The organism is Ensifer sp., from assembly GCF_035999185.1.
Classification (GTDB): domain Bacteria; phylum Pseudomonadota; class Alphaproteobacteria; order Rhizobiales; family Rhizobiaceae; genus Ensifer.
In genome coordinates this window covers 1-115,343 of record NZ_DASYHB010000140.1, presented here as the reverse complement: position 1 = coordinate 115,343, position 115,343 = coordinate 1, and the positions used below count along the sequence as shown (strand labels likewise).

At 61.3% G+C, this 115,343-nt stretch carries 101 protein-coding genes and 2 pseudogenes (1 of these 103 running past the window's edge); 50 read left to right on the top strand and 53 right to left on the bottom strand.

Features of this window, described 5'->3' with window-relative positions; all coding sequences use genetic code 11:
• On the top strand, nt 1-618 hold the 3' portion of the coding sequence (locus VGO04_RS18360; protein ID WP_327497402.1) for an XdhC family protein. The gene continues 321 nt to the left of window position 1, outside the view; 618 of the gene's 939 nt are visible here — the last part of the coding sequence; its start codon lies beyond the left edge, outside the window; it ends in the stop codon at nt 616-618.
• Nucleotides 619-678: 60 nt separating this feature from the next.
• On the opposite strand, the gene VGO04_RS18355 is transcribed toward VGO04_RS18360, so the two are convergent.
• From VGO04_RS18355 to VGO04_RS18345, 3 genes are all read right to left on the bottom strand, one after another.
• Nucleotides 679-1,398, bottom strand: coding sequence for an SDR family NAD(P)-dependent oxidoreductase (locus VGO04_RS18355; RefSeq protein WP_349256602.1), 720 nt, complete (start codon nt 1,396-1,398; stop codon nt 679-681).
• A 65-nt stretch (nt 1,399-1,463) separates the two neighbouring features.
• Nucleotides 1,464-1,892: a putative quinol monooxygenase gene (locus VGO04_RS18350; protein ID WP_327497401.1), complete on the bottom strand. Its 429-nt coding sequence runs from the start codon at nt 1,890-1,892 to the stop codon at nt 1,464-1,466.
• 84 nt (nt 1,893-1,976) lie between these two features.
• Nucleotides 1,977-2,831: a VOC family protein gene (locus VGO04_RS18345; RefSeq protein ID WP_327497400.1), complete on the bottom strand. Its 855-nt coding sequence runs from the start codon at nt 2,829-2,831 to the stop codon at nt 1,977-1,979.
• Between the two features lie 145 nt (nt 2,832-2,976).
• On the opposite strand from VGO04_RS18345, the gene VGO04_RS18340 reads away from it, so the two are divergent.
• Nucleotides 2,977-4,179 carry an MFS transporter gene (locus VGO04_RS18340; RefSeq protein WP_327497399.1) on the top strand — a complete coding sequence of 401 codons (1,203 nt, stop codon included), beginning with the start codon at nt 2,977-2,979 and terminating at the stop codon, nt 4,177-4,179.
• On the opposite strand, the gene VGO04_RS18335 is transcribed toward VGO04_RS18340, so the two are convergent.
• From VGO04_RS18335 to VGO04_RS18320, 4 genes are all read right to left on the bottom strand, one after another.
• Nucleotides 4,176-7,076, bottom strand: a complete 2,901-nt coding sequence (locus VGO04_RS18335; RefSeq protein ID WP_327497398.1) for an ATP-binding protein — start codon at nt 7,074-7,076, stop codon at nt 4,176-4,178. The genes VGO04_RS18340 and VGO04_RS18335 overlap by 4 nt on opposite strands.
• A 284-nt stretch (nt 7,077-7,360) precedes the next feature.
• The gene (locus tag VGO04_RS18330; protein WP_327497397.1) at nt 7,361-7,897 is read right to left on the bottom strand and encodes a 2'-5' RNA ligase family protein; all 537 of its coding nucleotides are present in this window, start codon (nt 7,895-7,897) and stop codon (nt 7,361-7,363) included.
• A 181-nt stretch (nt 7,898-8,078) separates the two neighbouring features.
• Nucleotides 8,079-8,318, bottom strand: coding sequence for an aldehyde dehydrogenase family protein (locus VGO04_RS18325; RefSeq protein ID WP_327497396.1), 240 nt, complete (start codon nt 8,316-8,318; stop codon nt 8,079-8,081).
• A gap of 20 nt (nt 8,319-8,338) precedes the next feature.
• Nucleotides 8,339-8,455 carry an aldehyde dehydrogenase family protein gene (locus tag VGO04_RS18320; protein WP_327497395.1) on the bottom strand — a complete coding sequence of 39 codons (117 nt, stop codon included), beginning with the start codon at nt 8,453-8,455 and terminating at the stop codon, nt 8,339-8,341.
• 122 nt (nt 8,456-8,577) lie between these two features.
• Here VGO04_RS18320 and VGO04_RS18315 point away from each other — a divergent pair, with 122 nt between their 5' ends.
• Together VGO04_RS18315 and VGO04_RS18310 are read left to right on the top strand one after the other, a co-directional pair.
• Nucleotides 8,578-8,817, top strand: a complete 240-nt coding sequence (locus VGO04_RS18315) for a type II toxin-antitoxin system ParD family antitoxin (protein ID WP_327497394.1) — start codon at nt 8,578-8,580, stop codon at nt 8,815-8,817.
• Nucleotides 8,818-8,819: 2 nt separating this feature from the next.
• Nucleotides 8,820-9,144 (top strand): annotated as a pseudogene (locus tag VGO04_RS18310) (type II toxin-antitoxin system RelE/ParE family toxin).
• A gap of 277 nt (nt 9,145-9,421) precedes the next feature.
• Here the strand turns inward: VGO04_RS18310 and VGO04_RS18305 are convergent.
• From VGO04_RS18305 to VGO04_RS18270, 8 genes are all read right to left on the bottom strand, one after another.
• Nucleotides 9,422-10,339, bottom strand: coding sequence for a LysR family transcriptional regulator (locus tag VGO04_RS18305; RefSeq protein WP_327497393.1), 918 nt, complete (start codon nt 10,337-10,339; stop codon nt 9,422-9,424).
• A gap of 205 nt (nt 10,340-10,544) precedes the next feature.
• A complete protein-coding gene (locus tag VGO04_RS18300) occupies nt 10,545-11,210 on the bottom strand; it encodes an RraA family protein (RefSeq protein WP_275026023.1) in 666 nt (221 codons plus the stop codon).
• A gap of 12 nt (nt 11,211-11,222) precedes the next feature.
• Entirely contained in the window at nt 11,223-12,044 is an 822-nt protein-coding gene (locus tag VGO04_RS18295) for a carbon-nitrogen hydrolase family protein (RefSeq protein ID WP_327497392.1), read from the bottom strand.
• A 26-nt stretch (nt 12,045-12,070) separates the two neighbouring features.
• Nucleotides 12,071-12,805, bottom strand: coding sequence for an HpcH/HpaI aldolase family protein (locus tag VGO04_RS18290; RefSeq protein WP_327497391.1), 735 nt, complete (start codon nt 12,803-12,805; stop codon nt 12,071-12,073).
• 26 nt (nt 12,806-12,831) lie between these two features.
• Nucleotides 12,832-13,623 carry an ABC transporter permease gene (locus VGO04_RS18285; protein ID WP_327497390.1) on the bottom strand — a complete coding sequence of 264 codons (792 nt, stop codon included), beginning with the start codon at nt 13,621-13,623 and terminating at the stop codon, nt 12,832-12,834.
• Between the two features lie 14 nt (nt 13,624-13,637).
• Nucleotides 13,638-14,528: an ABC transporter permease gene (locus tag VGO04_RS18280; protein WP_327497389.1), complete on the bottom strand. Its 891-nt coding sequence runs from the start codon at nt 14,526-14,528 to the stop codon at nt 13,638-13,640.
• Nucleotides 14,529-14,531: 3 nt separating this feature from the next.
• A complete protein-coding gene (locus tag VGO04_RS18275; protein WP_327497388.1) occupies nt 14,532-15,665 on the bottom strand; it encodes an ABC transporter ATP-binding protein in 1,134 nt (377 codons plus the stop codon).
• Between the two features lie 161 nt (nt 15,666-15,826).
• On the bottom strand, nt 15,827-16,891 hold the full coding sequence (locus tag VGO04_RS18270) for an extracellular solute-binding protein (RefSeq protein WP_327497387.1): 1,065 nt from the start codon (nt 16,889-16,891) through the stop codon (nt 15,827-15,829).
• Between the two features lie 393 nt (nt 16,892-17,284).
• Here VGO04_RS18270 and VGO04_RS18265 point away from each other — a divergent pair, with 393 nt between their 5' ends.
• The 3 genes from VGO04_RS18265 to VGO04_RS18255 all read left to right on the top strand — a co-directional run bounded on the left by VGO04_RS18265 (nt 17,285) and on the right by VGO04_RS18255 (nt 20,580).
• Entirely contained in the window at nt 17,285-18,019 is a 735-nt protein-coding gene (locus VGO04_RS18265) for an SDR family oxidoreductase (protein WP_327497386.1), read from the top strand.
• 135 nt (nt 18,020-18,154) lie between these two features.
• Nucleotides 18,155-19,225 (top strand): phosphotransferase, encoded by a 1,071-nt coding sequence (locus tag VGO04_RS18260; RefSeq protein ID WP_327497385.1) that lies wholly within the window; start codon nt 18,155-18,157, stop codon nt 19,223-19,225.
• Between the two features lie 41 nt (nt 19,226-19,266).
• A complete protein-coding gene (locus VGO04_RS18255; RefSeq protein WP_327497413.1) occupies nt 19,267-20,580 on the top strand; it encodes an aspartate aminotransferase family protein in 1,314 nt (437 codons plus the stop codon).
• Between the two features lie 260 nt (nt 20,581-20,840).
• Here the strand turns inward: VGO04_RS18255 and VGO04_RS18250 are convergent, their stop codons facing one another.
• Nucleotides 20,841-21,608: a HugZ family protein gene (locus VGO04_RS18250; protein ID WP_327497384.1), complete on the bottom strand. Its 768-nt coding sequence runs from the start codon at nt 21,606-21,608 to the stop codon at nt 20,841-20,843.
• Between the two features lie 335 nt (nt 21,609-21,943).
• Here VGO04_RS18250 and VGO04_RS18245 point away from each other — a divergent pair, with 335 nt between their 5' ends.
• From VGO04_RS18245 to VGO04_RS18230, 4 genes are read left to right on the top strand one after another with little or no spacing between them, the layout of a single operon-like run.
• Nucleotides 21,944-24,271 carry a TonB-dependent hemoglobin/transferrin/lactoferrin family receptor gene (locus VGO04_RS18245; protein ID WP_327497383.1) on the top strand — a complete coding sequence of 776 codons (2,328 nt, stop codon included), beginning with the start codon at nt 21,944-21,946 and terminating at the stop codon, nt 24,269-24,271.
• Between the two features lie 60 nt (nt 24,272-24,331).
• Nucleotides 24,332-26,029, top strand: a complete 1,698-nt coding sequence (locus VGO04_RS18240) for an ABC transporter ATP-binding protein/permease (RefSeq protein ID WP_327497382.1) — start codon at nt 24,332-24,334, stop codon at nt 26,027-26,029.
• A 51-nt stretch (nt 26,030-26,080) separates the two neighbouring features.
• The gene (locus VGO04_RS18235; protein ID WP_327497381.1) at nt 26,081-26,794 is read left to right on the top strand and encodes a hypothetical protein; all 714 of its coding nucleotides are present in this window, start codon (nt 26,081-26,083) and stop codon (nt 26,792-26,794) included.
• A gap of 15 nt (nt 26,795-26,809) precedes the next feature.
• The gene (locus VGO04_RS18230; protein WP_327497380.1) at nt 26,810-27,652 is read left to right on the top strand and encodes a ChaN family lipoprotein; all 843 of its coding nucleotides are present in this window, start codon (nt 26,810-26,812) and stop codon (nt 27,650-27,652) included.
• A gap of 163 nt (nt 27,653-27,815) precedes the next feature.
• Here the strand turns inward: VGO04_RS18230 and VGO04_RS18225 are convergent, their stop codons facing one another.
• The 4 genes from VGO04_RS18225 to VGO04_RS18210 all read right to left on the bottom strand — a co-directional run bounded on the left by VGO04_RS18225 (nt 27,816) and on the right by VGO04_RS18210 (nt 33,495).
• On the bottom strand, nt 27,816-29,204 hold the full coding sequence (locus VGO04_RS18225; protein WP_327497379.1) for an efflux transporter outer membrane subunit: 1,389 nt from the start codon (nt 29,202-29,204) through the stop codon (nt 27,816-27,818).
• 3 nt (nt 29,205-29,207) lie between these two features.
• Nucleotides 29,208-31,145 (bottom strand): ABC transporter permease, encoded by a 1,938-nt coding sequence (locus tag VGO04_RS18220; protein WP_327497378.1) that lies wholly within the window; start codon nt 31,143-31,145, stop codon nt 29,208-29,210.
• Nucleotides 31,142-32,203: an efflux RND transporter periplasmic adaptor subunit gene (locus tag VGO04_RS18215; protein ID WP_327497412.1), complete on the bottom strand. Its 1,062-nt coding sequence runs from the start codon at nt 32,201-32,203 to the stop codon at nt 31,142-31,144. Before VGO04_RS18215 ends, VGO04_RS18220 begins: the two co-directional genes overlap by 4 nt.
• Before the next feature lie 488 nt (nt 32,204-32,691).
• Nucleotides 32,692-33,495 (bottom strand): class I SAM-dependent methyltransferase, encoded by an 804-nt coding sequence (locus VGO04_RS18210; RefSeq protein ID WP_327497377.1) that lies wholly within the window; start codon nt 33,493-33,495, stop codon nt 32,692-32,694.
• A 105-nt stretch (nt 33,496-33,600) separates the two neighbouring features.
• Between VGO04_RS18210 and VGO04_RS18205 the strand changes: the two genes are divergently transcribed.
• From VGO04_RS18205 to VGO04_RS18190, 4 genes are read left to right on the top strand one after another with little or no spacing between them, the layout of a single operon-like run.
• Nucleotides 33,601-34,734 carry an ABC transporter substrate-binding protein gene (locus VGO04_RS18205; protein WP_327497376.1) on the top strand — a complete coding sequence of 378 codons (1,134 nt, stop codon included), beginning with the start codon at nt 33,601-33,603 and terminating at the stop codon, nt 34,732-34,734.
• Nucleotides 34,735-34,791: 57 nt separating this feature from the next.
• Nucleotides 34,792-35,931 (top strand): ABC transporter substrate-binding protein, encoded by a 1,140-nt coding sequence (locus VGO04_RS18200; RefSeq protein WP_414650566.1) that lies wholly within the window; start codon nt 34,792-34,794, stop codon nt 35,929-35,931.
• Entirely contained in the window at nt 35,931-37,010 is a 1,080-nt protein-coding gene (locus VGO04_RS18195) for a FecCD family ABC transporter permease (RefSeq protein WP_414650565.1), read from the top strand. Before VGO04_RS18200 ends, VGO04_RS18195 begins: the two co-directional genes overlap by 1 nt.
• Nucleotides 37,004-37,756 carry an ABC transporter ATP-binding protein gene (locus tag VGO04_RS18190; RefSeq protein WP_327497373.1) on the top strand — a complete coding sequence of 251 codons (753 nt, stop codon included), beginning with the start codon at nt 37,004-37,006 and terminating at the stop codon, nt 37,754-37,756. The genes VGO04_RS18195 and VGO04_RS18190 overlap by 7 nt, the downstream gene beginning before the upstream one ends.
• Before the next feature lie 213 nt (nt 37,757-37,969).
• Here VGO04_RS18190 and VGO04_RS18185 read toward each other — a convergent pair whose 3' ends face one another.
• Together VGO04_RS18185 and VGO04_RS18180 are read right to left on the bottom strand one after the other, a co-directional pair.
• On the bottom strand, nt 37,970-39,178 hold the full coding sequence (locus VGO04_RS18185; RefSeq protein WP_327497372.1) for an MFS transporter: 1,209 nt from the start codon (nt 39,176-39,178) through the stop codon (nt 37,970-37,972).
• Between the two features lie 295 nt (nt 39,179-39,473).
• Complete coding sequence (locus VGO04_RS18180) at nt 39,474-40,502, bottom strand: LacI family DNA-binding transcriptional regulator (protein ID WP_327497371.1); 1,029 nt, start codon at nt 40,500-40,502, stop codon at nt 39,474-39,476.
• A gap of 162 nt (nt 40,503-40,664) precedes the next feature.
• Here VGO04_RS18180 and VGO04_RS18175 point away from each other — a divergent pair, with 162 nt between their 5' ends.
• From VGO04_RS18175 to VGO04_RS18155, 5 genes are all read left to right on the top strand, one after another.
• Nucleotides 40,665-42,191, top strand: a complete 1,527-nt coding sequence (locus tag VGO04_RS18175) for a sugar ABC transporter ATP-binding protein (RefSeq protein WP_327497370.1) — start codon at nt 40,665-40,667, stop codon at nt 42,189-42,191.
• A 76-nt stretch (nt 42,192-42,267) separates the two neighbouring features.
• The gene (locus VGO04_RS18170; protein WP_327497369.1) at nt 42,268-43,278 is read left to right on the top strand and encodes an ABC transporter permease; all 1,011 of its coding nucleotides are present in this window, start codon (nt 42,268-42,270) and stop codon (nt 43,276-43,278) included.
• Nucleotides 43,279-43,341: 63 nt separating this feature from the next.
• The gene (locus VGO04_RS18165; protein ID WP_327497368.1) at nt 43,342-44,295 is read left to right on the top strand and encodes a substrate-binding domain-containing protein; all 954 of its coding nucleotides are present in this window, start codon (nt 43,342-43,344) and stop codon (nt 44,293-44,295) included.
• A gap of 198 nt (nt 44,296-44,493) precedes the next feature.
• Entirely contained in the window at nt 44,494-45,546 is a 1,053-nt protein-coding gene (locus VGO04_RS18160; RefSeq protein ID WP_327497367.1) for a sugar phosphate isomerase/epimerase, read from the top strand.
• A 216-nt stretch (nt 45,547-45,762) separates the two neighbouring features.
• Nucleotides 45,763-46,971, top strand: a complete 1,209-nt coding sequence (locus tag VGO04_RS18155) for an NADH:flavin oxidoreductase/NADH oxidase family protein (RefSeq protein WP_327497366.1) — start codon at nt 45,763-45,765, stop codon at nt 46,969-46,971.
• A gap of 930 nt (nt 46,972-47,901) precedes the next feature.
• Here VGO04_RS18155 and VGO04_RS18145 read toward each other — a convergent pair.
• The 3 genes from VGO04_RS18145 to VGO04_RS18135 form a co-directional block, all read right to left on the bottom strand.
• Entirely contained in the window at nt 47,902-48,357 is a 456-nt protein-coding gene (locus tag VGO04_RS18145) for a carboxymuconolactone decarboxylase family protein (protein ID WP_327497365.1), read from the bottom strand.
• A gap of 22 nt (nt 48,358-48,379) precedes the next feature.
• Entirely contained in the window at nt 48,380-48,790 is a 411-nt protein-coding gene (locus VGO04_RS18140; RefSeq protein WP_327497364.1) for a cupin domain-containing protein, read from the bottom strand.
• A 152-nt stretch (nt 48,791-48,942) separates the two neighbouring features.
• A complete protein-coding gene (locus tag VGO04_RS18135) occupies nt 48,943-50,151 on the bottom strand; it encodes an NAD(P)/FAD-dependent oxidoreductase (RefSeq protein WP_327497363.1) in 1,209 nt (402 codons plus the stop codon).
• Nucleotides 50,152-50,424: 273 nt separating this feature from the next.
• Between VGO04_RS18135 and VGO04_RS18130 the strand changes: the two genes are divergently transcribed.
• On the top strand, nt 50,425-50,964 hold the full coding sequence (locus tag VGO04_RS18130) for an Rrf2 family transcriptional regulator (protein WP_327497362.1): 540 nt from the start codon (nt 50,425-50,427) through the stop codon (nt 50,962-50,964).
• Between the two features lie 173 nt (nt 50,965-51,137).
• Here VGO04_RS18130 and msrA read toward each other — a convergent pair whose 3' ends face one another.
• Together msrA and msrB are read right to left on the bottom strand one after the other, a co-directional pair.
• A complete protein-coding gene (gene msrA / locus VGO04_RS18125) occupies nt 51,138-51,644 on the bottom strand; it encodes a peptide-methionine (S)-S-oxide reductase MsrA (protein ID WP_327497361.1) in 507 nt (168 codons plus the stop codon).
• Complete coding sequence (gene msrB, locus VGO04_RS18120) at nt 51,645-52,088, bottom strand: peptide-methionine (R)-S-oxide reductase MsrB (RefSeq protein WP_327497360.1); 444 nt, start codon at nt 52,086-52,088, stop codon at nt 51,645-51,647.
• Nucleotides 52,089-52,386: 298 nt separating this feature from the next.
• Between msrB and VGO04_RS18115 the strand changes: the two genes are divergently transcribed.
• On the top strand, nt 52,387-53,025 hold the full coding sequence (locus VGO04_RS18115) for a helix-turn-helix domain-containing protein (RefSeq protein WP_327497411.1): 639 nt from the start codon (nt 52,387-52,389) through the stop codon (nt 53,023-53,025).
• Nucleotides 53,026-53,070: 45 nt separating this feature from the next.
• A complete protein-coding gene (locus VGO04_RS18110; protein ID WP_327497359.1) occupies nt 53,071-53,979 on the top strand; it encodes a LysR substrate-binding domain-containing protein in 909 nt (302 codons plus the stop codon).
• On the opposite strand, the gene VGO04_RS18105 is transcribed toward VGO04_RS18110, so the two are convergent.
• Nucleotides 53,976-54,932 carry an alpha/beta fold hydrolase gene (locus tag VGO04_RS18105; protein WP_414650564.1) on the bottom strand — a complete coding sequence of 319 codons (957 nt, stop codon included), beginning with the start codon at nt 54,930-54,932 and terminating at the stop codon, nt 53,976-53,978. The genes VGO04_RS18110 and VGO04_RS18105 overlap by 4 nt on opposite strands.
• 311 nt (nt 54,933-55,243) lie before the next feature.
• On the opposite strand from VGO04_RS18105, the gene VGO04_RS18100 reads away from it, so the two are divergent.
• Nucleotides 55,244-55,684 carry a VOC family protein gene (locus VGO04_RS18100; RefSeq protein WP_327497358.1) on the top strand — a complete coding sequence of 147 codons (441 nt, stop codon included), beginning with the start codon at nt 55,244-55,246 and terminating at the stop codon, nt 55,682-55,684.
• A gap of 205 nt (nt 55,685-55,889) precedes the next feature.
• Here the strand turns inward: VGO04_RS18100 and VGO04_RS18095 are convergent, their stop codons facing one another.
• A complete protein-coding gene (locus VGO04_RS18095; RefSeq protein WP_327497409.1) occupies nt 55,890-59,936 on the bottom strand; it encodes a PAS domain-containing protein in 4,047 nt (1,348 codons plus the stop codon).
• 457 nt (nt 59,937-60,393) lie between these two features.
• Between VGO04_RS18095 and VGO04_RS18090 the strand changes: the two genes are divergently transcribed.
• From VGO04_RS18090 to VGO04_RS18075, 4 genes and pseudogenes are all read left to right on the top strand, one after another.
• Nucleotides 60,394-63,399 (top strand): PAS domain-containing protein, encoded by a 3,006-nt coding sequence (locus VGO04_RS18090; RefSeq protein ID WP_327497357.1) that lies wholly within the window; start codon nt 60,394-60,396, stop codon nt 63,397-63,399.
• Nucleotides 63,396-64,028 (top strand): annotated as a pseudogene (locus VGO04_RS18085) (response regulator transcription factor); the annotation flags it as partial. The gene VGO04_RS18090 and the pseudogene VGO04_RS18085, both read left to right, overlap by 4 nt.
• A 9-nt stretch (nt 64,029-64,037) precedes the next feature.
• Nucleotides 64,038-64,430 (top strand): response regulator, encoded by a 393-nt coding sequence (locus VGO04_RS18080; RefSeq protein ID WP_327497408.1) that lies wholly within the window; start codon nt 64,038-64,040, stop codon nt 64,428-64,430.
• 105 nt (nt 64,431-64,535) lie between these two features.
• Nucleotides 64,536-65,174: a response regulator transcription factor gene (locus VGO04_RS18075; RefSeq protein WP_327497407.1), complete on the top strand. Its 639-nt coding sequence runs from the start codon at nt 64,536-64,538 to the stop codon at nt 65,172-65,174.
• Between the two features lie 341 nt (nt 65,175-65,515).
• Here VGO04_RS18075 and VGO04_RS18070 read toward each other — a convergent pair whose 3' ends face one another.
• The 6 genes from VGO04_RS18070 to VGO04_RS18040 all read right to left on the bottom strand — a co-directional run bounded on the left by VGO04_RS18070 (nt 65,516) and on the right by VGO04_RS18040 (nt 71,631).
• On the bottom strand, nt 65,516-66,151 hold the full coding sequence (locus tag VGO04_RS18070; RefSeq protein ID WP_327497356.1) for a response regulator transcription factor: 636 nt from the start codon (nt 66,149-66,151) through the stop codon (nt 65,516-65,518).
• A gap of 102 nt (nt 66,152-66,253) precedes the next feature.
• Nucleotides 66,254-66,715 carry a Rid family hydrolase gene (locus VGO04_RS18065; protein WP_327497355.1) on the bottom strand — a complete coding sequence of 154 codons (462 nt, stop codon included), beginning with the start codon at nt 66,713-66,715 and terminating at the stop codon, nt 66,254-66,256.
• 106 nt (nt 66,716-66,821) lie between these two features.
• Nucleotides 66,822-67,673: an alpha/beta hydrolase gene (locus VGO04_RS18060; RefSeq protein WP_327497354.1), complete on the bottom strand. Its 852-nt coding sequence runs from the start codon at nt 67,671-67,673 to the stop codon at nt 66,822-66,824.
• A 328-nt stretch (nt 67,674-68,001) separates the two neighbouring features.
• A complete protein-coding gene (locus VGO04_RS18055; RefSeq protein ID WP_327497353.1) occupies nt 68,002-68,280 on the bottom strand; it encodes a GNAT family N-acetyltransferase in 279 nt (92 codons plus the stop codon).
• A gap of 223 nt (nt 68,281-68,503) precedes the next feature.
• Complete coding sequence (locus VGO04_RS18050; protein ID WP_327497352.1) at nt 68,504-69,433, bottom strand: MBL fold metallo-hydrolase; 930 nt, start codon at nt 69,431-69,433, stop codon at nt 68,504-68,506.
• Between the two features lie 602 nt (nt 69,434-70,035).
• Complete coding sequence (locus VGO04_RS18040) at nt 70,036-71,631, bottom strand: winged helix-turn-helix domain-containing tetratricopeptide repeat protein (protein ID WP_327497350.1); 1,596 nt, start codon at nt 71,629-71,631, stop codon at nt 70,036-70,038.
• A 202-nt stretch (nt 71,632-71,833) separates the two neighbouring features.
• Between VGO04_RS18040 and VGO04_RS18035 the strand changes: the two genes are divergently transcribed.
• From VGO04_RS18035 to VGO04_RS18000, 8 genes are all read left to right on the top strand, one after another.
• The gene (locus tag VGO04_RS18035) at nt 71,834-72,586 is read left to right on the top strand and encodes an SDR family oxidoreductase (protein ID WP_327497349.1); all 753 of its coding nucleotides are present in this window, start codon (nt 71,834-71,836) and stop codon (nt 72,584-72,586) included.
• Nucleotides 72,587-72,699: 113 nt separating this feature from the next.
• On the top strand, nt 72,700-73,794 hold the full coding sequence (locus tag VGO04_RS18030) for an HlyD family secretion protein (RefSeq protein WP_327497348.1): 1,095 nt from the start codon (nt 72,700-72,702) through the stop codon (nt 73,792-73,794).
• A complete protein-coding gene (locus VGO04_RS18025; RefSeq protein WP_327497347.1) occupies nt 73,791-75,386 on the top strand; it encodes a DHA2 family efflux MFS transporter permease subunit in 1,596 nt (531 codons plus the stop codon). The genes VGO04_RS18030 and VGO04_RS18025 overlap by 4 nt, the downstream gene beginning before the upstream one ends.
• A gap of 114 nt (nt 75,387-75,500) precedes the next feature.
• Complete coding sequence (locus VGO04_RS18020; RefSeq protein WP_327497406.1) at nt 75,501-76,448, top strand: MBL fold metallo-hydrolase; 948 nt, start codon at nt 75,501-75,503, stop codon at nt 76,446-76,448.
• A gap of 179 nt (nt 76,449-76,627) precedes the next feature.
• Nucleotides 76,628-78,115, top strand: coding sequence for a mechanosensitive ion channel family protein (locus tag VGO04_RS18015; RefSeq protein WP_327497346.1), 1,488 nt, complete (start codon nt 76,628-76,630; stop codon nt 78,113-78,115).
• A gap of 145 nt (nt 78,116-78,260) precedes the next feature.
• Nucleotides 78,261-78,671: a cupin domain-containing protein gene (locus tag VGO04_RS18010; protein ID WP_327497345.1), complete on the top strand. Its 411-nt coding sequence runs from the start codon at nt 78,261-78,263 to the stop codon at nt 78,669-78,671.
• Nucleotides 78,672-78,726: 55 nt separating this feature from the next.
• Nucleotides 78,727-79,485 (top strand): SDR family oxidoreductase, encoded by a 759-nt coding sequence (locus VGO04_RS18005; protein WP_327497344.1) that lies wholly within the window; start codon nt 78,727-78,729, stop codon nt 79,483-79,485.
• Between the two features lie 341 nt (nt 79,486-79,826).
• Nucleotides 79,827-81,020, top strand: coding sequence for an MFS transporter (locus VGO04_RS18000; protein WP_327497343.1), 1,194 nt, complete (start codon nt 79,827-79,829; stop codon nt 81,018-81,020).
• On the opposite strand, the gene VGO04_RS17995 is transcribed toward VGO04_RS18000, so the two are convergent.
• The gene (locus tag VGO04_RS17995; protein WP_327497342.1) at nt 81,017-82,549 is read right to left on the bottom strand and encodes a PAS domain-containing sensor histidine kinase; all 1,533 of its coding nucleotides are present in this window, start codon (nt 82,547-82,549) and stop codon (nt 81,017-81,019) included. The genes VGO04_RS18000 and VGO04_RS17995 overlap by 4 nt on opposite strands.
• A gap of 252 nt (nt 82,550-82,801) precedes the next feature.
• On the opposite strand from VGO04_RS17995, the gene VGO04_RS17990 reads away from it, so the two are divergent.
• Both VGO04_RS17990 and VGO04_RS17985 read left to right on the top strand, forming a co-directional pair.
• Nucleotides 82,802-83,278 carry a carboxymuconolactone decarboxylase family protein gene (locus tag VGO04_RS17990; RefSeq protein WP_327497341.1) on the top strand — a complete coding sequence of 159 codons (477 nt, stop codon included), beginning with the start codon at nt 82,802-82,804 and terminating at the stop codon, nt 83,276-83,278.
• Nucleotides 83,279-84,580, top strand: coding sequence for an alpha/beta hydrolase (locus tag VGO04_RS17985; RefSeq protein ID WP_327497340.1), 1,302 nt, complete (start codon nt 83,279-83,281; stop codon nt 84,578-84,580).
• A gap of 108 nt (nt 84,581-84,688) precedes the next feature.
• On the opposite strand, the gene VGO04_RS17980 is transcribed toward VGO04_RS17985, so the two are convergent.
• The 11 genes from VGO04_RS17980 to VGO04_RS17935 form a co-directional block, all read right to left on the bottom strand.
• The gene (locus tag VGO04_RS17980) at nt 84,689-85,753 is read right to left on the bottom strand and encodes an ABC transporter ATP-binding protein (protein ID WP_327497339.1); all 1,065 of its coding nucleotides are present in this window, start codon (nt 85,751-85,753) and stop codon (nt 84,689-84,691) included.
• 23 nt (nt 85,754-85,776) lie between these two features.
• On the bottom strand, nt 85,777-86,598 hold the full coding sequence (locus VGO04_RS17975; RefSeq protein ID WP_327497338.1) for a carbohydrate ABC transporter permease: 822 nt from the start codon (nt 86,596-86,598) through the stop codon (nt 85,777-85,779).
• The gene (locus tag VGO04_RS17970; RefSeq protein WP_327497337.1) at nt 86,595-87,482 is read right to left on the bottom strand and encodes a sugar ABC transporter permease; all 888 of its coding nucleotides are present in this window, start codon (nt 87,480-87,482) and stop codon (nt 86,595-86,597) included. The genes VGO04_RS17975 and VGO04_RS17970 overlap by 4 nt, the downstream gene beginning before the upstream one ends.
• 125 nt (nt 87,483-87,607) lie before the next feature.
• Nucleotides 87,608-88,936, bottom strand: a complete 1,329-nt coding sequence (locus tag VGO04_RS17965; RefSeq protein ID WP_327497336.1) for an extracellular solute-binding protein — start codon at nt 88,934-88,936, stop codon at nt 87,608-87,610.
• Between the two features lie 20 nt (nt 88,937-88,956).
• A complete protein-coding gene (locus VGO04_RS32985; protein WP_414650563.1) occupies nt 88,957-89,811 on the bottom strand; it encodes an ROK family protein in 855 nt (284 codons plus the stop codon).
• Between the two features lie 5 nt (nt 89,812-89,816).
• Entirely contained in the window at nt 89,817-90,503 is a 687-nt protein-coding gene (locus VGO04_RS32980; RefSeq protein ID WP_414650562.1) for an N-acetylmannosamine-6-phosphate 2-epimerase, read from the bottom strand.
• A 69-nt stretch (nt 90,504-90,572) separates the two neighbouring features.
• Nucleotides 90,573-91,319 carry a GntR family transcriptional regulator gene (locus VGO04_RS17955; RefSeq protein WP_327497335.1) on the bottom strand — a complete coding sequence of 249 codons (747 nt, stop codon included), beginning with the start codon at nt 91,317-91,319 and terminating at the stop codon, nt 90,573-90,575.
• Between the two features lie 436 nt (nt 91,320-91,755).
• Entirely contained in the window at nt 91,756-92,490 is a 735-nt protein-coding gene (locus VGO04_RS17950; protein ID WP_327497334.1) for a DUF2306 domain-containing protein, read from the bottom strand.
• A 254-nt stretch (nt 92,491-92,744) separates the two neighbouring features.
• Nucleotides 92,745-94,037 (bottom strand): nucleotide sugar dehydrogenase, encoded by a 1,293-nt coding sequence (locus VGO04_RS17945; protein ID WP_327497333.1) that lies wholly within the window; start codon nt 94,035-94,037, stop codon nt 92,745-92,747.
• On the bottom strand, nt 94,034-95,254 hold the full coding sequence (locus VGO04_RS17940; RefSeq protein WP_327497332.1) for a glycosyltransferase family 4 protein: 1,221 nt from the start codon (nt 95,252-95,254) through the stop codon (nt 94,034-94,036). The genes VGO04_RS17945 and VGO04_RS17940 overlap by 4 nt, the downstream gene beginning before the upstream one ends.
• A 57-nt stretch (nt 95,255-95,311) precedes the next feature.
• Nucleotides 95,312-96,313: a polysaccharide deacetylase family protein gene (locus VGO04_RS17935; protein WP_327497331.1), complete on the bottom strand. Its 1,002-nt coding sequence runs from the start codon at nt 96,311-96,313 to the stop codon at nt 95,312-95,314.
• A 226-nt stretch (nt 96,314-96,539) separates the two neighbouring features.
• On the opposite strand from VGO04_RS17935, the gene VGO04_RS17930 reads away from it, so the two are divergent.
• The gene (locus VGO04_RS17930) at nt 96,540-97,982 is read left to right on the top strand and encodes an FAD-dependent oxidoreductase (protein ID WP_327497330.1); all 1,443 of its coding nucleotides are present in this window, start codon (nt 96,540-96,542) and stop codon (nt 97,980-97,982) included.
• A gap of 66 nt (nt 97,983-98,048) precedes the next feature.
• Nucleotides 98,049-99,158, top strand: coding sequence for a glycosyltransferase (locus VGO04_RS17925; RefSeq protein WP_327497329.1), 1,110 nt, complete (start codon nt 98,049-98,051; stop codon nt 99,156-99,158).
• Between the two features lie 196 nt (nt 99,159-99,354).
• Here VGO04_RS17925 and VGO04_RS17920 read toward each other — a convergent pair whose 3' ends face one another.
• The 5 genes from VGO04_RS17920 to VGO04_RS17900 form a co-directional block, all read right to left on the bottom strand.
• A complete protein-coding gene (locus VGO04_RS17920; protein ID WP_327497328.1) occupies nt 99,355-100,728 on the bottom strand; it encodes an aspartate aminotransferase family protein in 1,374 nt (457 codons plus the stop codon).
• A gap of 38 nt (nt 100,729-100,766) precedes the next feature.
• Nucleotides 100,767-102,263, bottom strand: coding sequence for an NAD-dependent succinate-semialdehyde dehydrogenase (locus VGO04_RS17915; RefSeq protein ID WP_327497327.1), 1,497 nt, complete (start codon nt 102,261-102,263; stop codon nt 100,767-100,769).
• A 299-nt stretch (nt 102,264-102,562) separates the two neighbouring features.
• Nucleotides 102,563-103,045, bottom strand: a complete 483-nt coding sequence (locus VGO04_RS17910) for an Lrp/AsnC family transcriptional regulator (protein WP_327497326.1) — start codon at nt 103,043-103,045, stop codon at nt 102,563-102,565.
• 36 nt (nt 103,046-103,081) lie between these two features.
• Complete coding sequence (locus VGO04_RS17905) at nt 103,082-103,684, bottom strand: amino acid synthesis family protein (RefSeq protein WP_327497325.1); 603 nt, start codon at nt 103,682-103,684, stop codon at nt 103,082-103,084.
• A complete protein-coding gene (locus VGO04_RS17900; protein ID WP_327497415.1) occupies nt 103,681-103,965 on the bottom strand; it encodes a hypothetical protein in 285 nt (94 codons plus the stop codon). The genes VGO04_RS17905 and VGO04_RS17900 overlap by 4 nt, the downstream gene beginning before the upstream one ends.
• On the opposite strand from VGO04_RS17900, the gene VGO04_RS17895 reads away from it, so the two are divergent.
• The 10 genes from VGO04_RS17895 to VGO04_RS17850 all read left to right on the top strand — a co-directional run bounded on the left by VGO04_RS17895 (nt 103,855) and on the right by VGO04_RS17850 (nt 115,027).
• Entirely contained in the window at nt 103,855-105,660 is a 1,806-nt protein-coding gene (locus VGO04_RS17895; protein WP_327497324.1) for a helix-turn-helix domain-containing protein, read from the top strand. The genes VGO04_RS17900 and VGO04_RS17895 overlap by 111 nt on opposite strands.
• A 182-nt stretch (nt 105,661-105,842) precedes the next feature.
• Nucleotides 105,843-106,826 carry a flavin reductase gene (locus VGO04_RS17890; protein ID WP_327497405.1) on the top strand — a complete coding sequence of 328 codons (984 nt, stop codon included), beginning with the start codon at nt 105,843-105,845 and terminating at the stop codon, nt 106,824-106,826.
• Nucleotide 106,827: 1 nt separating this feature from the next.
• Nucleotides 106,828-108,342 carry an aldehyde dehydrogenase gene (locus tag VGO04_RS17885; protein WP_327497323.1) on the top strand — a complete coding sequence of 505 codons (1,515 nt, stop codon included), beginning with the start codon at nt 106,828-106,830 and terminating at the stop codon, nt 108,340-108,342.
• 35 nt (nt 108,343-108,377) lie between these two features.
• Nucleotides 108,378-109,454 (top strand): LLM class flavin-dependent oxidoreductase, encoded by a 1,077-nt coding sequence (locus VGO04_RS17880; protein WP_327497322.1) that lies wholly within the window; start codon nt 108,378-108,380, stop codon nt 109,452-109,454.
• Nucleotides 109,455-109,456: 2 nt separating this feature from the next.
• Nucleotides 109,457-110,266 carry an alpha/beta fold hydrolase gene (locus VGO04_RS17875; protein ID WP_327497321.1) on the top strand — a complete coding sequence of 270 codons (810 nt, stop codon included), beginning with the start codon at nt 109,457-109,459 and terminating at the stop codon, nt 110,264-110,266.
• Nucleotides 110,259-110,648, top strand: coding sequence for a carboxymuconolactone decarboxylase family protein (locus VGO04_RS17870; protein WP_327497320.1), 390 nt, complete (start codon nt 110,259-110,261; stop codon nt 110,646-110,648). The genes VGO04_RS17875 and VGO04_RS17870 overlap by 8 nt, the downstream gene beginning before the upstream one ends.
• A gap of 141 nt (nt 110,649-110,789) precedes the next feature.
• Nucleotides 110,790-111,623, top strand: a complete 834-nt coding sequence (locus VGO04_RS17865; RefSeq protein ID WP_327497319.1) for a transporter substrate-binding domain-containing protein — start codon at nt 110,790-110,792, stop codon at nt 111,621-111,623.
• Nucleotides 111,624-111,682: 59 nt separating this feature from the next.
• The gene (locus tag VGO04_RS17860; RefSeq protein ID WP_327497318.1) at nt 111,683-112,657 is read left to right on the top strand and encodes an amino acid ABC transporter permease; all 975 of its coding nucleotides are present in this window, start codon (nt 111,683-111,685) and stop codon (nt 112,655-112,657) included.
• Nucleotides 112,654-113,397: an amino acid ABC transporter ATP-binding protein gene (locus tag VGO04_RS17855; RefSeq protein WP_327497317.1), complete on the top strand. Its 744-nt coding sequence runs from the start codon at nt 112,654-112,656 to the stop codon at nt 113,395-113,397. The genes VGO04_RS17860 and VGO04_RS17855 overlap by 4 nt, the downstream gene beginning before the upstream one ends.
• A gap of 244 nt (nt 113,398-113,641) precedes the next feature.
• Nucleotides 113,642-115,027 (top strand): sulfite oxidase, encoded by a 1,386-nt coding sequence (locus tag VGO04_RS17850; RefSeq protein WP_327497315.1) that lies wholly within the window; start codon nt 113,642-113,644, stop codon nt 115,025-115,027.
• Nucleotides 115,028-115,132: 105 nt separating this feature from the next.
• Here VGO04_RS17850 and VGO04_RS17845 read toward each other — a convergent pair.
• Nucleotides 115,133-115,343 (bottom strand): helix-turn-helix domain-containing protein (locus VGO04_RS17845; protein WP_327497314.1); only part of this gene is annotated, 211 nt, incomplete at its 5' end.

The window sequence follows — 115,343 nt, the reverse complement described above, 5'->3', positions numbered from 1 at the left end:
TTTGATATTGTCCTTCCCTGCGGCGGCGGCATTACCCTTGCGATCCATGTCTTGGCGGACGCAGCAGTCCTGCGCCAGGCGCTTGCCGCCCTTCATCGTCGCTTGCCGGTGGGACTGCGCTACCACCCCGGCAGGCGCACCCTTTCGTTGCAGCAGGGCGGCGAGGCCAGTGGCTGGTGCGGCGAATCTTTTGTGCGCACCTATCGCCCGAGGCCGCGGGTCGTGATCGCCGGCACTCCGCTGGAGACCGACGCGGTTGCTCGCATTGCTGTTGCGGCCGGCTACGAGACGGTCGCGCTGGAGCGCGGGCAGGTGCCGTCGCCAGGCGAACTTGACGGTGATACGGCTGTCGCGCTCCTCTTCCACGATGTCGATCGCGAGTTGCCGCTGCTCAACGCAGCTCTTGCATCGTCAGCATTCTACATCGGCGCCCTTGGCAGCCGCAGGACCCATGCCAAGCGCTGCCAGTTCCTGCGCGAGCGTGGGGGAGATGAGCGTCTCCTTTCTCGGATCAAGGCGCCGATCGGCATATTCGACAAGGCACGCGATGCACGTTCGCTCGCAGTCTCGGTCGTGGCCGATATCGCCCATGCGCGCCTGCGACTCGATTGGATGTAGGTCGCCTACTCCGAAGATCGATTTTCGCACTGGTTGCTCTAACTCCGTGCCTCAACGAAGTTATCGAGCGAGATACCCGCCGTCTATGTTCAGCTCGATCCCGGTCACGTAGCTGGCCTCATCGGAAGCGAGATAAAGGCAGCCATAGGCTACCTCCAGCGGCTTGCCGCCGCGCTTCATCGGCGTCATCGCGATAACCGCTTCGTTGAGCTTGGGTTCCTGCGCATCCGTAAGCGGTGTGTGTATGAAACCCGGGTGCACAGAGTTCACGCGGATGCCGTCGGCGACGTAGGTCATCGCTGCGTTCTTCGACATGTTGCGGACAGCACCTTTGGCGGCATGATAGGAATGGGCGCCTGAAACTGCTGCCGAGCCCCAGATCGACGAGATGTTGACGATTGAGCCCGATTGCTGTTTTCGCATGACGCGCACGGCCTCGCGCATGCCGAGGAAAACCCCAGTTTGGTCGACAGCGATCATTTGCAGCCACTCCTTCATCTCAAGCTTGTCCAACGGCTCGTAGGCAATGATGCCGGCGTTGTTGATGAGGACGTCCAGGCGTCCATGCCTCCTGACAATCGCGCCAACCACCGTTGCCCATTGCTCTTCACTGGTGACATCATGGGTCACCAGTTCGATGGTGCCTGGATGGGGCCTGGCCGGCGGTTTGATATCGCTGGCCACGACAATGGCGCCTTCTCGGTCGAACAGCTCCGCCGTGGCAAAGCCGATACCGCCGGCGGCGCCCGTTACCAATGCCACTTTGCCCTGAAGTCTCACGGCGGACCCCCTTTGCGGTCTCGTGGTGCCACGCGCAAGGCGTCGGCTCTCGTTGCGTCGTTCCGCTAGTTTCCGGCCGGCGCCAGCACCTGCATTCGCCTCACCGTCACGCCTCCATCAGCAAGGTCCGGCAGCTTGGCAAACCACTCCTGCACATAGGGCATGGCGTTGTGTGCCTCGAAGTCGGCCTCGTTGGCGAAGATCTCGTAAAAGATGAAGTGGCCGGGTTTCTCCCGGTTCTCCTGAAGGAAATAGACGAGGTTCGCGGGATCACCGCGGACAAGGTCGATCAGGGGCAACGTGATGGCGCGCAGCTCTGCTTCCTTGCCGGGCTTCGCGCGGACCTCGGCAACGACCGAATAGGCACCGCTTGCAATCTTGCCATAGCCCTGACCCGGCCCTTCCTGTGCCAGCGCACTTGGGGGAAGGGCCGGTGTCGCAAAGAGGCCCACGAGCAGGACAGCCAAAGGCTGTACTCGCATTGTCTTGAGCATGTCGTTTCTCCTTTTCCCGGCAGCAGAAAGGCCGACCGACGGCCCATCAGGCTGTTGGCTCGTCGATGCTGATGCCTGACGTGCCTACTTGGCGCTCGCGAGCTGCAGATGTGCCGCCAACGCATCGGAGAACCTCTTCTTCACAGGCCCAAGCGCCTTGACGAATTCGAGTTGCTCGCCTTCGGGGCCTTTGCAGTAGATCAGCTCCCAGCCGTCCGACGGGGCAACCGTTACCTTGTTGGTATTGGTGTCGATGGGAGCTGACTTGCGCTCCTCTTCAGTCGAGACCCGAATGATGCGATTTGCCCTTACCTGAGTCATGCCACGACGTGCGGACTCCGCCTCGAGATCGGCGATGAACTGATTGAAATCGACGTCGTCGCCGACGTGGAAGCAGATGTGCATCATGCGCGGAAAGGCCGGGCTCATGTGCTCGACCGGCTCGGCGAAGGCCTTGGGACCGCCCATTGGCTGGTCGGCGTCGCGATACTGCAACAGTTCGATCACGACGTTATCGAACTGAATGAACCGCACGTCGAGCCGTTGTGCCCCGCCCCTGAGGTCGGGCACGCCTATCGTTCGCGGATTGACACCAAGCTGGTTGGCGAGAATCTCCTGGTCGGCAAGCAATGTGTTCTGGACGGCGTCGCCTTGGAAGTCACCGTGGCGAAAGACCTCGGTCCCGCCAAGAACACCGGTGTAGAACTCGTAGGCGCGCTCCATGTTTTGAACTGTCAGGCCGAAATGCTGGACACCTTGGAGCCGACCACCCAGTGAATTGGGGTCGCGGGCTGGCGCAGGTGTCGCCTGCGCGGATGCCGTTGCATTGGCCGAAAGGGCGGCTGCTATCCCGCCGATTGCAACACCGCCGGCGGCGCGCAGGACGGTGCGGCGGTCAGGGTCACCCAAATGGATGGCTGGCTTTTGCTCGTGAGACATGGCTGCTTCCTATCGGTCAGGTGGTGACTGGCCCGATGCTAGCGCCGGAGCGTTTGCCGGGCGCGTTAAGTTCGGTGAATTCTGGTGAATCGAGCTGCTCTCCGAGCACGTCGCCGCCGCTCGCGAAACTGGGGCATTGTTGGGAATGGATACGACAATTGGGTTGGCCCGACGCATAGCAATCGTGCTCGGCGCCGGTGCCGGCATGTATCTCAGCATCGGCATCGTGCTGATTTACGGCTTCAGCGTCTTCATCGTGCCAATCGCCGAGGACACCGGCTGGGACCGAACCGTCGTAGCCGCCGTTGTCGCACCGATCGCCATTGTAAACGGCCTGATGTCGCCTGTGGTGGGAGCTCTGACGGATAGGTTCGGTCCGCGCCGGGTGCTCACGGTATCTTCCGTGTCGATGGCGGCGGGAATGATCGGCGTGGGCATCCTGTCGCAGAACCTCACTGCTTTCGTCGGTGCTGTCGCCGTCGCGAGCCTCATGGGGGCTGCGCAGACCGGCGTGCCCTACACCTACTTGATAGTCGGATGGTTCTCGGCCCGGAGGGGGCTCGCGCTCGGGATAATGCTTTCCTTTGTGGGGCTTGGGATCGCGACCGTTCCTCCGTTCCTGGCGTTCCTCATTTCGGAATGGGGCTGGCGCCTTGCCTTCGTGGCGGCGGGCCTGGTTTCAATGGCAATCACCCTCCCGGTTGCGCTGTTTGCTGTTCGCGACCCGCCGGTGGTTCAGGAGGGCGATCGCGTGAGAGTGGAGGGATTTACCGTCCCGCAAGCGGCAAGAACGGCGAGCTTCTGGCTGATGCTCGCGGCGTTCTTTCTCAATTATTTTGCCGCTGCAGCCGGGTCCATTTCCCTTCCTGTGGTGCTGGCGGATCGTGGCGCGGATGCCGCAAGATCTGCGTTTGTCATGAGCTTTGTGGGATTGTCATTCATCGTCATGCGTCTCGGCTTCGGGGCGTTGCTCGATCGATTTGCCCCGGTCCCGTTGACCAGCCTGGCTTTTCTGTCGCCCGTTGTCGGTCATTGCATCCTGCTAAGCTCCGAGGGCGTGATGCCGGTCTATATCAGCGCTGTCTTTTTTGGCCTTGCCACCGGAGCAGAGGGCGACGCGATCGGTTACCTGCTATCGAAACGGTTCGGCATGCGAAGCTTCGGCAAGCTCTTCGGCGTCAACTACATGGGGTTGACGATGGGCGCCGGCCTTGGTCCGGCAACCCTACACATCATGGCCTCAGACGGCACACGCTACGCCGAGACCTTCATGATCTTTGCGGGCATTGCCGTGATTGCGCCGATCCTTCTCATGCTGGATGGCCGCACGCGGTCGCTGCAGCGTTAGGAAAACGGGTATGCGGCCCCGTTGCGCTGCGCGCGGCCGGAAACGGCGGTGTTTCTCTTGCTGGGATCCCCGCCGGTATCGAGCACGGCGTGCGCCCTCAGCAGATCGCGCGTGGTGAACCCTTCGCCAAAGCGTTGAAAAATCGGCGCGAGCAGCGCTGCGGCGCTTTCACCTTTCTCCGAGCGGAGCCAATGTTCGGCGAGGGACGTTGCTGCACGCAACTCCCAGGACAGCGCACCGTGGCGGTGCGCGAGTTCGATTGCCTGCATGTAGAGGGCCTCGGCGTCCGCCGAAGTCCGTCCTTCGTCGAGGGAGAGACCCGCCTTGATCCGCAGCAGTTCCGGAACGCACCAGATTTCGCCGGTCGAGGCCGCAAGCGCGATCGCCTCGTCGATTGCCGCCAGCCCGGCATCAATGTCGCCGTGATCCCCGAGCCCTGCCGCGTAGACGCCCATGTAGAACGGGCAACGCATGCGGAAGCCTACGGAGAGAAGCTCATCGAGCGCGGCTTTCAAGATGGTCAGGCCGGAAGCATCTCCATTCTGCAGGAGCCATTCGCCGCGCAGGGAACGGGACATGGCATTCCAGATCGTCATGGCGTGTTCGGCCACATGCGCTTGAATGCCGACAAGCATGCGTTCCGCGGCAGCAACATCACCCGTCAGCATTGCAATGGGGCAGGTCGTGTGAACGACTGCATTGCAGAGCGCGAGGGCGTGGTGGGCGGCCCGTGCCTCCTCCAACTGACGCTGCGCAATGGTCACTGCCATGTCGGGATGTCCCTGAAGCCACAACACGTTTGCAAGGGTTCCTCTTGCCGCAGATCGCGGATCCAACTGGAAACGGGCAATATCCGAGCGGGTGACAGGAGGAACATACCTCGAAATCATGCGCTCGAGGTGGCGTCGCGAACCTGCAAAGTCTCCCAGATAGCGCAGCGCGGTGCCGGTCTGCCGGTCGACATTATTGCATGCATCCACATCCCTGCAGTCGGTCGCCAGCCTTCTTATCCTGTCGGCGATCGCCAGGGCGGATCGGTGCTCGCCGGTCCAGGTGAAGTAGTCGCACAAACCCCAGAGACATCGAAGCGTGTATTCGGTGTCACCAAGCACTTCGGCACAGCCGAGCGCCGTGTTCCAGGCGGTTCTGACCTCGGGGAGCGGCCCCCGCGTATGAAGCAGAGTGGTCCCAAGCGCCAGATTGAGCTTCATGTCGTCGCGGGCGCTACGGTACTTGGCGAAGGACGCGTTGATGGCGCCTTCGACCCTTGCCCGACACTCGTCCATGAGGGACAGATGTTCCCAGAACGGGATTGCAGCGACTGTAAGCGCGATGCCCATGGCGATGCTGCGGTTGTCGACGAACGCCCAATTCAGAGCGCTGCGGATGTCGTCGACCTTGCACCCGTATTCGGCGAGCCACTGGTCGGTCGGTCTGATTTTCCATTCCGCTTCGGCGCGTTTGGCAAGCTCGAGCAGGTGTTCGGCGTGGCGTTGGCGCAGGTGGTGGTGCTCGCCGCTCTCGTCCAGTTTCTGGCGGGCATATCTGCGGGTTGTATCGAGCAGCCTGTAATGTGTCCCGAGATCTCCCCGCTCGGTCGAGACAAGCGACTTGGCGACGAGGTTTGCGACACGGCGGGTACAGTCGGCGCGAGGGCGGCCGTTGTCGACTGCGATGGCGCAGGCCGATTCGAGGCTGAATGCGCCTGAAAAAACCGAGAGGCGCCGCAAGAGCTCTCGCTCAGGCTCGACGAGTAGGCCGTAGCTCCAGTCCAGTGTCGCTGCCAGCGTCTGGTGGCGCTGGTCCCCGCACCGCATATTGCTCAACACCAGGGCTTGATCGGCAAGTAGGTCGAGGAGTTCCCGCGTGCTAAACGCGTCCAGCCGCGGTACGGCGAGTTCGATCGCGAGGGCAAGTCCGTCGAGGCGCCGGCAGATTTCGGCGACGATGGGCGCGTTCTCGTCGCTGAGCGCGAACCCACTGCGACTGCTGGCCGCGCGTTCGACGAAAAGGTCGATTGCCGGGAACGCCAATGCCTGGGCTGCCGTCAGTCCGCACGCGTTGGGAGGCGTTTCGAGTGGCGGCAGCCGATACACGTGTTCACCGGCAATTCGTATCGGTTCGCGGCTTGTAGCCAGTATTCGCACCCTGGCTGCAGAGGCCAGCAGCGCCTGCGTGCAGGTTGCGACCGCTTCTACGAGATGTTCGCAATTATCAAGGACAAGCAGCAATTCCCGATCGGCCGCGAAAGCGACCAGTGCGGCTTCGATGTTTGCGGAATGTACCCTGAGGCCAATAGCTGCGGCGATCGACGTCGGCACGAGGGCTGCATCGCTCACCATGGCCAGGTCGACGAACCAGACGCCGTGGGCATAGGCCGCAGTGAGCTGGTCGGCGACGACGAGTGCCAGCTTCGTCTTGCCGATGCCACCGGAGCCAACGATCGTCAGAAGGCGGCTCTTCGCAAGGGCGCTCTGGACCGCGTCCACGGCATCGCGCCGTCCCAGCAGCCGGGTCGTGGCGGCCGGCAGATTGTGCCTTCGGGTGTCCTCGGGTCTCTCGGCAGGCCGGATATCGCCAAACCTCGATGCGTGCACGGGCGACACGAAGCGATAGCCGCGGCCACTGACCGTCGCGATGTATCGTGTGTCGTTCGCGCTATCGCCAAGGGCTCGACGGAGTGCCGCTACGTTTACCTTGAGATTGCTGTCTTCGACGAAGGTACTCGGCCAGGCACGCGCAACAAGCTCGGCCTTGCTGACGACCTCGCCAGGACGTTCAACCAATGCCGCGAGGATCTCCAGCGCGCGGCTACCCACGCGGACGGCCGTCTGATCTCGCAGAAGCGCCTGACGCTCTGGAACAAGGACGAACGGACCAAAGGCATAAGACGGCACGATCGAAGCTCCAGGAAGCTGCATTGATCTGTGAACGGCGGTTTCACATGGCTCGTTGGTGTTTTCGGATAGTAACCGCAGTCGGGCGTCCAACAAAGCGAAGATGGATTGTGATGCTAGGGTCGATCTACTCTAAGGGCGAAGTAGGAAGGCCCTGCCGTGCGGGACTATCGTTTTCCTCCACGACCGTGATGCGACATCTAGATCTCTGGTGCGGTCCGACCAGGAGTTGCGTAGCTGTCGAATGGTCCGCGCTTGCGCTCGGCATCGGAGCCGAGCCGGCGTTATGGCGCCTCAGAGCGAGCGGACTCCGTTGTAAAACTGACCGTCCGTTCGAGCTGCCAAGGCCCGCCCATGTACATCCAGAGATCCAGGCCTTCCAGCATCACCGATCGTGGCTCGAAATCGTGTGTCAGTTGCTGATGCAGAGTATCTGCGACTGACCGCGAAACCTTGTTTTGCACGGTGATATGGGGCTGCCACCTCTGCAAGTCCTGCCCACCCAGCCATGGCGTGAAAGCAGATCTCAAGTCTCGATAGAGCTGATCGAGCGCAAGACTGATGATCGTGAACGCGACGCCCGAACCAAGATGGCGAACACCGGCAACCTCAGCTCGGATCTGGCCACGCTTCCCGGCCGCCGCCTGCAGCGCTTCGACGATCCGCTCGCAGTATTCGCCCGGCAGCCGATGAAACATCGTAAGGTGTGCCGTAAGGAAGTTTCGATCCGGCGGAAAATGCGCCGTCCGAAGGCGATCGAACGTCTCAAGGTCTGTTTTCTCGATCCGGGCGGTGAGAATAAGCGGCTTGCGGGTCTTCAATCCAAAAATCCTGTCGGTTCTGGGTACACTACGTGCATAAGTGCGGAGCCAGACTGCCTAGCGGGTGTTTTTCATCTGATGTCGGCGACTGACAGCACTGTTCTGCGGCTTGCCGGATGCCCGCAAAGCAAAATGAGCCGCTCAACTGCGGCCCAATCGTGGCAGGGCGATGCGCGGGGCGTCAATAAGCGACGAGCACCATTTTCTGGTTCACCAATTCTTTGATGCCCGCGCCCGCGAGCTCGCGACTGTAGCCGGATCGCTTGACCCCTCCGAACGGGAGTTCCTGTCCGGTGAAGGAGGATGTATTGATCCAGACCGAGCCCATCACGACCTGAGAAGCGAGGGAGTTTGCACGCTCAACGTTTGCCGTGAAAATCGCCCCGGATAGACCGAAACTCGTGTCATTCGCGATCCTCACAATGTCGTCATCGCATTTGATCACAGCACCTGTGCAACGGGACCGAAGAACTCCTCGAAGTAGGCCAAGTTGTCCCTCGTAACATGGGTGAGGATCATCGGTTCATAGTATCCGCCAGGCCGACGGTTCCGCGACATGGGACTGTCTAACGCTGACATCGCGCCGTGGGCGGTGGCGATCAAGAGTGAGGATTGCAGTATCCTGTGAGAATGAGGGGAGGTGAATTGCCAAATTTTGCCAAGCGGGATATCTTAGCTTCATGAGCACGATGAACATTTCCCTTCCGGACTATCTGAAGAGTTTCGTCGATGAACAAGTCGCCGGGCGGGGCTACGGCACGAGCAGCGAATACATTCGCGAGCTGATCCGTCGAGATCAAGATCGCCTCAAATTGCGCGACTTGTTGCTTGACGGTGCTTCCTCAGCGCAAACTGCTCCGGCCGATGCAGATTACTTCACAGGGTTACGCGATCGGGCTTGTGGCCGGCGGAGCAAGTGAAAATCAAGCCAGTTATTCTACGTGAGTTGGCACGCACAGATGCGGAGGCGGCCGTCGACTTTTATGTACGTGAGGCGGGAGCGGACGTCGCCTTAGGATTCGTCGACGCTCTTCAAGCGGCTTACGATTTGATCGCGAGGCATCCGGAATCGGGAGCCTTGCGGTATGCGTACGAACTGGGATTGCCTGACCTGAGGAACGTCTATCTGAAGAGATATCCCTATCTCGTTTTCTATCGCGTGCAGGTCGACCACATCGACGTTTGGCGTGTGCTTCATGCCAAAGGGGATATTTCCGCAATGGATGCAGGGACCGGATAGCCACTGATCTTTCGAAGACTCATCGTTGGAAGTTGCCAGTGCCTGAGGGTTGCCCCCACCGAGGCTAAAGATGCGCCATCGATATCTACGCCTCCTCCGTCCTAAAACTCATATTATTCCGAGTGATAGCGGCGATGGGATTTTAGAACAGTGCCCGCGGCTCGTCGGCGGCATCGCGATAACGGCCTGGTGGATGATCGGGCGCCCGTGACCGTTATGTGAATGAAAGGCTGGGTGCACGATCGACCGGCAGTCAACTCGAAGCAAAGCCTTGGCGAATTTCCTTACCGGTGAACCGCGAGCGCATTGTCGTAGAGGGAACAGAATTCTGCTGCCACATCGGACGCGATCGACGCGATCAGCGGGGACAGTCGCGACGAGGGCGTGTCGAGATAGACCGCGAAATAGTCGGTGGCCGGGAACGGGTGACGCACGTTCAGGACCTTTAGCGTGCCGAGACGCAATTCGTTCTGGATAACGATTGGCGGCAGGACTGAGATGCCGATACCGGCTGCGATCATGCTGATCGTCGTGGCCAGCGAGTTGGAATAATGTACCACGCCCTGGCCGAAGGAATTGGCCGGTAGGTATTCGACCATTCGCCTGTGGGCCTGGGTTCCAATTTCATAGGAGATGATTGGGTTCAGCATCAGCTCCGCCCGGCTGATCGCCTCGTCGTCGGTTGGAAAGGCGCCGTTGGCGATCCAGAACATGCCGAAAGTACAGAGATCGACGATCCGGTACTTCTCGATCTGCGAACCGTGGAAACCGAGGATGATGTCGAGTTCCCTCTTTTCCAGCTTGGAGAGGATCGTCTGCGACGCGTCGGTGGTCACCGCGACACGGACGCGTGGAAACCGTTGCCGGAGCGTGGCCATGATGCCGGGCAGTATGGCCAGAGCCATTGCAGGCACGAGGCCAATGCGTACGGTTCCCTCTACCGTCTCAGGTGGCGCCACGTCGCTGACCAGGCGATTGTAACGCGCGATAATGTCGCGTGCGCCTGAAACGAATGAGCGTCCCTCGCGGGTCAGGTGCACGTCACGTGTATCGCGCTCAAAAAGCCGGATACCAAGTTCCTGTTCCATGGCGGAAATGCGATTGGAAATGGCCGCTGGCGTGATGTTCATGCGGTCTGCAGTAGCGCGAAAACTGCGCAACTCGGCCAACCACACAACCGTTTCCAGGAATCGAATATTCATCGCGTGAACGCGCCTCACCCTTATTACGACCGCTCTCGCGTATTTCACGCATAAATTGTCGTAAGCTGTTGTTTTATACAGACTATGTTCCCGGTTGCCACGTTACACCGTGAAGGCGATATGACAACGCCGGGTCGGCAAGGATTGCGCACGCATGGCAAAAAGGTCCGGACAGAAACGCCCGGACCTCGGTTGTTGGATCGTGTCAGGCGAGCTTGGCCAGGACCTTCGCGCTCGCGCCGGTCATTTCGCCAAGTTTCTGAACCTTGTCCCGAACGCTGGCTTCACGCTTCTTGCCCGATTCCTGTCGTTTCAGCGCCTCCTCTGACACGGCCCGGACTTCATCGCGCGGAATGACCAGCACGCCGCTTTCATCGGCAAGGATGGCATCGCCGGGCATTACGACGGCGCCGCCGCAACTGATCGGAATGTTGAAGCCACCCCCGAGATCGTAGAGACGCGTGGTGATCGGCGAGAGGCCGCGCGACCACATCGGGAAATCAGATTCCTGGATTTCAGTGAGGTCGGTGCAAGGCCCGTCGACGATGCCGGCAACCGCACCCGCCGCCTTGGCGGCAACGGTGACACCACCACCCCAGCACGCGTATTTGTCGTCACCCAAACGATCCACAACGAGGATGTCGCCTGGACGCAACTGGCCGGTGGCGTGGTGAAGAAGGGTGGAATCCGGCCCGGCTATGGCGAGCGTCACGGCCGTTCCGACCACGCGGCGGCCGGGAAGAAGCGGTTGGATCTGCCGGTCCATGAAGCCGAGCAGGCGCCAGTGACCGACCGTCGCCGTCTCGACGCCACTGAGGACGTCAAGGTCGTCCTGAGGTATCTGCTCCGGCATGTCTTTGATGACGTACATGGGGTTATCTCCTTAAGCGCAGGCGAGGCGCCGGTGCTGTGTCATGGGGATCAGGTTGCGTACCCGCTTGATTTCCCTGGCGTCGATGCGTGCCGTGACAAAGCCGACCGGATCCGACGCGCGGGCAATCGTGTGCCCCCAGGGATCGCAGACCAGCGAATGTCCATAGCAGGCGCGCTTCTCACCGTTGACCGTCACGCTGCCGGTCTGGCCGCACGCAACGAAATATGTCTGGGTTTCGATGGCGCGAGCCCGGGCCAGCACCTCCCAATGGTCCTTTCCGGTCTGCAGCGTGAAAGCGGCGGGCAGGACGATGATGTCGCAACCGGCCCGTTCGAGTTGCAGGAAGAGTTCGAAGAAGCGGATGTCGTAGCAGATGGCGCAACCGATCTTCATACCGTCGATCTCGTAGGTGACGATGTCGTCGCCCGGCTTGACGGTGGCCGATTCCTTGTAGGCTGTGCCATCCGGCGCAACGATGTCGAACATATGGATCTTGCGGTAGGCGGCGACTTCCTTGCCTTCGCGGTCGAACACGAAGGAGGTGTTGTAGATGCGGTTCTCGCCCTCGACCTTTTCCATGATCGTGCCGGCATGGACAAAGACCTTGTTCGCGCGTGCGAAATCCTGTGCCATCGTGTAGGCGGCGCCCCCGGCCGGTTCTGCCAGCGCCAGCTTCTCTTCAGTCGAGGTGCCGTACACTTCGAAATATTCCGGCAGCACGATGAGGTCCGGCTGATCGGTCTTCATCGCATCGGCCATCAGATCGCGGGTGACCTTCAGGTTGGCAGCCCGGTCATTCTGCGGGTTGGTTTGGATAAGGCTGATTTTCATGGCTTTTCTCCGAATGTCGGTCGCGATCAGGCGACCACCTTTTCCTGCTTGAGTGCGTTGATGGTGGACATGATGCCGGCGCGCAGCGCCATGTTTTGGGTGGCAACGACCAGCAATTCGGCACCTTCCTCGAGGGCGAAGGTGCGCTCAGCCGGGGTCCAGGCGGGCATGATCCAGGTCTTGCCGGCCTCACGGGCCGCCTTGGCGATCCGGGAAAGATCCTTGCGATCCTCGTCGTTGAAGGCGTAGGCGCCGCGGCCGCGGGCAAGTGCCAGATCGGACGGTCCTGGAAAGAGGCCGTCGACCGTGTCGAGCGCGATGATCTTCTCGACATCGGCAAGGCTCTCTGCCGTCTCGATCATCGCGTAGCACCTGGTGCGCCTGTTTTCCTTTTCGAAGGCGTCCGACGACGGACGGGCGTAGCCGAACACCCGGCCACCAGCATAGGATCGGATACCGAGCAGCGGATATTTCGCTGCCTTGGTGACCTCTTGGGCGTGGTCAACACCGAGAATGTGCGGAAGGATCACGCCGTCCGAACCAAAATCCAGTGCCTGCTGGATGGCTTCGGTCGTTGGCGCAATGACCTTGGTCAGTGTCGGGATGCCAAGCGATTTGGAAAAGGCGAGAAACTGGTCGAGCGTTGCGAGATCGAAGGTGCCGTGCTCGAGTTCGATGACAAGTTGGCTAACGCCGCAGGTCTTTGCGATTTCCAGGAAGCCGAAATGCGGCTGCGACATCCAGAGCGCAATATTGTCCATTTCAGTAGTCTCCATTTCAAAAGTCGTTACTTGCCGATGGTCCTGGAAAGGCCAAGCGTGCGTTCGATGACGAAGATGATGAGTAGGGTGGCGGCGACGAGGACAACGGACACGGCGGCCGTCATCGGGTCGGTCTGGCTTTCGACATAGTCGAATATCTCCACCGGCAGGGTCCGCAGACGTGGACCGGTGATGAAAAGAGAGATGACGACCTCGTCGAAGGACAGCAGGAAGGAGAGGGCGGCACTGGCGATGAAGCCCGGCATCATCATCGGCAAGGTGATGCGGCGCACGACAGTGAACGGTGCGGCGCCCAGCATGGTTGCTGCATCCTCGACCGATGGCGGCAGGGTGGAAAACGCCGTCAGCATGATGCGGATCACGTAAGGCGTGGTGATGATCAGATGGGCAATGATGAGCCCCGTATAAGTGCCGAGCAGACGTGCCTGGACGAAGACCAGAAGGATGGCGAGGCCAAGCACGATCGAGGGCAAGAGCAGCGGTGCGGTGAACAGGTTCAGGACCAATTCGCGCCCGAAGAAACGCCGGCGGCGGATCGCAAAGGCAGCAGGGACGCCAGCCGCAAGACTAAGCACGGTGACCGTGACGGCGATCGTGAGGCTGATCCCCAGAGCATTGATGAAGCCGCTATGGGAGAACATCGCCCCATACCACCGAAACCCCCAGCTCTCCGGCGGGAAAGTGATGTAGCTGTCGTTGCTGAAGGACAGCGGCAGCACAATCAGGATGGGAGCAAGCAGGAAGAGATAGATGCAGGCGACGAGGAGCCGGAAGGGAATGCTCATTTGGCCGATCATGGCGGTGTTACTCCTTAATCGAAGCGCTTGACGACGCGGGAATAGACCGCAAGCGCAAGGCCGAAGATGATGAGCACGATGACGGAGATTGCAGCGGCGGTCGGCCATTCGAGCTGGATGACGGCCTGGTCGTAGATCTCGGTTGCAAGCAGGAACACTCGGCCGCCGCCCAGGAGCTTCGGGGTGATGAACGAGCTGATGGAAAGGACGAAGCAGAGCAGGCAGCCAAGCGCGATGCCGGGCGCCGTCAGCGGCAGGATCACGCGACGAAAACGCGTCCAGCTATTGGCGCCGAGCGAGGCGGCAGCTTCCTCGTAGACATTTTCGAGGCGGCCGAAACCAGCGATCAACGACAGTGCCATGTAGGGGATGAGGACTTCGACCATGCCGATGAAGACCCCAAGCGTGTTGTTGGTCAAGCGCAGCGGACTGTCGATGACGCCGGACGACATCAAAATACCGTTGACGACGCCCTGGTCGCCGAGAATGACCATCCAGCCATAGGTTCGCACCACGCTGCTGACGAGCAGCGGAGACACCGTGATGACGAAGAGCATATTGCGCCATTTCGGTGAAACGCGATGCAGGAACAACGCGATCGGATAGGCGCAGCACAGCGTGATCAGCGTCACGCCGAAACCGAGCAAAAGCGAGTTGGCGACCAGCTCGAAGCTGAAACTGTCGGTAAAGAAATTGGCGTAGTTTTCGAGCGTGTAGTTGTTGGTCAGCACGCCGCCACTTCGGCTTTCGATGAAGGAGATCATGCCCAGTCTGATGACGGGCAGGATGAAGGCAATGAAATTGATGACCGCCATCGGCAGAAGCAGCGCAATCAGCAGGAAGGGAAACGTCTTCCGGCGGGTCGGCGCATCGGCGATCGCTATGGGTGAGATGATCGCTGCCATGGTTCAGCTCCCGAAAACCTGCATGTCCTGCGGCTTCCACTCACAGAGAAGCTTTTCTCCGTTCTGAAAACTGTGGCCGGCGCTTGCGGTGTGCACTTCGGTGGTCAGCACATTGCCGCCGATATCGACGTCGTACTGCACAACATCACCGATATAGGTGACACGCACCACCCGGCCGTGGGTGGAGTTGGTGGCGATGCTGATAAGGCTGCGGTCGCGGCTCGGTGTCAGGCTGATCCGATGAGGGCGGATGGCAGCTTTCGCCTTGCCAGACGTCAGGTTGCGCGTGTTGCAGGGGTAGACGGAAGCGCCGATGCGTACACGGTCGAGTGCTTCGATCTCGCAATCAAGAACGTTGGTACGACCGACGAAATCGGCGACGAAAAGGTCGGCCGGGCGCTCGTAGATATCTTCCGGCGTGCCGAGTTGGGCGAGCTTGCCGCGATGCATGACGCCGACGAGGTCGCACATGGTCAGCGCTTCCACCTGGTCGTGGGTGACAAACACGGTGGTGATCTGCAAGCGTTGCTGGATTTCGCGGATCTCGATGCGCATGTCGTCGCGCAGCTTGGCATCGAGGTTGGAAAGCGGCTCGTCCAGAAGAAGAAGGCGCGGACGGATGACCAGGGCCCGGGCAAGGGCTACGCGCTGCTGTTGCCCGCCAGACATTTCCTTGGGCTTGCGGTCGCCAAAACCTGGCAACCTCACCATTTCCAGCGCTTCCTCAACGCGGTGGCGCGCTTCGCGCCGCGAAACGCCACGCATCTCCAGCCCAAAGGCGACGTTTTGCGCCACGGTCATATGGGGAAAGAGTGCGTAGTTCTGGAAAACCAGGCCGATATCGCGCTTGTGCGGCGGTTCGTGAGAAATATCGTCGCCGTCGACCGAGATGTTGCCCTTGGTTATGTCAAGCAGGCCGGCGATCATGCGCAGCGTCGTGGACTTGCCGCAACCGGACGGGCCGAGGAGGCCGAGCAGCTTGCCCTTCGGCACGTCGATGTCGAGGTCGTCGACGGCCATGTAATCGACGCCGTAGCGCTTGGTCACGCCCTTGAGCTTGAGAAACGTCGGGTCGTCGGCGGAAGCAGCAACAGGTTCGTCGTCCTGTGCATCGTGGCGCAGTTCTTGAGTGTGCATATCATCACCATGTGCGAATTGAGGTCGGCGTAGGTGACGGGAAGCGGTTCCCGTCACAACGGCGCGCGTGCGCGGTCAAGCGTCAATGGCGCCTGCAGCAGGGGCGACCTGTCAAATGAGATCGCCTGGTTCCGAGCCCGATCCGACCCGGATCCCAACCCTTAGCGGCCGGCAGGAATGATCTTGCGGCGCCACGGCTGCAGGATGTCTTCGCGCATCTCGCCGATCGTCATCCAGTCGACCGCGATGAGTTTTTCGCGTTGGGCCGGGTCCAACATCGGGATGCGCTTGGCGGTGGCTTCATCCACCTCGGCTTTCTTATTGGTCGGCGCGTAGAACATGGCTTTGGCGAAGGCCGCCTGGGCTTCCGGACCGATGGCGTAGTTTATGAATGTCTGCGTCGCTTCAGCTTCGGACGCCTTTTCGATTGCGCTGATCACGTTGATCTGGGAGGCAGTACCTTCGGCTGGGCCGACGGAGCTCACGCGGCCTTCGGTCTGGTCGAAATAGAACTGAGAGCGAGCGTTCCAACCGATCGAGACCGTCGCCGTGCCGTTGGCGACAAGTGTATAGGCGTCGGGCTTCGGCTCCCACGTCTGTACGCGCGGTGCGAGCTCGATCAGTTTGTCGACACCGGGGTCGATCGTCTCCTTGTAGTCTTCTTGACCTGCGAGGCGATTGGCGATGATTGTCAGCAGGATCGCCTGGATATCGCCGCCACCTTGTGCCGGCAGAATGACTTTTCCGTCCTGCTTTTCATCCCAGAGCGTTTCCCAGCTCGTTGGCGCCGTCGGGAAAGTCTCGGTGTTGTAGATCAGCGTCAGAGTATCGTAGGTGAGGGGAATTGCAGATCCCCCAAGATCCTTGCCGATATCGTCGACGTCGGCATAATTCGGGATCTTCGACGTGTCGAGGTCGGCAACAAGTCCTTCCTCCTTGGCGATCTTTGCGACGGACAGGTCATAGATGACTGCATTGACCTGAGGCGCGTCCCGTTGTGCGCGCATATTGCCGAGAGAGGTGGCGGCGTTCTGGACGCCGTAGTAGTTCACCTTGATATCGGGGTGGGCCTTCATGAAGGGCTGGACGACCGCCTTCATGTAGTTTTCTTCAAAAGGGCCGCGGTAGCCCATAACGGTGATTTCCGCGGCGCTTGCATAAGCTCCCGACAGCATCGTCGCTGCGAAAAGCGTAGCTGAAAGGACTTTCATGGAAATGCGTTTCATATCGGTATTCCCCTTTCGCCTTTAGGCCTTGCTTGTTGTTGAGAAGACGATATGCAGCCCTCCGAAAGGGGTCCAACGACTAAATTCTACCGATTGTTCAAGAATTCTTTTCGAGGCAAGCGTCATCGTTAGCGGTTAATTTGTGCTAAGAAGCAGCTGCAAGAAGATACGTTATTCTTTCGATGTCCGGATGTTAACGGATTTAAGGAAAATTGTTCCTCACTTGGTGCGAAATGGGGCTGGATTGCTAGACGCGCAAAAAGTGCGCAATTTCATATTGCAGCACCTTATACGTGTGATGGCTCGTGACTGGTCCAAGAAAGGTCTTGAGAAGGCAAGGTCGCGCGATAGCATGAGAGCATCAGTCTTGATTGCCCCCGCTTGGAGTGCCCCATGACCCTCAACTACATGCTTCTCACAGGCGCCAGTCGCGGTATTGGCCACGCAACTGTGAAGCTTTTCCAGGAAAACGGCTGGCGGATATTGACGGTGTCGCGCCAGCCATTTTCCGAACAATGCCGCTGGCCCTCCGCGCGCGAAAGCCACATACAGGCAGATCTTGAAGATCTCGAAGGCATTGACGCCCTGGCTGCGGCGGTGCGCGAGCGTCTGCCAGACGGCAAGCTCGCAGCGCTCGTCAACAACGCCGGCATCTCGCCGAAGGGGCCTGGAGGATCGCGTCTTGGCGTCGCTGACACTGACGCGTCCACCTGGACCCGTGTCCTTAACGTCAACATTGTTTCGACGGCGTTGCTGGCGCGTGCGCTCTTGCCGGAACTGAAAGCGGCGCAGGGGTCGATCGTGAATGTCACGTCGATTGTCGGCTCTCGCGTCCATCCATTCGCAGGCGTGGCTTATGCCGCGTCGAAAGCGGGACTGGCTGCGCTGACGCGCGAACTCGCCCATGAATTCGGGCCGCTCGGTATCCGTGCCAACGCAATCGCGCCGGGAGAGATCGATACCGCCATCCTGTCACCCGGAACAGAAGAACTGGTAAAGTCTCAAGTGCCGTTGAACCGGCTGGGCACGACACGCGAAGTGGCGCAAACGATCTATTTCCTGTGCACGGAAGCTTCCTCTTACATCAACGGTGCGGAGATTCACATCAACGGTGGTCAGCACGTCTGATGTCAGCATCGCCGGCATTTCCGGGCGGAGACGTGAATTCGTTGCCACCCTTTAACGACTTGCGCTCTGCCCATTGGCTAGCGATTTCGATCGCCAGTGTCGGGTTCGCGCGACTGGCAAGGAAAGTGAAACGCGATGTCCGGAATGACGACGAATGCTGCTGAGCGCATGCTTGGTGCCGAACTGGAGACGAGTGCGGTTGCGGTGCCGCCCGATCAAGCAGAGCAGATAGCCCGTGACTACTACGGGCTCATTGGCCGGGCCGAATGGCTGTGGGGAGAAAAGGACAGCAACTATCGCCTGACGCTTGAGGATGGAACCGCTTATCTCCTTAAAATCCTCAACCCCGCGGAGGATCCGCTCGTGACCAGCATGCACAGCGAGGCGCTCTTGCATGTTCAAGCGATGGACCCTGGCATCCCCGTCCAGCGCATCATCCGCACCCGTGACGGAGCCGCCGATTTCCGGTTTGTCGCCGACGACGGTGACACGCGTGGTGTGCGAATGGTCACTTTCGTGCCCGGAATTTCACAGCGCACCGCGCCGAATTCTCCGCTTCAGCGCCGGAAAGTCGGTGCTCTTCTCGGGCGGATGCAGAAGGCGCTGAAGAGCTTTACCCACGCGGCCGCATCTCACAGGATAACCTGGGACATGAAACATGCCGGCGGCACGCGCGATCTGATGCCGGCATTCGCGGATCCGCGCGAGAGGGCGCGGCTCGAAAGGTCGATCGACGAATTCGAGGCTGAGATCGTGCCCGTGATGCGCTCGCTGCCGGCGCAGGTGATCCACAACGATTTCAACATGGAGAACATCCTGGTTGACCCCGCGCGGCCGCAGGACATTACCGGCATCATCGACTTCGGCGATATGGTCCACGCGCCCATTGTCTTCGACGTGGGCGTGGCAGCCGCCTACCAGATCGGCGCCGAGCACGATCCGGTGCAGGCGATGTGCGACCTCATCGCGGGATACAGCGGCGAGTGCGTTCTTTCCGATGCGGAAATCGCACTCGTCTACACTGCGGCGGTGATGCGACTGGTGATGCGGCTCGCGATTCCTCAGTGGCGGGCACGACTGTTTCCCGAGCATGCAGCGCGCTTCACGATCCGCAGCGCCAGCGTTTGGGAACAACTGGCGCGGCTTGACGCCATTCCAAAGGAAAGCGCAATCGAACGACTGCGTGCAGCCACCCGACAAGGATAAAAAGCATGAACAAGTCCCTTTCAGGCAGGCCCGCTGCCACCATGATCAACGGCTTCGATGCGACCCGACTGGAGAGCCTTCCGGCGCGCGAGCGCAAGATGATCGAGCGACGCCAGACCCTTCTCGGGCCGTCCTATCGGTTGTTTTACGATAAGCCGGTCCACATCGTCCGCGCCGAAGGCGTCTGGCTCTATGGCCCCGATGGGGAGGCTTATCTCGATGCCTACAACAACGTGCCGTCGGTCGGGCACTGCCATCCTCATGTAGTCGATGCCATCGCCCGTCAGGCCGCGCAGCTCAATACCCATACCCGCTATCTCGGCGAGCAAATTCTCGACTATTCCGAGCGGCTGCTCGCGACGTTTCCGGTCGAGCTCAATCGCGTGATGTACACCTGTACCGGCAGCGAGGCGGTGGACTTGGCGCTGCGGCTGGCGCGATATTACACCGGCGGGACCGGTGTGATCATCACCGAGAATGCCTATCACGGCGTCACGACAGCTGCCGCAGAAATCTCACCCTCGCTCGGGCCGAACATGCCGCTTGGGCAACATGTCGTGACAGTGCCCGCACCCGACACGTATCGCGCCAACGGGCAAGATGTCGGTAGTGCGCTCGCCGAAGATGTATCGAAAGCGATCACGCTCATGAGACGCCGCGGCATTACGCCTGCTGCCTTCATCGCCGACGGCATATTCTCAACGGACGGCATCTTCCCCGATCCGCCCGGTTTTCTGCAGCCGGTCCTTGAGGTGTTGCATGCGGCGGGCGCTCTTTACATCGCTGACGAAGTGCAGCCGGGTTTTGGACGCATGGGCTCGCATATGTGGGGCTTCATGCGCCATGGCATCATTCCTGACCTCGTCGTCATGGGTAAGCCGATGGGCAACGGCATGCCGATCGCTGCGGCCGTCATGAAGTCGGAAATCCAGGAGCGCTTCGGGCAGGACATCCGTTACTTCAACACTTTCGGCGCCAACAACGTCTCGATTGCTGCTGCCTCGGCGGTGCTCGATGCCATTGAGGGTGAAGAACTGATGCACAATGCGCAAGATTGCGGTAGCTACTTGCTCGCCGGCATGCGGCGCCTCCAGGACGAATTCGCTTCGATCGGTGATGTCAGGGGAGGCGGCTTGTTTCTCGGGATGGAGTTCGTGAAAGATCGTGCAACCCGCGAACCGGATGGGCAATTGTCGCTCAAGGTCGTCAACGGCTTGAGAGAGCGACGCGTATTAATCAGCGCGGCAGGCAAGCACGGCAATATCCTCAAAATCAGACCGCCCCTGCCATTCTCGAGAGAGAATGCTGATGTATTCCTGTCCGCCTTGAGAGACGTGCTGTCTGACATTGGGTAAAGCTCCCGGGCGGAAGCGCCTTGTTCTCGTCCGGTGACAAACACGCTTCGCAGTGTCGTGCGCACTCGCCAAAGGGCACCGCGTTTGGCTATTGGGGCGGTGTGAGGGATCGTGCAGGACTGGCGTCGCCTGAACGGCCAATCTACATGAAACAGCTGCCTGCCGAGTGAAGAGTGCTCCTGATTTGTGCTTCTTGGTGTGGCATAATGTATTGACCGGAACATGAATCGCGGCCGGTAGTCACTTAGCCAGACTTGAGATCAAAGTGGACGAAAGGGCCGAGCCAGTGCATCCGCAAGGGCGTGCGGAGTTTCTACGCGCTCGGAGAACCACAGTCGTGCGGCGGAGCCGGGAGACGTGAGGTCCATGCCCTGCGGATCGATGCCGGTGACGCGCCACCTCTCCTGTTTTGCCCCGGCTTCGTGCACAAGACGGGCAACCAGGTCAGGTCGTGCATTCATCCTTTCGATTTCGTCGAACTCGGCAGCCATCAGTTCTTCTGCACCGCTGAGGTCGGTCAAGAGCTCGTCGACCGATACCTGCGACGCACTGCGGGCAGGGCCCCCACTGAGATGGAGTGCTTCGACGGTCATTCGGCACAGCATGGCGTCGCCAAGGCCAAGATAGATCTTGGATTTGGGAAACCGGGCCAGGTATCGACGATTGGCCCGCTCGTGTTCGGCGCGTCCGATCGGCTCGGCGCGGCCGACCAGCGTGAGACGCGGATGGGCAAGGAGATCCCCCTTCAGAGGGGACAGCGTCAATGACGCCCGCTGGTCTTCCAGGATATTGCGCGCATGGAGTGCAAGCCCGGCGGTGAAAAAGAGGGGGGTGCCGTCCGGCTCCATCGCGAGGTTGGTAAAGGTCGCGTAAGGATACCCGCTGCCAGGGTCGAGCGTGGCGAGAGCCGCGACTCTTGCCGTGCGTAACAGGTTTCGTGCGACATTGACCGCATCGAAGTCTGTGCCCAGACGGGCATCGATCTCAATGCCGCGTGGCGTAATCGGAGTTGCTAGCGTGCTCGTCATGGATGTCTCCCGTTCCCCTTGTGTTGACTCCCACCTAAACCACCGCGTTGCGGCTGCATATATCGGAAGTTTCATTCCTGGGTTGCTGATTCGGCGCTTGTTTTTCGACGACGCCTCTCTAGACTAGAAAGCATTGGGCAAAAGGGAGCCGTTCCTGTTGCCGTCCCAATACCTCCCATTTCCGCCGTTTTTCGTCGCCCTTCAGGCGGCGCTAAATCGTCGTCTTTTAAACACCCATAAAATTTGAGTGTTTTTATCATGTTTGAACTTGATTCTTTGACTCAAGTTTAATTACAAGGCGCCCGTTGATTTTGTTTTGATCCCGGGGGCTGGGTATGACGAAAGCTTTGAGCGAAGTGGTAACCGGACGAGGTTTGGGGCAACGCCTCGTCTGCTCGACGGCAATCTTCCTGTTGCTGACGACGAGTGTGGGCGCGCAAGACGCACAGGAAAAAACGAAGCGCGTGACGCCAGAGGCGGTCGAGCCGACCGCGCTTGAACGGATCGTCGTTACCTCGACCCGCCAACCGAAGAAGGTGCTCGACGTCCCGCAATCGATCTCCGTGATCACCCGGGAAGACATCGTGGATCACAACGTCCGCGATATCCAGGACCTCGTCCGTTATGAGCCGGGTGTCAGCGTCGATCGGCGAACCTCGATCACCAATCCCTGGGGGCAGCTCAACGGCTTCTCCATTCGCGGCATGAGCGGCAACCGCGTCCAATTGACGGTCGATGGATCGAGGGTTCAGGAGGGAATCACTGACGGCAGCCGTGACTTCTTCGATATGAGCAACTTCAAGGCCGTCGAAATCGTTCGCGGGCCCAACTCGGTACTCTGGGGTGCCGACGCATTGGGCGGTGCCGTGATGTTCCGCACGCTCGATCCGTCGGATCTGCTTACCGATCCGACGAAACCCTGGGCGCTTGAAGTCAGCACGAGCTTCGACAGCCTTGACAAAAGCTGGCGCAAGCAGGTGACGGGCGCCTACGATTTCGGCGACATTCAGGTGCTTGGCAGCTACGGACAAGTCTCTGCGCAGGAGGCCGAATTCAGCAAGGCGCGCGCCGATGGCGGCATCTGGGGTTGCTCACGGCGCACGATTGGATGTGACCAGCTTTTCCCCGCGGACACGGACGTCAACAACGCGCTGGCCAAGGTCGTCTGGACGCCGGACGCCGAGCACACGTTCAAGCTGACCGGCGAACTGTTCGGCCGCGACACCGATATCCTGCAGCTCTACGAAATGGGTGCCTCGACCACGGGTGTTCCGACCACAACATCCTATCTAAACGACCACTATGCGCGCGATCTCGAAATGAGCCGCAAGCGCATAGCGCTCGAACATGATTGGCAGGTGGGCGCCGCATGGCTCGACAGCGTGAACTGGAACCTCTCCTGGTCGCCGCAGAAGCGCGTGACCGACAGCCGCCAGCGTCGCGTCTACTCCAACCGCTACCAGGTGCACGATCAGTACCGCGACTACAGCGAGGAATTCTTCGAGGCCGACATTCAGCTGCAGTCGTCCTTCGATCTGGGATCGACCCGTCACACGTTGACCTACGGTTTCGACGGCGATCGGACGAAGGGCGACTATGCCGGTATCAACCGGACTTACAATTCGTTGACCGGAACAACGACGACGCAGGTCAATCAGGGCTTCAGCTTCCCGCGGGTGACGACGGAACGTGCCGACTTCTATCTGCAGGACAGCATCGAGTTCCTCGACGGTCAGTTGACCGTCAATCCGGGCGTGCGCCTGGCTCACTACTCGATCGACCCGACGGGTGACGCCTCGTATCCGGGCTTGCCGGGTTTCCGCCCGGAGAAGCAGGACAAGACGGAGCTCCTGAAACGCGTGGGGGCGATCTACAAGTTCGACGACACCTACTCGGCCTACGCCTCCTATGGCGAAGGCTTCAAGATGCCGACCTCGGCGCAGCTGTTCCAGTCGAGCAGCGATCCCTTCAGCGGCTCCTATCTCGTTCCCAATGCCAGCCTGAAGCCGGAGTCGGTCGACAGCTACGAAATCGGCTTCCGCGGCGAGCTCGACCGCGGCTACTTCACCGTCGCGACGTTCTATGCCGACTACTCGAACTTCATCCGCAGCCTGCAGCCGGTCAACATCGTTGCGCCGGGCGGCATACCCGTCGTTGGCTTTACGTCAAACAACGTCGAAGACGTCAAGCTTTGGGGAATCGAGTTCGGCGGCGAATACGAGGTCCTCGACAATACGTTCGCGTCGGCCAACGTCACCTGGACCAAAGGGCGGCAGCGCGTGTCCTCCGGCGCGGCAACGACCGCCTTCGATGGCGCAACCCCGCTCACTGCGGTTCTCGGCCTGAGGCACGAACTTCCCGACTATGGACTCCAGTTCGAACTCTTCGGAACGTTTGCCGCTGGCCGCACGGAAGTAAGCGATCCGGCCGATTTTCTGCCGACTGGTTATGCCGTGTTTGACGCGTACACCAAATGGCAGCCGCGCGAGAACCTCGAAGTGACTGCCGGGATTCAGAACATCTTCGACCGCCGCTACTTCCCGAACACGATGGGTTCGTTCGACCGCGTTCCCTCATCCGTCGCTACGGCGAACGTCAACCCGCTTGAATTGCAGACGGCCCCGGGCCGCACCTTCAAGCTCGGCGCCACGGTTCGCTTCTAGCCCTGAACTGACGTGGGCGCGCGGTGCGCGTCCACGTCCCTCAACTTCACGGACCCAGACATGCTGAAGCTTGCCGGACAATTCCAGCGCCTGATCGCCATTTGCGTCCGCCATCCCGGTGGCAAGGCGGATCTGGCCCTGCTGAGCATCGTCATCGCCTTGACGCTTGGCAGCGTCTACGCGAGTGTGCGCCTCATCGAATGGACCGGCGCATTCTATTCAGCGATCGAGAAGATCGACGGCCCGGCAATCCTTGCGCAGATCGGCGTTTTTGCCGTGATCGTCGGCCTGAATTCAGCCAGACATCTGCTGGCCGAGTACCTGCGTAAGATCCTCGAAATTCGCTGGCGACAGGCGCTGACCGAAAAGGCAATCGCGCTCTGGACTAAGGACAAGGCCTATTGGCACATGGCCAATGCCGCTGGCGATCGCATCGACAATCCCGACCAGCGCATTGCCGAGGATTGCCGCCTTTTCGTGCGCGGCATGCTGAGCGAGGCGCTCGATCTCATATCGCGTGTCGTCGGGCTGTTCTCCTTCGTTGCCGTGTTGTGGGCGCTTGCAAGTTTTCCGTTGAGCCTGGCGCCGCTCGGCATTGATATCGAGATACCGCATTACATGGTCTGGGCCGCCTTTCTTTATGTCGCCATCAGCAGCGTGGTGACGCATCTGCTCGGCAGGCCCTTGAAGCCGCTTTTCGCTCAGCAGCAACATCGCGAGGCGGACTTTCGCTATGCCATGGCGCGCTGGCGGAGCAACTTTGACGAAGTGGCGCTTGCGGGCGGCGAGGCGGCGGAGGTTCGGGTCTTCAGGCAGCGGTTCGGCGACTTGGCGCAGAACTGGCGACGGCTGATCCGCCGCGAGCTCGTGCTCGGCAGCTTCACCTATCCGTTCAACCACTCCGTTCTGCGCATACCCCTGTTCGTCGCCTTGCCGGGTTACATCGCCGGCCACGTCGCCTTCGGTGGGCTGATGCAGCTCAGCAACGCCTTTTCGCAGGTGGTGACGACGCTGTCGTGGTTCATCTTTTCCTATCGCGACCTCGCGGATCTGGTGGCAACCGCAGCGCGCCTGGATGACTTCATGGAAAATGCGCGTTGCCGTGCGGAAACGCCATCCGCCATCGTCCATTCAGATCGGGCGGAAGGTCTGCGATTGAAAGGACTGAGCCTTCGAACACCGGATCATCGTCACTTGCTCAACATTCCCGAGTTCTCGGTGCGGCCCGGCGAATGCGTGTGGTTGAAGGGCGCGTCCGGTATCGGGAAGTCCACCCTGATGAAGGCCATCGCCGGCTACTGGCCGTATGGTGAGGGAGAGGTCGATCGTGCGCGCGACGGTTGGATGTTTATGCCGCAAACCTCTTACTTGCCGCTCGGCTCGCTGGAGGAGGCCGTCGCCTATCCGGTGCGCGCGGATGACATCGGGTCGGGGTCGATCAAGGCTCTCCTGGTGGAGGTTGGGCTGGCGCACCGCCTTGACGACGGTGATAATCCGGTCGCCGAGGCCGGTTTGTCGGGTGGCGAAAGACAGCGCCTGGCGTTTGCGCGTCTGCTTGCGCATGCGCCGCGTTGGGTGATGCTGGACGAGGCGACGAGCGCGCTCGACGCGTCGGCCGAAATGCAATTGCTTCGACGCGTTCGCGACCGCCTTCCCGAAACCGCTTTCATCGTCATCGCGCACCGTCCGCCGCAGGCGCTCGGCGACTTCACAACCATCGACCTGGATCTGGCGCGCCACGACGCTGCCGCGGCCTGAATACCGCGTGCCCGCGCTATCACGCATCGAAAACACGAAAGGACAACAACGATGACCGAACAAGCGACACGCCGCATCCTGCGTGAACCCGTCGACCGCGTCCTCGGGAAACTGCCGCTGGTCGGCAGGCTGATGATCATCGGCAAGCGCAACGGCGTTACCCACGAGAGGATCGGGCCGGTTGAAACGGTGGTCGTGGAGGATGGATTGATGTTCTGTCGAGGCGCCAACCACGACAGCAGGATAAACCCGGCGCTGGTGGCGAGTATTGTCGCCGACACGTCGAGCGTGATGCAGGGACAGGTCTATCCGCGCCTGGATTTTAACGACGAACAGGGTGAGCCCGTTTTCAGCGTCGTCGGTTTCGATGGTCTCGATCCGTTTGAGGCGGCGCTCGACGGCCTTCGCCTGGAGACGGCGGAGGGAGACGGCGCCAAGCCGGAGCGTCCTGAGCGGCCCGATGTCGCTGAGAACGATCCTGGACTGAAGCCGTTCAACCTGGCGCTCGAAACGGCGCGGCCTGTCGCCATCGCCTTTACAGGTCCCGGCTTCGATCAATCCTGGTCGGGTATCGTCGAGAAGGTAAAGCCGGCGATGGGGTTCATCAATGTGATGACGTCGGACTTCCATTTGCACTTGCTCGGCGGTGCGGTCGCCTCTTGGGTGGAGCGCGAGGAAAGCGACGCGACCACCTTTGACGCTCTTGACGCGCAGAAAGAGGAAATCGGCCTCAGCGTGCGCCTTGCTGCCGCCGCATCGAACTGAGGGGGCAGATCCATCATGTCAGCCGTACCACACACTCCCGCCACCTGGCTCGTGCCCGCCACTGGCGAAACGATCGCGCATGCCCGGCTGATCGCCGATATGGCGGCCAGAAACGCGGTCCTTCTCGGAGAGACCCATGATCGCTACGATATCCATCGCTGGCAGCTTCACGTGCTCGCCGGCCTCCATGCACATCGCGGCGATGTCGTCGTCGGCTTCGAGATGTTTCCGCGTCGAGTGCAGCCGGCCCTCGACAAATGGGTCGCCGGCACGCTGAGCGACGATGCCTTTCTCTCGGAGGCCGACTGGCGGACGGTCTGGGGGTTCCCGGTCGATCTCTATATGCCGATATTCCACTTCTGCCGGGAACATTCCGTCCCGATGAAAGCCCTGAATTGCCGTCGCGCCTTGGTCACGGAAGTCGGGAAGCTGGGGTGGGACGAAATCCCGCTCGGCGACCGCGACGGCGTCACGCCGGCAAAGCCTGCGACAGCAGCGTATCGGCAATACCTCTTTGACATCACCGGCGGCGTCAGGTCGGACCGGCAGGCGACGTCGCCGGAAGATCCTGCTTTTGATCGGTTCGTCCGTGCACAGCAAACCTGGGACCGGGCATTCGCCTGCAACATCGCCGAGGCAATCGATGAAAGCAGCGGTGCTCTTGTGGTCGGCATCATCGGTCGCGGTCACCTCGAATATGGTCACGGCACGCCTTACCAACTCGCTGATCTCGGCATTCAGGATGTCGCAGTGCTGTTGCCGAACGACGCGGGAACGGTCCGCATTGAAGCTGATCCGGTCGCCGACGCTCTGTTCCGACTTCCGCCGATCGGGCATTCGATTGCGGAGCGCGGATAAGAGGCTCGTAGTGTTTTCGTGCCTTTGGCGCTCAAATGTCTCGGAAAAAGCAGTCGTTTCGTTTGGACAGCCGTCAATAGACCATGAGGCGTGTGCGCCGGAGGTCGAGTGAGGCTGTCGCAACCTGCGCGTGGACGCCCACAAAGTGGGCGTCTCTGCACTTTTATTGGGTGTCGAATGCTTGTGGCGGTGTCCCGCCGAGTGCCCGGATAAGCGTTGCTTCGTTCAAGAGCCGCGCCAGATGGTTGTTCACCAAGCTATCCTTCGCCAGCCTCGTGCCCTCTTGCGCGTCGAGGAGAGGGCGCAGCGCGATTGCCCCCGCACGAAACCGGGTCTCGTAAAGTGCCTCTGCGCGCTTCCGCGCCTCCAGCGCACGTCGCAGGTGCTGGTGCTGGCGGGAGAGATATGCCCTGGATGAAAGGCCGTTCGAGACTTCGGTCAATGCTGTCAGCATCGTCCCACGAAAGGAGGAGACGGCCTCTTCGTATTGGACGTCCGAAACACGTATTTGCAGGTCCATCTGGCGCATGTTCAGAAACGGCAGGACCGCATTCGTCCCGAGCGTCGCAATGGGATTGGCCACGAGTTCGGCAAGTTCCTTGCCACCGGCGCCGAGATTACCCGTCAGCGATATCGGTGGATAAAAACTCGCCCTCGTTTCGTCTATTCTGCGAAGTGCTGCCCGAAGCCGTGTTTCGGCTGCGCGCAGATCCGGCCGGCGCCCTATGAGGCTCGCAGGCAGCCCGGGCGCCAGTTCAGGCAATTTGCCTTGCGGTAGCCGTTTTGGCTCGGCTAGCGGGCTGGCCCTGCCATTCAACAGGTCCACCAGACGGTTGCGCAACACGTCACGGTCGCGCTTGAGCAGTTCTTGGGAGGCGCGTTGCGCTTCTACCGCCTGCGCTATCTCGTAGTGTTCGAGGTCCGATGCTGTCCCGGCTGTGCGCATGGTTTCGACGATGTCGCGTGTGCGCAAGGTCACGGCGAGCCCGGAAGACGCGCTATCCAACATCTGGTTCGCATGGGCGAGTTGCCACCACGTCGACACAGTCGCTGCCGCGACCGCCAGGCGTGCGGCTTCAAGATCATCCGTCGATGCCGAAGCTTCCAGATTGCCGATGTCGCGCGTGGCCGCAATCTTCCCCCACAAGTCCAATTCGTAGGAAAGAGCGAGGCTGGATTGATAGTTCTGACTGGCAGCGCCTCGGCCATCGAAGGGCATGCGCCCGCTTCCGCCGACATTGCCCGAGAATTTCGGAGCGCCCGCCTCGGCTGAAAGTCCTGCATTCAACCCGGCGCGGCGCACGCGCAGGCTTGCAGCCATAATATCGTTGTTGGCCGCAAGCACGGCAGGGACGAGCGCATCGAGACCCGGATCACCAAAAGCCGTCCACCACTGTTCCGCTGTCGCAGAATGTTCCTTGCTGCCGTGAGCTTTCTGTGTCGGCCAGGTAAAGCCGGGCGGAACTTCTGGCCGTTGATATTCGGCCGGGGTCAGGCAGCCCGCGAGCGAAATCCCGATCGGTAGAACGATCCCTATCTGGAACAAGCGCATGGTTTACTCGCTTGCCAGGGCACGCACAGGGTCAAGGCGTGCTGCGCCGCGGGCCGGCAGGTAACCGAATGCCAGACCAATCATGATGGTGAAGCCCGTGGCCAGCAGAATGGCTCCAGCACTCAGCACGATTGGGAGCGGAGACATAAGGGCGTCCGAGACGAAAGATAGCGCAATTGCGAGTGCGACGCCGAATCCGCCGCCCACAACGCAGACCGCAACCGCTTCGATCATGAATTGCGCCATGATGTCTCGCCGTCTCGCGCCCAGTGCCATGCGAAGGCCAATTTCTCGGGTTCGCTCCGTGACGGAGATCAGCATGATGTTCATAACCCCAATGCCGCCGACCACCAGGGCGACCGCGGCCAGTGCGGCAATCAGCAGGCTGAATGTTGCCATCGTCTTTTCGCTGGCTCGACGAACTTGGTCGTTGTTGAAAATAAAGAAGTCCTTCACCCCATGCCGGCGTTGCAACAGGTTGCTCGCGGCCCGCTCGGCCAGAGTTGTGTCGATGTCGTCGCGAACCCGAAGCGTGATGTTTGCCAGAGGCATCGGTCCCGTCACGCGCGATCGCAAAGCCGTATGGGTCATGTAGGCTGATGCTGCCCCACCCCGGAAATGCGGCAGCGCTACGACACCGACGACGGTCGCCGGCGTCTTGCCAAGCAGGACCTGTTTTCCCACTGGCTCGGCACTTCCAAAGAGGCCCGGCACAGCAGGTTCCGAAAGCACCACGTTCGAATTGGCCTCTGCCAAATCCTCCTGCATGAGCAGCCGGCCGGAAACCAGCTTCATGCCATTTGCTCGAAAATAGGAGGACCCTATGCCGACCACCTGAAGTTCCACCGTCCGGGCCCCATTCCGAGCCTTCAGGTTCGTCGCGATTTCCGGTGTTGCACTGTCGACGTAAGGCTGGGCCGCAAGCGCATCCACGTCGGCTGTGGTCAGGCTGACGATTTTATGTGCCTCCGGGTCTCCGAAACTGCGTCCAGGGTAGATAACGAGCGTGTTGGTTCCGAGGCCTGCCATCTGGTTCCTGACAGAGATCCGGGCGCCTTCACCAAGCCCGATGACGGCAACGACTGCAGTGACACCGATGACAATGCCAAGCATCGTCAATCCCGTCCGCAGCTTCTGGGCAGCCATCGCCTTGAAGGACATCCCGAAGGCACTTGTGAGGCTTGCAATAGAGGTGCTGGATGACCTGGATGCTGCCCTCGTATTCTCGGTTTGCGCGCTGCCTTCTCGCCTGTCGCCCAGGCAGGTGTCAGAAACGATTGCGCCATCGGCAATTTCAATGATCCGGCCGGCATGGGAGGCGACGTCGTGATCGTGGGTAACGATGATGACGGTGCGGCCCTGCTGGTGCAGTTCCTTGAGGGCGGACAGGACGAGTTCGCCTGATCGACGATCGAGCGCACCGGTCGGCTCATCGGCGAGCACCACACCCGCGTCGTTCATCAGCGCACGCGCGATTGCGATGCGTTGCTGCTGCCCGCCCGACAGTTCGTTGGGACGGAATAGGAGTTTGTCCGCGAGTCCGAACTGATCGACGAGCCGGGCTGCCCGTTCGCGCCGCCTTGCAGCCGGCGTTCCCGCATAGATTGCCGGTAATTCCACATTGCCGGCAACCGATAGCGCGTTGACCAGGTGATAACGCTGGAACACAAACCCAAATCGGTCGCGCCGAAGGTGTGCAACGGCGTCGGCTTCGAGGTTCGATACGTCGATCCCATCGACACGGTAGGTGCCGCCGTCGGTCCGATCGAGGCAGCCCAGAATGTTCATGAGCGTGGATTTTCCAGACCCCGACGCCCCGACGATCGCGACCAATTCGCCAGGCTCGATGACGAGGCTTACGTCGTTGAGCGCCATGACGGTCTCATCGCCGCTGCGGTAGGTACGCGTCACATGGGAGACTTCCAGCCGGGGAGCGATCATTGCAGCATCGTGTCCGTATCGGTAGGGCCGGTATCGAGTTGCAGCCCCACCTCATCGCCCTCGGCCAGTCCTTCAACGACTTCCGCGTCGATCCGATCCGTTATGCCGATGCGGACGTTCCGTGTCTCCAACGGGCCGTTCTTGCTCTTGACCGTGGCCGTGAACATGCCGTTTTCATCCGGTCCCTGAAGCGCTGCCCAGGGGACAAGCACCGCATTTTCCACGGAGCCGGTCGTGATCGTCACGTCAGCGGTCATCATCGGCAACAGCACGCCGTCGTCATTCCGCGCGTCAAAAACGGCATTGAAATAGACGGCTTGGGATGGAGCGCCGGCGGAAGGCTGGGGGGTGTTTATCCCAAGGGCTGCCAGCATCGCCGGGGACGCAGGTTCCACCACATCCAAAGCGCTTTCGCGTCGGGTCTTGCGGTCGCCAAAGGTTGTGAACCAGACCTTCTGTCCTGGCTTGACACGCCCGATATCGGCCTCGGAAATCTGGGTCCGCACCACCATGACGTCGATATCGGCGATGACCGCGATCACCGGAGCAGTCTGGGCGGAGTTCAGGGTCTGCCCCGACTTGGCGGTGACAGCAATGACCCTCCCGTCCATCGGCGCGACGATGCGGGTATAGCCAAGATTGGTCTCGGCCTTTTCAACGCTGACGAGGGCCGTTTCCGTTTGCGCTATCGACAAATCGAGTTCTGATCGCGCGATCTGGACCGCCGATCGGGCATCGTGAAGATCAGCGGCCGATCCTGCCCGCCCGTCATGAAGCGTCTTTTGACGTTCAAGCGTTCGTTCCGCTCTCTCCAGCTGAAAGGTTCGCGAACGTTCGGTGGCCTGTGCCTGGCGAAGCGCAGCGCGCGCGAGACGCAGTTCATTCTCCTGCTGAAGGGAATCGATCTCTGCAATCGGGTCGCCCTTGCGCACGCGGTCGCCGAGCTTGACATGTATCGCCCTCAGTTGGCCGCTTACCTGCGCTCCCACCTGTACCAGGCGGGAAGGCTCGAGCGTCCCGACGGCGCTGACGGTTTCCGACAGGGCGCCCCGGCGCACCGAACCCGTGAGAACCGCTTGATCCGAGGGAGGAGACTTTGGCAATGCGAATGCGACGACTGCGCCACAACCGCCAAGCAAGGGGATCGCCAAGATAGCGAGACGCAAGCGTCGAGACCGTTGTTTGGAAACCAATTGAGAACGCCTGACCTGATTGTTTCGCGAAGGGGGATTACACCAGGGGCTTTCGAGATCCAACTCCAGGTGTGTGTTTATTCACATAAAGCAATCTATGAGAGTATTCTCACGCAGGGGTGCTTCGTGCTCTTGAGAGATCCCGCGACTGGGCTCATCAGAATTTTGTCTTCAGCAAAACAAGTCTTATCCAACAGCAAGGATAGGTTCCTTTCCGGCTCCACGGAGACGGACTGGACGTTCTGCCTTGCGGTAACATTGCGCTCTGATCCATGAGTACAGATCATCAACGCCGATTGTGTCCTCGGTCAAGATTTGAACCAGGTGGCTTGCTTTCGAGACTTCGGGAGCCGCTAAGGCTTTGTCGCCCTGATGGCGTACCGATGCTGGCTTTGCCGTGCCAAGCCTTTGAAGAGGTTCCAGTTCTTCGCTTGGCTCCGGTGGATGTCGCGCAGATCGGTATCGATGCGAACATGGGCAAAGCCGGCATCGGAGAGCAGAGTGGCGACGTCCTTGGCTCGTGCGCCGCTGGAGAAGTGGACGCGTGAGAGAATACTGCGATGGGTCTCCATCATTTGCGGCGTGCCTACCGCCGTCTCAGCCGCAACCAACCGCAGACGCTGACCCCAGACGCTGAGCTTCGAGAAAAGCCGTTCGAGCGCCGTCGTGTTGACGAAGTCGCCGTCAACGACGAGCAGCGTGCCGCCGGGCTTCAGGACGCGGAGCCACTCGCGAAAGGCTGCGGCCGGGTCGACCAGCGTCCACACGAGGTGCCGGGTGACGACGGCGTCGTAGCGGCCGTCGGGCTCCATGGTATTCTCGGCGTCGCCAACATCGAAGCGGATGGTGCGCCCGCGGGCCCTTGCTTTCTCACGGGCGCGTTCGAGCATGGGCTCGGCCCAATCCAGGCCTTGCACCTTGAAGCCGAGATCGTCGAGCAGATGGGAAATCACGCCAGTGCCACTGGCAAGATCGAGGGCGGCGCGGCCATTGCCCGGACCGAGATGCTTCAGAAACAAGCGGTGCCAGGCGGCGCGCTCGTCTTCTGAGAAGATTTCATGGCCCGGCGACAGGTCGAATGTGGCGGCGCGCGCCGACCAGTAGGCCTTGATCTCATCCCTGAGGTTGTAGTTCTGGCGATCCAGTGCGTCGCTCATGCCGTTGCGCCCATCTTTGTTTGGAGGCGTTCTAAAAGATAAATGTTGACTAATAAAGTCATGAAACATTAGATCGCCACGATTTTCCCAGCGGAGCAGAAAACAATGCGGTTTTTCAACAGGGTGGCTATGGCCGCCACGGGCTTTTGCGTGCTTTTTTCCGGCGTGGCTTTCGCTGATGTCGTAAAATTGAAGGACGTGACGGGCCGCGAGGTCGAGGTCAATGTGCCGGTCGAGCACGTGATCCTCGGTGAAGGCCGCCAGATCTATTTCCTGGGTGCGCTTGATCGCGAAGACCCCTTCAAGCACGTCGTCGGCTGGCGTGACGATCTCTCCAAGGCCGACCCGGAAAGCTACGCTGCGTACCTCGCCAAATACCCTGACATCGCCAAGCTTCCGACCTTTGGCGGCATGAAGGACGGCACCTTCGACATCGAGCAGGCGGTGGCGCTGAAGCCCGACGTCGTCCTGATGAACGTCGATGCCAAGACGGCGACGGAAGAGGCCGGCTACATCGAGAAACTCGCCAAGGTCGGCATTCCGCTCGTCTACGTCGACTTCCGCGAAAAGCCGATGGAAAACACCGAGCCGAGCATGCGGCTGATGGGCAAGCTGCTCGGCAAGGAAGAGACGGCCGAGGCGTTCATCAAGTTCCGCGCCGACAGCATCGCCAGGGTCACCGATGTTCTCGCCAAGGCCAATCCGAAGAAGCCGCTCGTATTCGTTGAGCGCGCCGGTGGCTATTCCGACGATTGCTGCATGTCCTTCGGCAACGAGAATTTCGGCAAGATGGTCGAGTTCGCCGGCGGCGTGAACATGGCGAGGGACATCATTCCCGGCACCTTCGGAACGGTCAATCCGGAGCAGATCATCGCCTCCAACCCCGACCAGATCATCATCACCGGCGGCAACTGGCAGGGTTACGTGCCCGGCGGCAACTGGGTGGGCGTCGGCTATGGTGCCGATGAGAAGGAAGCGGCGCGCAAGCTGGAAAACCTCACCAAGCGTCCGGCCTTCACCGGCGTCAAGGCGGTCAAGGACGGGCAGGTTCACGCAATCTGGCACCAGTTCTACAACAACCCCTACCAGTTCGTCGCCATCCAGCAGATCGCCAAGTGGCTGCACCCGGATCTGTTTGCCGATCTTGATCCGGACGCGACCTTCAAGGAACTGCACGAGCGGTTCCTGCCGCTTCCCTACAAGAGCGGCTACTTCGTCTCGTTGAGCTCAACCAAATAACGGTGCTGGCAGCCGGGGACGGGAGGCCCCAAGGCTGCGGCCGAAGAAGGAATGACGATGCCGAACTTCAGGACAATCGCGTCAGTGATGCTCGCGGCGATCATGCTGGTGGCACTGCCCGCAAGCGCTGCGGAAATCATCGATGTCACCGGCCGCAAGGTCGAAATCGCACTGCCGGCCAAGCGCATCCTGCTTGGCGAGGCGCGGCAGATCCACGTGGCGGCGGCACTCAAGGGCGAACACGTCTTCGACACGGTCGTCGGCTGGCGCGACGATCTTCTGAAGAAGGACCCGGATTCCTACGCGGCCTATGTCGAGCGTTTCCCTGAAATCGAAAAGCTGCCGCGCTTCGGCTACATCCCCTCGGGGGATTTCAGCCTCGAAGCGGCGATCGCGCTGAAGCCCGATGTGCTGACGCTGAACCTTGAGGCCCAGAAGGCGGTCGAGGAATCCGGCTTCATCGAGAAGGCCGCTGCCGCCGGCATTGCGGTCGTCTATCTCGACTTCCGCGTCGATCCGGCTGCCAACAGCGAAAAGTCCGTCGAAATCCTCGGCCAGCTCTTCGGCGCCGAAGAAAAGGCGCGGGAGTTCATCGAATACCGCAATACCCAGATCGCGGTCGTCACCGATCGCCTCCAAAAGGCCGGTGCGATCACCCGCCCCAAGGTGTTCATCGAGCGCTCTCCCGGCATCACCGGGGACGTCGTCTGCTGCCGCACCTTCGGTCCTGCGAATTTCGGCGCGATGGTGGAACAGGCGGGCGGACATAACATCGGCTCGGACGTGATCAAGGGCACCTTCGGCGACCTCAACCCGGAGCAGCTCATCGTCAGCGATCCGGACCAGGTCATCATCACCGGCAGCAACTGGTCGGCAGAATCCGATCTCAACCAGTTCGTCAGCGTCGGACGCGGGGCCGATGCGGCCGCGGCTCAAGAGCGGCTGCGCGGCCTGATGCAACGCCCAGGGTTTCCTGGCCTGAAGGCAGTGAAGGAAGGCAACGTCCACGCCGTCTGGCACCAGTTCTACGGCGCGCCTTATGAGTTCATGCCGATCCAGCAGTTCGCCAAGTGGTTCCATCCGGAACTCTTTGCCGACCTCGATCCGGACCGGACGTTCCGCGAATTCCACGAGAAGTTCCTGCCGGTCGCCTATCGTCCGGGCTATTTCGCTTCTCTGCCGAAGGATGGGCAATGATGGTTGCATTGGCCGAAACAAGGGCTGAAACAATCGCTGGGGCCGAGGGACGGGGGCGCTACCGCGCCCTCGTTCTGCGCCGCCTGGTGCTGATCTTCTGTCTCGTCGCCGCACTTCTGGCGTCGATCGCCGTCGACATGGCGCTTGGCCCAGCGAACTATCCGCTTTCGGACGTGCTGACGGCGCTCTTTCGCGCCGACACGGTGAGCGACCAGCTGCGCGTCGTCATCTGGGACATCCGCATGCCGATCGCGCTGATGGCGGTCACGGTCGGCGCTTCGCTGTCGGTTGCAGGCGCCCAGATGCAGACGATCCTTGCCAATCCTCTGGCAAGCCCCTTCACGCTCGGCATCTCCGCGGCCGCAAGCTTCGGAGCTGCACTCGGTCTTGTCGCCGGCATCGCGATCTTCCCGGTTGCGGTTCACTACATGGTGCCGATCAACGCCTTCCTGATGGCGATGGTCGCAGCGCTCTTCATCCACTTCGCCTCCACCATGCGCGGTGTGACGGTCGAGACCATCGTGCTGCTCGGCATTGCGCTCGTCTTCACCTTCAACGCTGCGCTGTCGCTGCTCGAATATCTCGCCTCCGAGCAGGCCCTTGCCGCTGTCGTCTTCTGGACGATGGGCAGCCTGACCAAGGCGACCTGGCCCAAGGTCTGGATCACCGGTGCCGTACTTCTTTTTGCGGTTCCGCTCTTTGCGCGGCACGCCTGGGCGCTGACCGCGCTTCGGCTCGGCGACGACAAGGCCGCGAGCTTCGGTATCAACGTGCGCCGGCTGAGGCTGGAGGCAATGCTGACCGTGAGCCTGCTTGCGGCGATCCCCGTCTCCTTCGTCGGTACCATCGGCTTTGTCGGTCTCGTCGGGCCGCATATCGCCCGCATGCTCGTCGGCGAGGACCAGCGCTTCTTCCTGCCCGCTTCGGTGCTTTGCGGCGCGCTCCTGCTGTCGGTCACATCCGTCGTCAGCAAGATGCTGATACCCGGTGCGGTGCTGCCGATCGGGGTCATCACCGCACTGGTCGGCGTACCCTTCTTCTTCGTGCTGATTTTCACCAACAGGAGGCGCGCATGGTAAGCCTGTCGCTGGAAAAAGTCGGCGCGAACTACGGCCGCCGCGTCGTGCTATCCGACGTTAATACCGGCGTGTTGCGCGGCGGTGGGCTGACGGCGGTGATCGGCCCGAATGCCGCCGGCAAGTCGACGCTGTTCAAGCGCATCGCCGGCCTGACGTCAGGGCCCGGCACCGTGCATCTGTCGGATGCGGCCAAGGGGCCTCAAGGCATCTGCTACATGCCGCAGGATACCGGCGCCAACGCGGTGCTCAGCGTCTACGAATCCGTGCTGCTTTCGGCCAAGCAGGGCTCTGGCTGGAAGGTGAAGGACGCCGAACTCTCGGAAATCGACCGGGTGCTTTCGGAACTGCGCATTTCCGACCTTGCCTTTCGCGGTCTCGGCGAACTTTCCGGCGGACAAAGGCAGCTGGTCTCGATCGCCCAGGCGCTGGTGCGCAAGCCCGAAGTGCTGTTGATGGACGAGCCGACCTCGGCGCTTGATCTCTTTCGCCAGATCGAAGTGCTCGGTTTCATGAAACGTTTGTCAGCCGAGGCGGGCATGGGGGTGCTGATCGCGCTGCACGACCTCAATCATGCGCTGCGCTACTGCGACGACACCATCGTCATCAGTGGTGGCTCGGTACTGGCGAGCGGCCCGACCCGCGATGTCATCACGGCGGACATGCTGCGCTCGGTCTATCGGGTCGAGGCCCGCGTCGAAGCCTGTTCGCTGGGCCGTCCGGTCGTCATCGTTGACGGGTCCCTCTGAGGAGCTGGGGCGAAGCCGCGACGCCCCATCCCGACGCCGTCTGCTGTCAGCAACATGCAAAACCTGTCGCGACCGATGCACCGATCATCGTCAACCATAGAGCACAGGCCGCTTTGGCTCCATCTCGATCCGCCGGATCGGGCAGGCCCGCAGGCAGGTTTTCCATAACGGCCCACGCACCGGTTCCCGTATCCGGATCTCTGAAGACGGCTGTCAAGCGTGCCGTTCTTCGATCCTTGGAAGAAACCACGCCAGGAGCCCCGCGAGCGGGAGGAACGAGCAGACATAGTAGACCGTTTCGACGCCATAGCTGTCGGCCAGGATTCCGAGAAGCGCGGCAGCGATGCCGCCTAGTCCGAAATTCAAACCGTAGAACAGCCCACCGATGAGGCCGATCCGGTGCGGCAGCAACTCGATGGCGTAGATCAGGATGGACGCGAACGCGCTCGCCATGATCAGGTTGATCATCACTGTCAGAACGCCCGTCCAGAAGAGGTCGACATGCGGCAGGATTAGCGTTAGCGGAAGCGGCCCCAAAACCGAAATCCAGATGATGCGATAACGCCCGATGCGGTCGCCGACGATGCCTCCGATCAGCGCGCCCGCGGCGGAAGCCAGAAGAAAGATGAATAGCATCATCTGCGCGGAGGGGATTGAAAGGCCGAACTTCTCCATGAGGTAGAAGGTGTAGAACGAGCGGAAGCTTTCGCCATAGGCGTTCTTGGTAAACATCAACAATGTCAGGACCACCAGGGCCACCGCGATCGTCGCTGGCGCATGACGGGCGCCGCCGGCGGCGTTCTTGCCGTCTGCCCGCAACGCCATGAATGCGGCGCTGATCTCCCGCTGTTTGCTACCGATCCAGACCAGAAGCGCCATGGCCATCAGCGCGAGAACCGCAAACCACGCGAGGCTCGACTGTCCCCAGGGGACAATGATCAGTGCGGCAAAGACCGGGCCGAGCGCGCCCCCCGCCTGGCCGCCGACCTGAAACAGGCCTTGTGCCAATCCCTGTCGCCCGCCGGCCGCATAACGCGCCATGCGCGTCGCTTCCGGATGAAAAATGGACGATCCGATCCCGATCAGCGCGACTGAAACGAGGATCACCGCATAGCTTTGGGCGAAAGCGAGGCTCACCAGTCCCGAGAGCGTGAACATCATCCCCACGACCGGCGAATAGGGTGCTGGGTGTTTGTCCGTCACCATGCCGATCGCCGGCTGCAGCAGCGACCCAGCGATCTGGAAGGTCATGGTGATCATGCCAATCTGCACGAAATCCAGCGCGTAGGCGTCCTTCAAAATCGGATAGGCGGCCGGGATCAGCGACTGCATCAGGTCATTGAGGAGATGGGTGAGACCCAGGATGACCAGCACGGCTAGATGCGTCTTGGGACGCGTCAAGGTGGGGACGGCGACTGTCATGGTTTTCGTTCTTGACCTTATGGGTATTTCGGGGACACGGCTTGCGGCGGCAACCGCAACCTTCATCTGGCTGAATTCTGCGTCGCCCCGGGACCTTATGCATCGCGCGATGCGCGGGCAATCGAATACTCGCGCTGTGATGGCAATGGGCGGAGCCCCACGCTGCCCGGGAGTGTCCAAGGTGTCGACATGTTCCCCGGATTCATCATAGACGACGGCTTGCTCATTCGATTTGTGACCGCGGCTGAGACGAACAATGCGTCCCGTGTTGATCGCAATGTGAGGCCGAGAAGTGTCATGGCCAGCGCCGCACGGGCGGCGGGCCGACGGAGTTGCGGACGATCAGGTCGGGCCGGAGCAGGATTTCGGTCTCCGAGGCTGTCCGATCCGAGAGCATCTCCAGGAGCAGCGCCATGGCATGTTTGCCGATTGCGGTGCGCGGTTGGCGGATGGTCGTCAGCGAGGGCGACATGAAGCCTGCCTGCGGGACGTCGTCGAAACCGGTGACCGAGAAGTCCTCCGGTATATCGTAGCCGCGCGCCTTGAGGCCGAGCGAAACCCCAAGGGCAGTCTGGTCGTTGACGCACATGAAGGCGGTTGGAAGGTCGTCGCGCATGAAGAGCTGTTCCAGCGCCAGTCGGCCGCTCTCCACGGTTCCGTCGCCTTCCAGGATCAACTGGCGCGCAAGCGGGATTCCGGCCGCCGCGAGCCCCGCCTCGTATCCCGAGCGGCGGCGGCCATAGGCAAGGCGCGTGCTGGAGTCGCCGATGAAGGCGATCCGACGGTGACCTTCGGAGATCAGCAGGTCGACGACCTTGCGCGCGCCCTCGACATCATCGACACCGACATAAGGAATGCCGCCGTTGAACACCGGCTCGAAGACGCCGACCGTCGGCGGCAGGCGCGCTGTCAGGGTCTGGTGGCCGAAGGGCAGGATGCCTGTGAATAGGATCATGCCCGCAGCCTGGTTGGAGTTGAAGAATTTCAGATACTCCAATCCACGCTGGGCATCGTTCTGAGTATGGCCGATCAGCACGCCGTAGCCGTGGGCGCGCGCTTCGTTTTCGAGGCCGACCAGAATGCTTGAGAAGTTCGGATCGCCGATATCGGGCGCGACCACCAGGATCATGTTCGACCGGCCAAGTCTCAGGCTGCGCGCCATTGCATTGGGCGTGTAGCCGGTGATCGCGATCGCCTGGTTGACCTTTAGGCGGGTCGAATTGGCGACCTTTTCCGGCATGTGAATGGCCCGCGAAACCGTCGCGATCGACACTTCGGCGATCCGTGCGACGTCTTCAATGGTTGCGGGCGTGGAATTTGACAAGGTCGGCCTCGGTTTTGTTGCGAGGGACACTACACACGAACGCTCGATGGTCAAACGCGTGCACTGAAAAATTTGTCTGCTGTAAACGATGTAAACCTTTACATTGGCGAGTGTAAAGGTTTACATCTTTAAAAAAGCGGTGGAGGCCGCAGGGAGGGGAGAATGACCACGGAAGTTGTCGACGGGGCTCCCGTCGTGCTGTCCGCGCGCCGTATCAGCAAGTCGTTCAGCGGCGTGCAGGTGCTGTTCAGCGTCGACTTCGAGCTACGCCAGGGCGAAATCCATGCGCTGATGGGCGAGAACGGCGCCGGCAAATCGACGCTCGTGAAGATCCTATCCGGTTTCGAGCAGCCGACCTCGGGCGAGATCCTCCTTGATGGTAAGTCGACGAAGCTGCCGCCAAATGGAGCGGCCGAAGCGCTCGGCATCGTCATCATCCATCAGGAATTTAATCTCGCCGAACACCTGACGGTCACGGAGAGCCTTTTTCTCGGGCGCGAGGTTACGCGCTTCGGCGTTCTCGATCGCAAGTTCATGCGCGCGGAGACGCGTCGCGTGCTCAATCTTCTCGGCTCGCATGTCGACGAGAATGCGATGATCGGCTCGCTGTCGATTGCCGAAAAGCAGATGGTCGAGATCGCCAAGGCCATCAGTCGCGACGCGCGTGTCGTCTTCATGGACGAGCCGACCGCGGTGCTGTCGCGAGAGGAAACGAACTTCCTGTTCAGGCTGGTGCGCAAGCTGCGTGACAAGGGGACAAGTTTCGTCTTCGTGTCGCACAAGCTGGATGAGGTCATGGAATTGACCGACCGCGTGACCGTTCTGCGCGACGGTCAGTGGATCAAGACGTCGCCCACGTCCAAACTCGATGGGGAGGCGATCGCTCAGCTCATGGTCGGCCGCGAGCTGTCGAGCCTCTATCCCGCAAAGAGCGAGCCGGATGTTGATGAGGAAGTCGTGCTCAGGGTCGAGCAGGTATCGACCGGCTATGTCCGTGATGCGAGCTTCGAGGTCCGTCGCGGCGAAGTGATCGGCTTTTCGGGAATGATCGGCTCGGGTCGGACGGAGCTGATGGAGGCGATCGTCGGGCTGCGCGCGCGGACGGCCGGCGAGGTGCTGGTTCGTGGCCAGCCGGTGCCGTCCGGCGATGTTCATGCGGTCAACAAGGCCGGTCTCGCCTATATGACCAAGGACCGCAAGGCCAAGGGGCTTTTGCTCAATGCCGGGATGATGGCGAACCTGACGCTGCAGTCGCTCGGCCGTCACAGCCGCCTCGGTTACCTCGATCCGGGAAGTGAGGAGGCTGCCCTCGTCAAGGCGCGCCGTCGATTCGACATTCGCGTCAGGGACGACAGGGTCGTCGCCGGACGCATGTCCGGTGGCAACCAGCAGAAGCTGCTGCTTGCTAAGGTCATGGAGACCGACCCCGGCATCATCATCATCGACGAGCCGACACGCGGCATCGATGTCGGCACCAAACAGCAGATCTATCACTTCATTTCGGCGCTCGCCCGGGACGGCCGCTCGATCATCGTCGTCTCGTCCGAGATGCCGGAGGTCATCGGCCTGTGTAGCCGCGTGGTGGTCATGCGCGAGGGGCACATCGCCGGCATCCTCGAGGGGGACGAGATCTCCGAGCAGGAGATCATGCGCTATGCGGCCGGCCTGAAGAAAAAGACGGCAGCTTGAGGCGGCACCGGCGTCGCGCGGGCGCGCGCCGAGAACATTGATAATCCCGAAAAATGGGACGGAGGTTCGATTGGATATGAGCGTGAACCAGGAAGGCAGCCAGGAGGCGATCCGCCGCCGCAGCTGGCGTGACATTGATCTGCGGGCCGTGGCGCCATTCGTGGCGCTGGCGCTGCTTTTGCTTGTCGGGGCGCTGGTCAACCCCAACTTCATCAGCATCAACAACCTCGCCAATGTCGCCACCCGCAGCGCCTTCATCGCGATCATCGCGGTCGGTGCGACCTTCGTGATTTCGTCGGGGGATCTCGACCTGTCCGTCGGTGCCATGGTCGCCTTCATCGCCAGCCTGATGATCCTGTTCATGAACTCCGGCGTGATCGCCGATCCGGTGCTGATGCTTTTGGCGGCGATCCTCTTCACCGTCGTCGCCGGTGCGCTCTGTGGTCTCACCAATGGCCTGATCACGACCGTCGGCAAGATCGAGCCCTTCATCGCGACGCTCGGCACGATGGGCATCTATCGCGGCTTGACGACGTGGCTCTCGCAGGGCGGCGCGATCACGCTCAAGGAGCCCGAGCTCCAGGAGATGTATCGGCCCGCCTATTTCGGCACGATTGCCGGCGTGCCGGTTCCGATCGTCATCATCCTCACGGTCACTGCGGTCGCTGCCTTCATTCTCTATCGCACCCGGTATGGCCGGCACGTGGTCGCCGTCGGCTCCAATCGCGACGTCGCGCGATACTCGGGCATCTCGGTCAATCGCGTGCGCACGATCGCCTTCGTCATCCAGGGCCTGTGCGTGGCAGTTGCCGTTCTCCTCTATGTGCCGCGCCTTGGCTCGACCTCGGCAACGACGGGCATTCTCTGGGAACTGCAGGCGATCACCGCCGTCGTCGTTGGCGGAACGGCGCTCAAAGGCGGCGCAGGGCGTGTGTGGGGCACGATCTGTGGCGCCTTCATTCTCGAGCTGGTCGGCAACATCATGCTGCTGTCCAATTTCATCAGCGAATACCTGATCGGGGCCATCCAGGGCGCGATCATCATCATTGCGATGCTCGTCCAGCGCTCGCTGGTGCGGAAATCGTGAGACGGCCGGGTCCACAGGTCTCCCGGCCTGCAACAGGCTGACCTGATATTTGGGAGGAACTTAATGCGTAACAAGCTATTCGGCCTGACGCTCGCAGCCATGACCGCGCTTTCCGGCGTGTCGCATGCGCAGGAGGAAAAGAAGGTGACGATCGGCGTCTCCATTCCGGCCGCCGACCACGGCTGGACGGCCGGTGTGGTCTTCCATGCCGAGCGGGTCGCCAAGATTTTGATGGAGCGCAACCCGGGCCTTAACGTCATCGTCAAGACCTCGCCCGATCCGGCGAGCCAGGCGAATGCCGTGCAGGACCTGGAGACGCAAGGGATCGACGCGCTCGTCATCTTGCCGACCGACCCGGATCCGCTGGTCAACGCCATCAAGGAAGTGAAGGGTAAGGGCACATTCGTAGCCCTCGTGGACCGGGCGCCGAGCGTCAACGACAACTCCGTACGCGATCTCTACGTCGCCGGCAACAACCCGGCGCTCGGCCAGGTCGCTGGTGAATACATCAAGGCAACGACACCGGAAGCCGAAGTCGTCGTCATCCGCGGCCTGCCGATCCCGATCGACCAGCAGCGCCAGGACGGTTTCGACAAGGGCATCGAAGGTTCCAAGGTCAAGGTTCTCGACCGCCAGTACGGCAACTGGAACCGCGACGATGCCTTCAAGGTCATGCAGGACTATCTGACCAAGTACCCGAAGATCGACGTGGTCTGGTGCCAGGACGACGACATGGCTGTCGGCGTTCTGCAGGCGATCGAGCAGGCAAAGCGCACCGACATCCAGTATGTCGTTGCCGGCGCCGGCTCGAAGGAAATGATCAAGAAGGTCATGGACGGCGACAAGATGATCCCGGTCGACGTGCTCTATCCGCCGGCAATGGTCGGTACCGCGCTCGAGATGACCGTCGCCAATTTCTATGGCCAGGTTCCGGTCCGCGGCGTCTACACGATCGATGCGACGCTTGTGACCAAGGACAATGCCAAGGACTTCTACTTCCCGGATTCGCCGTTCTGATCCAGGTTTGACTGAAAAGGCAGCCCGCGTTTCAAGCGGGCTGCCGTGACGATCGAAGTAACCGATCGGCGTCGGCGCGCGGCGGAGCACAGGGCTTTGGCGGACCACCTGCCTCTGAGGGCGCGCCGATTGTCAGTCTGAGGGAGCGAAGCAGGCGTCGGTCGCTCATCTCAATTTTCCACGAGAAGGAGGCGAAACATGAAGACGATCAAGGGGCCAGGGCTCTTTCTTGCGCAGTTTGCCGGCGATGCGGCGCCGTTCAACTCCTGGGACGCGATCACCAAATGGGCCGCCGACTGTGGCTACAAGGGTGTGCAGGTTCCAAGCTGGGACGCGCGGCTGATCGACCTTCAGAAGTCTGCGACCTCCAAGACCTATTGCGACGAGTTTCTCGGCACGGCGCGCGCCAACGGCGTCGAGGTGACCGAGCTTTCGACCCATCTGCAGGGCCAGCTTGTCGCCGTGCACCCGGCCTATGACGAAGCCTTCGACGGGTTTGCGGCACCTGAAGTGCGCGGCAATCCGAAGGCACGGCAGCAATGGGCGGTGGAACAGGTGAAGCTGGCGCTGACCGCCTCGAAGAACCTCGGCTTGAATGCGATGGCAAGCTTTTCCGGCGCGCTTGCCTGGCCCTTCGTCTATCCCTGGCCGCAGCGGCCGGCCGGTCTCGTCGAGACCGCGTTCGACGAATTGGCAAAACGCTGGACGCCGATCCTCGACCATGCCGAGGAGAACGGCGTCGACATCTGCTACGAGATCCATCCGGGCGAGGACCTGCACGACGGCATCACCTACGAGATGTTCCTGGAGCGCACTGGCAACCATGCGCGCGCCTGCATGCTCTATGACCCCTCGCACTATGTGCTGCAGTGCCTCGACTATCTCGACAACATCGACATCTACAAGGACCGCATCCGGATGTTCCACGTCAAGGATGCGGAGTTCAACCCGACCGGACGGCAGGGCGTCTATGGCGGCTATCAGGGCTGGGTCAACCGCGCTGGCCGCTTCCGTTCGCTCGGTGACGGCCAGGTGGATTTCGGCGCAGTGTTCTCGAAGATGGCGGCCAACGATTTTTCCGGCTGGGCGGTGGTCGAGTGGGAATGCGCGCTGAAACATCCGGAAGATGGCGCCCGCGAGGGTGCCGACTTCGTCAAGCACCACATCATCCGCGTCACCGAAAAGGCCTTCGACGATTTTGCCGGCGCTGGCACCGACGAGGCCGCCAACCGGCGCATGCTGGGGATCTGAGACAAGGGGCAGGGCTCTCAGGGCGTTTGGCCGCCTGCCCCTCTCCGCAGAAAGCCGACGCGGCCGGTCGCGCCGGAGCGCATGAGAGGATGACTCTCGATATCGCCGAGTACCGCCGGCCAAGCCACGCCTTTAGATTTGCGCTCACTGGATCGTCCGCTTTTGACAGACGATTCCAGCGGAGCTCGCCAGAACTAAATGGACGTGGAGATCTAAATGCAACGTGCACCCTTGTTTGAACCGCTCCAACTGCCCAGTGGGATCACCCTAAGCAATCGGATTGCGAAATCAGCGATGTCGGATTCCTTGGGTGACGGGACGGGCCATCCGACAGCCCAACAGATGAGGCTTTATCAGCGTTGGGAGGCAGGTGGGTTGGCTCTTTCCATAGTCGGCGAGGTGCAGCTCACGGCGGATTACGCCGAGAATCCGGGAAATCTGGTGCTCAATGAAGCCTCCGATCTTGAGCGGTTCCGCGAACTTGCCCGGCATGGCGGCGAAAACGGCGCCCAGCTCTGGCTGCAACTCGGTCACGCCGGGGCGCTTGCCTACGCGCCAACCAGTCGTCCAAAAGGCCCGAGCGCCTTCAATCTACCGGGGCTGCAGTGCGTGGAAATAACCTTGGATGAGATACGTCAATTGCCGTTTCAGTTTGCGAGATCAGCCCGGCTTGCACAGCAGGCAGGTTTTGGCGGCGTGCAAATTCACGCAGCGCACGGGTTCCTGCTCGGCCAGTTTCTATCGCCCTTGTTCAACAAACGGAGCGACGAATACGGGGGTGCAATTTCCAATCGTATGCGACCTTTGCTGGAGGCTGTCGAGGCAACACGCGCCGCTGTCGGACCGAATTTCCCGATCGCCGTAAAACTCAATTCCTCAGACGAACTTGAGGGTGGGTTCGACGAAGAAGATGCGCTCAAGGTGGTGGCGGCGCTCGATGGGTCTTCGATCGACCTGATCGACATCAGCGGCGGAACCTATTTCCCCGGAGCAAAGTCCGCCTCGGATCGGGCGGGACGCGGACCCTACTTCCTCGAGTTTGCAAGGCGCGCCCGCACTGTCACGACCAAGCCCTTGATGCTGACGGGTGGTTTCAAGACGCGCGCGCAGGCCGAGCACGCTGTGGCGAGCGGTGCAGTCGATATTGTCGGTCTTGCGCGCGCGCTCGTCCTGGAGCCTTCACTTCCCGTCCTCTGGAAGGCGGACCGGAAACCCGAGCCGCTCTTTCCCAAATTCTCCGACGCTCCGGAGGGCGGGATCACCGCGTGGTACACGATGCGGCTCGCCGAGATTGGTGCCGACAGGGAAACGCCGGATTTTGGTGAACTCAGACAGGCAATCCGCAAATACGAAGCGGGCAACAAATCTCGGACAGAAGTTTGGCTGCGTCATTTCTCTGATGAAGCGCAGCAAGCCCAAGGGTGATCGGTCGCCAGTATACGCGCCTCGCGACGAGCGCCAGGCGATCGCCCTGACGCTGGCAATTCTACGTTCCGAAGCTCCATCGATATGCAGCGGGCGACGTGTGAAACCGCCGAGCGAAGGATCTTCGGAACGCCACGTCATCGTTGACGCCGATGTCCGTGGCGATCTTCTTGAGGGGAATACTGGTGTCTCGGCCAATCGCCGGCCGGCCTCGCGCCTCATGCTCTCGACATAGTCGGCGGGCGTCATCCCGATCTCCTGCTTGAACTGCCTTGAGAAATTTCGCTCGCTCATTCCCACGCGGGTCGCAACCGCGCCAACCGTGAGGTCGGCCGCTAGGTTGTCGGCGATGAAGTCCTGAGCCACGCGGATCGGTGTCTTTTGTGCAACCTGACCGGCAAGCAACGTACTGAACTGCGTCTGCCCGCCCGGCCGTTTGATGAAGACGACCAACTCGCGGGCAACCTTGTGCGCGATCTCAAGGCCAGATCGATCCCGGCCGTAACCCCGCCGAGGTCCAGACGTTGCCGTCCTTGGTAAAAATGCGGATGGGTTCGAGCTTCACGTCAGGAAATCGCTTCGCGAATTCGGCTGCCTGGGACCAGTACGTCGTCGCTCTCGCCATCCAGCAGGCCTGCCTCGCCGAGCACACAAGCCCCCGGACAAACGGAGCCGTGACGGGATTAGAACACGGGCGGGCGTTGGCTTAAATAGAGCCGATGGGATGATTTCGGACGGATGGCGGATGATATCAGCCAGTGCTGCAAGCCTCAAACCGGCCGCGGGAGACGTCGGCGTGCTGCTCGGGCGTTTATGGTCTCGGAGATTCGAACGGGATTGAGATAGCTACGTCAGGCGGCGGCAACTGCTCGATGGTCAGGCCCCCATCCAACAGGCGCGCGAGTAGCGCGCGCCTGTTGGATGTGAATGTCAGGCCTCGAGCGCCGCCTGTGGCGTGTTGCGGAAGCTGATTGCCATCCGGTTATAGGCATTCATCAGGCTGATCGCGATCGTGAGGTCGGTGATCTCGCGTTCGCTGAACTCAGCGCGGGTCGCCTCATAGGCTTCGTCCGGTACACCCGTCTCTGCGACACGCGTGACGGTTTCGGCCCAGGCAAGGGCTGCCCGCTCACGTGGGTCAAAGAGTTTGCCTGCTTCGCGCCATGCTTGCACCAGGGCGATCTTTTCGATCGGCTGGCCCTTCTTCAGGAGCTCGCGTGTGTGCATGTCGAGACAGTAGGCGCAATTGTTGATCTGCGAGATTCGAAGATAGACCAGTTCCACCAGACTTGCGGGGAGGTCGCTCTGCAGGATGTAGCCATAAACACCACCCAGGGCTTTGACGCCCGCCGGTGCGATCTGGTTGTAGTCGAGACGCTTGCTCATTCTTCTGCTCCTTGGCTCGGGGCTATTTGATGGGAGTGGTCAATTCTTTTTCATCGCTATCGGCGACGAAGACCGCGAGAAGCCTTGCCGGCTTCGTCTTGCTCGCGTTGCGGCTGACGAGGTGCCGGGAGGCCGGCGGCTCGTACCAGCTTTCGCCGGCGCGATAGGTCTCGGTCGGGCCGTCGTTCACCTTGGATTCGATCTCTCCGGACAGAACATAGGCGAAGATGAAGGACGACTTTGCATGGCTGTGCGGAACCGAAGATCCGCCCGGGGGATAGTCGACGATCAGGGCCGTCAACGTCTTGCCCGGGATATTGGGGATCTGATGGTCGAAGTGGGGCGTGACAACGTCGCCGGGATCGTGCGCAGCGGCAGGCGTCGCGAACGCGATGGCGGCCAGGACTGCGCCCAAGGCAAATCGAGTGTTCATGATGACAATCTCCTTGATGAAGTCTTGCAAAAAGGCGGGCCTGAGCCCTGCTCGCAGGGGGCGGGTTCGCCAATGATTGTTGTTTCAACGGTGCACTTGCCGACCGAACGGAGGGAGGCACTGTCTCTTGGCAGTGCCTCCGCCCATCTCGATCACGCGACGACGATGCGGAGCGGATCGGCGGCTTCCAATGCTGCCGCGCGATCGGCACTCGGCGGATAGATCCACGTGGTGTTGATCGTGGTCTTCAGCTTCTTCGCCTCCGCTCCGGTAAGCTTTACCTGACGGTCCCATCCTTCGGTGTAGACCGCTCCCCATGGGCCGAGATCCAGGCACGTAACGTACTTTTCCTGGCTGTAGGGAATGGAGGCCACGCCCAGCAGATCAGCCGCAACATTGTGTCCTGCGGAGCGCCCGAGGTTTTGAGCATGCTGACAGCTCATCATCGTCCGGTTGCCTGCCTCATCCGTTGCCGCGCAGGCGACGTCGCCCGTGGCAAAGACGTTCGAGTGACCGTTGACCCTGAGGTTCCGATCGACATGGAGGCGCCCGAAGGAATCCTTGTCTGCATCGATCTGGCTGGTGATCGGGTTGGCACGTGCGCCTGCCGTCCAGATGACCGTGGCTGCGTCGATGCGCTCGCCGGATGAGAGCGTGACGCCGTTATTGTCGATAGCGACGATCGGGGAACGCAAGCGTGTTTCGACGCCAAGCTCCGAAAGCGCCTGCTCGATAACGGGACGGGGCCCAGGTCCAAGATCCGGCCCGATCGCGTTGCCGCGTTCGACGATCACGACGCGGATGTCCGTATCCTCGCCAAGCGCGGTCAGCAGTCGATGCGGCATCTCGGCGGCCGTTTCGATGCCGGTAAAACCGCCGCCGGCAACAACCACCGTATTGCGTGCTCGGGTTTCCGGGAGGCGGCCCAGTTGGCCGATGTGTTCTTCCAGCTCTGCGGCATCGGCAAGCTGGTCGACGTTGAAGGCGTGGGCGAGGCCCGGGATATCCGGACGGAAGAGGACGCTGCCGGTTGCGAGAACGAGCTTGGTATAGCCGATCGTTGTCTCCCGCCCGTCATTATCCGCGTAGGTGACGGCGCTGTCCTCCGTCGAGATGGACGTCGCATAGCCCTTGATGAATCGAACGCCAGCATTGGCAAAGATCTCGGACAGGGGTGCTTTCATCCCGGCGGCGTGCTTTTCATAGAGACGGGGGCGAATGTGGAGTTCGGGCTCAGGCGCGATCACGGCAACTTCGACGGAACCGTCCGCCTTTCCTTGCTGGTCCAATAGCCGCATGGCACCGAGTGCCGACCACATTCCGGCAAAGCCAGCACCGATAATCAGTATGCGTTCACGCATTTCTTTTCCTCAGACAAGGCTTCGCCATTGGCTGAGCGGGGGCCAGCCATCGGGCGATTGCCGTTTCGGTAGAGGTCTCCAGGCCGGAGACGGTTTTGGCGAGGATCCAATATCGTCGCTTAACTACGACTAACTCAGTCGTAGTAAATGGGCAATGTCGAATCCGGACGATTTCGGAAACGGAGTGTCAACGCGGCGAAGACGGAGGAGGGCTTGCACGAACGACAGTCTGATGTTATCTCCGACTGCCTTTGTCGGTGTTTTGGTGGTCCCGTGGCTCACATAAGCGCAGGTGTCGAATACGCCCTCCACTGTCTCCTGTTCCTCATCGAGGCGGAGCAAATTGACCAGCCGGCAAGTGCACGCGATCTTGCCGAGCTGCAGAAGATTTCCCCCGAATTTGTCGCGAAGCTTTTCACCAAGCTCCAGAAGGCGGGCATCGTCGTCGCCCGCGAGGGGATTGGTGGTGGGTTTGCGCTTGCACGCCCTGCCGCCGACATCACTGCGCTCGATGTCATCGAGGCCATCGACGGACGCAAGCCGCTCTTCGAATGCAAGGAAATCCGTGGACAGTGCGCATTGTTCGGCGATCGGACGCCTGCCTGGGCGCAAGACGGTGTCTGCTCCATTCACGCGGTCATGATCGAGGCTGAGAAGCGGGCAAGAGAAGTCATGGCCGGCCACACGCTGGCTGACATTGCCGCCCGTGCCGCGTCGAAGGCACCAACGGAGCACCCCGGTCACATACAGGGTTGGCTCGCAGCCCGGACGCCGCAGCGTCGGCGCCGCGGCGCTGCGGCGAAGGTTGAATGAGGCACAGCAAACTGTGCGCAGCGTCGATATTGAACGAGGCGCTGACCTTTCAGCTTGGGCTTAATCAGCGACGGGAGGCGGGCCGCCAAAGGGCGCGCTGGCCCCTGCACCCGATGTAGCGAAGCCGGGCAAGGCTCATCGGCCTACCCGGCTTGAGTTACCGACGCTGACGACTATTCGGCGGCCGACCGACGCGGCAGAACCCAATTCTGGCGCGGGAAGTGGCAGGTGTAGCCGTTTGGATAGCGCTCCAGATAGTCTTGGTGTTCCGGCTCGGCTTGCCAGAAGTCCCCAACGGGCTCGACTTCCGTCACGACTTTGCCCGGCCACAGGCCCGAGGCTTCGACATCTGCGATGGTATCCTCGGCAACCTGCTTCTGCTCGTCATCGATGTAGTAGATCGCCGAGCGATAGGACAGGCCGATGTCGTTGCCCTGGCGGTTCTTGGTGGTCGGGTCGTGAATCTGGAAAAAGAACTCCAAGATCTGCCGGTAGCTGATCTTCTCGGGGTCGAAGGTGATCTCGATGGCTTCGGCGTGGGTGCCGTGATTGCGATAGGTTGCGTTCGGCACGTCGCCACCGGTGTAACCAACGCGCGTGTCGACAACGCCGGGGCGCCTACGGATCAGGTCCTGCATCCCCCAGAAGCAGCCACCGGCCAGAACAGCTCTCTTGGTCATTCAGATATCCTCCACCTGGTTGATGAACTCGCCATAGCCACTGGCCTCCATCTCCTCGCGGGGAATAAAGCGCAGGGCAGCGGAATTGATGCAGTAACGCAAGCCGCCTCGATCTCGAGGCCCGTCTGGAAACACGTGGCCAAGGTGACTGTCGCCGTGCTTGGAGCGCACCTCGGTGCGGACCATACCATGAGAATCGTCCCGCAATTCGGCGACATTTGCAGGCTCGATCGGCTTGGTGAAGCTCGGCCAGCCGCAGCCGGAATCGAATTTATCGGCCGAGGCAAACAACGGTTCGCCGGAAACGATGTCGACGTAAATTCCCGACCTCTTGTTGTCATTGTATTCGCCCGTGAACGGGCGCTCGGTGCCGCTCTGTTGCGTTACACGAAACTGCTCGGGCGTGAGCTGCTTGATCGCTTCGTCAGTCTTTCGATAGGTCATTCCCTAGTCTCCAAATGAGGCAGGATGCTTGTGACTTGTGGTGAAAACGGCGGGTTGGCGTTGGCTGGGTGAGGCGTTGGGCTCAGGCAGCGAAACGGATCTGTATTCGTGGAATATAAATATACAGATCTGTATCGTTTTGCAATCCCGCAATCGAGGTTCTCTTCCTTGGACGGGATTACGGTCCTGGAAGCCACCGATGCAGAGGATCACTCGCGGAGGTGGCCGCGTCGTCCCTTGTCTTCTTGCTACGCCTCAGATAAATAGTACAGGTCTGTTTCTTTTTAAAGGGGGCGATGTGCGTCGTTCAGAGATCCGAGGTCAACTCCTCGACACTGCCTTGCGCCTGTTCAATCTGCACGGCTACCACGCGACCGGCATCGATCTCATCATTGCCGAAGCCGGTGTCGCCAAGACGACGCTTTATCGGCACTTTGATACCAAGGAAGATCTCATCCTTGCGGCACTTGAGCGGCGGGACGAAGCGTCACGCGCGGAAATGCGCATCTTTGTCGACAAGCGTACCAGCGATCCATATCAGCGCCTCTTGGCGACCTTCGATTTCCTGGAACTGTCGGTTCGGGACAAGCAGTTCCGCGGCTGCATTTTCATGAGCGCGGCCGGGGAGCACAAAGAGGCCGTCGATCCGGTGTTCCGCGCTGCCTTGATGCACAAGCGCCTGGTCCTTGCCTACTTCGAGGAACTCGCCCATGCGGCCCGGTTCGCCGAACCGAAACAGATTGCCGACACGATCAACCTGCTGCACGAGGGTGCCCTTGCTGTTGCGCAAATGACGCGCACTGTCGAACCTGTGCGAAACAGCAAGCGAATGGTGACCATCCTGCTCGCGCAGGCGACGCGTTCGCCTTTAGAGCCTCGGACCGGAACACATAGGGGAGATCCGACCGAGAATGCTTCGAGCGGAAGCGCAGAATAGATTTATAGTGTTGGAAGCTGTGTCAGACGCGCCCTCGGGGGGATGATGGACCGTTTCGAAGCTATGAAGTTGTTGTTGGCGGTTGTCGATGCCGGCAGCATCTCCGCGGGAAGCCGAAAGCTCAATGCGCCGCTCCCCAGCGTCAGTCGCAAGGTTGCCGAGCTCGAGCGGCATATCGGCGCAAGCCTGATCGTGCGCACCAGTCGCAATCTTCAGCTCACCGATGCGGGCAGGGAGTATGTCGAAGCCGCCCGCCGGATCATGGCGGATCTGGAAGAGGCTGAGCGCCGGGCGTCCGGCGAATACCTGACGCCGCGTGGTACCCTGACGATCACCATGCCGATCGAGTTCGGGGCGCGCTACGTGATGCCGATCGCCCTCAGCTTCATGGAGACCCATCCGGAGGTCTCGCTCAATCTCCTCTCGCTCGACAGGACCGTGCATCTGGTGGAAGAACAGGTCGACATCGCGATCCGTCTGGGCGACCTCGAGGACAGCTCGCTGTACGCGGTCAAGGCGGGAGAGTTTCGCTTGCTGACATGCGCCAGTCCGGCATACCTGCAGCGCTGCGGCGTGCCGGAGCATCCGCGCGATCTCGTCGACCATGACGGGATACTGTTCAACAAGCGGACCTTCTTCTGGACGTTCGACGTCGACGGTTGTCCGATCGAAGCCGTTCCGCGCAACCGGCTCGAGGTCAACACGGCGGCCAATTGTGTGGCCGCGGCGGTTGGCGGCGCTGGCATGGCCCGCCTGTTCGACTATCAGATTCCGGAGGAGCTCGCGTCAGGCGCCCTCGTGCCGGTTCTCGAGGCTTTCGACCGGGCGCCCCTGCCGATCCACATCGTCTATTCGCGACAGGGTCAGCTTGCGCTCAAGGTGAGATCCTTCGTCGATTGGGCCTTGCCTCGCCTTCGCGCGGCCTTCGGGCGAGGCGAGACCCCACAGGCCTAGCTCGAAAGAGCGGCCCGAACTTCCGCGATCGTCCGTTTCGCATCCTGCAGGTGCGGGAAGTGACCGACACCTTTCAATACCTCGAACTGAGAATGGGTGCGACCGGCAAACTCCTTGCCCATCTCCGCGCTGATGTAGACGTCCTTCTCACCCCAGATTGTCTTCACGGGGGTCTTGAGCCGGGCGATATTGGCCTCAAGATACTCCTGGTCGCGCGTGAAATGGGCGTAGTAGGAGGCGAAGGCGTCGACACTCGTCACGCCGTCGCGCGTCCAGGACGCCTTCATGTCTGCCTGCAGGTCGAGCGGAAGGTCGTACTGGGCGCTCGGCTGAAGGCCGCGGCGATGAACGTTCTCCAGGATCTCGTCGCTGGTCTTGTTCATGTAGGCCCGTGTCGGCGTCGCCGTCGGCTCGGCCTTCAGGTTTTGCAGGCTTTCATACATGTGTTGTGGCCGGTTGAATGGTGCGAAATCACCGACGATGATCTGCTTCGCCACGGTCGGCTCCTCGAGGGCCAGGAGGAGTGCGGGAAGACTGCCGATATCCGAGGCGTAGATGACCAAATTCGATCGGTCGAGACCGACGGTGTCGATGTAGGCCTTGAGAACCTTGGCGTAGTCCTTCGGCGAATAGGAAAATTGCACCGTGGAAGGGCGCGAAGATTGGCCGTAACCGGGCCAATCGAATGCATGCACCGCATATTCCTTGCTGAGTGTTTCAGCGATCCCCGTCCAGGCGAACAACGTCTCCGGGAACCCATGCAGGAAGAGAACCGTGCCCTTGGCGTTCGCAGCGTCCGTATGCATGCGCCTGAGGGTTATGGTCTCGTCAATCTTGATGAAGTCGATCGTCGGGCCGGTCGCCGAGACGAGGGGTTCGGCGTGTGCCGATGCGGCCGATGCCATTGCCACGGATGCGGTTGCTGCGAAGTTCCTGAACGATGGGAAGACCATGTCATGCGTCCTTCTGGTCAAATCTTGAATGGACGACAAGATCGAACATGGAGCGGGCGGCTGGCAGATGGATTTTTCGAGAGGCACCCTCTTGAACCGGACATATGTCGCACGGGCCTGCCGGAGCGCTCCGGGCGATGGCGCATCGAGCCAAGGGATCCTTGAGAGGATGGCTCTCAATTTCGCTGAGTACCCGCTGCCCGGTCCCGTCCCTAGATTTGCGTTCATTCACGGATCGTCCGTTTCAACAGTCGATCCCAAGCGAACCAGCGAGACGAGAACATCGATCCGCTAGAAGAAGGAAGACTGGAATGAGCGACATCACTGCCTCCCCGCCCAAAGAGGTGCCGGAGAAGATCAGGGCACTTCCCGGCCACTCGACCGTCGGCACCAATGACCTCGATGCCGCTGGTGCCTACTACGACAAGCTGCTTGCGGTCTTTGGCATCGGCCGCGTGCTCGTACAGCCCGGGCGCGCGATCTACTATGGGCATCGCACGCTCGAATTCGGTGTGACAAAACCGTTCAATGGTGAAGCGGCAATCGTCGGCAACGGAAACATGATCGCCTTCGAGGCGCCCACCCGCGCCCATGTCGATCTCGCCCATGCCACGGCATTGAAAGCAGGCGGTACCGACGAAGGCGCGCCCGGCCCGAGAGGTCCTGACGGCGGGGACCCGTATTGCGCCTATTTCCGCGATCCGGAGGGAAACAAGTTCCTCGTCTACCGCAAGGGACAAGACGAGGCTTGACCCTCAACGTCACTCGGAGCGTTGCCGCCACCGGCAAGGCTCCGAGTGACGTCCGAATGTGTTTGCAGGCCATTTTGGCGTCGTCGGAAAGGTACGTCACACTTGCAGTACAGGGCTGGGAGCAGCGATGTCCCGCGGCGTTCTTTCCTGCTTTCGGATGCTGTGATCGGCATAGCTGCTGCCGTGCAACCGTCGAGCGCAGTCGTCATGGCGTTGCGTTGGGTTCGATCGGCAACGTGAAAACAAACGTCGATCCCAAGGGTTCGTTCTTTTGTGCCCACAGACGTCCGCCGTGAGACTCGACGATCGAACGGCAGATCGCCAATCCCATGCCCATACCGTCGTTTTTCGTGGTGAAGAACGGTTCGAAAATCCTGTCGGGGTATTGGATTCCTGCGCCACGATCGCTGACAACGATGCGGATCGCGTCGTCAATACGGGTCGCGTGCACGCTGACCACCCGCAGATCCGCAGTGGACGCCATCGCTTCTATGCCGTTTCGGATCAGGTTGACCAGTATCTGTTGAAGTTGCACGCGATCCATGGCGACCGGCGGCAGATCCGCTTCGACATCAGCCTGGATGCGAACCCGCCGACGCGCGGCTTCCTCGGCCATAAGGCTGCGCACTTCGGCAACGACGCTGTCCAGCGTTGTGCTCATCCCGGGTTCAACCGACCTCGTGAACAACGCGCGGATGCGGCTCACGACGTCGGCGGCCGCGTTTGCATCGCGGGTAATGCGTTCCACCGTTCTTTGCGCCCGCGCAAGGTTTGGCGGCTCAACGGAAAGCCATCGTTGGCACGCATGCGAATTCGTCACGATTGCCGCCAACGGCTGGTTCACTTCATGCGCGATCGAGGCGGAAAGTTCGGCGAGGCTCGCGGCTTGAGACGCACGCGCCAGACCATCGCGGGCAATCCGCAACTCCTCCTGGGCCCGAACTTCGCTGTCGATGTCGATGCAGATGACGTTCCACTGGACGATTGGTCCCTCGCCATCCCTCATCGGCGCTGCTCGGGTTTCCACCCAGCGATACTCCCCGTCCGATCGACGAAGTCGATGCTTCTGCGCATAGGGCGTGCCGGTGGACAAGGCGTAGCCGCAGTTCTCATGGACCTGGGGCATGTCGTCCGGATGGACGGAAGCGCCAAGCGTTTCCGATGGCCGCGCCTGCCCGGTAGCGTCCGGCGTTTCCGGCTTGTGTCCCAGATACTCGCGAAGCTGCTCGCTGCGGTAGACGGGATCACCCTTCGCATCGGTGCATTCGACCATTGCAGGCAAGGTTTCGATGAGTTGTCGAAGCGAGCGCTCGCGTTCGCGCAAGACCTGTTCGACACGGAGCTGATCGTCGATGTCGTGGCAGATGCCGAACCATTGCAGGATCTGGCCGCTGGCGTCCCGCAAGGGCGCGCCGCGGCCCGACATCCACCGGTACACGCCGTCGGCGCGGCGAAGGCGATAGTTCAAGGAGAAGCTCTCGCCGGTGACGAAAGCCTCTCTGAGCGTGGCATCCATCTTTGCTGCATCATCCGGGTGAAGCGCGGCCGTAATCGCAGCGGCGAGAACGCTATCGGATCCATGATAATCCTTCACGTCATGGCCCAGGAATTCGATCAGGCTCTTGCTGAAGAACACCGGTTCCCCATCCGTGTTTAGCCGCCAGAGTGGGCTGGGCACCATGTCGACCAACTGCGAGAGTTCGCGTTCCCGATCAAAGAGCTGTTGCTGGACCCGCACTTCGTCGTCGACGTCGATGGCAACCGCATACCACTGCACGATCGTTCCGTTTTGATCGCGCAGCGGCTCGCAGCGCCCGTCCACCCAGCGGTACGTCCCGTCGGCGCGCAGCATGCGATACCTGTTGGAGAAGGGTTCGCCGGCGGTGAAGCCTTGCGTGGCGTTCTCCCTGACGGATGCGATATCGTCCGGATGCACGACAGCACGCATCATCGCGCCGGCGCGGGTCATTCCCGGCTTGTCCACATCGATGGCGTCGAATCCGAGGAAGTCCACCAACCGCTTGTTCAGAAAGCTGAGCTCACCGCCGGCGGTCTGCCGGGCTATGAAGGCCGGCACCATGTCGACCAGCAGGGACAGCTCGCGCTCGCGCTCGCGCAAGGCGTTTTGAGCCCGCATCTGATCGTCGATATCAAGCGAAACGCCGTACCACTCCTCGATCTCTCCTTCCTGATTGCGACGCGGTTCGACCCGGCATTCCACCCAGCGATACCCGCTTTCAATTTCGAGCCAACGAAAGCGCAGCGTTGCGCTGCTGCCGGTCTTGAAACACCTTTGCAGCGTGTCCCCGACGGCCGCAGCGTCGTCCGGATGGATCAGTTTCTGGAGCAGATTTTCGATGCTCTGCTCGCCGTGCGCCTCGAAGCTTGCGACAACCGAGCGGAAGCGGTCTCTGAACTGTTTGTTGAAGTAGACCGAACCGGTCGATGGCGTCGCGCTCCAGATGCGGACCGGCACTGCGTCGATCATCAACTGAAGCTGCCTTTGACTGCGGCGCAATGCGTCCTCGGCGTGCGTCAGGTCATCGATGTCATGGCACATGCCGTACCATTGGACGATTTTCCCTGAGTGATCGCGCATTGGTTCTGCCCGGCTCGACATCCAGCGAAAGACGCCATCGGCCCGGCGCAGGCGATACCGCATGTCAAAGGCTTCACCGGTTTCGAGGCTATGCCGAAGCAGATCGACGAATGCGCCTGCCTCGGCGGGATGCACGGAGGCCTCGACCATGGCTGCCAGCCGGGTTTTCCCTGGTTTGTCCGTGTCACCGATGTCCAGACCGAGAAAGTCGACCATGCGCTTGTTGAAGAAGGTCGGCTCGCCATCCGGCGTCAAGCGCCAGACGTGGCTCGGCACCATGTTGACCAGCTGCAGCAGCTCCTGCTCTCGTTCATGCAGTGCGGCCTGTGCGCTCACGGCGTCTTCGATGTCGACCGAAACGCCATACCATTGCAGAATCGTTCCGGCTTCGTCGCGCAAGGGTGCAGCGCGGCTCTCGACCCATCGATGGGGACCATTTGCGCGCCGCTGACGGTATCGTCCCGCAAAGGTCGAGCCCGCCGCGAACGCGCTTTTCAGTGCCTCGTCGATGGCCGCGCGGTCATCCAGGTGAATGTCCGTCAGGGATCGCTTGCCGTTGGCGGCAACCAGATCCGTCAACGCCAGTCCAGTCGTGTCGGTGGCCCACTTGTTGAGATAGCTCGGCGTTCCGTCAGGCGTGGCGCTCCAGATTAGAGCCGGGACGGCGTCGATCAGGCGTTGCAGTCGCAGCTCGCTTTGACGAGCGGTGAGCAGTGCCAGCTGGTGCTGCCTGGAAATCGCTGCGACGACAAGCGCCGAGAATGCGGAAATTACCAGGAAGAGCTGCAGCATGACCTGCTGTTGCCTTTGTGATCCGGCGTCACTGATAAACTGGCTGTCTCCGGATATCGTCAACGCCATCGTAATCAGCGTCAGAAGCGTCAACGCGACAGCGGCGCCTCGAAATTCGAAACGTGCGGCGGCCCAAAGCAGCAATGGCAGGATGATATATGGAGAGGGGAAGAAGTGAGCGCTCAAGGAAAGCGCGGCAACGCCCAAAAAGATGAAACAGAGGACGGCGGCCTCCGTCCAGTGCGCCACGGATAGGCTGGCCTCTCCGCGCCAGTGGCGGACGAGGACCAGCACCAGCGGTGCTACCAGCAGGATGCCGGTAGCATCTCCAATCCAGAATAATGGCCAAACCGACGCGAATGTCTGCGCCTTCACCCCGAACCAGGCAAGGGTTGCGCTCCCGACAGTCGCGCTTGCGAGGGGTGCTACTCCCGCACCCAAAACGACGAAAGCCAGGACCTGCTGGAGGGTTTCCAGCCGGACGGGTCGGCCAGTGGCGCTGCTGAGCAGCATCGCACCAGCGGAAGCGCAGAGCGCGTTGCCGACGAAGATCAAGAAGCCTGCCGGAAGTGGGCTGTGAAACCAGACGAGCTGGGCAAACATCTCCGCAAGGCAACCGCTGACGATCCACCATGGCCAGCTGTAGGGAGACGTCAGGATGAGTGTCGCCATAAACACGCCGCCGGGAGGCCAGATCGAGACGGTGATGCCCGGGACGATAGCGAGCACATTCGCGAATCCGCAGCCCAGCACGTAGGCGGCAAAGAACGCGACGAGATGCAAAAGCTGCGGTCGGCTTGATCGGAACCGCCGCCAGTGGGAAGCCCGCTCGACAGACTGTCGTTCGGTGGGCGAGCGCAGCAACGCGCTTTCCGGAGGCCCTGGCGACGCTCGCTCAAGCCCTTGCACTGGATGATTGTTTGTCTCTGAATGGCTGTCGCCAATTGCTCTGGAAGCCAATTCCATCGGCTGCTCCGATTGGACAGAGAAAGCCTGGGCACAGTCGGCCCTACCAAGGCACTATAATCGAAGTCTGGCGGGACGAACCAGCCATTCCCCTAACTCTACCGCAATCACGGTCACGCTGCAGCCTATGGAAGTCTATGAGGGGCGTGCTGACAGGCGAGCCCGGGTGCTACTCTTCGCCTATGCTGAAGTACAGCTTAGAATACACCGCTCAGTTGTCATAGATTTCCATAGGATGCAGGCGAGACGCGGCGAGAATAGGATGTGCAGCTAGGTCGCACGGTCCGGATATCGAGAACAACTGCTATGCAGAGCGCTGATAGTGGCTTTCCTCGTCCTGCAGGAGAAGGCAATGACGAAGGCGTTCGATTCACCTGAGGAAATCGGGCTGGAAGCAATGCAGGCGGTGCGGATCATCGAAAGTGTGGTCGGCAACGCCTGGGCGGCGAATTCGGCCGGCGAGATCGTTTGCGTCAGCCCTGCGGTGCTGTCGCGGCTGGCGCTGACGCTCGAGGAGTTCGGCTCGCAGTCGGATGGCGGTCCCCTCGGCTGGAGGCGAATGATCCACCCGGACGATTACGAACGGTCGATCGCACTTTGGCGCCGGTGCCTTGAAACGGGCCAGCACTTCAACATCGAGCATCGAACGCTGCGCACAAGTGGCGCTTACGGTTGGAGCCGTACGTCTGCTCGGCCCTCGCGTGACGGCAACGATCATATCCTCGGCTGGTACGGCGCCATCATCGACATCGAAACGTCCGGTGCAGCCGCTCGGTTTGCCGAGACAGCGGAGGCAGCCGTACAAGAATTGCCAAGCTCACTGGGCGGAATTCACCCCGATGACCGAACTGGCGCGGCGCATGCAGCCGCGCGTGCATTCTGGACGGGCGTTCCCCAGGTCACCAGGCACAGACAGCGGCAACCCGACGGCAAGTACCGGTGGACGGAAACCCGCGCCGAGCCCGGTTATAGCGTCAGCGTCGATATCGACGAGTTGGTGACGGATCGCGAGCCCCGCATCGTTGCGGCATCCGATACCGCTGGCGAGCCAGAACCATTGCGGTCCGCGAGAGCTGTCGAGAGCATATTCGGCAACGGCTGGGCGTTCGATGCGCGCGGGCGCTGGATTTACCTGCATCCATTTGCGCAGAACTCGCTCGGCGTCACTCCGGAGCAGCTGAACGTTTCCGTTGACGAAGGTGACACGGCCTGGAAGCAATTGCTGCATCCGGACGATTATGAGCGAACCGCGACGGTCTGGAATCGTTGCCTGGAAACGGGGGATGATTTCAACGTCGAGTTCCGCTTTCGCCGCGTTTCCGGAAGTTATGTCTGGGCGAGAACTGCTGCCCGGGCCGCCCGCGACGCGCAAGGCCGCATCGTGGGTTGGTTCGGCATCGCGCTCGACATCGATGTTTACAAGAAGACCGTTGAAGCTTTGCGTGGCCGAGAGCTGGAACTGTCGCAGCTTGTCGACATGGTCCCGGTCCACATCCGCCGGCTGGGCCCCAACGGCGAACCGACCTTTTTTAACAAGCGCCTGCTTGATTTCTATGGGTGGAAAGATCTCGCGCAGCTGGAAACACCGGCTGGCAGCCGGCTGGCGACGGCGATGGAAATGCTCGTGCATCCGGACGACTCCGCTATTCTCCTGGAAGCGGTCCGCAACTCCGTTTCGACGGGCGAATCTTACGGAATGAAATACCGTTTGCGCCGCTCGGACGGCGTCTATCGTTGGGTTGACGGACGGGCGGTGCCGCTGATCGACCAGGACGGCACGATCGTAAACTGGTATGCGATCTCGATCGACATCGATGACGAGATGCGTGCACAGAACGCGTTGCGCGACCGAGAAAGAGAACTCCTGCAGCTCGTCGACATCGTTCCCAGCCTGCTTTGGCGCTTGAATCGTCAGGGCGAGCCTACGTTTTTCAACAAGCGGCTGATGTGCTTTCTCGGTCTGGATGAAACGAGTTCCGAGCAGCCGGACCCGAGCCGCCTGGCGGCCGTATTCAAAGCGTCCGTGCACCCGGACGATGCTTCGGGCCTCGAGGAGGCGCTGGGCAGGTCTGTCGCCACCGGTGAGAACTTCTCAAAGCGGTTTCGCCTGCGCCGGTCGGATGGTGTCTTTCGCTGGGTTGAAAGCAATGCGGAACCCTTGCGCGACGACGGTGGACAGATCGTGCAATGGTACGGGCTCTCACACGATATCGACGACCAATTGCGCGTCGAGGAAGCGCTGCGCGAACGGGAGCGATCATTGTGGCAGCTGGTTGAGACTTTGCCCGCGATGATCGACTGCGCGGCACCAAACGGCGAGCCGGTCTACCGCAGTCAGCAGTTGCGGGAATTTCTTGGCTATAATCTCGAAGACCTGGACGGATCGGGGAAGTCCCGGCTGGACGGAACGCTTGATGCCGGGGTGCACCCCGACGATGTCGCAGGCGTCAAGGAGAGGTATGCGCATGCCCTGGCTACCGGCGAACCCTATGCGCGCAAGCACCGTCTAAGACGGTTTGACGGGACATATCGGTGGGTCGAGACCAGGGCGGCCGCGATGCGCAATCTGGAGGGCGCGATCGTCCAATGGAACGTAATTTGCCTTGATATCGACGGCGAGGTTCAGGCTGAGGACGAATTGCGTCTTGCGCAAGAGAGACTTTCCAGAGCCACCCAGTCGGCGAGCCTCGCCGAGCTTTCGGCGTCAATCGCGCACGAGGTGAACCAGCCGTTGGCGGCGATCGTGGCCAACTCCAATGCCTGTCACCGTTGGTTGCTGGCCGAACCGCCGAATCTCGAGCGGGCAAAGATCACCGCCGAAAGGATCATCCGCGACGCAAATTCCGCAGCAGAGGTCGTCAGCCGGATTCGAGCGCTGTTCAGACAGCGCGTCGAGCCGCAGAGCAATACCGATCTCGTGACCGTCATTGCCGAAGCCGTTCATCTCATTTCAGAGGAAGCGACGCGCCGTCGCGTCCGGGTCGACGTCGATATCGAGCAAACCCTCCCAAGCGTTGCGGTGGACCAGGTGCATATCCAACAGGTTCTGGTGAACCTCATTCGCAACGGAATGGATGCGATGGACGCCACGGTCCGCGACCGCGTCGTTTGCCTCCGGGTCCGTCGCGTCGGGGATTTCGTCGCGACGGAGGTCAGCGACCACGGCACCGGTGTCGAGTTTCCGGAACGAGTATTCGAATCCTTCTTTACGACGAAAGCAAACGGAATGGGGATGGGCCTGGCAATTTGTCGTTCGATCATCGAAACGCACGGGGGGCGACTTTGGGCGCAAAACAATGAAACAAATGGTGCAACCTTCACGTTTACATTGCCGATTGAAGTGGAAGCGGCGGCATGACGAACGACGAATACACGGTTTTCATCGTCGATGACGACAATCGGATCCGCGAAGCCCTGTGCGAGCTTTTGGCCTCGCACGGCATCCAGGCGATCGCCTTCGGTTCGGCCGGGGACTATGTCAATTCTGAGAAACCAGATAGGCCCGCCTGCCTGCTGCTGGATATCGAGTTGCCGGACATCAACGGACTCGATCTCCAAAGTGAAATAGCCACAGGAGAGCATCCACCGATCGTTTTCATAACCGGTCACGGAGATATCCGTTCGTCGGTGCGCGCCATAAAGGATGGCGCGGTGGACTTCCTGACCAAGCCGTTCACCGACGCGGACTTGATGGCCGCCATTCATGCGGCCATTGCCGAGGACGAGAAAAGACGGGCCGAGCGCGCGGAGTTCGGAAAGCTGAGGCGACGCTATCTTGACCTGACGCCGCGCGAACGGGAGGTGCTGCCGCTGGTCATAAGCGGGCTGCTCAACAAGCAGGCGGCCGCAGAACTCGGCATCAGCGAGGTGACCCTGCAGATCCATCGGCGAAATGTGATGCAGAAGATGAAGGCTGGCTCTTTTGCCGACCTCGTGCGTATCGCGGAACGTTTGAAGATACCCATTACCCATGCCCGCAAGACAGGCGTGAAATCGATGACTTTGCCGCATCGGCAGGTCGTCGCGATCGTGGACGACGATCCGAGACTGCTGGAGTCGCTGGAAGATCTGTTGGAGTCGGCCGGGTACTCGGCTCGCAGCTTCTCGTCTGGCCGGTCGCTTCTTTCGGCCGGGCTGCCGGGTCTGGATGCGCTCATTACGGATATCGGCATGCCGGGAATGGACGGGTTCGAACTGCGGGACCTGGTCAAGACGAAAGAGCCGGGCCTTCCTGTTTTCCTGATGACCGGGCGGCACGAGATCGCCGATCAGCTGAGTGTGCGCGACCGGACTTGCTGCTTCAGAAAACCGTTCGATGCGCAGGTTCTGCTGGCCACGCTCGCCGCCGCATTGGGCGACCGGAAAATGGAGGGAAACGATGAAACGTGAGATGCCGCTCGAGCCGACGGTCGTTCTGCACGCGCACCGTCAAAGCGAACGCCCGCGCGTCGTGATCGAAGCTGATGCATGCGGGATGAAACAGAGGCCAATCTGATGCAACACGCTCAAACCAAAAGAGAAGAGCCTGCGGAACCTATCGTCTACGTCGTCGACGACGACGAGGCGATGCGGGAAGCGCTGCTCGATTTGTTCATGGTGACCCAGAAACGGGTGACTGCGTTCTCGAATGGGCCCGAGTTTCTGGAGACGGCAGACATTCGGGCGCCCGGTTGCCTAGTTCTGGATTTCAACATGCCAGGGGGCACGGGTCTGGACCTTCAGGAGCATCTCTCGCTTGCTGGTAGTCGCCTGCCGGTGATCTTTCTGACGGGGCATGCGGATGTTCCGACCACCGTAAAGGCGATGAAGGCTGGGGCCATGGATTTCATCACCAAGCCGTTCTCCGATCAGGATCTGCTCGAGGCGGTGGATCGTGCTATCAGGCTCGACGCCGAGCGCCGCAAAGTCGAGGCGGAACGCGAGCGGATCGAGGCGCTGGCGGATACGCTTTCTCCGCGCGAGCAGGAAGTGATGTTTGCTGTGGTCAGTGGCCTGATGAACAAGCAGGTCGCCTACCAGCTGGGCATCAGCGAAATGACCGTGAAGCTCCATCGGATGAGCGTTATGCGCAAGATGCAAAGCCGTTCGCTTGCGGATCTCGTTCGTAAGACTGAACAGCTCCGACGGAATTGAGCGACGCACAGGCCCGCAGAAGTCGACCCTTGTCAAGGAAAGGGAGGCCGCCTGCCCATAGGCAAACGGCCCCGAGGTGTGCCGGCCCTTGGCGGTCGTGCCGCGGGGAGGGGACTGCAGCACTTGGATCATCACCTCCTAACGAAGGTGCCGGCTAGGGATGATGATGGAAGCCTACTGCCTTTCACGCACCTGTATCACTATACATTCGTTTAGCGGGTCTGTTCGGCTCGCGGAGCCGGTAGCCTCGTTGGATGCATTGCGCTACGGGCCGCGTTTCGGTCAGGAGTGCTGGACATTTGGCGTGCCGGCTCTAGCGGTCGTAAGCTCCGGCCGCGACCTCACTGCAGCAGTTCCGACTTCCTGACGAGGTCGCTGAAGGTCCGGGCCTCCATCTTCTTCATTGCGCTTGCGCGATGAAGCTTGACCATGATTTCGCTGATCCCCAGTTCGTATGCGGCCTGCTTGTTCATCAGACCTTCGGTGACAAGCTTCATCACCTGCTTCTCGCGGGGTGTGAGGCTGGCAGCGCATTGACGGGCATGTTTTCTCCTTGCAGCCACGTCGCGCTGCTTTTTTCCTTCCTCCAAAGCGGCGGCGACCGCACAAAGCAGGTCATTCACCTCGAAGGGTTTCAGCAGGAAATCGACGGCTCCCGCCTTCATGGCCGTGACGCTCGTCGGGACATCTCCATCGCCGGTCATGAAAACGATCGGAAGGTCGAAGCCCGCATCCGACAGTTTCCTTTGATACTCTATACCGCTCATGCCGGGCAGCTTCACATCGAGCAACAGGCACCCAACGGCCTCCGGATCGCCCCTTTCGTCGAAATCCGCGGTATCGACGAACGCCTCTGCCTGGATCCCGGAAGAACCAAAGAGTTCCAATAGCGCCGAGCGAATTCTCTCATCGTCGTCGATAATGTGGACCACGTTCACGTCGGTGGCCGCTTCGATGGGGTTTGAACGTTCGGGCATCGCTTAGCTCCCTTGATCGTCAAGAACCAACATCCGCCCATTGTATCCGACGTGGTTTTGCTGGCTATAAAACGAAGGTTTGCTCCCCCCGTAGGTTCGCAATCACGGGCCACAAAGCGAAACGCACGGTGCGATCGCCCGAAAGGTGACCTCGATCAGTTGTTCGGGAAAGGCCAGACGGGAAACACCGATCAGGTTGCTTGCACATCCCGGCACCTCCGCTCGATACATCTCCTTCCGGACCTTGCCAGCAACCGCAAACGCGGCGTCGACATCGAGCACATAGAGTGTCTCTTCGACCACGTCGTCGAGTGAAGCGCCGAACTCGGCAAGGACGGCAACGGCGTTGGCGTAGGTCTGCCGCATCTGCTCTTCCATGTTCGAAAAATCGACCGGTCGTCCGGCCGGATCCAGTTTTGCCGGGGCGACGAGGTTGCCGGCCCTGTCGTGGCTTAGCTGTCCGGAGACATAGATGATGCCTTTAACCTGCACGGCCTGAGAATAGCCGTAGGCCTTTTCCCAAGGCACACCGAAGTTTGCGGTCCTTTTGATCGGGGAACACATGAAATCCTCCATTTCTTCCGGATGAGCGGCTGTTTCGCAACCGCGCGAAGTTCTGTTTCAGTATGAGTGTGGCAACGAAGGGCGCCGGAGGCGCCCTTCCATGCAACTACCTGGTGATGAAGCTGAGGATGTCCTGGTTGATGACGTCCGCGTGTGTGGTCGCCATGCCGTGGGGGAAACCCTTGTAAATCTTGAGGGTGGAGTTCTTCAGAAGTTGAGCGGAGCGGGGAGCGGAAATCGCGAGCGGAACGACCTGGTCGTCGTCGCCATGCAGTACCAGCGCCGGCACGTCGATCATCTTCAGGTCTTCGGTAAAGTCGGTCTCCGAGAAGGCCTTGACGCCGAGGTAGTGGGCGTTGGCCGCTCCCATCATCCCCTGTCGCCACCAATTCTGGCTGATCGCTGCAGACGGCGTGACGCCGGGGCGATTGAAGCCGTAGAAGGGACCGTATGCGATGTCGTGATAGAGCTGCGCCCTGTTGGCTGCGAGGGCCTCGCGGTAGCCGTCGAGCGCCTCGATCGGAAGCCCCTCGGGATTGTTCGGCGTCTTCAGCATAAGCGGTGGCACGGCGCCGATCAGGACGAGTTTGGCCACGCGCCCCTTGCCGTGACGGGCGACGTACCGGGTCGCTTCGCCCCCGCCCGTCGAATGCCCGATATGGATCGCGCTGCGCAGATCCAATTGCCGTACGAGAGAGGCTACGTCGGCGGCGTAGTGATCCATGTCATGGCCGCCGCTCACCTGCTCCGATCGCCCGTGGCCGCGACGGTCATGGGCAATGACGCGATAGCCTTTTGCGAGGAAGAAGAGCATCTGGTTGTCCCAGTCGTCTCCGCTCAACGGCCAGCCGTGATGAAACACGATCGCTTGCGCGTCGCGCGGTCCCCAATCCTTGTAGAAAATCCTGGTCGAGTCTTCTGTCGTTACGTATCCGTGACCGGGTTGCTCGGCTGTCATGGCCATTCCTTTCTGTGTGGTCTTGCCGCATCAAACGATGCTTTCAAGCCGCCATGCTCAGCCCACGAAACACGGCGCTGCGATGGGTCCCGCCTGTGAACGGCGCTCCTACGGGGCGCCCGGCGAGAACCATGTTTCGGCGGGAGTGACGGCTGGCATGCGACGTGAAGACGCTAACACTTGGGGCAATGCGGGAAAGGTATACGTTGGTTTCAGCAATCTCGCGGGCGCTTACGCTTCGATGCAATGGTCGCGCGCAGAGGCGTTGCTGGACGCGCGGTGAGATCGCCGACGCCCTCCGCCCTTGCCAAGCCGCGTTATTCAATGATCAGCAGATCAGATCGCTGTATTCCGGATGTTGAGCCGCATAGCGGGCCATGAAAGCGCATCGAGGCGCAACCTTCTGTTGCCGCTCCCGCAAGATTGCAAAGACGCCCTCCGCGAGCTTCGTGGCAAATCCTGCTCCGGAATACTCGAACGGCACCTCCGTGTGGATCAGCACCAGCACGTCCTCCTCCATGCGATAATAGGCGGCTGCAACTGCGTCCGCTTCGATGGGGAGTTCGAAGCGGCGGCCTTCTGGGTTATCGAGAACGCGGTGCGGCATGTTCAGCCTCCCTGCTGCCATTGCTGCCCTCGAAGCAGACCGGTTCGCGCAGGATCGTGGGCATCATCTTGAAGGATGGGCTGGCCGTGGCGATGCACACCATCCAAAAGTGCAATTACACCGGCCGATTGATGCCTCGCGGCGAAAACGCGCCGTGGGCAACAACCGGCCGGTTGATCCAACCAGAGCAGTCGTCTGGCTCATTCCCGACAGAAGCCTTCCGTCAGTAGTCCCACCAGGCCGGAACCCAGCGGTAAAGCGCGCCGGCGGTCGCGACACGGCCGACCGATGGGAAAGGCATGTGCGTGGAAACCAGCCAGGAGCCGGTCTCCGCAAGTTCTTTCATGAGCCGCAGCCGAACGCGGGTAGCCTCTTCGGGGTCGTGTTCGAAGCCGTTGTGCCACTCGGGGTGGTCGAAGGAGACGGGGAAGAGGGCATCGCCACCGAACATCAGCCGCTCGCCGCCGGACGATATGCGGACCACGCTGTGGCCGGGGGTGTGACCGCCGGTACGGGTGACCACTACTCCTGGAGCCACTTGTGCCTGCTGGTCAAAAGTCCGCAGATGGCTGCGATACGCGTCCATGAATTCAAGGGATGCCTTGCGCGCGAGGTCTGCGAGCGCCGGTGGCATGGCGGTGAGCGAGAAATCGGGGGCCTGCCAGAACTTGGTCTCGGCGGCGCACACATGGACGCGCAGATCCGCACGCATGCGCTCCTTGACGCCTTCGACCAGCAGTCCACCGACGTGGTCGAAATGCATGTGCGTGAGCACCACGTCGGTGACGGCGGCGAGATCGACACCGGCAGCCTCCAATCGATGGACGAACTGCCCGGCGCGTGGGAAATCGGGATATTCCTCGCCGAGACCGCTGTCGATGAGGATCGTCTGGTCGCCGCTGCGCACGACAACGGCGTTCAACGCCCAATCGAAGGCAACCTTTGACAGAAACCTCTCATCCAGCCACGCGCCCCGCATCTCGGGGTCCGCGTTGGTGGCCATCGACTCGGCCGGCGGGGTCAAGATGCCATCGCTGATGATCAAGACGTCGATGTCACCGACCTGTACCGCATAGCGTGAAGGAACCAGTTCATCCGGTGCGGGCCTTTCCTGCGGGATGATCTTTCGGGGACTTGTTTGTGCATTCGACATGATGCGCTCCTGTTTTCGCGGTTGAAATGTGCCGGCCAGGGTTACATCGCGGAGTCTAGGTTCGGGTCCTTCGGCGGTCGAGCTACACCTCAGTATGGGGCTGCTCGTGCACGGACCCCGTGAAGCGAGTTCATGCGCTTCGGCGCCGCGCGCACGCTTTGCTTCCGTGCCCGTCAATGGTGGATGGAGCGAATGTCACCAAACGTGCGTATAGTTTCGGTGCTCAATTCAATCGCCTAGCCTGGGTGCAGTTTGCGTAGGCGGCCGTCGCTCGGTCCGTGACATCGCGAGCGTTGGCGCGACCTCAGGCGGATTGCACTCCATGAAACCCATAGAGGTCAAATTGATCGCCACGACCGGCGCGCAGCCGCTGCTGGATGTATCGGAGTACTGCAGGAATGCGGGCATCTGCGACGTCGAGGAGCGGAGACTGCTGTTGCTCCTCGGGCGACAGGCGTCCTGTCACGAACTCCAGATGAACATCGTACGGCGTCGGATTCGGACCCGTTAGCGACCAGTCGGGTTGCTTTGCCGAACGCACCCTCGCAAACCGCGTGATGGGGCGCGCGCATCTGCTCATTGTGCTCAGCAAGCGGCCACGGTCACTCCGGCAATCCCGCGAGCCGCAATCCATCGGCAAACCGCTTGAAATCGTCTGGTCGATGGATCGGCAGCCAATCGCGCAGATTGGAAACGCTCAAGGCCGGATCAAGTTGCCGCAGGCGCTGCATGTACCGCCTTGCCTCGTCGGGACGGCCGGCAAGCGCATGGCTGGCAGCGGCAAGCGCGACCGCCGCCAGCAGGCTCGGCAGGTTTGCGAGTGCCTTTTCGGCCCAGACCAGCGCATCGTCGTAATTTCCGGAAAAGAAATGCGCGATCGCCGTTCCTGTCTGCATGCGGAACATCTCCGGATCGAGCGGGCTCAGGCGAACGGCATGGGTGAGATCCTTGATTGCGCTCTCCGTCTCCCCGCGAAACACGCGCAGTACGCCACCCAGAAACCACGCGAGTGCAAAGTTTGGATTGAGCAGCCGGGCCCTGTCGATCAACGCGATGCCGGCGTCGAGATCGTCGGCGAGATGGCCGAGCGCGTGACCGCCTCTCGTGAGCGCCACGGCGTCGTCCCGGCCAAGTTCAACCGCGAGCCGCGCCAGCCGCGCACCCTCAGCGATCTCTGCCGTGCGGTCGACCATCCAGCCGTTGAGCTTGCGCCAGAAGAAGCACCAGGCGGCACCGGCATAGGCTGCGGCAAATTCGTCGTCGAGTGCGATCGACTTGTAGAACAGAGGCAGCGCAGCCTCGAGCGCCTCGCGGGTGCCGCTGTGCAGCTTGGCCATGCCGCGAAGATAGTAGTCGTAGGCATCAAGACTTTCGGTCGGCTTGCGCTTGGCGCGTTCGATCTCGATCCGTTCGAGTTGCGGTGCGATCGCGCCGACGACGCTTTCGGCTATCCCATCCTGCAGCTCGAAGATGTCGTCGAACGTGCCTTCGAAGCGCTCGGCCCAAAGATGCGCTCCGCTGGTGGCGTCGACCAGCTGGCCGGTGATGCGGACCTTGTTTCCCGATTTGCGCACGCTTCCTTCCAGAACATAGCGCACGCCGAGTTCGCGCCCGACTTCGGTCGCCTCCACCGCACGGTCCTTGTAGGTGAAGCTCGAATTGCGGGCGATGACGAACAGCCAGCGGATCCGCGAAAGCGCGGTGATGATGTCTTCCACCACGCCGTCGGTAAAATACTCCTGCTCCGGATCGCCGCTCAGGTTCTGGAAAGGCAAGACGGTTATCGAGGGCTTGTCGGGCAGGGGGAGTGCCGGCATCGCCACGTGTGCTTCTCCAGAACTCAAATCGGCGACGCCCGAGCCTTGCGCTGGACCTTCATTTCCAACGTCGACAGGGCTGACATCGCCGACGAAGCGGAAGCCCTTGCGGGGGACTGTGCGCACCAGGTGCTGTTCTTCGCCGCTATCGCCGATGGCCTTGCGAACGGCGTTTATGTGGCTAGTGATCGTCGATTCCGAGACGATCCGACCGCCCCAGACGGCGAGCAGCAGATCATCCTTGCCGACGACCCTCTCGCGGTTTTCGATGAGGTGCAGCAACAGGTCGAAGACTTGCGGGCCGACGGAAACCACCTGCCCGCGCAGGGTCAATTCCCGGCGTTCCGAATCGAGCAGATAGCCCGCGAACTTGAACTGCACCTCAGCCTCCTGGCCCACTTTCCTTGAACCACGATCGCACGTCGCCAAGGCATTGCCTTGCGATCAGACAATCGCTTGGACGGACAATCAAGCTATTCTCAAGGATAATTCAAGACGGATCCAAGGACTTCCTCGGTGCCCACGGACACACTCAGCGCAGATCGGCAGCAATCGTGCAGCCGAGAAGAAGCAGAGTGAAGCCATGAAGATCGTCGTCATCGGAGGCACCGGCCTTATCGGATCGAAACTTGTAAAGAGCCTGCGCGAGCGCGGTCACGATGTGTTGGCGGCTTCGCCGAATACGGGCGTCAACACGATCACGCGGGAGGGCCTGGCTGCTGCGATGGATCGGACCGATGTCGTCGTCGACGTCGCCAACGCTCCCGTTTGGGACGACAAGGCAGTCCTCGAATTCTTCGAGACGTCGGGGCGAAACCTTTTGGCAGCGGAAGCCGCCGCCGGCGTCCGCCACCACATCGCGCTGTCGATCGTCGGCAGTGAACGCTTGCCCGACAACGGCTATTTTCGAGCGAAGGTCGCGCAGGAAAACCTCATCAAGGCATCCGGTATTCCTTACACCATCCTGCGGGCCACGCAGTTTTTTGAGTTCGTCGGCGGCATTGCCCAATCGGCGACCGTCGATGGCGAGGTTCGCCTGTCGCCGGCACTGTTCCAGCCTATCGCTTCCGACGACGTCGCCGCAGCGCTTGCCGATATCGCGCTCGCAGCGCCAGTCAACGGCACGATTGAAGTCGCCGGACCGGAAGCCATTCCGCTCGATGAGGTCGTCAGGCAATTTCTGCGGGCGACAAACGACGGTCGAAAGGTCGTTCCCGACGTTCACGCCCGCTATTTCGGCGCGCTGCTCGACGACCAGTCGCTGACCCCTGGCAACAACCCGCGGCTCGGTGCAATCCGCTTCGACGACTGGGTCGGCCAACGGGTCGGACTTTGAAGTCGCAAGTACCAATATCCGCAATGTGCGGCGATCAGGCGGCGCGTGGCTCTGACATCCTCCTTGCCGTGCGGCCGCTTCGCAGCCAACCAAAATCAATGGGAACCGAGACAATGGATACGCTCGAGGACAAGATTGCCACCGCCACGGGAAGCGCCTCGACCGGGAGCGCCGGAAAGCGATCCAGCAAACGGAAGAAGATTGGCATGCTGCTGTGCCTGGGCGCCGCGGTGGCCATCGTCGGCGGCTGGGCCTGGGCCCGCCCGGGCGGCGAGGCATCGACGGACAACGCCTATGTCCGAGGGGACGTGACGTCGCTTGCGCCGAAGATTGCCGGCTATGTCGTGGCCGTCGAGGTTCAGGACAATCAGAGTGTTCGGGCGGGCGATGTGCTTTTCCGGATCGATGATCGGGACTATCAGGCTCGCCTTGCACAGGCGGCGGCCAATGTCGAAGCCGCCAAAGCCCGACTGGTCAATGTCGATGCGGAGACCGAGCTCCAGCACGCCCTTGTTCGCCAGGCCGAGGCTCAAAAACGATCGGCCGTCGCAGAGATGGATCTCGCCGCCAAGGCCTATGAGCGCCGCCGCGAACTGATCCGCAGCAACACCATCAGCCAGGCGCATGTCGATGAGAGCGATGCGGCGCGATCGAGGACCGAGGCGAGTGTATCTGCGGCGTCGGCGACGATCGAAGCGCAGAAGCAACGCATCGCCGTTCTTGCGGCACAGCGCGAAGCTGCGGTCGCGGCCGTGGCGCAGGCGGAGGCTGCACGCGACCTTTCCCAGATCGACCTCGAAAGCACGATCGTGCGCGCTCCGGTCGGTGGCGTCATCGGCAACCGTCAGGTTCGTGTCGGCCGTTTCGTCGCGCCCGGCACCTCCCTGCTCGACATCGTACCGGTCGATGACGTGTGGGTTGTCGCCAATTTCAAGGAGACGCAGCTCGAGCACATCCAGCCGGGCCAGCGCGTCCGGATCACCATCGACGGCTATCCGGGTCAAGTCCTTGAAGGCAAGGTTGACAGCTTTGCGCCCGGCAGCGGTTCGGCTTTCAGCTTGCTGCCGTCGGACAACGCAACCGGCAACTTCGTTCGTGTTGTCCAGCGGGTACCGGTCAAGATCCGATTTGCGCGGAACCCCCTGACTGGACGCCTCGTGCCCGGATTGTCCGCAAGGGTCGCCGTGGATCTCGGGAGCGGATCATGACCACGCACCCGGCCGCCACGATAAACCGCGAGGCATCTGCCTCGGGCACGCTGCTCGTCTTCGGCGTCGTGCTCGCGGCGCTGACGGAGGCGATAGCCAGCACCGTTCTGTCGCTCAGCCGCGGCGACATCATCGGCGACATCTATGCCACGCCGGACGAATTCGCCTGGCTCGACGTCGGCTACACCGCCTTCAAGCTCATCGGCTTCATGGTCGCCGGCTCGATGCTCACCCGCATCCGGCCGCTCGGTCTCGTCATCGGATCGACGCTCGCCATGGGGCTCGCCTCCGGGATGGCGTCAGCGACGACGTCGCTCTCTCTTTTGATTGCGCTGCGGGTCGTTCAGGGGCTCGCCGGCGGGGTCCTGCTCGTTGCAGGGCAAGCCACCATCTTCCTTGCCTTTCGCAGCGCGCATCAGCCAATCCTCCAGGCGCTGTTTGCCATGGGCGCGGTGGTCGCGCCCGCAACGCTCGCTCCCGCGCTTCAGGGGTGGCTGCTCGACAGCCAGTCCTGGACCTGGATCTTCTACTGCAATGTCGTTCTGTCTCTCGGCGCTGCCGGACTTCTCTTGATGGTTGACGATCCGGCACCCGTCATGACGAGGAAACGTCCGTTGGACTGGGTCGGAGTTTCGCTCCTCTCCATCGCACTCTTCTGCTTCACCTATGTTTTCAGCCAGGGAAGCCGCTGGGATTGGTTCGAAGAGCCTCGCATCCTCTGGCTCTCGGTCGTGGGTGTCGCCTCGCTGTTCCTCTTTCTGGGACAACAGGTTCTGCGCAAGGGCACCGGTCTTCTCGACTTCACCCTGTTCAGATCGGATGATTTCGCCTTCGCCTTCATCGTCAGTTTTGTCGCCGGCGCAGCACTGTTTGGCAGTGCGTTCCTGATCCCGTCTTTTGCGGTCTCCGTTCTGGCCTTCACGCCGACCGATGCCGGCCTGTTGCTTCTACCGAGCGGCGCGGTCTTCGTCGCGGCCCTGCTGTTTGCCGCCTTTCTCATGCAGGTCCGTCGGGTCCCTCCGTTCGCGACCGTGCCCTTCGGCATCGTGTTGATCATGGTGGCCATGTGGATGTTGTCCGGCTCGACAAGTGAAAGCGGTGCCCCCGACATGATGGCAGCGATCCTCTTGCGCGGCCTTGGCCTTGGCTTCCTGTTCCTGTCGATCACGCTGATCGCCTTTACCAATCTCGACAAGCGAAACCTCGCCTCCGGGATCGGACTGTTCAACACCGGGCGCCAGCTCGGCGGTCTTGTCGGCGTGGCCGGGCTTCAAACCCTTATCGACCATAACGTCGCCGCAAACGTCGCGGTCCTCGGCGCGAGCGTCAATGCGGGAGGTCAAGCCGTCATCGAACGTCTGGCCGGCACGGCGGCCATGCTCGCAGCGCGGGGCATGGATGCCGTTCCTGCCAGCCGGGCGGCGATGGCGCTTCTCGGCCGTGCGGTCACCGGACAGTCCATCGTGATCGCCTTCGACACGGCGTTCAATGCCGTAGCACTGCTGTTCGTCGTCGCAGCGCCCATGCTCGTGGCCATCAAGGTCGGCTTGGCCCGGCGCGCCAAAGCACGCCAGACACACCCCGACCGTTGACCGAAGGGGCCGCCCTAAACCGAGGTATAGCTCGACCGTCAACGTTGCTCGAACCTAGAGTCCACGACGTCAACAGTGAACGGCACGTTTCATCAGGGCAAACAGGAGGACATCATGACGCCGGCAGAAGCAAGATCTCATACAAACACGGCCGTGGAACCGGCGCTGGCCGGGAGGTCGGCTCCGGAAGAGTTGGTTCCATCGCGCTATGCTGTGCGGGTCGGTGACATCGAGGTACTGGTGATCAGCGACGGCGTGCTGCCACTGCCAACCGCGATGTTGGGACACAATGCGGAGGCGGGTGATCGCGCAGCTTGGCTCGGCGACATGTTCCTGCCGCCGGACACTCTCGACTGGGCTCTCAACGTGGTCGTGGTGCGATCGGGCGCTCAAACCATCCTCATCGATGCCGGGCTTGGCCTGGATCCGGACTTGAACCTGCCACGGGCGGGTCAATTGGTGAGGCGATTGACGGCTGCGGGCATCGATCTTGGATCTGTGACCGATGTGGTTCTCACGCACATGCACATGGACCATATCGGCGGGCTGCTGGTTGATGGCGTGAAGGAGCAATTGCGTCCGGACTTGCGGATCCACGTTGCCGCCGCCGAGATCAAGTTCTGGGAATCGCCTGATTTCACGCATGCGGTGATGCCGCAAGGTTTCCCCGACGCGCTCAGGGCGACTGCCAAACGGTTCGCGAGTGAATACCGCAACAATCTTCGACCTTTTGAAGACAAGTGCGAGGTTGCACCTGGTGTCGTTGCCGAGCGCACCGGCGGCCATACGCCCGGACACTGCGTGGTCCGCGTGGCCTCGGGCGGCGACCGGTTGATGTTTGCCGGCGACGCACTCTTCGCCGTCGCCTTCGACCATCCCGACTGGTACAACGGCTTTGAACACGACCCCGAAGAGGCGGCTCGCGTTCGGGTGCGTCTCCTGACGGAACTGGCCAAGACAGGGTCGTCGCTGGTGGCCACGCACCTGCCTTTCCCGTCCGTCGGGCATGTGGCGGTCGACGGTGATCACTTCCGGTGGGTTCCGGTGTTCTGGGATTACTGACGGCTCCAGTTTGAGTGTTTGCCGTGCGAGAACCATCGGTACGTCCTGTCCTCGCAAGCGGGGGGCAGAACACATCCGATGGTTCCGCGTAACGTGGCAACGCGAGCGTCCGCGCCCTCGGGCGCTCACTCCATGCGCTTCTTTGCTGCTCGAACGTACGGCTCGCCAAGGGACTGTAAATGGACCAGCAAATTCAATTGTTTCCTGTGCTCGTCTGTGTTCTCGGCGTTGCTGGAATTGTCGTCTGGCACCTGCAGGGTAGCGCGCGTCCAACTTCGCGACTGGTCGTGCAGATCGCCTTCTTCGCGTCGATGACGGCAGCGCTCGCCTACAGCGGCCTCAATCCGTTTCGCTACGATCGGACCGAACTCGATGGCGCTCAGACACTGCTTGTGGCGGCCAAGACGCTCTGGTGGGTTCATCTCTCCTGGGCGGTGATCGGCTTTGTTCGGCTTTACCTTGTCCTTGACGGCCGGCCGCGAGAAGCGCGCTTGATCCAGGATCTGGTCGTTGCCGTCGTCTACCTCGGCGTGCTGCTCTCCATCCTGGCATTCGTTTTCGGCGTCCCGATAGGGGGCCTGCTGGCGACATCGGGCGTCATTGCGATCATCCTCGGTCTCGCGTTGCAGAGCACCTTGGGTGACGTTTTCTCGGGCATAGCGTTGACCCTCGGTCGCCCGTACGTCCTTGGTGACTGGATCTGTCTTAGCGACGGAACCGAAGGCCGGGTGGTCTCAAGCAACTGGCGTTCGACGCAGCTGCTGACCGCAGCCCACAATCTCGTGGTGCTGCCCAACAGCATCCTGGCGAAGGTGGGGCTGACCAACATCAGCCAGCCGGACGAGAACCACCAGATCATTGTCTCGGTTCGCGTGGCTCCGACCCGCATGCCGCGGATGATCGTCGACGTGATGCATGCTGTTCTTGACAGTTGCAACGCGATCGTGAAACAGCCGGCTCCAACCGTCGGGCTTGTGGGGATCGATGCAAGCGCGATCACGGTGGAGCTCCAGTTTCGGGTCACCAGCCCGGCGCAGCGCGGCCCGGCGCGCAACGAGGTCATCGATCTGGTCTATCGGCATTGCAGGGCAAACGGGGTGCAACTGGCTCTACCGCCGGAGAGCACGCTCATGCAAAGCCCTGGCAGGTCCGACCCGCAGCATGCCGTTGCGCCGGCACAGGACCTAATCGACGCGATCCCGATCTTCTCGAACCTGAGCCAGGAAGAACGCGATACGCTTGCGGCCGCGGCAACGCCCCGCGACTTTGCGGCCGGCGCGGAAATTGTCAGGGAAGGCCGGTCGCTTGAAAGCCTGATGATGATCAAGAACGGCGTGGTGGCGATGAAGAATGGCGACGTCGAGGTCGCCCGCCTGGCTCCGGGAGATTTCTTCGGCGAAGACGGCCTGCTGGCCGGAATGAAGGAGAAGCACGACCTCCATGCCGTCACCCGCCTTACCGTCTATGAAGTGGGACAGGCGGCTTTCGCGCCGCTTTTGTTGAAGCGTCCGGAAATCGCAGAGGACCTGGCAGTTCATCTGGCGCGACGGGAGGCGATCGGGGCACGTTCGGACTTGCCTGCGAACCAGCATGAGCGGCGCAAGCTGGACCTGCTTCATGCCATCCGATCCATTTTTCGAAGCCCGCGTGAAAGCGCGAAAAGCTGAAGGGGATACGCGGCAGTTCGCGCGCGGGCACAACCGCTGCAAGGACGAAATCGCTGCCGTGGCAAACCTAGGTATATCTGTTTCTCTCCGGAGGCGGGCCATACGATCCCACGCGTTACCAACAACGTGAATGAGGGAGAAATCCATGCGAAGATTAGCGATTGGCTTGCTGTCTGCGACGCTGATCACCGGACCGGTAGCGGCCTCCGACAAGCCCTACAATGCCAAGGTCACAGTGGTGTTCGACCACGCCCTTCCGAATGTGCCGGGCAAGAGCATGCGCGGCGTCCTGGTCGAATACGGCCCCGGCGGGCACAACCCGTCCCACACCCACCCCAAGAGCGCCTTTATCTATGCGACGGTGATCGAAGGCAGCATCAAGAGCCAGATCAACGACGGTGCGGTGAAAGTCTACAAGACCGGCGAGAACTGGACCGAAGTTCCGGGTGATCATCACCGCGTGAGCGCGAACGCAAGCGACAGCGAGCCGGCAAAGATCCTGGCCGTTTTCGTTCTTGATACAACCGAAACGGAGATGGTGTTGCCCGCGAAGTGAAACCTTCTTCACAACCGGTTGCGGTGATCCATCAGAGCTTGCAAGGAGCAGAACCATGAAAATCGTCATTATCGGCGGCACCGGCCGCATCGGGTCGAAGGTTGCGGAACGCCTCAGAAGCAAGGGCCACGACGTCGTGCAATCGGCGCCGTCCACGGGCGTCGATACGCTGACGGGTGAAGGGTTGGCCGAGGTGCTGGCCGGTGCCCAGGTGGTGCTCGACGTCAGCAATTCGCCATCCTTCGAACCGGGTGCCGTTCTTTCGTTCTTCGAACGGTCAACGTCGAACCTCATTGCGGCGGAGCGGGCGGCCGGTGTCGGCCACCACGTCGCGCTCTCCATCGTCGGTATCGAACGGTCTCCCGACAATGGCTATTTCCGCGCCAAGGTCGCGCAGGAGAACCTGATCAAGAAAGGCGGCGTCCCGTACACTATCGTAAGGTCGACGCAGTTCCTGGAATTCCTCGGCGGCATTGCCGATGAGGCAACGGTCGACAGGACCGCCAGGGTCTCTTCCGGTGCGTTCCAGCCGATCGCCGCAGACGACGTCGCGACCTTTGTCGCAGAAGCGACGTTGGGCAAGCCTGAAAACCAGACGATCGAAATCGCCGGCCCTGAAAAGAAGGCCATGAGCGATTTCATTTCCGAGTATCTGGCAGCTGTCGGCGATAGCCGCAATGTCGTTGCTGACCCCGACGCCAAGTACTTCGGTTCGCGGGTCGATGAACAGTCCCTGGTTCCTCTTGGATCCGCAAGGCTGGGCAAACTCGACTCCAGGACCTGGAATGCCCAACAACCTCAAGCCGCCGCTTGAGGCCTTTCGGTCGGGGCGATGCGGCGACGAAACGCGCATCGGCCCCGGCGCCTCTTCGGAGCGACCACGCGCGATCGGATGCTCCGACCCTCCACAGGTGCTGTGTTTTCGCGGTTTGCGCTCGAAGAGACGGGGTAGACCAAGGTTTACGATCCACATCATCATCGATCATGGTAAAAGGGAGCCCGCAGCCGTCTCGAAGAGCGCGAGGTCGGTCGTACAAGACTCGATATCAGGAACTCGGTTCGTACCGGGCCTGCGTCGGCAAATCGCCGGCGGCGATGATTTAGAAATGCCAAGGTGGTTTTCAACGAACAGGAAACGGTCGGGAGACCGGAGCCATGGCCAATCTTTCAATCGACCCCGTAGCGTCTGGCGACCCGCTCGCGCTTGTGATCGGTGCAACCGCCTGCCAGATAATCGGTGGTCTTGTTCCGCAAATGTCGCCCTTCGTGGTTGCGGGACTGATCGACGGTCTTGCGCTGTCCGAGCGAGAGGCCGGCATCATAGCCTCGGCCGAACTCCTGGCGCTGGCCGTCACTGCCATCCTGGTTGCGCCCCTGCTGCCGCGGCTATCCTGCCGATACGCCGGGATGTCTGCGCTTTTCTTGACGGTGGCGGCCCAGGCTGCCTCCATCACATCTGACGGTTGGACTTCGCTGGTCTTGTTGCGCGGTCTCGCGGGCATCGGCGAGGGAGCGCTCTATGCCATGTCGCTCAGCATCGTCGCGTCTCATTGCCGTAATCCGGAGAGGATCTTCGGCTTGTTCCAACTCGTCTGGGCAATCGGCAGCGTGGCGCTGTTCGCCATAGGCGGAGAGGTGACCGCAGCCTATGGCCACCGCGGGATTTTTGCGCTGCTGGCGGGTTTGACGCTGGCCTTCTCTCCGTTTCTTCTTCTCATGCCGGAGCTTCGAGCCGTCAAGCATACCGCCACACGGCCGGCATCATCCGTGCCGCTCTTCGGAAGCCTGCTGTTTGCTGCGATCGTTCTTTACGTCGCGGTCTCGGCCGGTCTCTTTGCCTTCAGTGGACCGATGGGCGAACGCATCGGTCTGGACACGGCCGCGGTGGGGTACGTTCTTACGGTGTCGACGGTCGTTGGTCTTGCCGGCGCGGGCGCCGCCACGGCGCTGAATGTTCGCTGGGGCAGGGCGATCCCGATCTCCGCATTCTGCCTTGGCTACGTGGTGGTGGCACTTGTCCTCTGCCTTTGGACGAACCCGGTGGCGTACGGTATCGCCGTCATTTCATCCGCCGTTCTCTACTATTTTTCATTGCCGTATCTGTTCGGTCTGGCCGCGGCACTGGATCAAAGCGGGCGCTGGGCGGCCGCAGCCGGCTCGGCTTATCTGCTCGGATTTGCTGCCGGCCCAGTCTTTACCGGGGCCGTGATTGCAGCATCGGGATACACAAGCCTCGCAGCGGTATGCGTGACCATGACCATCGTTGCCTGGGTTCTTGCCGTGTGCGTCGTCACACGCGCCTTCAACGGACGTCGCCTGGTCGTCCGCCTTCCCAGTTCGCAGGTCTAGGCTGGCACCTCGTTCGCCGAGGCGACGGGCAGAGCAAACGTGACCGTCGCGCCCACCGTCCGGTTGTTGGCCACCCAAAGCTTCCCGCCATGGGCTTCCACGATCGATCTGCAGATTGGCAATCCCATGCCCATTCCGTTGCCCTTCGTCGTAAAGAATGGCTCGAACACGCGCTCCGGATCCTTGAAACCGCTTCCGGTGTCCTCGACCGAGATCCTGATGGTGTCGGGGTGATCGTGGCTCGACACGATCTTCAGCGAACGCAGGGGGTTCGTCGTGTCCATCGCCTGAATTCCGTTGCGGATGAGGTTTACCAGCACCTGCTGAATCTGAACTCTATCGAGCGCCACTTTGGGAAGGTGCTGGTCCAGGGCGAGGTCAATGCGGGTCGTCGTTGCAGCGATCTCGTCCGACATCAGATCAAGCACCTCGTAGACGAGGCGGTTCACGTCTTCGACCGCCCGTGACTGCGGCTGGTGCTTGAAAAGCGCTCGGATGCGGCTGACGACCTCGACGGCCGCCGCAACGTCTTGAGTGATGCGTTCTGCTGCGCGCTTGCCGCGCGCGATGTTGGCAGGGTCGGCCGAAAGCCAGCGCACGCATGCGTCAGCGTCCGCAGCAATTGCTGCCAGCGGCTGGTTGACTTCGTGTGCGATCGAAGCGGAAAGCTGCGACAGGTTGGCCGCCTGGGTCGCCCGCGCAAGCTTCTCGGCCGAACGGCGCAAGGCAGCCGTTGTTTGCACCTGATCCTCGATATCGTGGCAGAGGCCGAACCACTGGACGATGTTGCCGTCCTGATCCCGCATGGGCTCCGCGCGGCCAGACATCCAGCGATAGACCCCGTCCGCCCGAAGCAACCGATACCGCATCGAAAATCGCTCCCCGGTCGCAAGGCAGCGGGTGAGCTCGGCATAGACGGCGTCGGCGTCGTCCGGATGGAAAATCGTATCCATGACGGATGCAACGTCACTCACGTTTGAGAGATCAAGGCCCAGGTAGTCGGCCATGCGCCGGTTGACGAGAGTCGTGGTGCCGTCGGGTGTCAGGCGCCATAGATTGCTCGGAACCATGTCGACCAGCAAGGATAGTTCGACCGAGCGAGCGCGCAGGTTCTCCTCGGCCTTCTTCTGGTGCTCGATGTCGATGGTCTGCCCATGCCAGGCTGTGACGCGTCCGTTCGCGTTCTTCGACGGTCTGCCCGACGCGCGAAACCAGCGAAACGCACCGTCCGCGCCGCGCAGACGGTGAGCGTTGTCAAACGGCTCGCCCGTTTCCATGCTCCGCCGCCAGGTCGTCGCCACAAAACGCTGATCGTCCCTGTGGATGCGTTCAAGCCACGCACTGTGGTCGTGCAGGCCATCGCCGAAATATGCGTCCATGCTCCGATTGCGATAGATGAACCGGCCGACCGGATCCATCGACCATATGTGGCCGGGGATGTTGTCGAGAAGGTCAAGTGCGAACTCGGCGCTGTTGCGGGTATGTTCGCGAAAGGCCGCGTCTTTCCTCAGTCCATCGTCGTTGGACATCTGTCGCTCCGCAGAAGACGACGGTCAACAAAAGGACTTCACGCCGAAGCTCGGCGGCGGACCGGCAGCCTTGGTGAATGAGTGGCCGCATTATATCCCGAAGGCCTTCGTTTTCAATCTGACCTGCTGGATGCGGGCGGCCCGCGTTCGAGCGGCGCATAAACCGATGTATAGCTGTCGCACGCAGTGCGCCTCCGGCACGATAGAAAGCGGCCATGTCGGTCGATCATGTCAGTCGGAGGACGAAACACCATGACCCAGCGGTTCAATTACTCCAAGCTTTCGCCCGGCATGGTCAAAGCGATGATGGCGCTCGGCAACGAGATCAGGAGCGGTTCGATCGAAGAGACGATACTGATCCTCGTCGACATGCGGGCATCGCAGATGAATGGATGCGCGTTCTGCATCGATATGCATGCCAAGGAAGCGATCATTCATGGCGAACGGCCGCTGCGTCTCTTCCACGTCTCGGCCTGGCGTGAATCCACGTTGTTCTCGCCGCGCGAGCGGGCCGCGCTTGCCTGGACGGAAGCGCTGACGAAGCTCGCGGACGACGGCGTTCCCGACGAAATCTATGAGGGGGTAAGGCGCGAACTGTCCGAGCAGGAGATCTCCGATCTTACGTTCCGGATCGTGGCGATCAACGCCTGGAACCGCATCAGCGTCGCGGCACGCACCGTTCCTGGTTCCGCCGACAAGGCGTACGGGTTAGACAAGGCCGGTCTCTAGATGGATTTTTGTCGCGCAGTGGCTGTGCTTCTCGTGCTTGTCTGCCTTGACGGCTGTGCCGCGCAGCGTGCCGAGGTCGTAGCGCAGCCCGTTGCGACATCACCTGTGCCGCGGAGCACCCAGGCCGTTCGAACGCAACAACGTTCCGGGGCCAATGACCTCCTCTACGTCACGGACCGAGAGCCGACCGTCGTATCCGGGAACAGGCTGTCGTACGGTGCCAAGCGGGCCATCTTCTTGAGCTTCGGATCGGTATCGATCGCCCCGAGACGCAACTCCGTTGCCAGCAAGAGGGAATTTCAGGTCGACACTGTCTCCGAAACCGGCCGGTTTCCGGCAACGCCCTACGGCGTCGTCGCGACGGCGAAAGGGCTGCGCCGAACACCGGCGGCAGTCGCCGCACATGAGCGGGCCGTCGCATCGCTACAGGCCGAAATTGTCAGGCGTCTCGCGGTGGCCAGACGCAAGGAAGTCGTCGTCTTCATTCACGGATACAACAACAGCTTCGAAGATGCGGCACTCGCCACCGACGAGATTTGCCGAACGCTACAAAACCAGTTTGTCTGCATCGTCCTGACGTGGCCCGCCGGAGGCACCGGCGGCTCGTTCTTCGGTTACAACGTTGACCGTGAGTCGAGCGAGTTTGCGGTTGCGGACTTCAAGAAAGCCGTTCGCGTCATTGCCGGGACGAAGGGTGTCGAGAGGCTTCATCTCCTGGCTCATAGCCGTGGAACCGATGTGCTGGCGAGTGTCGTCCAGCAGCTTGCCATCGAAGCCTATGTCAGCCGCTCCTCGCTTTGGCAGCGCTACAAGATCGCCAATGCGGTGTTTTTCGCACCCGACATCGATCTCGATGTGGCGTCTTCCAAGTTGTTCGCCTGGGTCTCTGACCCGGACCTTGCCTTCGGAAGCAAGTCGACGCCAAGCACATTGCCCTCTCAAGGCTCCATGCACCTTACGGTCTACTCCTCTCCAAGGGACGAGGCGTTGAAAGCGTCAACGCTGATCTCAGGCAGCGCCTTGCGGCTTGGTCAGCTCGCCGTCGGCAATCTTCCAAGCGACAGGAACGAGGCCGCGTCCAAATGGGCAGGGTCGCATATGGGAGGGCTGGTCGATTTTGTCGAGTATTCGGGCGGCGGCGGCTTCATCGGCCACAGCTATTTCCTGTCCGACGTCACCATCAAGGCGGACTTGGTCGCGCTCATTCGCGACGGTGCGAAGGCCGGCGATCCCCGACGCCAGCTCGTGGAAATAGGGCGCCCTTTTTGGCGAACGTCGGATACTCGACAAGCAGCGCGCTAATCGTCGCAAGACTTCGGAAGCTACGTTTTGGTCTAAGGTCGCGCCGCTCCGTTCGTTCTGGCTGAAGCGCCGGCGACCAGCTCGGCGCGGCTTGGCTGCCCTGCCGGACTAGCCGACCCTCCTTGCAAGGCTCAAGCCGTTGGCGTCGAACAGGGAGGCGCGGCTGGTGTCGATGGCTATGCCGACAGTTTCGCCGATGCGAACTGGCGCGTCGGCGGGGGCGCTGACGTTGACCAGCCCAAGCCGATCGTTGCGCACGAAGACACTGGTGCTGCCGCCGAGATATTCGGCGACTTCGACCGTGCCGCGGCAATGGCCGCTTTCGGGCGAAACAAGCCGGAGGTGCTCGGGCCGCGCGCCGATGCGGGTGGGGGCACCGGAAAATGCGAGATCGATCCTGCCTCCGCCAGCAAGGTCGAGCGTGCTTTCTCCTGCGGCAGCGCAGTCCAGTACGTTCATCTTCGGGCTGCCGATAAACTGCGCGACGAACAGGTTGGCCGGCCGTTCGTAGAGTTCCTGCGGACTGCCGTGCTGCATGATGCGGCCTTCCTTCAGCACAACGATGCGGTCGGCAAGCGTCATTGCTTCCACCTGGTCGTGGGTGACGTAGATCATGGTGGCGCCGAGCGAGCGATGCAGCTTGGCAATTTCCAGACGCATGTCGACACGCAGCGCCGCATCCAGGTTGGAAAGCGGTTCGTCGAACAGGAATGCAGTCGGTTCGCGCACGATGGCGCGGCCGATCGCGACGCGCTGGCGCTGGCCGCCCGACAACTGCCGCGGATAACGGTCGAGGAGATGCTTGAGTTTCAGGGCGTCCGCGGCCGCGTCTACCTTCTCGCGGATTGTCGAGCCGGGAAGCTTGGCCAGCTTCAGCCCGAAGCCCATGTTCTGGCGCACGGTCATGTGCGGATAGAGGGCGTAGGACTGGAACACCATCGCGAGCTGGCGCTCGACCGGCGGCGCTTTGGTGACATCCCTGCCGTCGATCACGATCGTGCCGGATGTGGTCTCCTCAATCCCTGCAATCATGCGCACCAGCGTGGACTTGCCGCAGCCCGACGGCCCGACGATCACCACGAATTCCCCGTCGGCGATCGCAAGGTCGAGATCGCGCATGATCTCGACGCCGCCGTAGCGCTTTCCGGCCTTCTCCAACACAATCGTACCCATTTGAACCTCCGAGGAAAACTTGGTCAGCCCTTGACAGCGCCGGCCGTCATGGAGCCGCTGATCTGGCGATACATGAGAAGGCCGAGCAGCATCGGCGGCAGAGCGCCCACGATCATCACGGCTGACGCGACGCCCCATTGCACCCCACCGCCGCTGGCGGCGAAGAAGAACGAGGCGCCGACGGTGATCGGCACGGCTTTCGACGTGGTCAGCATCAAGCCGAACAGGAATTCGTTCCAGGCCGTGATGAACCCGAAGATGACGCCGGTGACGATCGCCGGCCGGCAAAGGGGAGCGATGATCCGCAAGAGGATCTGCATGCGCGTGGCCCCGTCCATCAGCGCCGCTTCGTCGAGTTCGCCGGGAAGGTCGCGGATCGCGTTGACGAGGATGACGAGCGCCAGCGGCAGATTGACGATGGCAAGGATGAGGCCAAGGCCGAGCCGGGTGTCGAGCAGCGATAGCCACTGGAACATCATGTAAAGCGGGATGGCGAAGATGACGAGCGGAACGGCGCGCAGGTTGACGATGAGGGGCAACAGTGTCCGCTCGCCGATCCGGCCGCGTGCGATCGCATAGGCGGCGGGCAGGGCGAGTGCGACCGCAAGCAGCGTGCCGAGCGCTGCGACCGCGAAGCTGTTGGTGAGATAGAGGAAGATGTTCAACCGGTCGGAGACCGTAAACACCGTGGCGTAGTTCTCAAGTGTTGGCGCATAGACCCAGAGCCCCGGATTGGCCGTCAGTTCGCGCGCACTCTTGAACGAGGTCGAAAGCGTGACCAGGATCGGGAAGTTCATCACGAAGGCGCCGATGGCGAAGACGATCCAGCGAAGAAGGTTGATCATCGGGCAGCTCCCTTGCGGCGCGCGGCAATGGCGTTGAGGCCGTAGAGCACGGCGAAGGACACGACGAAGAGGATGACGGAGGCGGCGACCGCCTTACCGATCGCACCTTGCTTGAAGAAGGCCTCGTAGATGTAGATCGACAGCGAGGCGGTGGATCCGCCAGGACCGCTGCCTGTCAGCACATAGACATTGTCGAAGACACGGAAGCCGTCGATGAAGCGGATCAGAAGAGCGACGACGATGGTGGGGGCCATCAGAGGCAGCTCGATGTACCAGAGCCGGTGACGGTAGTGCGCGCCATCCATGGCCGATGCCTCGATGATCTCCCGCGGGATCGCCTGGTAGGCCATGTAGAAGAGCAGGAAGGCAAAGGGCGTCCACTGCAGCGTCTCGACCACGACCAGCGTCCAGAAGGCGGAGCCAGGGCCAAGGAAGGACAGGCTCGCACCGAACCAGGCCCAGAGATAATAGGGCACGGGGCCGGCGAATTCATGCAGAACGAGGCGGTACATCAGGCCGACCAGTGCCGGCGCCACCATGAGCGGCAGCATCAGAATTGCCATCAGCCAGCTGCGTCGCTCCAGAAGCGGGGCGAGGAAGACCGCAAGGAACAGGCCGAGCCCGCATTCGAGGATTGCCGTCAACAGGCCGAAGCGGAAGGAAAACCAACTCGCCCGCCAGAAGCCGCTGTCGTTCCAGACCGCGGCGAAATTTCCGAGGCCGGAGATCGTCGGACTGCGCAGGGTCTCGAAGCTGACTTCGGAAACCGAGTAGACGAGATTGACGATTGCCGGGAAACCCAGAAACACCAGCAGGAACGCGACCAGCGGGATCGTTAGCAGGCGAAATTCGGACACGGGGCTGCGATGCGTCAGGGCTGTCATCGGTCGTTCCTGATAGGGCGCGCAGCGCCCGTTCGAGCGCCGGCCGCGCGGCAAGCGGCACGGACGGCATCATGGCCGCCTGGAAAAGCCGGTGGCGACGGACAGGCCGCCACCAGCATGGATCTTTACTTGAGCAGATCCGTCATGCCTTTTTCGGTGTTCTTAAGCGCGTCGTCGAGCGATTGCTGGCCCGACCAGTAGCCGGTGAACTCCTTGGCCTGGAGCTCATAGACCGAGAGTGCCTTGGCCGAGGTGCCGCCATTCATGACATAGCCGTATTTGCCGGCGAACTCGCCAAGCTTGACGAGGTCCGGCCGCTCGGCGGCCACTTCCTTCACAATTTCGGGCGTCAGCGCCGGTGCGCCGCTGTTGCGAGCGTAGGCGAGGGCCGCTTCCTTGGAGGACAGCCACTTGATGAAGGCCTTGGCGCCGTCCTTGTTCGCCGCATTCTTGTTAAGGCCGAAGCCGAGGCCATGAATGTGGGTAAAGCGACCTTCCGGACCGGCCGGCGGAGCGACCGCTTCCGTGACCTCGCCGACGGCCGGCGACTTGTCCTTGGACATCAGATCCGAAGCGGCCGCATTCCACTGCACCATCGCAGCGACCTGACCGGACACATAGGCTGCGTTGGCCTCAGCATACTCATAGGAGAGCGAGTCGCGTGGGGTCGCACCTGCGTCGTAGAGCAGCTTGTAGGTTTCAAGACCCTTGCGGTAGGCTTCGGAATCCACCGTCACCTTGCCGCTGTCGTCCATCCAGTTGCCGCCATAGGCGCGCGGCAGCGACTGGAACACCATCATGTTGAAGAGCAGGTTCTTCAGCTGAAGCACGGTGCCGTAGCGCGTCGGGCTGTCCGGATTGACGGCTTGCGTGAAGTAAAGGGCCGTCGCAGCAAAATCGTCCCACGTCCATTCGTCGGGTGTCTTCGGCTCGAGCTTCTTTCCGAGATGCTTTTCCGAGATTTCAGCGAACTTTGCCTTGGCCGCATCGTCCTTCATGAGCGCGTCGATCAGATCCGTGCGGTAGTACAGGAAATGCAGCGACAGGTCGGTCGGAACGCCGAACTGCTTGCCCTCGTACTGCATCGTGGTGAGCACTTGGTCACCGTAGACGGCCTTGGCTTCGTCCGACAGTTCGACCGGCTCCATGAACGGCGCATATCGACCGATCGAATAGGTCGCGAGCAGGTTTACGTCGAAGGCCGTCGAGCCGGCGGCAAGGTCCGCCTGCAGCTTGTCCCAAAAGCCGTCGCGATTGAAGAAAAGCAGCTCGACCTTGTTGTCGTCGCTGACATCGGCCTTGGCATTGTAGAGGTCGGCCGCGGCACGCAGGGCCGCTTCCTCCGGACCGCCCGGCCAGCCGAGCACCGTCACCTTCGCAAAAGCCGGGCTCGCCAACAGGCTGGCGAGCGTGGCGGCAATCAGGCCGCCTCTGATCATGCTGGAAAATGTCATGTTCTTGTTCTCCCTCTTGGTCAATTCTGACGCTTTGCCAGGTCTGCAATACCAACCGCGCCGGCCGTTTCACCCAAGGCCGCTGCCACGACCCGCGGGGCGAGCCGTGGCGGTTGCCCTTCGTGCATCTGCCGGACGGATTCGAGATAGCCGGGCGCAAGGCCGATGCCGCCACCGATGACGATGCAGGCGGGGTCGAGCGCGAGCTGGATGTTGCTGCAGAGGAGCGCGGTCTGGCGCGCCGATGCCGTCACGATGGCTTGCGCCCAGCTCTGTCCGTCTGCGGCCGCCGCAAACACATCCCTGGCTGTGGCGCCCTTGAGATGCGATGCGGCTTCCGTCGCTACCCAGTTGCCGGAGACGCCATCCTCCAGTGTGCGGTCTGGTTCGATCAGGCTGCGGAACTGGCCGAAATGGCCGGCGAGCCCCCCCAGCAATCGCCCGTTGACGACGATGCCGCCGCCGATGCCGGTCGAAATCGTGAGGAACACCATGTCGTGTCCCTGACCGGCGCCGAACGCGTACTCGCCCCAGGCGGCGGCCTGTGCATCGTTGGCGGCGAGAACCCTGTCGGTGCCGGCAAGCTCGGCTACGGTCGCAACGAGGGGAAAGCGATCGGGAATATCGAGGGTGCGCCGGTTGAGCGGAGACCAGCGGCCGTCGTCGACGATGCCCGTGACGGCAACGCCGACGGCATCGTAGCGCCCCTTCCAGTCACCGATCGCCTCGAAGAGCGCGCCGAGCCATTGCCGGGGATCGCCGCTGCGCGGCGTCGGCATCCGGCGCGTCTCAAGCACGGCAGCGTCGCGTACCATTGCTGCCAGCATCTTGGTGCCGCCGATGTCGAGAGCAAGGATGGTTTGGGAAGGCGCCATGCTTGTCATGCCTCCCTCTGCCCGATGGTCTCGTCGAGTGCCGCGCGGAACCAGGAGGTGACATATTCCGGCCGCGTGATGGCCGAGCCGACCACCACCATGGAAGCGCCGGCCGTCAGCGCCTGTTGCGCCTGGGCGGGCGTGCGCACATTGCCTTCGGCAATGACATGGGGCGTGAGCCTGCGCATGGCGGTCACGAGGTTGAAATCGGGCGCCGTAGGTTCCACCGTCCCCGTATAGCCGGCGAGGGTGGATCCGACGACATCGGCGCCTTCGGCGAGCGCCTGTTCGGCATCGGCAAGCATCGAGCAGTCGGCCATGGCGACACGGCCATGGGAACGGATGCGGGCGACAAGCGCTTCGGTCGGCACGGGGCGAATGCGCTGCGTGGCGTCATAGGCGATGATATCGGCGCCGGCCTTGGCCAGTGCGTCGACGTCGTCGAGATAGGGGGTGATCCGAACGGGACTATCGTCGAGGTCCCGTTTGACGAGGCCGATGATCGGCCTGTCGGTTGCCGCACGCACGGCCGCAACATAGGCAGCCGACTCGATGCGTAGCGCGCTGGCGCCACCGTCGATCGCCGCCAGCGCGAAGCCCACCACCATCTCCGCCCGGTCCATGGCGCCGCCCTTTACCGGTTGGCAGGACACGATAAGACCCTTGTCGAGCGCTCTGAAGTCAAGTGGCACGCGGCTATCTCCTGTGATGTCAGGATGGTAGCAAAGTAAGACCAGATTGCAACAGGCTTTAAACTGGTATTATCGTATCAGCTCGATGACGAAATCATAGACATCGCCGCGGTACTTGGTCTGGGTGAATTCGACGATCTGGCCGTCTGCCAGAAAGCAGCGGCGCTCCATGATCAGAAGCGACGCATCGTCCGGCGCAGCCAGCAGCTGGCGCTCCTCTTCCGACGCGGGCTTGGCCTGCATGCGTTGCAACGCCCGCACCGGAAGCGCGCCCGCCGTCTCGAGATACTCGTAAAGGGAATCCCCTATGGCCTGCGGATCGGGAACGAAGCGCGCCGGCAGGGTGGCAAGCTCGACGGCGATCGGCAGGCCGTTGGCGGTGCGCAGGCGGCGCAAACGCACGACTTTCTCGGCGCCGGAAATGCCGAGCGCCATCATCTCTGCTGGAGAAGGCCTTGAAATTTCTCGTGAAATCCAGGTGCATCCGGGGTCGAGCCCACGCGAGCGCATGTCCTCCGAAAAGCTGGTCATGGTCGCGAGCGATTTCTCCACGCGCGAGGAGACGACCGTCTTCGCGCCCTGCCTACGATCGAGGAAGCCGTCGCTGACGAGGCCGTCGATGGCCTTGCGGACCGTCACGCGCGAAAGGCCGAGAACACCGCTCAGCACTCTCTCGCTCGGAATGACCGCGCCGCGTTTGATATGCGAGGCGGCGACAGCCTGCTTCAGCGCGGTCTCAAGTTGCCGGTAGAGCGGTTCGTCACTCGGGCCGGAAAGCTGTTCGGCGAGGAAGTCGAGGACCGGTTGATCAGTCATGGAGCGGGCTCTCCGTGTGGCATGTCGCCGTAAGAAATTTTTCTGATATTAAACTGGTATTGCTCCGAGAGCAAAGATTTGCGTGTTGGCGATCGTCTCCGTCGCGTCATCCGTCCTTAACTTGTCATAGGCCATGTGCGAAGAGGCATCGAGTTCGACCGAGCAGAGCCGCCAGGGACGATGCCCTGTAGCGCAGAGAACGCGCCAACTTTGAAACAGTGATTGATCGCAATCGAATGCCGTCTTCGTCGGGCCGCGAAAGGAACGCGTCCCGTTTGACCCGGGCGCTCAATTATCGCTGATAAGGTTTGGAGGTTCGCAATTGCCTGGGCGCTGCCCAGACCTCCTTCGCATGAGAAGACGGTTGAGTTCTCCAGCGTCGCAACGATCCTTCGACGGCCAGATACGGCATTCGGTTGATTGCACTCGCCGCCGACTAAGGCGACGGCGATTCGCTTGGCGGCAACTGAAGTGAGAGTTCTCGCACCGGCTGAGACGTAAGTTGCCTGTCTCGTCGCCGGCGGTAGCCGTCGGCGCGGAGCAGGTCCCGCCAATTCGGGCTTGTGAAGAATGCAGTTTGAATCAGCAATTCGGCGATCAGGAGGTTTGGAACAAACTGTAGCGCTCGCAGTGGCTCATAGATGAGGTCGAAGTCCGCCCCAAGCCAAAGCAATAGATGCAACTCACCGCGGAATGTCACATTCGTAAGGGTGAGGGCGTAATTTCGGATCATCCATTCAGAATGACGAGCATATCGCCCTTGCACAGCCCGCAACCAGGCAAGAGCGGCCGTGACGAACCATAGGATCGACAGGACGGAGAAGCCGAAGACAGTCAGGGGCCCCTCGGTTTCGTTCAGGCTCATCTTGAGTGTTGCGATCGAGGTGACAAGTACCGTCAGAATGTACGCGCGGCCGCCCCAGCGGTGAACAGTGGGGTGCCGTTGCGGGAGCCGGTCAAAGAAAAGAAGTGCCCCACCGACAAGAAGCACCGGCGCTGTAGAAAGGTGCAGATACAACTCGAACTTTTCATGCGCGAGGTGATCAATAGCGCGATGAAATATGGTGTGAATATCAACGAAGATGAACCGCGAATTCAGTATTGCGACCGAAATCGCCGAGAGGCTCATCAAGAGCCAAAGAGATTTGCGAAAACGTCTTAATTCAACCATGGCACGATCCGCCAAAAAATTGCTTACGGTACAATGGTTTAAGATGAAAACAAAAATTCAATCTGAGGTCGTGCCTCAACGTCGCGCACAGTGTAGTTTATTATTAGAAAAATGTCATGTAGCTGGTTTTTGTATAAGGCTGCAATTGTGCGGACTGAAGTCGCTCAGCGCGTTGTCATGCCTCTCCTGATGTCGGAGCGTTGCGGCGCGCGCTACACGAATGGCTGTCGCAAATATCTGGGTAACCCGCTGCCTCAAAGGCTCCAGTGCCGGATATCGTCAGGGATCTGTGCGCCAGTCAGCGCTCCCTTGACATCGACAAGCACGCCACCGCGATCAAGCATCCGGCCGATCTCCCCATCATTGGCAAGATAGGTGTCGTGCGGCACGGCGAGGATCAGCGCCTGCAATTTCTCGAAGTGCGAAAGGTCATCAAGAGCGATGCCATATTCGTGTTTCGCCTCGTGCGCCGAGCAATGCGGGTCGTGAACGAGAGCCCGGATCCCGAAGCTGCGCAATTCGTCGACAATATCGGGTACTCGGGAGTTGCGCAGGTCCGGCACATTCTCCTTGAAGGTCAGCCCGAGAACGCCGACCCGGGCCGTGCTGAGTGCAATGCCCATTTCGACCATCAGTTTCACTGCTTTCTGCGCTACAAATCGCCCCATTCCGTCGTTGATCCTGCGACCCGCGAGGATGACTTCGGGACGGTAGCCGACTTCCTCGGCCTTTGCCGTCAGATAGTACGGGTCGACACCGATACAGTGTCCGCCGACCAGCCCGGGCGTGAAACGCAGAAAGTTCCACTTGGTCCCGGCGGCTGCAAGAACCTCACCTGTCGGAATGGCAAGTCGTTCGAAGATCATCGCCAGTTCGTTCATCAGCGCGATGTTGATGTCGCGTTGGGTGTTCTCGATGACCTTGGCCGCTTCGGCCACGCGGATGGAACTGGCGCGGTGGATGCCGGCCTGGATGATGGCGCCGTATGCGGTTGCGATCCGCTCGAGGGCCGCCAAATTCTGCCCCGCGACGACCTTGACGATCGTCTCCAGCCGGTGAACGCGGTCGCCCGGGTTGATCCGCTCCGGCGAATATCCGAGGAAAAAGTCCCGACCGCATGTTAGGCCGGAGGCGTGTTCCAGTGCCGGACCGCAAATCTCTTCGGTTGCACCTGGAAAAACCGTGCTCTCAAGCACGACGATTGCCCCTGGTGTCAGATAGGGAGCGACCGCGCGGCAGGCCGAAAGCAGGGGAGTGAAATCTGGGCGCTGCGCCTTGTCGACCGGTGTTGGCACAGTCAGAATGTACAGCGTCGCCTCTGAGAGGCACTCCGGATCATTCGAAATCTTCAGTCGCGTCTCTGCGAGTTCCGAGCCCGAAATTTCGCCGGTGTCATCGCGTCCGGTTTCCAGTGACGTCACTCGCCGTTGTGAGATATCGAAACCCACGACATGCTCCGCGACGCGCGCGAATGCGACGGCCACCGGCAATCCCACATAGCCAAGTCCGACGACGGCGATACGCTCCTTCACGGCGAAACTGCTCACGAAACGCGTGCCCCCTGTAGCGGAAAACTGCTGTCCGACGACGTTGCGAGCGCCGAGTTCAACCCCAGACCGGCGAAAAGCACGTTATTCACCGCGTGAACGTCGTAGCGTTCCACGGCGCGGCGGCGCGCTTCAGCGCCCATGGTTTCAATCAAGGTGGCGTCTGCGAGAAATCTCTCCATGGCCTGCGCGAGCGCATCGACGTTTCTGACAGGGGTCACATAGCCGGTAACGCCATGCTTGACGGGCTCTGCGCAGCCGGGAGCATCGCTCGTTACCACCGCTCTTCCCGTCGCCATCGCCTCCAGAATGGTGCGTGACAGCCCTTCCCTGTAGGAGGGCAAGACGAAGACAGAGCAGTCGGCAAGATGGGGGCGAACATCCTTCGTCTGGCCGAGATACTCTATCGCACCTTCAGCGACCCAGCGGTCCACTTCGTCGCGGGAGATCGCGGCGGGATTGGAATCGAATGGCCCGAGCAGCTTGAACCGGGCTTGCGGATGGCGGGCGCGAAGGATCTTTGCTGCCGCGACGAATTCCTTCACGCCCTTGTCATGCAAAAGGCGTGCGACCATGAGGAAAACCGGGTTTCCGATCGGCCGCGGGCACTCCGCAAACCGTTTGGTGTCGACGCCAGATCCGGGTACCAGTGTGAGAACGTCTTCTGAGACGATCGCGCGCGTCCGCAGTTCGGCCGCATCGGTTTCGTTGTAGACGAAAACGCGCTCAACGCCCCTCAGAGCCATGCGATACAATTTGACGCTCAGCCACAGCAACGCAGATGTGCGCAGGGTGTGTATGCGATCAACGAAGACATAGCCGAGACCCGTTACCAACGCGAAGCGGCGCGGCACGCCCGTGAACCTGGCCGCGAGGCCGGCGTAAATAATAGGTTTCATGGTGTAGGGCAGAATGATGTCGGGGCGGATTTTCCGAAAGATGCGCGCCAGTGCTGCGAAGGTCATCAGATCTTCGATCGGTCCGGTTTCTGTGCGAGCCAGTGGTATGCGGATGTAGTGAACTCCGAGGCTTTCAAGCACAGCGGTCGTTTCCGCGTCGTCGTCCGGTCCCAGCGCATAAACATCGCAGCCACGCTGCCGAAGGCCACGCAGCAACTCCAGGCGAAAATTCACCAGCGACGAAGTGAGGCTCGCAATGACGGCGATCCGGGGAGAACGGTTGTCCACCTCAGGTCTGTCACGGGCCGTTGCTGTCACTGCATCTATCCCCCACGGTAGGTCGGCAAGCGGTTTTCGGTGCGAATTGCCAAGGTGCTAACTGCCTTCGGCCCCGATTGTCGCGTCTTGCCGTTCGGCCCAAGCGGCGGCTTCGGCCATGTTGAGTGTCGGCCAGCCGTAACGCTCGCGCAGGCGCGCGGCTTCTGCGGCAATAGCCGACATGGTTTCGAAATTCTCGTCCTGATCGACGCCGAAATTTTCTGGATGAAACCACAGATGAAACACGCCACCTCGTCGTGCGGCACGGCGCATGGCTTTCAATATCCGTTGTAGCTTCAGCCCCTCGCCGGCGGCCAGTCGATGCGAGAAGGGTCTCAGGAAAAGGCTCGCGGGCACGTTGCACATCCCGTCGTGCCTCTCGACCTCAAGTTCTCGCCGCGCCCCCATTTCAAGATAGCTGTCGGCAAGTCGAACGGCCCGCCGAAGAACGCCTTCTCTGTCGCGAGCGACGCCTCCACCGCCAGCTGCGCGCCCCGTTCCCCGGTAGACCGTAATTCCGGCTTCGCGGCAGACCGCCAGCGCCTCGGCGCTGACCTGGTTGCGTGGGAAGACGATGGTGCGGATAGGATATCCTTTGGCAGCGGCGACATCGATCGCGGCATTAAGGTCAGCGGCGAGAGCCTCGCGCGTGTGTCCCTCTTCAAGGCAGTAGTAGTGAGAGAATGTATGCGTGGCGATCTCCTGACGCGGTCGCCTGCTGATGCTCCGGATCAGGCTTGGGGCAAAATGGTAGGGATCCTTGCTTTCGTCCGCGCCAACTCCGTTCAGGTAGGAGTAATTCGAGAGACGCGGATTGCGATAGGACGGGCGGATCGCGGGCAGTCGAGCAAGAAGTTCGTCCCGATCGTCGCAGAAGAGAAACCCGACCGTCGCCCAAGTGCAGCCAAGCTCGTGTCGATCGAGCAGGTCAAGCATCCTTGGTACCATGGAGCGAACGCCAAGGACGTTGCGGCCATGACTGGCGATCGTGCGGGAATCGTTGACGCCCCACATAAGCTCGAAATCCAGAGACAGGACAAACCCCCCTCCGTCGCCCATTAGACTTATCCCGTAAGTATTGTTGCTTACATAAATCGAGTTATTATTAATTGTAAGGCGACATCCCGTATTTTTATGCCGGAGACGCAGTCTTTAGATTTTGTATTTCTTGACAGCGTATTGTAATGCGGCAAACTCAGCAAGCGGGATTATTTAACGACCGCCGACATCGCCAGCCCGAGGTGTCGCGACAAGGATGCTTATCTGCCCCCATGAAGGAGCGAATTTGTCAGATGCCGGTATCCATGTAAGTGATGAACACGTCATCGTGCTCGGGGCCGGCCCCTCGGGCCTTGCGGCATCACTCGCACTTTGTCGTGGCGGCCTTCAGCCGCTTGTGCTTGAGCGGGACGATGATGTCGGTGGATTGATGCGGTCGTTCCGGTGGCGTGAGTTCATCGTCGATCTTGGTCGCAAGGAACTCTACACCCGGTTTCCCGAGGTCGATACGCTTTGGAACGAGGCGCTTGGTAGCGCGTACGGTCCATATCCCCATCGTGTTGGCAGCCTTTATCGTGGACGCATCCTCGAATTGTCTGACAAATACCGCGGAATTCTGCGCGGCATCCCTGTTCCGTGGTTGGTCCGCGGGGGGCTGTCGATGCTCGGAGGCTGGGCGCGCGCAGCGGCGCGCTCACCGACATCCTACGAGGCCTATTGGCATGGTCGTGTTGGACGGGTGTTTGCCGAGTTGCTGGCGCAGGGCTATTGGGAGAAATTCCGCGGCCGCCGCTGGCAGGAAATGCCCGTCCCGGAAATTGAGGACGAAGCCACCCCCAGGCGATCCCGCTCGTTCGAAATTGCGCGACAGGCCTTACGTCTCGCACGACGCGGGGGCGTGCAAACTCAAGCGGCCTGGCGTCACCCGACGCATGGCACCGGGCAGATCTTCGAGGCGCTGCGTGGTGAGATTGATGCCCGTGGCGGCCGGATCCGGTTCAACGCTGAGGTTCGGGCTATCCGACCCCAGCCGGACGGATCATTCGAGATCGAGTTTCTGGAGTCCGGCGTTGTTCACCGTCGAGCGAGCCGCCACTTGATTTCCAGCCTGCCTATTGAAAGGCTGACCGAGTTGCTCGGCGCCGGCCCGAACGACGTGGATGGCCGCGAAGCCCGGCGCAGCGTAATCCTCGTTTATCTTTTTCTAGACGAGCCACCGCAGTTTCCACACGCCTGGTTGGAGGTCAACGATCCCATGACGGCCATCGGGCGCATCACCAACTATGCGGCTTTTGGCGGTGCAATGGTGCCACCAGGTCATACAAGCCTCTGCATCGAGTTCTTCTGCCAGGCCGACGACCCCATCATGCAAATGGACGACGAGGCGCTCACCAAACGCACACTAAAGGAACTCGCCGGGGCGGGGCTGGTCCACCCTGGGAGACTGATTGGCTCTTCTGTTCGTCGCCTGCAACGCACCAATGCCGCAGCCAGTTGGCGCGAGCAGCAGACGGAGAGACGACTGACCCTCCTGAAAAGCCTGGCGAGATACCCGACGCTCTATCACGTCAACAGGCCGGGCTCTGACTGGGCTACGCTCGCGGGGATGCTCGCCGCAGATGCGGTTCTGACGGAAGATCGCGCGGCTTTTGATCAGCGCGCCGATCCGACGGTCAGGCACACGGAAGTGCCCATCAAGCCGCAAGCGGCGGCAGAAGACACGCGATGATCGGACAAGCGGACGGACGCGACATGGCGGCGTCACATTGAAATGGCAGGGCGGGAAACGGCAAGCATGCGCGTAATGCATCTCATAACCAACATGATGGGCACCGGTGGTGCGGAGGTCATGCTGCTGCGACTTGCGAGTGTTATCGGCGGCGAGCGTCCGATCATCGTGTCTCTCATGGATGTCTCCGACCGACACCGACAATTAATTGCCGATCATGGTCTCGATGTTCGTTCCTTGCAGGTCCGGTCGACCGCCGGAATGATGAAATCGGTTCTCACGGTTCGCCAGCTCATCCAAAAAGAACGGCCGGATGCCTTGATGTGCTGGCTCTACCACGCAATGGTCGTCGGACAGTTGGCCGCTTGGCGGGTCGCTGACGAGGTGCCGGTCTACTGGAACGTCAGGCAGTCGTTGGACGACATGGGATCCTTCAGCGCGAGCACCCGTACGGCGCTGCGGTTGACGCGTCTTTTGTCGCGTGGGCCAGCGGGCATCGTCTTCAATTCGTCGCGCGCCCTCCATCTGCACCGACAATTCGGCTACCGCAATCGGAACCTCGTCACGATCCCCAATGGCTTCGATTTCGTGCAGGCAGCGCCTGTGGAGGCCCGTCGGCCCGAAGTTTTCGGCATCGCCGGGCGGCTGCACGCGCAGAAGGACTACGCGACCTTTTTCGCAGCCGCAGCACAGGCCCACCGCAGCCACCCTGCGATCCGTTTCATCGTTGCCGGTGCTGGCCTGACGCTCGATAACCCCAGCGTTCGCCAGATGATTGCTGAGGCAGGTCTGCCCTTGGGTGCCATCGACCTTCGCGGAAACGTTTCAGACATGGCACACTTTTATCGCGACATCGACGCTCTGGTCCTTTCGTCGCGCACGGAAGGATTTCCCAATGTCGTTGCCGAGGCGATGAGTTTCGGCAAACCGGTGATTTCGACTGATGTGGGCGACGCAGCCGTCATCGTCGGCGACAGCGGTTTCATCGTTCCGCCCGGCGACGTCCTGGCATTGGCCGATGCAATGGGCCGCATGCTGGCCCTCGGGCCATCAGAATATGCAATGCTTGCCGTGGCGGCCAAGCGCCGGGTCGAGAGCTCCTATCCGCTTGCGCGTGTCGCTGAGCTCTATGACTCGTTTTTCAGGGGTGCACCCGTGTCCCCTGCTGCACCATAGGGGCAGCCGCCGTCGTCCGGACCTTCCGAGCCGCACTTCGAGCTTAAACCAGGGCGCGACGTCGATCTCACGATTGGACAGGTGTTGCCTGGGACGACATTGCCCGGTCGCTGGCGCGGCCGGGCAGGTGAGGTGTGGATGAATACCTGAGCGAAGTGGGCGCGAGAAGTAACGGTCCATGCGCCTCGCGACATGCCTAGCCAAGAACGGTCGCGATCGCGGCTGCGGCCGCTTTGACGACGATGTCGGCCTCTTGCCTCGTGAGGCAGAGTGGCGGCGCAAAGCCAAGGATATCGCCTTGCGGCATGGCGCGACCGATGACGCCGCGTTCGAGGAGAGCAGCAGCGATCTGCGGGCCGACCTTCTTTGCCGGATCGAAGAAGGCCCGATCGTCCTTGTCCTCGACGAACTCGATCGCGGCCATCAGGCCGTCGCCGCGAACCTCGCCCACGTGTTTGTGGTCACCAAGAGCGTTTGCCAGTTCGGCACGAAAATAGGCGCCCGTGCTGCCTGCGTTCTCAACCAGGCCCAACTCGTCGATCAGTTCGAGGTTTGCTACGCCCGCGGCTGCGCAGATCGGGTGAGCCGAATAGGTCCATCCGTGGCCGATAGCGCCCAACTCATCGGAACCCTGGACGAGAACCTGCCAGACCTTGTCGGACACGATCGTGCCGGAGAGTGGTGCGTAGGCCGAAGTGAGCCCCTTGGCGATGGTGATGAGGTCGGGCTTCATGCCGTAGTGGTCGGAACCGAACATCGTTCCGAGACGGCCAAAGCCGGTCACGACCTCGTCTGCGACAAGCAGGATGTCGTATTTTTCGAGGACCTCCTGGATCTTCTGCCAGTAGCCCTTCGGCGGGGGCACGATGCCGCCGGTGCCGAGGATCGGTTCGCCGATGAAGGCGGCGATCGTCTCTGGACCTTCGGCCAGGATCATCTCCTCGAGCTTGTTGGCGCAATATTGCGAGAACTGCTCCTCATTCATCGAGCGGTCCGGGCGGCGGAAGAAGTAGGGCGCTTCGGTGTGAAGGATCGGCGCGCGCGGCAGGTCGAAGGCGTTGTGGAAGAGATGCAGTCCTGTCAGCGAGCCGGTCATGACGCCGGAGCCGTGATAACCGCGCCAACGCGAGATGATCTTCTTCTTCTCGGGGCGCCCAAGGATGTTGTTGTAGTACCAGATCAGCTTGATGTTGGTCTCGTTGGCATCCGAGCCTGACAGGCCGAAATAGACACGGCTCATGCCCTCAGGCGCACGATCGATGATCATCTTCGACAGTCTGATCGACGCGTCGGTGCCGTGGCCGACATAGGCGTGATAATAGGCCAGGTTCTTGGCTTGCTCGGCAATGGCGTCGGCAATCTTCTGCCGGCCATAGCCCACATTGACGCAATAGAGCCCGGCGAAGGCGTCGAGGCTGGTGCGGCCGTTGGTGTCGGTAATATAGGCGCCTTCGCCGCCGGCGATCACGCGGGTTGGGGTCTCGCCGCGGGCATGCATGCCCATGTGTGTGGACGGATGGAAGAAGTGGTCACGGTCCCAGGCGGCAGTTTCGTTGTTCCGGTCGAGCATGGTGTTTCCTTTCGCGAATAGAATGCGGGCGCCAGCGATCAGGCGGCGGTGTCGATGCAGAGATATTTGAGCTCGGTGAAGGCCTCGATGCCGTGGCGCGAACCCTCACGCCCGAGGCCCGATTGCTTCCAGCCGCCGAAGGGGATCGGGCCGCCGGTGATCTTCACGCGGTTGATAGCGATCATGCCGTATTCGAGCGCCCGGCCGAGCCGCATCTGACGCGCGCCGTTTTCCGTCACGACATAGGCGACAAGGCCGTATTCGGTGTCGTTTGCTCGTGCGATCACTTCGGCCTCGCTGTCGAAGGCCGTGACCGCTGCGACCGGGCCGAACGTTTCCTCGCGCATGATCAGCGCCTCGTCTGGCACGTCCGTCAGTAGGGTCGGTTCGAAGAAGTTGGAGCCCGCCGGATGGCGCTTGCCGCCGGCGATGAGTGTCGCTCCGTGGTGCAGGGCGTCGGCCACATGCTCCTCGGCTTTCGCCACCGCGCGGGCGTGCATCAATGGACCGATCGCGCTTCCCTCCGTCAGGCCATCGCCAACCTTCAAGGCGGCGACACGACGGGCGAGAGCCGCGTTGAATTTGGCAAGTATCGGCCGCTCGACGAAGATGCGGTTGGCGGCAAGGCAATCCTGTCCGGACGTGGCAAACTTCGCGTTGACGGCGATGTCGACGGCTCGATCCAAATCGGCATCGCTGAAGATGATTAGCGGCGCATGGCCCCCAAGCTCCATCACCAGGCGCTTCATGGTTGGGGCGCATTGCTCGGCGATCAACTTGCCGATGGCCGTGGAGCCGGTGAAACTGATTGCCCGTACCCGCTTGTCTTCGCAGAGCCGTCCGACGATCGTCGCTGCATCGCCGGTGACCACATTGAAGACGCCCGCGGGCAGACCGGCGCGCTCCCCGAGCTCGGCCAGCGCCAAGGCCGAAAGCGGCGTTTCGGACGATGGGTGCGCCACGACGGTACAACCCGCGGCGAGCGCTGCTGCTGCCTTGCGTGTGATCATCGCCGACGGGAAGTTCCAGGGCGTCACGATGCCGACGACGCCAAGCGCCTCACGCCGCACGATCATCTCCGCGCCGGGCAGATGGCTGGTCACGCTCTCGGCATTCAGCCGCTTTCCCTCTTCGGCGTACCATTCGACGAAGGAGGCGGCGTAGTCGATTTCGCCGAGGGATTCGCAAAGCGGCTTGCCCTGTTCCAGCGTCATGATCAACGCCAGGTCCTGCTTGGCAGCGATGATCAGCTCGAACCACTTGCGCAGGATGGTTGCCCGCTCCTGAGGCAACAATGCCCGCCATCGCGACAGGGCTTTCTCTGCTGCATCGATCGCACGCTCCGTTTCTTCTGCGCCAAGACTTGCCACCCAGGCGAGCGAGATGTTCGAAGCAGGGTCGGTTACCTCGAAATTGGCGCCGTTGCGCGATCCGGTCCAGCGGCCGTCGACATAGGAAAGATTGCGCAGCAGGTGGCGATCGCGCAGGCGAGACAGGGCCTCGTGATAATCGGGGCGGGCAAACACGGCTGTCATTGGCGATTCCTCTCTTCTGTCGTCGTCGATTGTTCACGGCGGCTGGAGAGAGATTGTCCATTGAAGGCCGTGACGAGAGACAATCTGTCCAAGAGCACCCGGTGGATGAGAGAGAATGACTATCTCGGGGAACGGCAAATACGGAGGCGCGCAATGGGGGCAGCTCGCGCCGCGATGGGGATTTTTAGAGGAAGAGCTAGAGCATCCTGCCGTCAGGTGGAATTACGTGCAGGCGGAAAGATGCCCAAGAATCAGAGTGCTAGTGCGTCCTTTGTGCGTTCGAATGAACGCACGGCGCTCTAGGCTTCGTCGGCCACCAGCAAGGACACGGGAAGCACGGGTTCTTCCTTGACGGTCTTGGTGACGATGTAGGTGAAATAGCGCGCGATGCCGAGTTCGCGGTCGAGAAGCGCATCGATCAGGCGCTGATAGGCGTCGATGTCGGCGGCAACAATTTTCAGGATGTAATCGACGCCGCCGCCAACCGACCAGCAGCAGACGATTTCCGGGATGTCCCGAACGGCGCGTTCGAACCGGTCAAAGTCGCCCTGGCGGTGGTTGGCGAGCGTCAGTTCGACCATCACGCTTGCAACCGGTGCGACCCGCCGCAATGCCACATGCGCATGGTAGCCGCTGATGATGCCGGCCTTTTCCAGCTTGCGCAGCCGCATCCAGCAGGGGGTAGGCGAAAGGCCCGCCTTTTCGGCGAGCGCTAGTTTGGTGATGCGGCCATCCCGCTGGATTGCATCGAGAATGCGCAGGTCGATCGCATCAAGCTTCATGCCAAACTCCCGCGCAACTCGTCTTGTCTGCTCTTATCAAGCCTTGCCGGACAATGCAGCCTTTTCCGCATCCATTTCGGCGATGTCCTGGAAACGGTCGGCAATGCGGGCATGGGCGCGACCGTTGTCGGAGGCGCCGATCGCGACGATGATTTCGTCCGGACCCGGGGCGTCTGCGATCTGGAAATTGGCCGTCAGGAAATGTGAGCGTTTGCCGCTCTCGCTCTTGTGCATCATCGGCAGGGAGAGAAGCGCACCCGGTGCGTTGCGGGTGTTGGCGAACTCGAGGTAGTTCGTGCCGCCGATCGCTTCGCGGAAAGGATTGCCGAAGCGCAGGGTATGGATCATCGCCGAGGCGTGCTCGATTTCGCCATTGATGCCGACCGCAGCTGCCTTGCCGCAAGCCTCGATCCGTTCCGGCTGCATTTGGTGCAGCAGCCGTCCTGTCATCTCATGGCTGAGGTCGCTGGCGATCCGGATGATTTCTGGCCTGAGGTTCTCGACGAAGCCGCGGCCTGCCCAGGGATTCTGGATCACTGCCGCGACCACAACGATATTGACGGGGCGGGGTGCCGCCTTGCCGCCCTCCACCAGCGTTTCTTCAAGGAATGTGCAGATTTTTCGAATGCCGATGGTCATTTGATTTGCCGTTTCCGCTTGTTGGGATTGCTTCGCACCCTAGCGGGATCGTCTGATGGTGCTTCCTCCATTTCGTCGGAAGATGTGCGCCGGGACTTCGCGGAAGCGGAGTAGACTTTGGCCTTGGCCGGGCGCATGGTTGGTTGATAGATGTCAAGAGGCGAGACGTTTTGGATCAGAAGTCCCGGATACTGGCGCTCCGCGACGTCGCCAGTCAGATCAACAGCGGTGGCGATCTCCAGACGGTGCTGCAGCAGCTCATTGCGGCTGCGTGTCGCCATGCGAACTGGTCTTTAGGATCGATCATGGGCATTGATGCGGCCCATGGTTATGCGCATGTCATCGTGCGGTACGACCCGACATTGATCCAGCGGTCGCTCCCCGACAAATGGGAGCTGGCAACAAGTCCGTCGCTCATCGCTCTGCAGCGAAATGAACCCGTCTACATCCGCGACGCGCGCGAAACCGCCGAATTTCCAGGCTATCGGAAGGAGGCCTTCGAGCGCGACTACCGCACCGTTCTCGTCATGCCGATGAACTGCAGCGACGCTGAGGGCCGGCCGATGGTCTTGAGCGTCATCGCACGGCAGGTGACGGACGTTTCCGAAGACGATCTCGCCTTTCTTGGCACGGTCATTCACCTCGGGGCTGTTGCCGTCGAGCGCGAACACCAACTGGAAAAGCAGAAGGTCTCGGCCCAGCGTCTGGAGCGGGCGTTGAAGGCCCACACCTCGCTTCTGGAGCATGTTCTGACCGATGGTTCGGTCTCGTCGCTTTCCGCCATGGTCGGAACGATGTTGCCCAATCCGACTGTCGTCGTCGATTTCACGGCAAACCAGGTCATGGCCGGCAAATCGCCGAACGCGGTCCTCTTCGACGACGCGAGTTGGCAAGAGGCCGCTTCGACCGCACTTGCCCGGCCGCTGATGAAGGCGGCGCGTGACGCTGTCGAGAGGGGAACGGCCGAGGCGACGAGCCTGTTTCTGGATGACGGCAAGCAGCGTTTCCGGATCACCGCGCGCATCGAGGGGCTGACGGTCGACATGCAACTGGTTGGCGCTCTGGTCATCTTTCCGACCTCGCAAGAATTCAGCGAGCTCGACCTCCTGATGCTCGACAGTGCCAAATTTGCTTTGAGCGTGCAGATGATGCGCAGCTTCATTCGCTTCCGTTTCGAAACGCGAACGCAGACCGAGCTTTTCTTCGAGGTGGTGGAAGGGCGCTGGCGCAACGCGAACGACATATCCCAGCGGGCGCAGCGCCTGGGGCTCAGTTTCGCAGCGCCGCAGCAGATGATCGTCGTCGATTTTCCGGAAAAGACCAAAGCGTTCGGCGGCGCGTCCGTTGATGTCGAGCACACGCTGTCACGCATCATGCAACAGGCGTCCCTGCAAGCGAGCCTTGTCGCGATCGACGGCGGTGTGGTTTGCCTCGTGCCTCCGGAAAATGGCAAGCGGCAGGAGCGTATGGTGAAGCTCACGCGCCGCATTGCAGAGGAACTCGGTCGCTACTTCGACGAGGAACCGATCGTGGTGGCCGGCAATCGTTGCTCCTCGCTCGGCGATTATCCGGCTGCCTGGGAGCGATGCGTGCGGATGATCGGCATCGGTCGTTCCTTTGGGCTCACGGGGGCAATCTCGGCCCAGGATTTCGGGCCACTCCCGATGCTGGTGGCAGCCTGCGAAGCGGCTGACGTGCGTGGCTTCGTTCAGGAAAGCATCGGCGCCATCGCCGACCATGATCGTGAAAACGGAACGCCCTACCTCGAGACCCTGTCGGTCTATCTTCAGGAAGGCTGCCGAAGCCAGGCCTGCGCCGATACGATGGGCCTGCACGTCACGACGCTGCGCTATCGGTTGACGCGAATCCAGGAACTCTTCGGCATCGACATCGAGACGCCGGAAAAGCGGTTTGCCGTCGAGCTTGCGCTTCGCCTGCACGGTGTCATCGACAACCGTTCCTCGGCGCGCGCCTGAAATTTCTCTACGCCTGAAGCGCCCTTCGCGACGGGATCGCCACGCCCCTTTTCGGCTTTCACACCCCTGCTCGGGATCAATGCAGAAGTTCCCGATCTCTTCCTACTAAAGCACGGAAGAACGGCGGCGATGGCAGCGTTAGCCTCCTCTCAATCTGATCGAGAGGGGGGTACGAACGCATGGTGGTCGAAGATGCATCGAGGGACGCGCCGATCGATCCCATTGCGCTGCGCCGCGCCTTCGGAACTTTCGTGACCGGCGTCACCGTCATCACGACCCGCGACGAGGATGGCACGCCGCGCGGCATGACGGCGAACTCCTTTACCTCCGTTTCGCTGGATCCGCCGCTGCTTCTCGTCTGCGTCGCGAAGTCGGCGTCGAGCTACCAGGCCTTCACCAGCGCGGGGTGCTTCGCAGTCAACATCCTGCACGAGGGACAGGTCGATGTCTCCGGTACCTTCGCCTCGAAGGCGCAAGACAAGTTCCAGTCCGTGACCCACGACAATATTCACACCGGCGCGCCGGTGCTGACGGACAGTCTGACCTGGTTTGATTGCACCACCTTCAGCACCGTCGATGCCGGCGACCATGCGGTTCTGATCGGCCAGGTGCGCGCATTCGGGACGAGCCCGACAGCACCCCTCGGTTTCTGCCGCGGTCGTTACGCGAGCGTCAAGGATCCGCTTCCGAACGGCTGGCTTGCCTCTCATGGCATGATCATCGGCTACCTGATCGAGGCGGGTGACCGGCTGCTGCTGCGCGCAGACGGCAAGGGCAACTGGGTCCTGCCCTCGGCGCGGCGTCGCAAGGCGGATAGCCAGCTCGTCGTCGATGGCGGCGATGCGCTTCGCCTCGTGCCGGAGGAAACCTTCCTCTACTCGGTGTTCGATGTTGCCGACAGCGATCCCGGCTATCTCGTCTACCGCGCCCGGCTGGCGGGCGAGGGGACAAACCTGCCAGGCGATCTTCGGTTCTTCTCCATAGACGATCTGCCCTACGAGGCGATCGCCACCCATGAACTCAGATCCATGCTGCGGCGCTATGTGCGTGAGCGGCAGGCGGGACGCTTCGGCATCTACATGGACAGCGATGATGGCGGCCGCGTTGCGATGATCGACGGGCAAGCCCGCGCCTGGCGTCACACCTCCCAAGACCAAGGACAATGACATGAAAACCACAGTCAGCTCCATCGAGGGCTCGCGCCAGCATTTGTTTATCGGCGGGCAGTTCGTGGCGCCGAAGAACGGCAACTACATCGCCAGCTTCGATCCGACCACGGGCGAGTCCTGGTACCATCTTGCCGAGGCGGATGCGGATGACGTCGAGGCCGCCGTGGCCGCAGCCAACGCCGCCTTTCGCGACCCGGCCTGGCGGCGCATGACGCAGACGGATCGCGGCGCGCTGATGCGCCGGCTTGCCGAACTCGTGCGCACCAACGCCGACACGCTCGCCGAAATCGAGACGCGGGACAATGGCAAGCTGCTCAAGGAAACCCGGGCGCAGATGCGCGCCATGCCAGACAGCTACCACTACTTCGCTGGCATGGCCGACAAGCTGCAGGGCGAGACGATCCCGATCAACCGCCTCGATACGCTGAACTTCAATCTTCGCGAACCCTTGGGCGTCGTCGGCATGATCACGCCCTGGAATTCGCCGCTGATGCTTTTGACCGGTACGCTGGCGCCGTGCCTGGCGATCGGCAATACCGTCGTCATCAAGCCTTCGGAGCACGCAACGGCCTCGACGCTGGCGCTGGCAGAACTGATCCACGAGGCGGGCTTCCCGACCGGCGTCGTCAATGTCGTGACGGGTACGGGAAAGAGCGCCGGCGAGGCGCTGACCCGCCATCCCGGTGTTTCGAAATACGTCTTCACCGGAAGCACGGCCACCGGCCGGCGCATCGCCGGAAACGCAGCCGAAAACCTCGTACCCTGCTCGATGGAGCTCGGCGGCAAATCTCCCCACGTGGTCTTTGGCGACGTGGAAATCGAACACGCTGTGAACGGCGTCGTCTCCGGTGTCTTTGCAGCGGCCGGCCAGACCTGTGTGGCGGGTTCGCGCTGCTTCGTCGAGGCGCGCGTCTACGGCAAGTTCATCGATGCCCTCGTTGCAAGGACCGAACGCATCCGCGTCGGTCTGCCGACGGTCGACGATACCGATATCGGTCCGCTGGCGCTCGCCGACCAGCTCTCGAAGGTCGAGGGCTATGTCGCGTCCGGCGTCAAGGAAGGGGCGAAGGTCGCAACCGGTGGCCGTCGACCGCGCAGGGACGGACTTGCCGACAGCGGCTGGTACTTCGAGCCGACCGTGATGATCGACGCGCAAAACGACATGAGCTTCATGCGCGATGAACTCTTCGGCCCCGTGGTCGGCGTCATGCCGTTTCACGACGAGGAGGAGATGATCCGGCTCGCCAACGACACGCGCTACGGCCTCGCGTCCGGCATCTGGACCAAGGACATCGATCGGGCCCTGCGTTTCGCCAACCGGATCGATGCCGGCACCGTCTGGATCAACACCTATCGCTCCGCCTCGTTCATGTCCGCCAACGGTGGCTTCAAGGAAAGCGGCTACGGCCGGCGCGGCGGCTTCGAGGTCATGCACGAGTTCTCTCGTCTGAAGAACATCATCGTCGATTACTCCGGCGCGATGCAGGACCCCTTCGTCATTCGCCTGAAGTAACGACAACCGCTCGGGCACAGGAAAGGCAGAAAATCATGAAGTTCGCAGTCTCCCTCACGATGGAACGCTTCTCTCCGGACGTGCCGATGGAGCGGGTGAAAAGCAACCTGCTTCAGCTCGCGCGCATTGCCGACGAAGGCGGCTTCGAGGCGCTCTGGACGGCGGAGCATCATACGCTCGAATGCACGATCTCGCCCAACCCGTTCCAGACGCTGGTCTGGCTTGCCCAGCACACCGACCGCATCCGGCTGGGCACGTCGACGCTGGTGGCGCCCTACTGGAACCCGATCCGGCTCGCAGGCGAGTCGGCGCTTTGCGACCACCTGACCAACGGGCGTTTGGAGTTCGGTATCGCACGTGGTTCCTACCAGTACGAATTCGATCGCATGGCTGGCGGCATGCCACAGCAGGAAGGCGTGGCCTACATGAAGGAGATCGTGCCGGCGGTTAAAAAACTCTGGGCCGGCGACTACGCGCATGAGGGGCAATACTGGAACTTTCCGATCACCGCGGCGGTGCCGAAGCCGCTGCAACAGCCGCATCCGCCGATCTGGGTGGCGGCGCGCGACCCGGGGACCTTCGACTGGGCGATCGCCAACGGCGCGAGCATCCTGTCCACGCCGCTCTCTGCGCCGGCTGCGGAAATCCAGGTGCTTTCCGACAAGTTCCACAAGGCGGTCGCCGATCATCCCGGAGTTCCGCGGCCGCGTTTCATGATGCAGCGCCGCACCTGCGTCTACGACCGGCCTGATGGTTGGGAACGCGCAGTCAAGCACAGCATGGACTACGGCCGCGCCTTCGAGAACCTGATGCAGAACATCGGCGCGGTCCACAACGGGTTCCCCGAAGCCATCCCGTACGAAGCGGTCAAGGGCAAGGACAACTACAATCCGGAAAACATCCGCAAGAACCTGATGTTCGGCACCCCGGACGAGGCGATCGAGAAGCTGCTCGCCTACGAGGCCGCCGGCGTCGATCAATATTGCCTCGGCCTAACCTTCAACCTGCCCTTCGAGCTGCAGAAGCGGACGCTCGAACTGTTCATCACCGAAATCATGCCCTTCTTTGCGGCCCGCGAAAGAGAGCAGAAGCGCGTCGCGGTGGGACGTTGACGATGGCAGGGATGCAGCGCCATACGGTCGGCGAGGTCACGCTCAATTACCGCATCGACGGGGACGGCGAACCGCTCGTCTGCATTCACGGCGTCGGCTCCTATCTGGAGGCGTGGTCGGGCGTGGTCGAACGGTTGAAGGATCGGTTCACGATCCTGACCTTCGATCTGCGCGGCCACGGCCAGTCGAGCCGGGTCACCGGGCGGTACGAGATCGACGACTTCGTCAACGAGACGTTGGCGCTTGCCGATCGGGCGGGGTTTTCCGACTTCAATCTCGCCGGCTTTTCGCTCGGCGGCCTGATCGCCCAGCGCCTGGCGTTGACCCATCTCAGCAGACTGCGCCGGCTCGTTCTGCTATCGACCGTTGCCGGTCGGACGCCGGTCGAGCGCGAGCGCGTTCTGGAGCGCCTCGCAGCGCTTCGGGCCGGTACGCCTGCTGATCACCACAATGCCTCGCTGTCGCGCTGGCTGACGGAAGATTTCCAGGAGCGCAACCCCGAGATCATTGCAAGGCTCAGGTCGCGCGACGCCGAAAACGATCCGGACTGCTATGCCTCTGCCTATCGGGTGCTGGCCGAGACGGATTTCGGCGGCTTCCTTGACCAGATCCGTTGCCCGACACTGATCGCGACCGGCGAGGACGATGCCGGTTCCAATCCGCGCATGGCCAAATACATGCACGAACGCATCCCCGGATCAGAGCTCCGGATCCTGCCGGGTCTGCGCCATTCGATCCTCATCGAAGCGCCTGATGTCGTCGCGGACCTGATGGGTGAGTTTCTCAGCCAGGGAGAGATGGTCGATGGATGAGGTGCTGCGGAAAAGGGGAGAGGCAGTCAGGCGCAAGGTGCTTGGCGACGACTATGTCGATCGGGCAATCGGCAACAGCGATGCCTTTTCGCGTCCCTTCCAGGATCTGCTGAACGAATATTGCTGGGGCACCGCCTGGACGGATGAAGCGCTCGATCTGCAGAGTCGCAGCCTGCTCAACCTTGGAATGCTCGCCGCGCTCAACCGCATGCATGAATTCGGCATCCATTTCCGTGGGGCGATCCGTAACGGCCTGACAGACGATGAGCTTCGCGCGGCACTCGTCCAGATCGCGATCTACTGCGGCATTCCCGCAGGCGTCGAGGCCTTCCGGGTAGCGCGCACTGTCCGAGACGAAATGGACCGGAAAGGAGAGCGCTGACTTCCACGGTTTTGAGGAATGGCCAGCTTTGCACTGCCTCGTATCGCCGGAAGACGGAGGTCCCCTGAGAACTCAAGATCAATCCGACGGCAGGAAGAGGACCCTGCCGGAACCCAGAACGACAAAAGAGGGAACGACAACATGAATACTATCGCCAAACTGACTGCGGCGGCGGCCTCGCTTGCCATTTCGCTCGCGGCACTCCCGGCCCATGCCGGCGCTGTGCTCGACCGCGTGCTCGACGCAAAAACACTGAAGGTCGCGACCGATGCCAACTGGGCACCGCAGTCTTTCATGAATGAAAATAACGAGATGGACGGCTTCGACGTCGATGTCGCCAAGGAAGTCGCCAAGCGCCTCGGCGTCGGCGTCGAGTTCGTCACCCCGGGCTGGGACATCATCACCGCCGGCAACTGGCAGGGCCGCTGGGACATGCACATCGGCTCGATGACGCCGACCAAGGAACGCGCCAAGATCTTCGATTTCCCCGCCGTCTACTATTACACGCCGGCTGCTGTCGCAGTTCACAAGGATAGCTCCGCCGTCAGCTTGATCGACCTGGACGGCAAGGTGGTCGGCACGACAGCGACGTCAACCTTCGAGGCCTACGCCAAGCAGGAATTGACGCTCGATGCCGCCGGTGCGCCGGCTTTCGAATATGTGTTCAAGCCGACGGAAGTGAAGTCCTACGCCAATTCGACGACTGCCTTCGACGACCTGCGCCTCGGCGACGGTGTCCGCCTCGACGCGGTGGTGTCGTCGCTGCCGAGCATCCGCGACGCCATCAAGGCGGGTTATCCGATCAAGCAGGTCGGCGATCCGGTCTTCTACGAGCCGCTCGCAGTCGCCATCGAACACGGCGACAAGGAACTGAACGACAAGATCGCTGAAGCAATCAAGGCGATGCAGAGCGACGGCACGCTGAGCAAGCTGTCCGAGAAGTGGTACGGCGTCGACTACACCGTCGTTAAGTAGCCTGTTACTTCCGGCGGTCCGGGTCGGTCCGGATCGCCACTTTGTCCAGAGGGCCCAAGATGCTTTACCCGGATACCGTCGAGTCCGAAATACTCGTCCACAAACCACGGTTCGTCGCGACGATGTTCGCCGCAGCGCTTCTCGTCTTCACCGCCTTCAATCTGACCGGGACGACGATGGGCGAACTCATGCGCCCGGTAATAGGAGAGCCGTTGGAGAGCGGCTTCTATGGTCGCTTCGCCATCGCCCTCGTGATCGCAGCACTTTTTTGCCTGAACATCGTTCTGATCGGCTTTGCGAGCCTCAGGGTGCAGATCGCCATTGTCTGGCTTGAGCTTCTCGCGCTGTTTCTCGCCTTCTTCCAGACGTTTCACTTGAGCCTGCCCTTTATCGAGCAGAAGCTGCCTTTCCTGATCGCCCAGGGCCTTGTGACCACCGTGTACGTATCGGCGATCTCGATCGCAATCGCTTCGCTCATTGCGATCCTTGGCGCTGTGGCCAAGCTGTCGAGCAACGGCTTTGCCTACGCGATCGCCAGCTTCTACACATCGTTCTTTCGCGGGCTGCCGCTCCTGATGCAGGTCTATTTGATCTATCTGGGCCTGCCGCAACTCGGCATCATCATCGACGCGGTTCCGGCCGGCATTCTCGCACTTTCGCTCTGCTACGGCGCCTATATGACGGAGATCTTCCGCTCGGGCATCCAGAGCATCGACCGCGGCCAGTGGGAAGCTTCCCGGTCGATCGGCTTTGGCTTTGGGCTGACCATGCGCAAGATCATCCTGCCGCAGGCACTTCCCGTCATCATTCCGCCGACCGGCAACCAGTTCATCTCCATGCTGAAAGACAGCTCGCTCGTTTCCGTGATTGGCGTCTGGGAGTTGATGTTCCTGGCGCGCACGCTTGGGCAGAAGACCTTCCAGCACATGGAGATGCTGATCTCGGCCGCCATGCTCTACTGGATCATGTCCATTTGTCTTGAGCTCATCCAGTCCCGCATCGAACGCCACTATGCCAGGAGCAAGGTCAGATGAGTGCTGAAACCATCATCGACGTCCGGAACGTTTCCAAGTGGTACGGCGCCTTTCAGGTCCTGACCGACATCAACCTGAAGGTCCGAAAAGGCGAGCGCATCGTTATCTGCGGCCCGTCCGGGTCGGGCAAATCGACCTTGATCCGCTGCTTCAATCGACTGGAGGCGCATCAGGAAGGTGAGATCGTCGTCAACGGTATCAACCTCCACAACAGGATGCGCAATGTCGGTGACGTGCGTCGCAACGTCGGCATGGTGTTCCAGCACTTCAATCTCTTTCCGCACATGACGGTTCTGATGAACTGCATGGTCGGCCCGATGTGGATCAACGGCGTGCCGGAGGACGAGGCGAGGAAACGGGCGCTAACGTTTCTCGAACGGGTGCGTATTCCGGAACAGGCGCACAAGTTCCCGGTCCAGCTTTCCGGCGGCCAGCAACAGCGCGTGGCAATTGCCCGCTCTCTCTGCATGCAGCCGGCCGTGATGTTGTTCGACGAGCCCACGTCAGCCCTCGATCCCGAAATGGTGTCGGAGGTGCTCGAAACCATGACAGGTCTTGCCAAGGACGGCATGACAATGGTCTGCGTCACCCACGAAATGGGGTTCGCCCGGGCGGTTGCTGACCGCGTGATCTTCATGAACTCCGGGAAGATCGTTGAGGAAGCAAAACCCGACGAGTTTTTTACCAATCCCCGGCACGAGCGAACGAAACTCTTCCTCAGCCAGATCCTGAAGCACTGACGAGCCTCGACAGGCTGCTCAGGCAGCCAAGAAACGAAGGCGATGCGATCATTCTCCGGGCGAACGCGAAGCCGGGGCGTGATACGTTGTGTCCGATGGATTGTCTGGTCCCGTCAGGTTCTATCGGCCTCGCACAGGTACTGGGATGATCTTTTGTTCCGCCGGCAGTTCGACGCGCCTCAAGGATCAGACTTGACCGGCTTCGGACAGAGCGGCGGCGACGCGGCTTGGTACGGAGTTCTCTATGGCCTTGTTTATTGTGCATCATGAGTACGCGCCCGACACTTGCCCGGCGCGCGATCCGGACAAGGCGATGGAGTTGCTGAACCATTTGAGCCGGCCGAGCGCTGCTCGCTGCGGCGTGCAGATCAAGGCGGAGGCCGTTGCGCAGGGGTCACATTCGTTGATCTTGATTGCGGAAGCGGCGGACGAAGCCGTTCTCGACGCGTATTTGGCTCCATTTCGCGAAGCCGGTCAGGTCAAAGTGACCGTTGCGACGTCGTGGGCTGCAGTGGTTTCCGGCGGCGCCTGCGATGCCAGCCCTATGGACATGTTGCTCGACCCCGCAGACGCCTGCCAGGATGCCCTTGAGGCCGGGCTTCTTATTCACCGCGTCCATCCGCTGAACGGTGAAACGTCAGTGCCGGACCTTGCAGGTGGGGCGGTGATGCCCAACGGTCGCTTCTACCTGCGTAACCACTTCGATATCCCGAACCTCGACGGCGATGCCTACAGGCTTTCGGTCGGCGGTATGGTCGAAAGGCCGCTGAGCCTGTGCATGAGGGAGCTTCACAACCTTCGTGCCGAAAGCCGCGTGGTGACGCTGGAATGCGCCGGTAACGGCCGCAGCTTTTTCGATCCGGCCGTGCCTGGCGAACCCTGGGGGGTGGGCGCCGTCAGCACCGCCGAGTGGACCGGCGTTCCGCTGATGGAGGTGCTGGAGAGGGCAGGCCTGCGGTCGGGCGCGACAGAATTGATATTTCGCGGCGCTGACAGCGGGCTCGTCGACGGGCACGACACGCCGATCCGCTTCGAGCGTGGGCTCAGCCTCGACCAGGTCCGGGAAACGGGGGCGCTTCTTGCCTACGAGATGAACGGCGAGCCGCTGTCTTCGCCCCATGGTTATCCGTTGCGGCTGATCGTGCCCGGTTGGTATGCGGTGACCTCCGTCAAATGGTTGACCGAGATCGTCGTTACCGATCAGCCCTGCGAGGCCTACTATCAAGCGGAGAAGTACTGGTTTCATTGGGCCCGGAACGGGCGCGACGAGCGCGCGCCGGTTGAGCTTATGAATGTACGAGCGCTGATATCTTCGCCTGATGAGGGGGAGCGCCTGCCGCTTGGCGAGACCGCGATCCGGGGTGTCGCGTGGTCGGGCGTCGGGTGCATATCCAGGGTCGACGTAAGCCTGAATGGCGGCTCGTGGCGCGAGGCGCGGCTCATTGGCGAGCAGCGGCCCTCTTCCTGGCAATGGTGGGAGCTTATCACGCGGCTGGACGAGACGGGGCCGCTCATGGTGCGGGCGCGCGCCACAGACATGGCGGGCCGGACTCAGCCTGAGCGCGCTGAGTGGAACCGACTGGGGTACGGCAACAACTCCATCCACTCGGTATTGGCACATGTAATCTGAAGGCAGTAACCGGATCAGGGCGACAGGTTTGATGGTGGTTCCTTGCCTGAAAACAGCGTCTCCATGCAATCGGCACTTTTTTCGCTGAGACGGCCTCGGGATGGCTCACGTCGCGTGTTGTGCTCTGAGCTTGCTCGGCGTTTGTCCGTAGGTCCTGGCGAAAATCCTGGAGAAATGGCCGGCGCTTTCGAAACCGACTTCGAGGGCAATCTCGATCAATGAAGCATCCGTCTGGGTGAGAAGATGCTTGGCACGCTCCAGCCGGAACTTCCGGTAGACGAGCGCTGGCGACATCTTCGCCTTTTCCATGAACAGC

Coding starts and splice junctions, on each gene's coding strand:
- VGO04_RS18350 (WP_327497401.1), bottom strand. CDS start 1,892: ATGCTCAAGACAATGCGAGTACAGCCTTTGGCTGTCCTGCTCGTGGGC.
- VGO04_RS18345 (WP_327497400.1), bottom strand. CDS start 2,831: ATGTCTCACGAGCAAAAGCCAGCCATCCATTTGGGTGACCCTGACCGC.
- VGO04_RS18340 (WP_327497399.1), top strand. CDS start 2,977: ATGGATACGACAATTGGGTTGGCCCGACGCATAGCAATCGTGCTCGGC.
- VGO04_RS18320 (WP_327497395.1), bottom strand. CDS start 8,455: ATGTCGCGGAACCGTCGGCCTGGCGGATACTATGAACCGATGATCCTC.
- VGO04_RS18315 (WP_327497394.1), top strand. CDS start 8,578: ATGAGCACGATGAACATTTCCCTTCCGGACTATCTGAAGAGTTTCGTC.
- VGO04_RS18305 (WP_327497393.1), bottom strand. CDS start 10,339: ATGAATATTCGATTCCTGGAAACGGTTGTGTGGTTGGCCGAGTTGCGC.
- VGO04_RS18300 (WP_275026023.1), bottom strand. CDS start 11,210: ATGTACGTCATCAAAGACATGCCGGAGCAGATACCTCAGGACGACCTT.
- VGO04_RS18295 (WP_327497392.1), bottom strand. CDS start 12,044: ATGAAAATCAGCCTTATCCAAACCAACCCGCAGAATGACCGGGCTGCC.
- VGO04_RS18290 (WP_327497391.1), bottom strand. CDS start 12,805: ATGGACAATATTGCGCTCTGGATGTCGCAGCCGCATTTCGGCTTCCTG.
- VGO04_RS18285 (WP_327497390.1), bottom strand. CDS start 13,623: ATGATCGGCCAAATGAGCATTCCCTTCCGGCTCCTCGTCGCCTGCATC.
- VGO04_RS18280 (WP_327497389.1), bottom strand. CDS start 14,528: ATGGCAGCGATCATCTCACCCATAGCGATCGCCGATGCGCCGACCCGC.
- VGO04_RS18275 (WP_327497388.1), bottom strand. CDS start 15,665: ATGCACACTCAAGAACTGCGCCACGATGCACAGGACGACGAACCTGTT.
- VGO04_RS18270 (WP_327497387.1), bottom strand. CDS start 16,891: ATGAAACGCATTTCCATGAAAGTCCTTTCAGCTACGCTTTTCGCAGCG.
- VGO04_RS18265 (WP_327497386.1), top strand. CDS start 17,285: ATGACCCTCAACTACATGCTTCTCACAGGCGCCAGTCGCGGTATTGGC.
- VGO04_RS18260 (WP_327497385.1), top strand. CDS start 18,155: ATGTCCGGAATGACGACGAATGCTGCTGAGCGCATGCTTGGTGCCGAA.
- VGO04_RS18255 (WP_327497413.1), top strand. CDS start 19,267: ATGATCAACGGCTTCGATGCGACCCGACTGGAGAGCCTTCCGGCGCGC.
- VGO04_RS18250 (WP_327497384.1), bottom strand. CDS start 21,608: ATGACGAGCACGCTAGCAACTCCGATTACGCCACGCGGCATTGAGATC.
- VGO04_RS18245 (WP_327497383.1), top strand. CDS start 21,944: ATGACGAAAGCTTTGAGCGAAGTGGTAACCGGACGAGGTTTGGGGCAA.
- VGO04_RS18240 (WP_327497382.1), top strand. CDS start 24,332: ATGCTGAAGCTTGCCGGACAATTCCAGCGCCTGATCGCCATTTGCGTC.
- VGO04_RS18235 (WP_327497381.1), top strand. CDS start 26,081: ATGACCGAACAAGCGACACGCCGCATCCTGCGTGAACCCGTCGACCGC.
- VGO04_RS18230 (WP_327497380.1), top strand. CDS start 26,810: ATGTCAGCCGTACCACACACTCCCGCCACCTGGCTCGTGCCCGCCACT.
- VGO04_RS18225 (WP_327497379.1), bottom strand. CDS start 29,204: ATGCGCTTGTTCCAGATAGGGATCGTTCTACCGATCGGGATTTCGCTC.
- VGO04_RS18220 (WP_327497378.1), bottom strand. CDS start 31,145: ATGATCGCTCCCCGGCTGGAAGTCTCCCATGTGACGCGTACCTACCGC.
- VGO04_RS18210 (WP_327497377.1), bottom strand. CDS start 33,495: ATGAGCGACGCACTGGATCGCCAGAACTACAACCTCAGGGATGAGATC.
- VGO04_RS18205 (WP_327497376.1), top strand. CDS start 33,601: ATGCGGTTTTTCAACAGGGTGGCTATGGCCGCCACGGGCTTTTGCGTG.
- VGO04_RS18200 (WP_414650566.1), top strand. CDS start 34,792: ATGCCGAACTTCAGGACAATCGCGTCAGTGATGCTCGCGGCGATCATG.
- VGO04_RS18195 (WP_414650565.1), top strand. CDS start 35,931: ATGGTTGCATTGGCCGAAACAAGGGCTGAAACAATCGCTGGGGCCGAG.
- VGO04_RS18190 (WP_327497373.1), top strand. CDS start 37,004: ATGGTAAGCCTGTCGCTGGAAAAAGTCGGCGCGAACTACGGCCGCCGC.
- VGO04_RS18185 (WP_327497372.1), bottom strand. CDS start 39,178: ATGACAGTCGCCGTCCCCACCTTGACGCGTCCCAAGACGCATCTAGCC.
- VGO04_RS18175 (WP_327497370.1), top strand. CDS start 40,665: ATGACCACGGAAGTTGTCGACGGGGCTCCCGTCGTGCTGTCCGCGCGC.
- VGO04_RS18170 (WP_327497369.1), top strand. CDS start 42,268: ATGAGCGTGAACCAGGAAGGCAGCCAGGAGGCGATCCGCCGCCGCAGC.
- VGO04_RS18165 (WP_327497368.1), top strand. CDS start 43,342: ATGCGTAACAAGCTATTCGGCCTGACGCTCGCAGCCATGACCGCGCTT.
- VGO04_RS18160 (WP_327497367.1), top strand. CDS start 44,494: ATGAAGACGATCAAGGGGCCAGGGCTCTTTCTTGCGCAGTTTGCCGGC.
- VGO04_RS18155 (WP_327497366.1), top strand. CDS start 45,763: ATGCAACGTGCACCCTTGTTTGAACCGCTCCAACTGCCCAGTGGGATC.
- VGO04_RS18145 (WP_327497365.1), bottom strand. CDS start 48,357: ATGAGCAAGCGTCTCGACTACAACCAGATCGCACCGGCGGGCGTCAAA.
- VGO04_RS18140 (WP_327497364.1), bottom strand. CDS start 48,790: ATGAACACTCGATTTGCCTTGGGCGCAGTCCTGGCCGCCATCGCGTTC.
- VGO04_RS18135 (WP_327497363.1), bottom strand. CDS start 50,151: ATGCGTGAACGCATACTGATTATCGGTGCTGGCTTTGCCGGAATGTGG.
- msrA (WP_327497361.1), bottom strand. CDS start 51,644: ATGACCAAGAGAGCTGTTCTGGCCGGTGGCTGCTTCTGGGGGATGCAG.
- msrB (WP_327497360.1), bottom strand. CDS start 52,088: ATGACCTATCGAAAGACTGACGAAGCGATCAAGCAGCTCACGCCCGAG.
- VGO04_RS18110 (WP_327497359.1), top strand. CDS start 53,071: ATGGACCGTTTCGAAGCTATGAAGTTGTTGTTGGCGGTTGTCGATGCC.
- VGO04_RS18105 (WP_414650564.1), bottom strand. CDS start 54,932: ATGGTCTTCCCATCGTTCAGGAACTTCGCAGCAACCGCATCCGTGGCA.
- VGO04_RS18100 (WP_327497358.1), top strand. CDS start 55,244: ATGAGCGACATCACTGCCTCCCCGCCCAAAGAGGTGCCGGAGAAGATC.
- VGO04_RS18090 (WP_327497357.1), top strand. CDS start 60,394: ATGACGAAGGCGTTCGATTCACCTGAGGAAATCGGGCTGGAAGCAATG.
- VGO04_RS18080 (WP_327497408.1), top strand. CDS start 64,038: ATGACTTTGCCGCATCGGCAGGTCGTCGCGATCGTGGACGACGATCCG.
- VGO04_RS18075 (WP_327497407.1), top strand. CDS start 64,536: ATGCAACACGCTCAAACCAAAAGAGAAGAGCCTGCGGAACCTATCGTC.
- VGO04_RS18070 (WP_327497356.1), bottom strand. CDS start 66,151: ATGCCCGAACGTTCAAACCCCATCGAAGCGGCCACCGACGTGAACGTG.
- VGO04_RS18065 (WP_327497355.1), bottom strand. CDS start 66,715: ATGTGTTCCCCGATCAAAAGGACCGCAAACTTCGGTGTGCCTTGGGAA.
- VGO04_RS18060 (WP_327497354.1), bottom strand. CDS start 67,673: ATGACAGCCGAGCAACCCGGTCACGGATACGTAACGACAGAAGACTCG.
- VGO04_RS18055 (WP_327497353.1), bottom strand. CDS start 68,280: ATGCCGCACCGCGTTCTCGATAACCCAGAAGGCCGCCGCTTCGAACTC.
- VGO04_RS18050 (WP_327497352.1), bottom strand. CDS start 69,433: ATGTCGAATGCACAAACAAGTCCCCGAAAGATCATCCCGCAGGAAAGG.
- VGO04_RS18035 (WP_327497349.1), top strand. CDS start 71,834: ATGAAGATCGTCGTCATCGGAGGCACCGGCCTTATCGGATCGAAACTT.
- VGO04_RS18030 (WP_327497348.1), top strand. CDS start 72,700: ATGGATACGCTCGAGGACAAGATTGCCACCGCCACGGGAAGCGCCTCG.
- VGO04_RS18025 (WP_327497347.1), top strand. CDS start 73,791: ATGACCACGCACCCGGCCGCCACGATAAACCGCGAGGCATCTGCCTCG.
- VGO04_RS18020 (WP_327497406.1), top strand. CDS start 75,501: ATGACGCCGGCAGAAGCAAGATCTCATACAAACACGGCCGTGGAACCG.
- VGO04_RS18015 (WP_327497346.1), top strand. CDS start 76,628: ATGGACCAGCAAATTCAATTGTTTCCTGTGCTCGTCTGTGTTCTCGGC.
- VGO04_RS18010 (WP_327497345.1), top strand. CDS start 78,261: ATGCGAAGATTAGCGATTGGCTTGCTGTCTGCGACGCTGATCACCGGA.
- VGO04_RS18005 (WP_327497344.1), top strand. CDS start 78,727: ATGAAAATCGTCATTATCGGCGGCACCGGCCGCATCGGGTCGAAGGTT.
- VGO04_RS18000 (WP_327497343.1), top strand. CDS start 79,827: ATGGCCAATCTTTCAATCGACCCCGTAGCGTCTGGCGACCCGCTCGCG.
- VGO04_RS17995 (WP_327497342.1), bottom strand. CDS start 82,549: ATGTCCAACGACGATGGACTGAGGAAAGACGCGGCCTTTCGCGAACAT.
- VGO04_RS17990 (WP_327497341.1), top strand. CDS start 82,802: ATGACCCAGCGGTTCAATTACTCCAAGCTTTCGCCCGGCATGGTCAAA.
- VGO04_RS17985 (WP_327497340.1), top strand. CDS start 83,279: ATGGATTTTTGTCGCGCAGTGGCTGTGCTTCTCGTGCTTGTCTGCCTT.
- VGO04_RS17980 (WP_327497339.1), bottom strand. CDS start 85,753: ATGGGTACGATTGTGTTGGAGAAGGCCGGAAAGCGCTACGGCGGCGTC.
- VGO04_RS17975 (WP_327497338.1), bottom strand. CDS start 86,598: ATGATCAACCTTCTTCGCTGGATCGTCTTCGCCATCGGCGCCTTCGTG.
- VGO04_RS17970 (WP_327497337.1), bottom strand. CDS start 87,482: ATGACAGCCCTGACGCATCGCAGCCCCGTGTCCGAATTTCGCCTGCTA.
- VGO04_RS17965 (WP_327497336.1), bottom strand. CDS start 88,936: ATGACATTTTCCAGCATGATCAGAGGCGGCCTGATTGCCGCCACGCTC.
- VGO04_RS32985 (WP_414650563.1), bottom strand. CDS start 89,811: ATGGCGCCTTCCCAAACCATCCTTGCTCTCGACATCGGCGGCACCAAG.
- VGO04_RS17955 (WP_327497335.1), bottom strand. CDS start 91,319: ATGACTGATCAACCGGTCCTCGACTTCCTCGCCGAACAGCTTTCCGGC.
- VGO04_RS17950 (WP_327497334.1), bottom strand. CDS start 92,490: ATGGTTGAATTAAGACGTTTTCGCAAATCTCTTTGGCTCTTGATGAGC.
- VGO04_RS17935 (WP_327497331.1), bottom strand. CDS start 96,313: ATGGGCGACGGAGGGGGGTTTGTCCTGTCTCTGGATTTCGAGCTTATG.
- VGO04_RS17925 (WP_327497329.1), top strand. CDS start 98,049: ATGCGCGTAATGCATCTCATAACCAACATGATGGGCACCGGTGGTGCG.
- VGO04_RS17920 (WP_327497328.1), bottom strand. CDS start 100,728: ATGCTCGACCGGAACAACGAAACTGCCGCCTGGGACCGTGACCACTTC.
- VGO04_RS17915 (WP_327497327.1), bottom strand. CDS start 102,263: ATGACAGCCGTGTTTGCCCGCCCCGATTATCACGAGGCCCTGTCTCGC.
- VGO04_RS17910 (WP_327497326.1), bottom strand. CDS start 103,045: ATGAAGCTTGATGCGATCGACCTGCGCATTCTCGATGCAATCCAGCGG.
- VGO04_RS17905 (WP_327497325.1), bottom strand. CDS start 103,684: ATGACCATCGGCATTCGAAAAATCTGCACATTCCTTGAAGAAACGCTG.
- VGO04_RS17900 (WP_327497415.1), bottom strand. CDS start 103,965: ATGGCGACACGCAGCCGCAATGAGCTGCTGCAGCACCGTCTGGAGATC.
- VGO04_RS17885 (WP_327497323.1), top strand. CDS start 106,828: ATGAAAACCACAGTCAGCTCCATCGAGGGCTCGCGCCAGCATTTGTTT.
- VGO04_RS17880 (WP_327497322.1), top strand. CDS start 108,378: ATGAAGTTCGCAGTCTCCCTCACGATGGAACGCTTCTCTCCGGACGTG.
- VGO04_RS17875 (WP_327497321.1), top strand. CDS start 109,457: ATGGCAGGGATGCAGCGCCATACGGTCGGCGAGGTCACGCTCAATTAC.
- VGO04_RS17870 (WP_327497320.1), top strand. CDS start 110,259: ATGGATGAGGTGCTGCGGAAAAGGGGAGAGGCAGTCAGGCGCAAGGTG.
- VGO04_RS17865 (WP_327497319.1), top strand. CDS start 110,790: ATGAATACTATCGCCAAACTGACTGCGGCGGCGGCCTCGCTTGCCATT.
- VGO04_RS17860 (WP_327497318.1), top strand. CDS start 111,683: ATGCTTTACCCGGATACCGTCGAGTCCGAAATACTCGTCCACAAACCA.
- VGO04_RS17855 (WP_327497317.1), top strand. CDS start 112,654: ATGAGTGCTGAAACCATCATCGACGTCCGGAACGTTTCCAAGTGGTAC.
- VGO04_RS17850 (WP_327497315.1), top strand. CDS start 113,642: ATGGCCTTGTTTATTGTGCATCATGAGTACGCGCCCGACACTTGCCCG.